We start from the raw sequence: 115,343 nt of genomic DNA, 5'->3' as shown, positions 1-115,343 counted from the left end.
GTATCAATCCCCTGTTCATTGAGCCTTGAAATCATCTCTTTAAAAAATGAAAGGTCGATCTCGCCCTCCCTCGGCTCCATTCTTGACCAGGCAAACTCGCCGATCCGGACCACATTGATGCCCGCTTCCTTCATCAGCTTAATATCCTCTTCAATCACGCTTTCATCCCAAAGTTCAGGATAATAGGCGGCTCCATGGTATAGTTTTTTTGCCAAGGCGCACTTCCTCCATTCTAATAGTTATTTAATATGTACCAGCAGCGGAAGCTCCAGCTCCTTTATGCCTTCGATGACAAGCCTGCTGACTTCACGCGCTCCAGATTCGCAGAAGTGGGTATCATCCTGAATGCCTGCAGGATAATTGGAATGCTCTCCCTCCTCCAGCCAGACAAATAACCGCTTGGAACCCTCCGGCCCGAATGCTTCATAAAGCAGCTTCGTCTTTGCCCAAAGGTCAATGACGGGGACACTGTGCCTCTTTGCCAGCTGCCTCACCGCCTCAGGGTAATCCCCCAATGTTTCCTCAAGTTTCCCATGTTCATCAAACTTTCTTCGGTTGACTGAAGTAATGAGCACCGGGTGGGCGCCTTTTTCCCTTGCTCCCGTTATATACTGTGAAAGAAAAAACTGATAGCTGGTAAAAGGCTGCGTTCCATAAGGCTTCTGATCATTATGGCCAAACTGGATAAACAAAAAATCCCCCGGCTGAATCCTCGCCAGGATAGCCGCCAGCCTGCCTTCTTCCACAAAGCTGTTTGAGCTTCTCCCGCCCCTTGCTTCGTTATGGACCCGGACATCATCCGTGAACAGCTCCTGCAGCACCTGCCCCCAGCCTGCCATGGGAAACTCATGCTCCGGACAGGCTGCGACTGTCGAATCACCCGCTAAAAAGAGCTGCACCACTCTTTTTTCCATGAAGACCGCCTCCCATCATGATTTATTGATGCCAATAAAAGACTTCCTGCTGGGCCCTGCCGGCCGGCCAATCCTGCTGAGCGGACGCCATACCCCCAAAAGGGCTATTGTCGGGACGAGCAGAAACCATTTGATAACAGACAAGCCCTCTGCATCATAGAAAAAGATGAACAGCAGGACAGGAATCACCCTTCCTATGTTGACGGCAATTTCCCTGACAATGATGAACTCTGTCCGTAATTTGGCTGACAGCGGCGACTGCTCCATAACATCAAACCCGATGGAAGAATACGGGACAAGAATATAGGGAGTGAAGATTGCATTCACTATCCCAAAAGCCAGCAGAGTATAAACGTTGATCTCTACGAGAAGCAGAAGGGTTGCCCCTATGACCCCAAGCACACCAATAAGCAGGAATCTGCCCTGCTTTTCCTGACTGATCCTCCTGCCGACAAAATAGAAGACAATCATGCTCAAAATCGCATTCAGGGAAGAAAACCATCCGAGCTTAAGCTCGCTTGCGGTGGAAATATAGAAAAGAAGATTGATGATAAACATGAAGATCCCTTCTCTTATTCCATACATAAAGCTGCCAGTCAGGATCTGCTTCCACTGCCAGCTCCAGTTCTGCGGGGACAGGGCCTCTTTTAAATAAAATTTTTTCATTGCCTGGAGCGGCTTTATCCTCAGGCTGATAGCACCTGTAATGATGTATAAGAAGAGAGAAATGGAGAAGATGATGATATACCCTTTGAGACCGGCCAAATAGCCGAGGATCAATCCGGAAATCAGCGGGCCCAGCACCCCGGCAAGTGATTGGACAAATCCATTGAAGCCATAGAAGAAGCCGCGGTTTTCCCGGCTGGTGAAATCATAGGCCAGCACATTGAAGGAGAGCCAGTAAAAACCGAGGGCAATGCCCTGGAAGATTCCGAGCTCAATGGGGTAAAAGGCAGCCTGCTCCTGAAGGATCAGCAGGAGGGTGAAAAATATGCAGTGCAGCAATGTGCCCAGCCGGAATATGCTTGCCACTCCAACCTTCGGGATGATCCATCCGGAGACAATATACATACTGGTCGAAAAGATGAACAGCATCAGATAAAACTCAGCAACAGTGATATAATTCATTTCGACCTTCCAAAGATAGATCCCGACGAACAAATTCGAAAGGGCCGTAGCTGTGTTGAAAATCCCATGGACAAAAAGAAGCAGCTTAACTTTGGGATCCGCCATCTTTAAGGAAGCATTTCTCACCACTCATCCACCCTTTCACGGCCCAATAATAGAAAGTATCCTCACATGAACGAAAAACGGAATATCCCCTTCTCCTGACAATCCGTGTCCAGCAGCCGGAGACTTAAGTAAATGCTCTTTCCTTCACTTCCAATAAATCGGCCAGGAACACAAGAGCCAGCCCCTGCCCCCATCCGTGGATCCGTTTAAAAGGTACATCTTTATATCCTTTCATATCAGGCATGACAGCCGTGCCGGCCGAAACCTTCAACACCCTGCCGTCGTCCGTAATTTGTTCCAGGATCCCGCCAATCGTTCTCTGGATGTACTTATTGTAAAGGCTGCCTCTCGTCAGGAGCGCTGCTGCAATCCCGGAAGATCCTGATGCCTCCAAATAAGAGGACGGGTCTGTCAGAACCGTGTGCCACAAGCCCGAATCACTGTCCTGCAAGCGCACCAGGGCGCTGAGCTGATCCCGCAAAGAACCGTCAATGATCATGTAAGAAGGATGCGTCACCTCCACCAGCTCCAGCGCCTTTGCCATCGTCAAGGCAGCCCAGCCATTCCCTCTTCCCCAAAACACACCGGACATATGATTTTTCGCTGTATTATCCCAGCCATGGTAATAGAGGTCTGTTTGGCTATCCTGCAATAATTCTTCATGAGCATGGTACTGCCTGAGGCCATCTTCAGTATATTCCTGATTGCCGGTGAGCCTGCCGATCCTGAGCAGGAACAATCCGGCCATCATCATCGTATCCACCCAGGCCTGCTCATGAAAAATATAAGTTTCTGAGTTGACGGTATGCTGCAGGATCCCATCTCCGAATCTCTCAGCATCGTTTTTCAGGAATTCCGCCATTTGAATGGCAGGATCCAGGTACTTGCTGTCGTCTGTTGCTTTATAGAGTGACAGGAGGGCATGCCCGATGGAAACGCCGTTGACTGATAAACGGGGCAGCCCATCCTCCAGCCTTTCATCCACCCAGTTTTGCAGCCTGTCGAGGTACTCCGTTTTCCCAGTTGCTTCAAATGCCGCAGCCACTCCATAAAAAGCCACCCCGCCTGGCCAATCCCAGTTAAAGTCCATTTTGAATGTCCGGTCAACGACTGAGTCTATGACTCTGAGAATCTCGTTTTCATCAAAAACAAGTGCTGGCATTGTAAAACTCCTTTAATTATTTTAGTCCGCTTGTACTGATGCCTTCGACGATGTATTTCTGGAACAGGAAGAAAATCAGGATGACTGGAAGCAGCGACACGACCGACATCGCAAACATCGCCCCCCAGTTGGATGCTGACTCAGAGTCCAGGAATAATTTCAGCGCAAGAGAGACCGGATACTTTTCCGGGCTGTTCAGATAGAGGACAGGGTTGATCAGATCCTCCCACTTCCAGTAAAAAGAGAAAATGGCCGCTGTTGCGAGTGCGGGTGTGATCAATGGCAGGATGATGCGGTAAAAAATGCTGAACCTGCCGCAGCCGTCAATCCTGGCCGCTTCATCCAGCTCCAAAGGAATATTCCGGATGAACTGCACCATCAAAAAGATAAAGAATGCATGGCCGAAGAACTGCGGCACGACAATCGGCTTAAAGGAATTGAGCCAGCCGATCTTGGCGAAAATGATATATTGCGGGATCATCACGATTTCATGCGGAAGCATCATCGTCACCATCATGCATGCAAACCAAAATGCCTTCCATTTGAAATTGATCCTGGCAAAGCCATAGGCAATCAGTGCTGAAGAAGCCACTGCCCCGATGGTTGATAAGCCTACAATTATAAGAGAGTTTTTAATGAAGACCCCAAAGGACTGGCCGGCTATCCCTCTCCATCCTTCCGTATAATTGCTTAAGATGAAAGGTTCGGGGATGAGAGAATGTGCAGTGATGAAAACCTGCGAGCTTTCTTTAAAAGAGCTCATCAGCAGCCAGATGATCGGATACAGCATCAGCACAGCAAACCCGCCTGTTACCAGGTGATACAGCCATTTTTTCGGCTTGAAGCGGGGAGGCTTATAGACTGCCGCCGGCTCCGGGATGATCGGTTGGGAAGTTTCTTGGACTGCCTTCATGCTTACCCCTCCTTCGATTCGTAATGAACCCAGTATTTTGATGTTTTGAATAAGAGCAATGTCAATAGCCCGACAACCACAAGCATGACCCAGGCCATTGCCGAAGCATAGCCCATCTGGAAGAAGTTGAACGCCTTCTGGAAGATATACAGGGAATAAAGAAGCGTCCCATCAAGAGGCCCGCCTTCTCCCTTGGAAATGATATAGGCCGGTGTAAAGGTCATAAAAGCTGAAATCGTCTGCATCACCAGATTGAAAAAGATGATCGGGCTTAATAGGGGCAGGGTGATTTTAAAGAACACCTGAAACCGGTTCGCCCCATCTACATTTGCTGCCTCATAATATGATGGCGGAATATTCTTCAGCCCGGCAAGGAAAATCAGCATGGAGGAACCGAACTGCCATACGGCAAGGAAAATCAGGGTCCATAATGCTTTTGACGGATCCTGGTACCAGAGAATTTTCTGATCGGCCCCCAGGAAAAATAGCAGGGCATTGAGTGTCCCTTCATTTCCGAAGATATTTCTCCACATAATCGCAACGGCGACGCTTCCCCCAATAATGGAAGGAAGATAGAATAATGTCCTGTACAGGCCGACTGCCCTGGAAGCCTTGTTCAGCAGCATCGCGACCATCAATGCAAATATAAGTCTCAGAGGCACCCCTGCCATGACGTAGGCAAAGGTCACTTTCATTGACTTCCAGAACTTTTCATCACCAAAGAACATTTCTTTGAAGTTATCCAGCCCGATCCAGACAGGCGTTGAAAATAAGTCATAACTAGTAAAAGATAAATACAAAGAAACGGCCATTGGAATTATCGTGAAGGCCAAGAAACCAATGATAAATGGAGATATAAATGCATAACCTGCCAAATTCTCACTCGCCAGCCGCTTTTTCATAGTACTCAACTCCATTCAACTAAGTAAGCAGGAGTACAAGGCACGCTGCACCAGCCTATGTACTCCTGATAGTGGATTATTTGTTTTTGCCTAAAATGTCTTCTGCCTGCTCCCTGAACTTCTTGGCTCCCTCTTCCGGAGTGATCTGCTTGAAGATAATCTGTTCAGAAACATCCTTCAGAGCCTTCATGACTTCTGCGCTGCCAAGCGGATCAGGCGGATCAGCCTGGCTGGCATTTTGGGAAGCTCTTTCTACATATTCAAATATTTTCGCTTCATCCTCAGTCAGCTCAGGCTTTAATGCTTCAATGATCTCTGAGGATACAGGAACACCGCGGTCCCCTTTAATCAGCTTATTGGCTTCAACATCATTGACAAAAAAGTCGAGGAACTTGGCTGCTTCCTCTTTGTGCTTGGAGCTCTTCGGAACAGAGAAGAACATGCTCGGCCTTAAGAATAAGGCTGTTTCAGCTGATTGCTCCGGAGGAAGATTGATGGATAATGGCGCTTCTGTCAATTGTGCGAATCCCAAGTACTGATTGGACCAGTTCCAGGTCATGGCCGCAGTTCCCTTAACGATGTAGTCGTCTTCAAGCCCTTTGATTTGTGCCTGGATGTCTGGAGTAGGGAATGCCTTCTGATCTACAAGCCCCAGCTGCATGTTAAAATAATCGGTAAATAACTGATCGTCACTATAGGCAAGTCCTGTGCCGTCTTCGTTATAGAAGCGCTCTCCCTGTGTCCTTAAGTAGTAAGGGAAAAACACGTCCGGCGGGTGCATGCCATTTGTTCCGAACTGGCCGGTTGCTTTATGCACATCCAGAACATTCTGCTGGAAATCCTCCCATGTCCAACTTTCATCATCAATCTCAACGCCGGCTTCCTTCAGCATATCGTCATTGGTGATGACTGAAAGGACATTGGAGCCTAAGTTGAATCCATATAGATTATCGCCGATCTTCCCTCCGGAAATGGCGTTTTCGTCAATAGAGCCTACATCAATCGTTCCATCCTTCGTATAAGGTGTCAGGTCCTCAAGCTGGCCTTTTTCACCATACTGGGAAAGATAGGCTGTATCCATCTGGATGATGTCCGGAAGCTGGTTTGCAGCCGCCATTGGTGCAAGCTTCTTCCAATAATCATCCCAGTTCGCAAATTCAGCTTCGATTTTTACATTCGGATGCTGTTTTTCATACAGCTCAATCACTTTCATTGTATAATCATGCCTCGGCTGCCCGCCCCACCAGGCTACACGCAGGGTAATCTCTTCATTTCCTTTTTCATCCTTGCTTCCTGAGGCTTCTTCATTGCCGGAGCTGCACGCGGCGGCAGAAAGGAGCAGCAGAACAGCAAGCAGCGCCAAACCCAACCTTCTCATTTTTATATCCCCCTTTATTGAAAGTGCTTACAATTTAATTGTAGTTATTTTCAGAATATTATAAATCAAAATAACAGAGTTCCTTGTGCAAAAAACAGTGAATCATAAAAGCGCTTTCATTAAACGAAAATAGCCCGTCATCCTTCCATCTCTGGAAGAAAGGCGGGCCGGATGCAGCAGCTAATTGACTTTCCTGTATTCAGATGGCGAATAGCCTGTATACTTTTTGAAAACCTGGCTGAAATATTGCGGGTTATCGCCGAAGCCGATCATTTCTGCCAGCGTCACCACTTTCACATCATCACATTCAAGAATATGCTCGACAGCCTTTTCGATCCTGAGCCTTGTCAAATAGGCTGAAAACCTTTGGCCTGTTTCCTGCTTGAACAGTTTCCCTAAATAATCCGCATTCATATAAAGCATCTCACCGGCTACCATTTTAAGAGAAAGCTCAGGATTTCCCAGGTTTTCTTTTACAATTTCTATCACTCTATTGACCACCGAGGATTGCTTCGATTGAAAGCGGAGATAATACTCCTCTGTCATCCCCACTGCGGCTTCCTCGATATAGTCATGCATCTGCTGAACGGTTTCCATTCCCAGCAGCCGGGAAGTTCCCGTGAGGTAATCCTGCATGCGCTCCGACTCGCCGGCCTGCACAATCTCTGAATACAGCTGGATGCAGTATGACTTGGTTAAAGGAATACCAAGGCGGAGGGCAGCCATTTTTTTGAAAGCGCCGGCAATTTCCGTACGTACATCCTCCATATGTCCGGATTTGATTTTCAGGCAGATCTGCTGCGCATCAATCATGATATCTGGAGGAAGGCTCCCGCTTATGGGCTGGATATCCTTCGGAGTGATGATGCTGCCTTCATCGTAATAAAAACGGTGCTCCAAATATTCCAGTGCTTTCCGGTACAGGCTGCGGGCATTCTGGATAAAATCGCCTTCACTTATCGCGGCGGTTGTGTCCCGTCCATAGTTTCGCAAGAGTTTCTCACGCATCTGTTCGATTTGATTGTGCAGGGTCTGAATACCGTCCTGATCCTCGACCAGAAATAAGGCATGCTCCCCAACATGGGTATTTAACAGGGTGTTCGTCAACATTTCATCTCCTGAATTCCTAATAACATACAAATGCTCATAGGAGAAATCACCCTCCAGCTTAAAAAGGATCAGCCTTACCTGCTTGCCGCTGATGTCATGGCCGAACAGCTGCTGATAGGTCTCAAGGTCTTTAGCGGTGCCGGCCTTGCCTGATAAGAATTCCGTTAACAGCTGGGCCTTTAGATAAGGCTGGGCTTTTTCATAATCATCCCTCAATTGGCGCAGGTAAATGTCATGCTTCCCCTCTTCTCTCAATTCGGAGATGATTTCAGTCAGTGCGTCTGTAATTTGTCCTTCATTGCATGGCTTCAGCAGATAGTTTTTAACGCCATATTGCATGGCTTTCTGTGCATATTCAAACTCGCTGAACCCGGACAGCAGGATAAACCGGATGGATGGAAACTCCTTGTGGATCCTGGAAACGAGAGTAAGTCCGTCCATTCCGGGCATTCTTATATCACTGATCACAATATCAGGCTGAAGTTCCGATATTTTCTCATAAGCATCAATCCCATTCCTGGCTGTGGCGACAAGCTCTGTATCCAGTGAACGCCAATCGATCACACTGGAAATGCCGTCAACGATAATTTTTTCATCATCAGCCAGCAGCACTTTATACACCATCCGCTTCCACCTCCTGTAACGGCAGGACGACTGTAATCGCCGTCCCTTTTCCTGATAAATTCTCAACTCTCAATCCATACTGCTCACCAAAACTCAACATGATCCGTTCATTGATATTGTTCAGCCCGATGCCCGTTCCTTTGGGTTTGAATTTCCCTGCTTTCAGCATGGCAAGGATGCCCGGATCCACACCCGGCCCATTATCTTCTACACGCACAAGCAGGTTCTGCCCGTCAGTGCAGACTGCCAGTTTAATGATGGACATCACCAGTGAAGGTTCCACCGCATGCTGAAACGAGTTTTCCAGGAGCGGCTGCAGCGTAAGCTTGGGGATTTTGCATCCCATCAATGAAGAATCAATATCCATTTGAACATCCAGCCTGTCATCAAACCGGTATTTCTGGATAGTCAAATAGCTGTCGGCAATCTGGAGCTCTTGTCCAATTGTAATGATATCCTCCTTGAAATTGATGCTATTGCGCATCAGATGCCCAAGCGCTTCTACCATATTGGAGATCTGCTGCTGCTTGTGGGTCTTGGCCAGCCAATTGACAGATTCAAGCGTATTGTATAAAAAATGCGGATTGATCTGAGCCTGCAGTGCGTTGAATTCTGTTTCTTTAATGAGAAGCTGCTTTGCATAATTTTCCTGGATCAATTCATCGATTCTCTGAACCATTGTAATGAAGTTCCGGTAAAGGATCCCCACTTCATCCTCATAAATCAGTGAAGGATTCAAAGACTCGACCGCTTGAAAATCCCCCTCCTTAACATCCTGCATCGTGGCGGCCAGTTCTTCAATCGGATTGGTGATCCTCCTCAGAAATTTGAAGCCGAGGGTAATCAGCAGAAAGAACATCAGCAGAAACACGAATATGATCGAGTACTTTGCTGCTGCAATTCCTGAAAACATCTGATTGAAGGGAATGATATTCCAATAAGTCCAATCCCCGAAGCTGGTCGTAAGGTGGTTAACGAAGAATCGTTCACCATTTATTTTTTCGATGCGGTATCCCTGGTCTGTTCTGTTATTAAAATGAAATTCGTCCAATCCATCGGTCCCTTTCGCCGAGTAAAATACTTGATCTCCATTGGAAATCAGGATATTTCCCGCTGCTTCTCCCTTGGTCAAGGGAAGGCCGCCAACGATTTTGTCCAGATTGACGCGGATCAGAAGTGTACCGATAGGCCGGAGATTCAGATTTTCATAGGATCTGACGAGGCGCACTGAAATCAGGAATTCATTATAGCCGTCAATTTCAATCCAATGGTTCTCTCCCTTATGTTTTTTGGCTGTTTTCAGGGCAGCTTCCTTATCTGACTGCAGCAGCGGACTGCTGCTTGACCCGGCAAGGAATTCGCGGCCTTTTGAATCATATAAAAGAATGGATTGAATATATTTCTCGGAACCGGCGTAGTTTGCCAGCTCGTTTTCAATCTGCTGTTCCAGCCGGTAGAACTCATAGCCCTCAATATTGTCCTGAAGTTCCAGCAAGGAATTTTGAAGCTGGGAGTTCACTGCAATGCTGTAGCTGATCACTTCAATTCTTTCAAGCTCTTCTTCTATGCTGTTGGATGACATCATCAGCACCTGGGAGGATTTTTCATAAAGCTGTTCATCATAAAGATTGAACACATATTGAAGGCCGCCCAGTACAAATGCTAAAGCGATTACCATAATCAGTGAGATATTAATCAGCAGCTTGACTTTCAGCTTGGAATTTTTATAGATGGCCGCTAAATAGGACCTCAATTTTTTCATGCAGCCAGAAGGCCCCCTTTAAGAAAAAATGAATGCTGCGTCTAAGCTGCCTGCTCGTCTGCCTGGCTTCTTTCCAGGCTATTAAAGGCCTTTAAAGCAAGGGCAGACATGATCAGTGAAAACAGGCTGCCGCTGAAAAAGAGAATGACTGTCACATGAAGCAGGCTGATGAAAAGGGCGCCGATGGCACCGGCAATCATCATTAGACTATAAAAAGGCTTTGAAAGCCCAATGAGGATGGAAAATTTAAAAACTTCAGATAATTTAATATTGTAATGAACATACACAGGAAAAATAAACAGGAGAAGGACGAAAAATACAAGTGATAAGCTTGATAAGAGAATGGTTATAATAGAAAATTCGGCATTCGTCACTGCGAAGATCTTAAAGTCGAGCCAGAATACAGCCAATATGCTAAACAGGATGATACCCAGCAGATTGCCTCTGCGGAACTCTTTTTTATAAGCAGCAAAGAACGTTTTGAAAATAGGGACATCCGGATTCCCCGTCAGCCATTTCCTTGTTACGGTATACATGGCCACAGTAGACGGCCCGGCTCCAAGCACAATGAAGCCCAGCAGAGAAAAGCTGATCCATAATACGTTCAGATAGGCCAGACGGGTGACCCACTCACAAAAACGATAGACGCCATTCGCAACGAAATGATACATCGGTATTTCCCTCCCTTTCCGGCAGCTGAGTGTCTATTTCTTTATTTTAAAGCGCTTTCTAAAATAAAGGAATAGCCTTTCTCTTATTGTTATTTATAGTGTAATGAATATGAAAAGAGAAAAACCATAAAAAAACCGGCATCATTGTTTAAAAAACAGTGATGCCGGTTTTTTCCAGCAAAGTTAAAAGCCGTCCGCCACAGTCACTGGCCTTCCGGTCCGCGCTGATTCCACAGCTGCCGCAGCGGCTTTTTGTGTCCGGCAGGCATCAAAATAGTCCGACTTTATCCCGGAAGCATCCCCCGTCCTGACCGCATGAATGAAAGCACGGGCCTCTGCTATATACGGGCTTTCCTGGTCCTTCCACTCTGTTACTATCCCATTCTCCCTTTTTGTCAGCCCTTCCTGATCAAGCTGGAGAATCCCTTTGCTATGAAAAAAGTCGATTCCTACCTTGGAATCTCCCTCCGGCAGCAGGCAAGTGTTTGATATCACTGCCAATGATCCGCTTTTCATTTTCAGGGTCACTGTGCCAACATCAGGGACTGTAACACCTTCATGAACGTTCTCTAAAAAACGGCTTCCAAAAACAGCTGACACTTCTTCAATCTCGCCAGCCGCATACCTGAGAAAATCAATGATATGAGTGGTCTGTTCAACCAGCTGCCCTCCTGATCGGGCAAGATCGCGCCACCATGGCACAGGCGGCATTGAACCCATCCATTGGCCGGTCACCATCCCAAGGACCGCACCCTCCAGCTCAAGCTTCAATCTTGCCGCTGTTTCACGATAACGGAAATGATAGCCGACAGAAGTGATGACCGGCTTTTCCTTGAGGGCGGATAAGACCATCTCAGGAGCTTCCATGCTTGTCCCGACAGGTTTTTCCACGAAAAAAGGAATCCCCCTTTTGATCAGCTGCAGCTCAATTGCGCCATGTGCGAATGGAGGCACGCAAAGATATACGGCATCCAAACGCTCCCTGTCAAGCATTTCCTCTATATCATCATATCCTCTTATCCCGGTAAACTTTTCTGCAAAGCCCTCCGCTTTTAGGAGGCTTGTTCCACATACTGCCACCAGGTTTACTTCTTCCATTTCTGTCAATATCTTTGCGTGCACTGCACTGAACCAGCCTGTTCCGATGATCCCCACATTGATCATTTTTTTCCTCCTCATCAGTCTGCTTGTACTGTCTAAATCTCTAACAGGGCCATCCACTGTCCCGGCAGTATTTATAACCTGGACTTTCATGTGACCGCCGTCAGGCAAAAAGATGGCCAGGCACCCTTCCTGTTTATCGTAATCCGCTTCCATCACCAGGCTTCCCATTTGATAGGACTGGTATTCTGTTAAAATATCTCGATAGGTCAGCTGTCTGATAACATCTTTATTCTATCCTCAGCTTCATATTACCTGCACCGGCACCCTTTCTTGCTCTCACTGCCCAATGATAATAATCACTGTTCCCAAAAAGACAGCAAAGGCTGTGGCAATCAGCCTCCAATCGAATCTCTCTTCGGAGGACAGCAGCACCCTTGCCAGGAAAATTGTAATGATTGGCTCAATAGCAGCTATGGTGCTGACATACGATACATGGGTATAAAGAAGGGACACAAAAAAAGAGACTTGGGCGAGCCCTGTCACAATGCCGGCTGCCACAAAATAGAGATTAATCTTCTTAAAGTTCCGCGCCAATGTCAGCTTTAGCTGCTTCCTGCCGATTTCCATCAATATAAAAACAAGGAGGGCGAAAACAGAACCTATCAATGAACCAAAGACTGCATCCGCTTCATACATGACCCCTAATTTTCTTAATCCCTGGCCAATTCCAAAGCAAATGGCGGCAGCGAGAGCCAGCATAAAGCCTGAACGATCTTTTTGTTCCGAATGAGCCTTTGCCCTCCGGAAGTCCAGTCTTGCCTGCAGAAAGAGAAAGATAAGGATCACGAGGATCCCAATCCCGGCAAGAAGAGAAATGGTTTCGTCTAAAAAAAGAACAGCCATGATAATGGTGAATACCGGAGCAGCATTTTTCAGTGCGGCTGCCCTGGAGGAGCCTATTTTTCGAATACCTGCAAACAGCAGGGTCCTGCCTAGAAATACCGTACAAAATCCTGCGGCCATATAAAAAAAGACACCAATCCAGCTAACAGGCGCCATCTCTTTTTCCCCAAAAAGAAACATCAATCCGTATATCCCCATCACGGTCAGCACACAAATGAACAGAGACAGGAAACTGCCATTATCCTGCGGGGATTTTCTCATCCCAAGCTGGATGAATATATAGTTGAAAGAATAAGCTATGGCACAGAAAACGGCTAAACTAACTCCCATGCTGTCACTTCCCTCGTCTATCTAGGCTCTCAATGCTTCCATTGTATTTCGGTTCCCCAAAATGGTTCCGGATCTCTGCTGCCGGCTTACTGGAATCCCAATAGAAAAAGCCTGTCCGCTAATGGAATAGCAGACAGGCTTTTTAAAATAATTTCGCTGTTAATTAAAATTCAGCATTCCCCGGAGTACGCGGGAATGGAATAACGTCACGGATGTTTTTCATTCCTGTCAGGTACATGATTAGGCGCTCAAAGCCGATTCCGTAGCCGGAGTGCTTGGTTTCGCCATATTTGCGGAGCTCAAGATACCACCAGTAATCCTTAAGGTCCATGCCCATCTCAGTGATTCTTTCTTTAAGGAGCTCTTCCCTCTCCTCACGCTGGCTTCCGCCGATCAGCTCGCCGATTTCAGGGACAAGAAGGTCTGCAGCGGCAACGGTTTTGCCATCATCATTCGCTCTCATATAGAAAGCCTTGATATCTTTTGGATAGTCTGTGACAAAGACAGGGCGCTTATAGATAACTTCACTCAGATAGCGCTCATGCTCTGTCTGCAGGTCTGCTCCCCATTCTGGCTGATATTCGAACTTCTCGCCTGACTCTTTAAGCTGCTCGATTGCATTCGTGTAAGTCACGCGTGCATATTCAGTATTCAGCGCTGTGTTCAGCCTTTCGATAAGAGTCTTATCGATAAAGCTGTTGAAGAATGTGATTTCCTCAGGTGCTTCGTTCAGCACATATTGGATGACATGCTTAATCATCGCTTCTGCCAGGTCAAGGATATCCGGCAGCTCAGCGAATGCCACTTCCGGTTCAACCATCCAGAACTCAGCCGCATGGCGGGTTGTGTTGGAGTTTTCTGCACGGAAAGTCGGCCCGAATGTATACACCTTCTGGAAAGCAAGAGCAAGGGCTTCTGCTGATAACTGCCCGCTGACTGTCAGATTGGCTTCTCCATTAAAGAAGTCCTTGCTGAAGTCCACATCGCCTTCATCGGTTTTAGGCACATTGTTCATATCCATGGTTGTAACACGGAACATCTCGCCGGCACCCTCTGTGTCACTTCCTGTGATCACAGGAGTTTGAGCGTAAATGAAACCTTTTTCCTGGAAAAAGTTATGGATCGCATAAGAAGCCAGCGACCTGATTCTGAATACAGCTGAATATGTATTCGTACGCGGACGCAGGTGGGCAATCGTCCTCAGATATTCAAAAGAGTGCTTCTTCTTTTGCAGCGGATAGTCTGAGTTTGATTTACCCTCAATCGTAATCTGCTCGGCTTTCATTTCGAACGGCTGCTTCATGTCAGGCGTCAAAACGATAGAACCTTCTATAGAAACAGTAGAGCTGATCGCTGCTTTTGTGATGTCTTTGAAATTCGGCAGATCATCTCCGTAAACGACCTGGACATTTTTAAGAAAAGTGCCGTCATTGACTTCAAGGAAGCCGAAAGTCTTTGAATCGCGGGACGTACGGACCCAGCCGGTTATACGCACCTTCTCATTCAAATGGGCTTCAGGATCTCTGTACAGCTCTTTAACAGTTGCTTTAATCATGATTGATCCTCCTAAATATAATAATGATCATAAAAAAAAGCCTACGTCCCCCTAAAAGGGACGAAAGGCTTTGCTTCCGCGGTACCACCCACATTGCCGCAAAATGCGGCCAGCTTAAATCATAACTCCGGCAGATAACGTCCCGGACACGTCTAAGCCTACTCAGTGAGCCTTTTCGGTTAGAACTCAGAGGTGTTCTTCGCTCATGCATCCTCATCAGGCTCACACCATCCCTGACTCGCTTTAGATTACAGCACCAGCTACTCTTCCTCATCATCGATTTCGTTTGTTTAGTTCAACACCATATATATTAATCGAAGAGCGTGATAGTTTCAACTGGGATATTGGCTGTAGGGCAGATTTGTCTCTTCAATATGCATTATTGCCGAGAGTTTGAGGGGATAAACAGGTGGGGGGGCGGTTTGGGCCAGGGGGGTCAGGTCCCTTGGCTCAGTTTGGGCCAGGGGGTCAGTCCCCCCGGCCCATTTTCAATAAAACAGAACAGTGCTCTGTCCCCTGCCCAAACAATCAAAAAAAGCCTGACCTCAAGGGTTCAGGCTTCTCATTTTTAAAATGGCAGATCCTCATAATACGGCGGGCCCTCATCTTCTTCAAATTCGATGGGCTTCTCCTTCTTCTGGCTGCCTCCTGCTTTTTGAGGCGGAGTCTCAGAAGCAAGCACTTTGCCGAATTTTCGCTGTAAAGGTCTCTGATCCAATCTTTCACCGGCATCTTCCATTGCTGGCTCTTTGAGGGGATATTCTTGATCAGGCTTTTAGGCGTCATCCCCAGTTCCTTGGTCATGCGGATATCTGCTGCATTGAGGCGGCAGCGTTTCTTGGCCTCTGCCCAGGCTTCGGCTTTTTGTTTGTTTTTCATAAGTCGTTCCTCGCTTAAATATTGGGCTATGCCAACTAAATCTAATGGGTTATCTACACATTCTAACATATCCTACAGTGCTGAGATGATAAGAATGAGCAGCGTCACATAAATTTCCAGAATGCTATAATAATAGAAAAATCCAAAAGGATGCTCACAATGAAATCTTTAAAAATGAAGGCCATCACCTGGATTGAATCCCTTAATGACCAATACTCAATTAACAGTTTTACTGGTAATTATGCCGCTTATTTTAAGATTGATGGATTTACCGATGAACCAGAAGTCTATATCCGTTTTACCGATGCTGGTCTGGACTTTGGATATGAAGCTGTACAATGGAATGGACCTATTCCGGCTCCGGTGCCTGGCATTTATACAAAACATTCGTTATCTTGGAAGGACATTCAAACCTTGAAAAAAGAAGAGCAGCAGGCCGCGATGCTTGAACTGCTGCTTAAGACTATTAACACCAGAAAAAGGCATTATCGAAAGTGCCAGTTTTGCGGTGAAAAGGTTGCCAAGGAGCATCGGTTTGACAATGATACATGCCATGGCTGCGCATCAGAGCAATTTAGGGTTCTTTACTAAAAATCTAAATCAACTAAAAACGATAGTAACTGCTTTTACCAAAATGATCCGAGGTGCCCCAATGTGGAATCTAACAACTCAAGCAAAAGAAGCCTTCTTAAAGCACAATCTCCTGCCCATTCAAGAGTCTGATTCCGACTGGGAAATCGCCTTGAGAGAAGCGGAGGAAGAAGGAGAAGATCTCCCTGCCCGCCTGGAAGAGGAACTGGAGGATGTAAAAGCAGAACTGCTGACGGTGCTCCCGAGCCGCTTTGTTCCTCATCTTGAGAATGGAACGCTCAATCAGCCTTCCCTGCCCAAATCGGTCCGCGAGGATTATCTTCAATGGATGCGCAATAGTGACAGGGAGTTTGAACAGGTTTTGGATGCAGCACATGAGCAGACAACTCAGGTTGCTGCCCATTTATCACCTGCTGTCCAGGAGGTGTTTGCAGAAAGCCTCCATGATGCCATCATCGAGCGGATTGAGCGGGAGAATGGCAATCTTCATCTTTATATCAATACAGAGAGCGGTTTTTCCACCAAGCCTTATATTCACTTTACTTTCCATGATATTACCGAGGAAAAAGCAGCCGAACAGCTGCAGACCGGCCAGTGGCTGATATACTATGAGCTGCAGAAAACGGCTGCGGGCTTTGCCTTCCGCGTTCTGTTTGAATGCCCGGATGCCCAGTGGACCATTCATATGAAGGACCTGTCAGTTCAGTATTATTTTCGCCCGGTGCTTTATACAAGATTAAAAGATGAAGGAAAATTAGATGATATGCCTCTTGGGGAATATATCGCACAGCTGGAGCAGGATCAGCGCTATTGGCTGGCTGCGCCGGATGTGCTAAGCGAGATAAGCGCCTTAGGGGAACATCTTCTATTGAAAGAAGGAAAGCTTGAAATTGACCAGAACAATGCAGTAATTACAACATCAAGCGAGCAAAATACCTACTCTCTGGAAGAATTCAATCCGATCGGCTTCATTTACACTGACATCGACAAAGACCCATACGCACACTTAAAGGAGCCGGTCCCGCCGGAAGAACTCGAAGCTGCCATTTTCAGCGGCATTCCTGAACAGCAGGTCCGCGCCTGGAATACGATGTATACCAGTCCCGAAGAGCATGCGGAGACGATCAATCTCATCATGGAGAAACTGGAGTTCACCGAAGAAAATGAAATGATGCTGTTTGTTTATGCAAACTATTTTTATAAAGCTGGGGTTTTGAGTGAAGATAATATTAGTAAGTACAGAGAATTGATTGAGCAGAATTAAGAGCCTTACCCCGGAATAACTGCATCTGGGGACAGGCTTTTTTTAATGTGTATCGTTCTTTGATCATGTGTATATACTATGTATATACTTATTCAACATGAGGTGATACAATGGATTCCAAGAAGCGCATAAACTCGAAAACAAACCAAAACAAAGGAGTTGACTATATGTCCACTGTTGTTGCGCAAAAGTGGGGAAACAGCTTGGGCATCCGCATCCCAAAAGAGGCTGCTGACAGATTAGGCATTATCCAGGGCTCCGAGATGGAACTGAGTGTTGTTGGAAGTGAGAATATCATCACGCTTAAACCTAAAAAACCGAAGAAGAAATATTCACTTGAAGAATTAATCTCACAAATTACTCCTGATAATCGGCACAAGGAAGCCGATTATGGAAATGAAGGGCGTGAATTGATTTAATGCCGCAAGCTATACCAGGGAGAGGCGATCTTGTTGTAATTGATTTCAATCCACAAGCTGGCCATGAACAGGCCGGAAGAAGAATTGCGATCGTTCTCTCTCCAAAATCTTTTAATCAAGCCACTGGATTTATTGCTGTCTGTCCGATTACCAATCAAAAGAAAAATTATCCCTTTGAAGTCGATTTGCCAAAAGAGGGAATCTCCCCTGATGATGACGGCATGCCAATAACAGGGGTCATATTGAGTGATCAAATAAAATCATTGGACTGGACCGCGCGCAAATTGAGAATTCTGGTGCACTATCATTCAGAAGCTGTGCAGGCGGAAATATTAGACGATATAATTGAAGAGTGCCTGGCAAAGATAGGAACATTTTTAACATAACACCCTGCCCAAGGCAGAGATTGATATTTTAAAACTTATGCCTCTTTACACCAGCCGAATACCATACTCCCGCAGCAGATCACTCAAAGCCGGCCGCACATTTCCATTCCGGCCCACCACCCGTGTTGCCGCTGCCAGCGAATTCAGGACAGCCTCTTCCGCTGCCTCGCCTGCCGCTCTGAAAGCCAGATCAATATCCTCTTCATGTATCATAGAGATCCTTAAGCAATCTGCCGGTTTTTCATGAGGGATTTTCACAGCAGTCGAAAAGCCGATGACCACCTCGCCGCTTCCCGTCCCGATGATGGACCCCGTCCGGGACAAACCTGTTACCGTCCTTTTAATGATTCGGGTCAGCTGCCTCTCCGATACAGGCAGGTCAGTTGCGACAATGATAATGACCGACCCTTTATCCTTCTCCTCCTTAGCCTGGATAGCCTCACTCAGCTCCTCCCCGACGGCTTTCCCATTCACCCGCAGATCCTTTAAGCCGCCGAAATTCGTGAGCACGAGAACGCCCATCGTATAAGTTCCATGGTCCATTTCCATCAGCCTCGAGCTGGTCCCGATCCCGCCCTTCAGAGAATAGCAAAGCATGCCGGTCCCTGCTCCAGCAGTGCCTTCTTCCACGTCCGCCGAGGCATTCTGCAGTGCCTGGAATACGTGCTCCCTCTCTACGAACCCAGCCCGGATATCATTCAAAAACATATCATTGCATTCACACACAACCGGATTCACCGTTCCAGTCGTCCGGCCGATTTCGGGATTAGACTCCAGCATATACTGAATCAAAGCCTCGGCTGCTGTACCGATGCTCAGCGTATTGGTCAGGATGATCGGAGATTCTATCGTACCCAGCTCATTGATCTGGATTGTCCCCATACTCTTCCCAAACCCGTTGATCACATGGGTCGCGGCAATCAGCTTTTCTTTAAAAAGATTCCCGGGATGCGGCACAATTGCAGTGACCCCGGTTTGTTTATCACCATCACTTAGCGTTGTATGCCCCACAGTTACCCCTTCCACATCAGTGATAGAATTGCGCGGACCAGTTTGAAGGGTTCCTATTTTCACTCCATAATCTCTGATTCTTTTTTTGGCGGGCATCATTTTCCTCCATTTTTGCGAAGAAAGGTGCCTTTCTCCCATCTTTATTGATGAATTCAGGCACCTTTTTTCATTCTTTTATTTCGATACATATGGTTATCCGCTTCAACAAATAAGCTTTCCATGACACCTAGTGAATTTTCGCAGAACGCAAAGCCTATCGATATGTTAATTTTGACTTCCTGGCTGCTTTCATTATATCTGCTAATCTCTTCAGATAGCTTTTCAACCAGGAGCTCTACCTGTTCTTTGTCCTTTTTTAAAAGGAAAACCGCAAATTCATCTCCGCCAATCCTTGAAACATAGGCATTTTCTCTGAAAAATTGTTCTAATAGCCGTGCTGTTTCTTTAATCAGAAAGTCTCCAGTTTTATGCCCATAGTTATCATTCAAACATTTCAGGCCGTCCAAATCACATAATATAATGGCTGCAGCTGTATCCTCACGTTCATTATATTTCTCCATCATTTGCTCAAAGAAATCACGGTTATAGATGTCTGTCAAAGCATCATGGGTGATTCGATATTTCAATGTTTCTTCCAGCTTTTTTCTCTCATCAATATTCCGCACCATACCTTGAAGAGCGACCAGCACCCCATTTTCATATATCGGAGTCGCATACTCTTCAAACCATCGGTAATGACCGTCTTTATCTTTCCAGCGCTGAACGATTGCTTTATTGAAATCAACCTGTCCATGGACTTTTTTCTGGAGAATATCCATATCCTCCGGGTGGATATCCCTAAAGGCAACACCAGCGTCTGAATAGGCATCTGCATTAGAACCTTCACCGAAAAAGCATTCTGCTGAAGGACCAAGATATTTAAATTTCAGCTCCGGATATACTTGGCAATAATAAAGAAAATCTTTGGTGTTTTCTATCACATGCATATAATTTTCATGATTTTTAAAAGAGTCAGTTTCTTTCTTTTTCCATCTTCTGAAAAAATAAATCACAACCAATAAAACAGTCAGTGCCCCTAATCCAAAACCTTGTGCAAATTGTATGTTCATCATTGCTGTCCCTCTTCGTTTTCCTCAATCCTTCAGCATAAAAAATAGACCAATCGAAACCGATCAGCCTACGCTCATAAAGATGAATCGGTAACTGGCAGACATAGCCTTTGGCTTTAGTCCCTGTAGTTTTGCGTCTTCACCTTTCGATGAATTTGCCTGTATCTTTTATATATTTCATTTTAAAGGATAAACGGCAAGACTTCCAATTTAAACCGCGGAAAAATCCAGAGCAGGCACTCCCTAATACTCTTCCTCTGTTTTATGGATTTTCTTGAACTTCCCAAACTTAGAACCCAGAAGATACGAAACAAGAATGATCAGCACAAACCCAATGCTCGCAAACAAGCCCATTCTTTGATTGGCGTGGAGAAGCGAACCCGCAATCGTAAAGATAATCAGCACAATGCCCAGATAGGAGGTTACCGGATAAGCAGAGGATTTATATTTCTCATGAGATGCGCCGACCTGCTTCCTTTTCTTGATATGCGACGCCAGGATAATGATCCAGTTCAAGATCAGCATGATGCCTGCTGAGGCCGTCATATACTCGTAAATGGTATCCGGCAAGAGAAATGAAAGCAGGACAGAAACACCGAGCCCCGCTCCGCTCAGCAGCAGCGCCCCTGCCGGCACTCCTTTCCTCGTTTTCTTCTGGAGCCTTTGCGGCGCGTCTCCATCCTTTGAAAGAGACACGATAATGCTTGTTATTGAAAAAAGAGACCCCACCATCGTCGAAAAAGCCGCACTTATTAAAATGACATTGAAGATGCTATCCAGAAAAGGAATATTGAATTGTGATAAAGCAGCCACGAAAGGGCTTTTATCTTCATTTATGTTATGAAAAGAAATCATCATCAGGATAAAGAGGATGCTGACCACATAAAGGATTGTCAAAGCTGCAACCAGAAAGCTCCCTGCCTTTGGCACGTCTTCTTTGTTTCTAAGTTCCGTAGCCAAAACCCCGATCACTTCAATTCCCCCATAAGAGAACAAAATGAATATCATTGCAGACCATAACCCTGAAAACCCATTCGGAAAAATCCCCTCCGATAAAAAGGTGGACGATTCACCTGCCGTCTCGGGTGAGAGTACCCCAAACGCTGCTAGAATCCCGAAGAAAATAAAACTGATGAGCGTAGAAATTTTTATGACAGCAAAAAACGATTCAATGCTTCCGAAATTTTTTACACCGAGAAAATTAATGCCTAATGCAATGGCAGAATAAATGATCGAAAAAATCCAGATAGGAACATCCGGCAGCCATAATTGAGTAAAAATGGCCAGTGCCGTCACTTCGCTCGACATGATCAGCACTCCCGCCACCCAGTAAATCCAGCCGCTCATAAATCCCGCATAATGGCCGAATGCCTGTCCCGCATATGTCCGGAACGAACCGGGCTGCGGATCCTGCACCGTCATCTCAGCCAGTGCACTAAAAACAAAATAAGCCGTCAATCCGGCCAGCAGATATCCAATCAGCACAGAAGGACCCGCCGAGTGAATCGACAAACCGGATCCCAAAAAGAACCCCGCCCCAATCACAGAGCCAATCCCAATCAAAGAAAGCTGCCACCATGCCAGCTTATGCGACTGCCCCTTCTCCACCTGGCCCTTCTGCACATTCTTAACACTCTGTTTAACCACACTCACTTTTTGCATCTTCCCACTCCTCACCAGCTGCTTATGAAAAGTATGCCCTGAAATGGGAATAAGAAGCCATGGGGACAGGTACCGGAAGCCATGGGGACAGGTACCGTGGCCCAGTATCAAAAAGAGCCAAGGGACCTGTCCCCTTGGCTCTCTAAAAAAAGGCGCCAGCCCAGCAGGCCTGTACCTTCTTTATTCTGATATCCCGCCTGTAAACTTTAAGCAAAAACTCTGATTTCAACTTTTTACTTTTCACAAGCTATTTTGTCGCCGTCCCGATCCTTCGTTTTATTGGCATCATACAGCGCCTGGGATACATACGGTTTATATTTAGTTTTACCGCCCTTGTTTTTTACAGAAGAAGAACGGGCTACTCCGCCTTTATAATCCTTGTTTAATTCAGTACAATTCTTATAGGTTTTAGCAGCTGCCGGTGTTTTTGCTTCAGCACTTACAGAGAAAGATACACTTAGGATCAACAAAGCAGAAATGGCTAAAGCACTGGACTTTTTCATTTTAATTTTCTCACCTTCCATATTTTAACTTATATTAATAATAATCCAATATATCCATCTATTACAATATATTTTAATAGAATAATAGAAAGTTCTAATGCCAGCCATATAATAAAAGGCGCCAGCCCCCAAAGGCCGGCACCTCTCTCTCACTTATGAAAACAGCGCCTTCAAACGAGCCCAAAACCCCTTCGGCTCTTCCTTGGGCTTTTCAACCTCTTCCGTTTCTTCCTGTTTAATGCTTTCTGTTTTTAACACAAACTGAACTGAGTTTACTTTCTCGTTCTCAGGCGATACGAAGGAAACGGGTTTGAAGTCGCTTTTGTCGTATTCTTCGAGCATGCCTTCAACTTCTTCCTTCATTTGTTCCGGCAGATCCCTCGTGGCTTCATACAGCTCAGCCGTCCCATCATGGAGTGCGGCTGCACCGTCAGAGAGTTCCCCTGTTCCGCCTGCCACGCCAGCAATGCCGTTATGCAGTTCAGAATAGGAGCCTGCCAGCCTGCTCACTCCGCCAGTGTAATCCACCAATCCCGAGTGGAAGGATTCATAGTTGGCAGCAAGTGCTTGAACGCCTGCCTGCAACTGTGCCATCGCATCAGCAGCATCAGAATTGGCCAAAGCTTGAGAAAGTCCAGCAGACATAGCGTCAAGGTTCTTCGCCATCTCTGTAAGAGACGCGCTCACTTGCTCCAAAGTCCCACTGACAGCGTCAAAACTGCCTTTACCAGCAGCAAAGACTCCTTTGGCATTTTTAGCAGCCGCATAAGTCTCAAGCAATTGCGCGATAACATTCGGATCGGCGCCGCTCTGCTTCAGCTGCTCGATCTGTGTTTCAGAAATTTCATGATTCGGAATGCCTTCCATTGCTTCGTTCAAGCTATTGTAAGAGGCGCTGAAAGCCTGCTGCAATTCTGCCAGATTCCTGGACACTTCCCTCAGGCCAGAGGCCGATTGTGACAATCCATCCTGCATCTTTTTCAAATCGCCGAGGCCCATATCTCCAGAGCCAGCGCTCAGACTGCTATTCAGCTTTTGCAAGGCCTGCTGAATACTCTTGGAGCCGCTGACCAGCTGGGAAGAAGAACCGTCGAGCGCCGCTATACCATTACGGTACTCCCTGGAGCCATTGCTCAGCTTAGCGGCACCATTATGCAATTCCGAAGCCCCGTTCTGCAGCTGCCCGACTCCGTCATTGACCTCTTTGATCGCTTTTGTCAGTGTATCCATTTCACCTGTCATATCATCGATGTCCGGTGCATCAATCGGGAGTGAAGACGGAATCGCTGTGATATCAATGCCTTCGAGCTCAAAATCCGCCACATCTGCTTCAAGGGTCAGATTCCCCTCTTTTTCCGGCATCACAGTAAATGTGGCCTGCTTATTTTTCCCCGCATTGGCAAGCATCCCGTCAGGAGCTTCGATATTGCTGAATTTCTCCCCATTCAGCGGGAAGGAAATCTGCAGCAGATAATTCTCGAAAAAGGATGGATCGACACTTTCATTCCGGGATGTTTGAATATCTATCTGCACATGACCGCTTTTTCCAGCCAAATCTTCCGGTGGGGTTTCCTGCCCATCCAATGTATACGTAATAGAAACATCCCATGGCAGGGCTGCTTCATTCAAATCACCCTGATAATAAAACTTGCCTTCTTCCTCAGCCGTCACATGAACCGCTGCGTCTGACTTCTCAATAGGCGACATGTCCGTCAGGTTTTTTAGGTTTGTATAGGGGCCGAAATCGGTCACTTCACCCGGTTCTTCAATATTTAAAATGTTAACCACATACACTTCCTCATTTTCACCAGCAGGGCTGAGCTTTGCATACACCACTTCGTCCTTTGAGGAAAGCTCCCCTGTTTCTCGGGAGACCTCTTCCCCTGACTTGCTGCCCGTTGTATCAGCCGAAACCAGCAGGGCGGGCATCATAAGCAGGATGCTGGCAAAAATAGCCAAGAGCTTTCTGATTCTCCTCATCATCACTTCTCCTTATAAGAGTTTGCTTTCCATGTTGTTTTCATGATCAATTTATCAAATACCAAGAGACACGCCGGCAGGAAGAATACGACCATAATCAAAGCCAGCAGCGCTCCTCTTCCCAGCAGCAGACCGATCGAAGCTACGATTGGATTCGATGACGTAATCCATAAGATAAAGCCTACACTTGATAAAATTGAGGCCGAAATGCCGATCGAGAATATTTTTTCATCCATCGTCTTCTTGACCGCTTCAAGCGCAGACATTTCCTGCCGGTCCTCTTTATAAGCATCCGTCAGCAGGATTGCGTAATCGACCGTTGCTGCCAGCTGGATGATGCTAACCAGCAGATAGCCGACGTATACTAATGAAGAATCTGTAAAATAAGGGACAGACAGATTGATCCAGACGGCGGTCTGAATCGTCAGCAGCAGGATCAGCGGAATCGAAATCGACCTGAAGGTTACAAACAGGACGAACGCAACTGTCAGGAGGGTCAATAGATTAACCAGCGTGTTGTCTTTTTTGACCGTGTTTTTAATATCATACAATGTCACGCTCTCTCCGACTGAATAAACCTTATCTCCATATAACTTCTCTGCAGTATCCTGGACCCGTTCGATCAGCTGGAACGCCTCGTCTCCCTCAGTTTTTGTATCTGTCTGAAGGATGACCCGGCTGTAATTTTCCGAATAGAACTGTTCCGTAATGCTGGGATCCAGATATTCTGGAGGGATTGCAGCGCTGACGGTGTTGACATACGCCATGACACTCGTCACATGGTTAAGCTTTTCCAGATCGCCGACCAGCTCTTCTTCCTTGGCCGTATCCCCCTTCGGCACAAGCAGGACCATCGGCGTGCTTTCCCCGAACTCTTCTTTAATTTTCGTAAAATCGCTCCCCGCCCTTGTCGACTCCGGCAATTCGCCAACTCCATAAGTGAAATTGGTCTTGCTTTGCGCAAGAAAGGCCGGGACAATCAGGATGGCAACAAGCAAAAGAACCGGAACCCGGAACTTCAGCACAAAATTCCCCTTGCCGCGGATGTATGGCAGCAATGGCTTATGCTGCGTCTTGTCGATCCATTTATAACAGAGCAGCGTCAATGCCGGCAGGAACACCATGACACTGATGAAACTCAGTAAAATTCCTTTGACCAGGTTGATGCCAAGATCCGACCCGATTTCAAACTCCATAAAAGCTAGAGCGATGAAACCAAAGAAAGTTGTGGACGCGCTGGCTGCGATTGCCGAAAAAGATTTCTTCATCGCCAGCTCCATCGCTTCCCGCGGATCCCCTACCTTTTTCCGGTAATCGTTGAAGCTGTGCAGGAGGAAAATCGCGTAATCCAGCGACACTGCAAGCTGCAGGATCGGCGCGACCGATTGGGTGACAAAAGATACTTCTCCAAGAAAAATATTCGTCCCCATATTGATCAGAACTGACACACCGATGGCGGTGAGGAACAGCAGCGGCTCCACCCACGAAGTCGTGGAAACCACTAAAATGATGATAATGATCGGCACCAAAAAGGCGGCAGCATACATAGATTCCGTCCCGGCCATTTTCTGCTGTGTGGCCGTATTCAGCGATTCACCTGCCATCGCATTATCTTCGCCGATAAGGTCATAAATGCGATCGGTGATCTGGACTTCTTCTCCTTCACGGATGCTGAAAGAAAACAAGGCATACCCATCTTTGTAATAGTCGTCAACCGTGTCCTGGTCCGCCATTTCAAGCGGAGCCTTGATGTCGATCACATCATCCAGCCACATGATATCAGATACACCGTCAATCGCGGCCAGCTTTTCTTTGAAAGCAAGAGCTTCCTGTATGGTCATGTCCCGCATCATCACCCGGTTCGTCGGGACATTTCCTTCAAATTCCCGCTCCATCACTTCCATGGCTTTAGTCGACTGTGCGTCCTCCGGCAGATATTCCTTCATATCATAGTTCACCGACACAGTGAACTGCGCCAGGGCGCAAAGCACAGTCAAAACCGCGAAAACAATGGCAACGGCTTTTTTATGTTTAAGTATTCGTGCAGCAATATTGATGCGTGTTCACCCTCTCTTGCCCTTTTTTTCTATACACTTTATCATTATATAAACACGGTGTTGCCTATTCAACGAACAGTTCTTTAACTTCCGTGGTATTCCCGACACAATGATCAAAAGTGTTGGAAAACGCAAAAAGAAAGGAAACTGGTTATGACCTCTCCCAAAATGGACAGACGCAAAAAATATACGATCATGGTATTAAAAGACAGCCTCATGAAGCTCTTGAAAGACAAGCAGATCTCCTATATTACCGTCAAAGAAATCTGCGGCCTCGCCGACATCAACCGCTCCACATTTTATTCCCACTACACCGACCAATATGACCTCCTGGACACCATCGAAGACGAAATCATCCAGGACATGCAGGGCTATATGAGCCAGTACAACTTCGAAAAAGAAGACCAGGCCCTCCAAATGATCGAAAAACTGCTCGAATACTTCGCCAGCAAACACGAAGTATGCACCACCCTCCTCAACGAAAAAACAAACACAACCTTCGAAACAAAAGTCATAAACTTCGCCCACCAGGTCTTCATGACCAGCTGGCTCGCCGACACCGCCTATGACGAAAACCTCTCTGAATACCTCAGCACCTTCATCATCAGCGGCAGCATTCACGTGATAAAAAAGTGGCTGAATAACGGGATGGATCACAGTCCGGGGGAGATGGCGGAGATAATTAATGGGGTGATTAATCGGGGGTTGTTGGGGGTGCGGTGAGATGAGGGGGCGGGGTGAGGTGGGCTGGGCTGTGGGCCGGGGGGTCAGGTCCCTTGGCCCAATCTCAAAAAAGAGCCAGGGGACCTGTCCCCTTGGCTCACTGGCCTTTCCACTCACTTAATCCCCGATATCGTATACCCATCAATAATGTACCGCTGAAAAAGAATGAAGATGATGATAATCGGAACGACCATAAAGGTTGATCCAGCCATCTGCAGGGCAAAGTTGCCGCCGTATTGACCTTTTAATAACTGCAGTCCAACCGATAGTGTATAGAGACTTTCATCATTGGCAATGATCAGCGGCCACAGGAAGCTGTTCCAGCCAGCGATAAAGGTGAGAATTCCCTGGACAGCGAGTATCGGTTTGGTCATTGGCAGGACGATCTGCCAGAATACTCTCAGCTCACTGGCTCCATCCAGTCTGGCTGCTTCCAGCAGTTCATCGGGAATGGTAGTCATGAACTGACGGAAGAGGAAGATACCGAATGCTCCCACCAGTCCAGGCAGAACGATTCCCGCCATTGTATTCGTCAAGTGCATTTGATTCAGGATCAGATAGACCGGAATCATGGTAACCTGGCCAGGAATCATCATGGTAGCAAGAACGAGAAAGAATAATTTATTGCGTCCTTTAAATTCAAACTTGGCAAAAGCATATCCGGCCATCGCATTTAAGATTAAGCCGAAAAAAGACCAGAATACAACGATCAGAGTATTTTTCAAATAAAGAGCAAAGTTCATATTCACAAAGAGATTATAGAAATTATCCAATGTGAACTCTTGCGGCAGCAGGGTTGGCGTCAGCTGCATTACTTCACTTTCCGGCTTGAAGGCCGACAGGATCATCCATATAAAAGGAATAGTAACCAGCAATCCGCCAATCGCAAGAATAATACCAACAAACCATTGCTGAGCTCTTTCAGCATTTTTACTGCTGCTTAATGACTGTTTTCGAACTGCATTGGATTTCATTTTGTATTCCACCTCAGTTTTCATCAATAATCCTGCCCTTTCTTCTGCAGCTTAAATTGAAGCATCGTAATGATAATGATGGCAATGAACAATATGAAAGATCCTGCAGCGGCATAGCCAAAGTTGCTTAATTGGAAACCGTTCCGGTAAATGAACAGCGCAACAGAAGTCGTGCTGTCTAATGGACCGCCGTCTGTCATAACAAAAGGCTCTTCAAAAAATTGGAGCCAGCCGATCATCGTTGTAATTGACACAAAGAAGATGGCGTATCTTAACAGGGGAATGGTGATCTTAAACAGCTGCTGCCAATTATTGGCGCCGTCCAGCTGGGCCGCTTCGTAGTAGGTTTTCGGAATCCCCTGAAGCGCAGCAAGAAAGATAATCATATTAAGGCCGATGGCTCTCCAGAGAGCAAGTACGATTAACGAGATCTTTGCTACTGTGGGATCCTGCAGCCACGGTACAGGCGGCAGGTGGAAAAATTCCAGCACATGATTGAATAAGCCTAACTGAGGGTTATAGAGAAAGCTCCACACAACTGCTACTGCAACAACATTTGTAATGGAAGGCATATAGAAGACAACCCGGAAAGCTTTGAAAATGCGTGCTTTTCCAAAATTGATCAGGAGCGCGATCCCCAGGGAGCAAACGATGACAAGCGGTACACCAATTACCACATAGAATAGCGTATTAAAAATGGATTTTAAGAATATCTCATCGCCTACAACCTCTTTATAATTTTCAAAGCCAATAAAACTGATGGAAGACCAATCAGCAATACCGGCCAGATCAAGATCTGTAAAACTGATAATAAAGGCCACAAATATAGGCAGAATTGAAAATATTAACAGCAAAATAAGTGCAGGAGCTATAAAAAAGTATGGAGTTTTGTTTGCCACAAAGCTTTTCATTGCAAGTCCCTTCCTTCTAATCCCAGCTTTGCCGGACTATTAAAGGCAACTGGCAGACGAACGCCTGCCTGTACACCTGTTTGACGATTTATTTGGATAAAATTTCTTCAGATTCTTTATCGAATGAATCCATTTCTTCCTGAACATCTGCTCCGCCGCGGTAAATCTTTTCAAATCTCTTTAAAAAATCCTGTGCGATTTTTTCAAAAGGTTTGATGACAGGCATCGGCTGTGCATTTTCTAACTGTTCTCCAAATACTTTATAATACTCATTCTGCTGAAGCTGCTCATCATTCCATGCCTCTTTGCTCGCCGGCAGGGAGTTTGTCATTTCAAGCCATTTAATTTGGGTTTCAGGCTTGCTCATATATGCAAGGAATTTCAAGGCTTCTTCTTTGTTTTTCGTGTGCTCGAATACGGATAAGTTGGAGCCGCCCAATGTAGATGTATTTGTTTCCTTAGCAGGAAGGACTGCAGTTGCCCACTTGCCCTCGAGTTCCGGAGCCTGGTCATTAATCAGCTTGACCATCCAAGGACCGCTGATAAACATCGGAAGGATTCCGTCACCTCTGAATGCCTGGACGATATCAAGTCCAAGATCAACAGGAGCAGAGCCATCCTTGAAGAATCCATTTAAATACTCAACCGCTTCGACAAATTCAGGTTCATTGAAATTAGCCTGATTGCCTTCTATTAACTTGGAGCCGTTTTGCCTGGCCAGCATAAATGATAAACTTTGTTCATTTGTATCAATGCTGATTCCATATTTATCATCTCCGCGGTCAGCCAGTTTTTTGGCTGCATCCTCTAACTCATCCCAAGTCTTTGGTGCCTCTTTATACCCTGCTTCTTCCAGTAAATCCGTACGGTAAAACAGAACTCGTGTATCGACATACCAAGGAACGCCAACCACTTTATCATCATATTTTGTCGTTTCCACTGATCCTTTGAAAAAGTTGTCAGCTCCCAGCTCAGGGAAGTTTTCAGCCTCTTCTGTCAAATCAAGCAGCGCATTCGCAGAAGCGAACTCTGGAATCCAAGTTGTCCCCATTTGGACCACATCCGGACCTTTTTTAGAAGCGACAGCAGTTAACAGCTTATCATGTGCCTGATCCCATGGGAGGGCCTGAACTTTTACATTAATGTCCGGATTCTCTTTTTCAAATTCATCTGCAATCTTCGGAAGAGCTTTTGCTTCTTCTCCCATGCCCCAGACGGTGATGGTCTTTTGCCCGTCCTCCGAAGAAGACCCGCTTTCAGAAGAACAGCCGGCCAGTGCTCCAGAAACAACAAGTGAACCTATCATAGCAGCTGCTGCAAACTTTTTGCTGAATACATTTAACAACTTTTGGCTCATTCGTAAAAACCCCCAATAATTTAATAGGCTTTGCTTTAAGATTCCCGTAATTCTGCATCTTTACTTCTTTAACAAAAACCGTAAAGTAGTGCCATTCAAGTGAACAGCCGAGATATTCCCCCTTTTAGTGAAACGTTTCGATTAAAAAGAAAAAAATATAACTCTTCTACCATTGAAACGTTTCAATCCAATCTGTTCAAAAGTTGTATTTTCATCATTTTCTAGTTGAAACGTTTCGATAGGGCTATTATATTTCATCGTGAAATCGTTTTCAAGTAAAATTTTTTGGTTTTTTTCAGGTTGTTCTCTTTGTATTCATATAATGAGAATATACCAATAGAAACGTTTCGATTTTTCATTGACTCTAAAAAAGAGAGCGCTTATAATGCAGTTGTATCTTTATTCGAAACGTTTCTACGAACTTGCTGTTTTAACAATAAATTATTGGAGAGGTCGCCCATATGATGAATCCTAACTTACAATCTTTACTGCAGGAAATGACACTTGATGAAAAAATTGCCCAACTCATGCAGCTGGCTACGCCTTTTTTTGAAGGTTCAAAGGATGAGGGGCAAATAACCGGCCCTCTTGCTTCTATGAAAGTATCCGGGGAGAACATCCAAAACACTGGATCCGTTCTTGGAGCATCAGGCGGGGCGAAAGAAGCAATCAGCATACAGGCGGCCCATTTAAAAAAGAATCGACTAGGTATTCCTTTGTTATTCATGGCGGATGTGATCCATGGATATAAAACTATATTTCCTGTACCGCTGGCCATTGGATGTTCATGGGATCTGGATGGTGCACAGGAAAGTGCCGAAATTGCCGCGAAAGAAGCGGCTGCATCTGGTGTACATGTAACCTTTGCCCCGATGGTTGATCTTGTCCGCGACCCGCGCTGGGGGCGGGTTATGGAATCAACTGGCGAAGACCCTTACCTGAACAGTGAATTTGCCAGGGCCTTTGTCCGCGGCTTTCAGGGGAATGATTTAAAAAATAATAAAGAAGCTGTAGCAGCATGCGTAAAGCATTTTGCGGCATATGGGACACCAGAAGGCGGCCGGGATTATAACACAGTCAATATGTCAGAGCGGCAGCTGCGGGAATCCTATCTCCCAGCTTATCAAGCCGCCCTTGATGAAGGCTGTGAAATGGTTATGACTGCATTCAATACGGTTGATGGCATCCCTGCCACAGGCAATCAGGCACTGATGCGCGACCTGCTTAGAGAAGAATGGCAGTTTGACGGGGTTCTCATTTCTGACTGGGGTGCAGTAAAGGAATTGATTCCGCACGGTGTTGCTGAGGATGAAAAAGAAGCTGCGCTCAAAGCCATCCAGGCTGGTGTAGATATTGAAATGATGACTGCCTGCTATATTGATCATTTAAAGGAACTTGTCTTGAGCGGAAAAGTCGATGAAGCACTTATAGATGAAGCTGTGCTGAGAATCCTGAACCTCAAAGACAAATTAGGATTATTTGAAAATCCAACCCGGGGTGCCGATGAAGCACTGGAAAAGGAACTTGTCTTAAGCGAGGGACACCGGAAAGCATCCAGAGAGCTTGCAGCAAAGTCCTCTGTGTTATTAAAAAACAATGGCGTCCTTCCCATTCAAAAAGATAAGAAGCTGGCACTGATCGGTCCTTTTGCACAAAGCGGCGACATCCTGGGCCCATGGTCTTTTCTTGGATCCAAGGAAAAAGCCGTTCAGCTGTATGACGGCTTAAAAGCAAAAGCAGTTCCATCTCTACTCACGGTTGCAAAAGGCTGTGACATTGAATCCGGCACAGAAGAGCTGTTAAATGAAGCACTTCAAACAGCAGAGGATGCTGACATAATCATCTTGGCTCTTGGTGAAGCTTCCGAAATGAGCGGTGAGGCAGGATGCCGGGCAGATATCCGGCTCCCTGAAGTGCAGCTTGAACTGGCGACCAAAGTGAAGCAGCTTGGCAAACCGATTGTCGCGGTTTTATTCAATGGCCGGCCTCTCGACCTGCATGGAATCTGGAATGAAGCCGATGCCATTCTGGAAGCATGGTATCCAGGTACTGAAGGCGGAAAAGCAATCGCCGATTTATTGCTGGGGGATAAAAATCCTTCAGGGAAACTGACTATGTCATTCCCCTATTCCGTCGGCCAGGTCCCTGTTTATTACAATCACTTTAATACAGGACGCCCTAAAGGGGCTCCGGATGCACAGGAAAGATACGTATCCCAATATTTAGATATTCCTAATGAGCCTTTGCTTCCTTTTGGATACGGCTTAAGCTATACAACCTTTGATTATGCTGAAGCCAAGCTGTCGGATGCATTCCTCACTCCTTCCAAACCGATTTCGCTTTCTGTACAGGTTTCCAACACAGGAAGCTATCCGGGAGAAGAGGTTATCCAGCTTTACATCCGTGACGTTTCAGGCGAAGTCGTCCGTCCAATGAAGGAACTGAAAGGCTTCAAAAAAATAGCTCTGGATCCGGGTGAAAAAGCAGTGGTAACCTTTGATATTACCGAAGAGCAATTGCGCTATTACCATTCTGACCTGGCATTTAAGAGTGATGCCGGAAAATTCATAGCGTATGTTGGCACAAACAGCCGCGATTGTTTAGCGCTGCCTTTTGAATTAAAAAACGATCAGGTGTAATAATGCCTCTCAGGTTCAAAGGAAGCTTCAATAAACTAGAGGAAAGAGTTGACACGATGACCCAGTCAAAATTCACTATTCAGGCAAACGACTTATCATTCACATTTTTGAATAGCGGCGATTTATACAAAATCGTCCATAAATCCACCATGATTAATCAATGGCTTTCCAATTCTATTGATGGTTCCTTAAATAATTTGTTTCTGCGAGTTTACAGCGGGGCTGGCATCAAAGCCTATCCCCTGCTCGGAGTCAAATCCGGCAGCACGGTCCGAATGGCAGACAAGCAGGTTTTCTGGGAAGGAGAAGCTGGCGGAATTTTATACAAGGTGACATTTACCCTGATGGAAAACACCACTTGGTTCTGGAATGTTGAATTAAGCGGCGAGGGACAAACAGCTGACGTAATCTACGGTCAGGATTTAGGTCTTGCTGACAAAGGTGCCGTCCGAACGAATGAAGCTTACATGTCTCAATATATTGATCATAAAGTCTTCAAAAGCAGCAAAGGGTATGCCGTATGCTCAAGACAGAACCAGCCAATGAGCGGCGGCAGCTTCCCATATATCCAGCAGGGATCACTCACGGAAACGGCAGGCTACTCCACTGATGGCTACCAGTTCTTCGGTCTGTCCTATAAAGAAACAGATGTCCCGGAAGCTTTAGGAAAAGCATCCCTGGCCAATGAAGTCTATCAATATGAATTCGCTTATACTGCACTGCAGTCAGGAAAAATAGAACTTAACGGCAAGGCGCAATGTATTTTTTACGGTATTTTCAAAGAAAATCATGAGGATGCGATCACGACTCTGGAATTTGAACAGGAAATCCAGAATACCTGGAACAAAGTTCAGCCTGAGGAAAAGGCTTCAACTATGCTGGAAACCGTCCGCCTCTCCCCTTCTTTCGGAAAGCCTCTTGAGTCGCTTTCAATGACAAAAGAGGAAATCCATGAGCTGTTTCCGCACCGCCATCAGGTGGAGCAGTCCGGGGGAACGCTGTTATCCTTTTTCACCGGACAGCATGAGCATGTCGTCTTAAAGGAAAAAGAATTGCTGGTTGAGCGTCCCCATGGCCATATCATCATGACCGGAGGAAATGTTGAGAATATCAAAAATGTGCTCACCTCTACTTTATATATGTATGGAATCTTCAACTCGCACATTGTCGTCGGCAATACATCTTTTAATAAAATGCTGACCAATTCCAGGAACCCTTTGAATATCATGAAAACCTCCGGCCAAAGAGTTTACGTGGAAATAGATAAGAAATTCCGTCTGCTTACAATGCCTTCCATGTTTGAAATAGGCTTCAATTATGGCCGATGGTATTACAAAACGGAAGATGACTTGATTGTGATCACTTCCTATACCGCTGCCGATGCTCCCCAACTGGAGCTGCATGTCCGCTCGGCTAAAGGAAGAGCATACCGTTATCTTGTAACAAACCAGGTATCAATGAATAATAACGAATATGCCCAGCATTTTAAAATGGAGCAAGACGGGGATATTCTGATCTTTACAGCTGGAGAGAACTCCGACAGTTCCAGTGTTTTTCCTGAGCTTGCCTACCGGATGAAGATAAACGGGGCAGATTTCGAACTGCGGAATTCCAGTCTATTCGGAGAGAACATAGATACTGATGCTGCCTCCCTTTCCATGGTCGAAGTGGCTACATCATCTGAATGGAATATGGTCATACAAGGATTGCTTCAGGGGCAGGATCTTCCGTTCAAGCAAACAGATTATGAGACTGAGAAGGAATTGTACCGTGAGTTTTTCGCTACAACCATGAACGGATTCAGACTTACCAATAATGGAACTGCAACAGAAGAATTAAATAAGGTAAATGCACTTTCCTGGTGGTATACACATAATATGCTTGTTCACTACTCTGTCCCGCACGGACTTGAGCAGTACGGCGGTGCAGCATGGGGTACGCGTGATGTCTGCCAGGGGCCAGCCGAGTATTTCATGGCCACTCAAAATTATGATTCTATAAAAAATATCATCTTGACCGTTTACTCTCATCAGTACGCAGATGATGGAAATTGGCCGCAATGGTTCATGTTTGATGACTATTTCAAATTCCAGCAGGAAGAAAGCCATGGAGATATCATCGTCTGGCCATTGAAAGTGATTGCTGACTATCTTAAAGCAACAAATGATTTTTCAATATTGAATGAATCACTTCCTTATACTGAAAAAGGAAGCTTTGAATTTACGAACAGCACAGCCTCTCTTTTGGATCATGTAAAAAAGCAAATTCAATATATGAAGGATCATTTTTTACACGGCACCCATTTATCTTCATATGGGGACGGCGACTGGGATGATACTCTTCAGCCAGCCAATGCGCAATTAAAGCAATATATGGCGAGCAGCTGGACAGTGGCGCTGACTTACCAGGTAATCAGTCAGTTTTCTTCTCTATTGAAGGACATCGATGAAAAGATGTCTTTAGAAACGAACGAGATTGCTGAGGGGATAAAGAGAGATTTTAACACTTATATGCTATCCTCCGGAACAATCCCTGGGTTTGTTTACATGGAAAACCCGGAACAGCCTGAGTTAATGGTGCATCCAGCTGATACGAAAACCGGGATTCAATACCGCCTGCTTCCTATGACAAGAAGCATGATCGGCGAGCTTCTGACTCCGAAACAGGCAGAAGAACACTATAAGATCATCAGGGAAAAGCTGTATCATCCGGACGGGGTCCGTTTAATGGACCGCCCTGCGACTTATACGGGCGGGATCAGCACAAACTTCAAGCGGGCAGAGCAGGCAGCCAACTTTGGCCGCGAAATCGGCCTGCAATATGTCCATGCCCATATCCGTTTCGTAGAAGCGATGGCGAAGCTGGGAAAATCAGATGAAGTTTGGTCAGGCCTGCAGAAAATCAATCCAATCGGGATTCAAAAAGTGGTGCCTAATGCAGAACTCCGCCAAAGCAACGCCTACTTCAGCAGCTCGGACGGCAAATTCAATACCCGCTATGAGGCTGCAGAGCATTTTGATAAGCTCCGCGATGGCTCCGCTCCTGTAAAAGGCGGTTGGAGAATCTACTCCAGCGGTCCTGGGATATATATGAACCAGCTGATTTCGAATGCCCTGGGTATAAGGCGCAGCGGGCAGAATCTGATTATTGACCCAGTCCTGCCAGAAGAACATGACGGTCTGGAATTCCAGTTCACCATTGATGGAAAACAAGTCACCTTCATCTATCATCTGGGCCACGAAAAAACAGGAGTTGAGATAAACAGCATAACAGTTCATGCAGAACCAGTGTCCAACCGCTACCGCCCAGGCGGATATCAAGTCAATAGTGCAGAGCTGGAAAAGCATCTGACAGACGGCGGGAATAGAATAGATATTTATTTGTAATGAAAACAGCGGCCATATTTGGCCGCTTGCTTTCATAATTGGAGGTCTGATTTTTGGAAAAGAAATGGTGGCATAAAAGTGTTGTGTATCAGGTGTATCCGCGCAGTTTCCAAGATTCTGATGGGGATGGCATTGGTGATTTAAACGGACTTATTTCCAGGCTTGATTATATCGCAGAATTGGGAGCTGATCTCATCTGGCTCTGCCCTGTCTATGCATCGCCAAATGATGATAATGGGTACGATATCAGCGACTACTACAGCATCCATCCCGAATATGGATCGATGAATGATATGGATCGGCTGATATCAGAAGCTGCCAGGCGCGGTATTGGGATCATGATGGACATCGTCGCAAACCATACCTCCGATGAGCACCCCTGGTTCATAGAATCCCGAAAGAGTAAAGATAGCCCTTACCGGGATTTTTACGTTTGGAAAGATGGTTCTGAAGGCAGTCCGCCAAGCAGCCTCCAGTCGATATTCAGTGGAAGTGCTTGGAACTATGATCCACCTACACAGCAATACTACTTGCATATGTTCAGCAGGAAACAGCCTGACTTGAATTGGCATCATCCCGCTGTACGCCAGGCATTATATGATGTCATGCGTTTCTGGATAAAAAAAGGCATCAAAGGATTCCGTTTCGATGTAATTGACCTGATTGCAAAAGATCTGGAAAAAGACATCATTGCCAACGGCCCCCGCCTTCACGAATATCTGCAGGAAATGCATCGGGAAGTACTGGAGGGAACTGAGGTTGTGACGGTCGGTGAAACCGGCGGGGCAGATTTAGATCAGGCCATTCTCTATACAGATCCATCCCGTAAGGAACTGGACATGGTATTTGCTTTTCAGCATATCGCATTGGATGAAATCCCCGGCAAGCAAAAGTGGGATCTGAAAACCCTCGAATCCAGTGATCTGAAGCGTGTGTTGTCGGCCTGGCAAACAGGATTATCAGAAAAGGGATGGAATAGTCTGTTCTGGAGCAACCACGACCAGCCGCGTATTGTCTCGAGATGGGGAAATGATGGCAAGTTCCGATATGAAAGCGCCACTTTGTTTGCTGTCCTTTTACATCTCATGAAAGGCACTCCATACATTTATCAGGGTGAAGAAATCGGGATGACCAATGTGAAATTCCCTGAACTTAACTATTACCGGGATATTGAAACATTCAATATGTATAAAGAGCGCAGTACAGAAGGCCGCTCTCATGAAGACATCATGAATTCCATTTATGTAAAGGGGCGGGATAATGCCAGGACACCGATGCAATGGAATACAGAGAATAATGCCGGATTTACAGAAGGTGTGCCCTGGATTGACGTCAATTCAAATTTCGCTGTAATTAATGCTGCTTCTGATTCAGAGTCAAATCAATCTATTTTCCGCTTTTATCAAAAGCTGATTCAGCTGGGAAAATTAAATGATATTGTCATATACGGTAATTATCGGCTCCTTGATACTGAGCCGGACATTTTTGCTTATGAAAGAACCTATAAGGGTGAAAAATGGGTGATTATCTGTAATCTAACTGATAAAACAGTAGAGTCTTCCCTGCCAGGAAGTTTGAACGGGGAACTTCTTATCCATAATTATTCTGTCCCTTATCACAGCCAAACACTTCAGCCTTATGAAGCACTTGTGTATAAGTTGCAAAATTGACTATAGCTGGAAGCGCTCACAAGGTATAATAAAAGGAGAGCCTATCGCAGAGACTGGAGAGAGTATCGTGACAAGCATTAAAGATATAGCAAAAAAGGCAGGTGTCTCTATATCAACTGTTTCCTACGCTCTGAACGGCAACCCCAAGGTTACAGAGGAGACTGCTGCAAAAATCCTGGCGATTGCCAAAGAACTTAATTACGTACCTAATGCCGCCGCACGTTCCTTAAAGAAAAGAGAATCGAAGATAATCGGCGTCTTTCTTACCAATTTTGGAGGAGCTTTTTACGGCCAGCTCCTGCAGGGTATTCAGGATGCCTTGAGCAGCAAAGGCTACGAAATGATAGTGTGCGGAGGCAAAGAGTCCCACCGCTTCATTCCTGAGCGGATGATTGACGGTGCCATTGTTCTCGACTATTCTTTCTCTAGTGAGGAACTGCTGAAGCATGCCGAAAATGGTCATAAGATTGTAGTGATGGACAGAGAACTGTCTCATCCCAATATTAATCAAGTACTTTTGCATAACACATCAGGAGCCACCCTCGCGATTGATTATCTGGTTGAAAAAGGCCACCGCAAAATTTATGCAGTCCAAGGACCTGATGGCTCCTACGATGCTGAACAGCGAATCGAAGCTGTCCGGCAGGCAGTTAAAAGATATCAGTATATCGACTACCACGAACTCCCCGGTGATTTCAATAAACCAGCCGGGGAGAAAGCAGCAGAGCAGATCGTAAAAGAATACACAGAGCCTGTCGCCGTCTTCTGCCTCAATGACGAAATGGCCATCGGCATGTACAATTATCTGGCAAAAACCCAGTACGAAATAGGAAAGCACGTACACATCATCGGTTTCGACAACATCGAGCTCTCCCAATACACCAACCCTAGACTAGCCACAATTGACTACTCAGAAAGTAAATGGGGAGCCGTATCCGCCGAACACCTCTTAAAACTATTAGCTGGCGAACCAGCAGAAAACGAACGAATTTATGTAACATTAATTCCCGGGGATTCAGTGCAATGAGGGGGGCCAGGGGGCCGGGTTCCTTGGCCCGTTTTGAGCCAAGGGGTCAGGTCCCTTGGCCCGGTTTGAGCCAGGGGGTCAGGTCCCTTGGCCTGGTTTGAGCCAAGGGGTCAGGTCCCTTGGCCCGGCTTCAAAAAGAGCCAGGGGGTCTGTCCCCTCGGCTCAAAAGACCTCAGCAAATAACTTCTTACTCTCCCCATGCGCCAGCCGCTCCAGCACCTCATCCCTCGCTACAAACTCAACTCCATCAATCTCGCTGTCTTTAGGATTCAAATCAGACCTGTCCCCCACATACTCAACAACAAACATCGTAGTTTCCTGCCGGCTCCAGCCTGTTTTCTCTGCAAACTCTCTATCAAAATCAAAACAGATCTTTTCCTCCAGCTGTTTTATAACCCTGTATTCAAAAGATCCTGTTTCCTCTGCCAGTTCTCTTAAGATCGCGGCCTTAAGATCTTCATCGCTATCTTCGACCCCGCCCTTAGGGAAATCCCATTCCCCTTTCATTTGTCCTGCCGAACCTTTTAACGAAGCCACAGGGACAGACCCCCTGGCCCAGTTTCAAAAAGAGCCAAGGGACCTGTCCCCTTGGCTCTTTAATCCAATGACATTTTCACAACATCATCCAAATACTTGGTTGTACTGTATCCAAAGATGTCCAATGTTTTAGGCGTCAGGTTATCCCCCTGTATCTTAATGGTCTCAACAGTAGAGAAATGGCGCGGTTTCTTGAGCTTTTCATATATGTCAGGCGATATATTATTCCAATCATACTCTTTGCCATCTATATCAACGAGCACTCCTTCAGAATCCATTTCCATCGAATTGTTGTCAGTTTCTTCTGTCACAATATTGTAGTGAAATGATTCATATGCACGATCCTTAATTTCATGATTGCTTATGACCACTGTGGTAGGCTGGCCAATTTCCACTTTATCGATTGAAATGGTGCTGCCTGCATACTCAAAGGTTTGCGGGTACTGTTTGGAAGGATCAAGTGGAATAGATTTATTGTCATCAACCGACAAATATAACCTGCTTAATTTCACCTTAATCTCCTTTGTCTTCTTTTCAAAAAGAGGTTCAAAGTGTGCTTGGAAACTGTATGAGTCCAAGGAGGATCCGCCATAAGGATCCGCAATTAGTTTTTTCTTGTTCACTTCTAAACTGGCAAATTCCATATTGTCTATCCGTTTCTTACCTGACTGCTCAAAGCCCATGTTATATTGCAGAATGGTAGCTGTTGGCGCCAAAATTAATTTTTCGAACTGAACGGGAAATCCCTCAATGTCTATTTCCTCATCCAATGCATACTCAGCAGAAGGCTGCTTTACCACAGGAATCTCAATGTTCCAGTCCCCTCTTTTTTCATACTCCGTATTTTCGCTTCGAATGGCGGCATCACCAACCAATTTCATCATCCTGGTAATTTTAAGTTTGACGGTCCCGCTGTCCTCTTTCAGCGGCCGAAGACTGATTTTCCCATGATAGATGTTCTGTTTTTCCTTATTTAAATCTGACTCCAAGTCAGGTGGATTGTAGGGAGGATACACTTGTTCCTCCATGATTTTCTGCTCATTCTCCACATAAACGCCATCATCAAAATTAATCATATATTGATTGTTTTCCTTCGTATCTTCAATCTCATAAAAAATCATCGTCTGAATATCATCAGCAATCACGCTCTTGATTTTAATTTTAACCCCCTCACTCTTGGCCTCCAGGTTCAGCCTTTCACCAAGGTCCGCCTGCAGAAAAGAGCGCAGCTCCGGATTTTCCTCTGTCCAGGTATAATAGACTTTGGCAAAAGCGCCTGTAAAGAAACCGGTGCACATGAGTATAGTGAATACACTTGCAGCAATAAATCCGATTTTTTTACGTTTGCTGTTTCTTTGCTGCCTCATGTGCTCAGTTTCGGAAATTCTTCTTTTAATGCTATCCATAAAGCCGGCCGGAACCTGGAAATCCTCCATGAGGTTCGTCAAATGCAGCTGGGCTCCCTGAAAAGAAGCCAGATCATCCTGGCAATCCCGGCAGTGGTACACATGCTTTTCAAACTCAATTTTCTCTGGCCGTTCCATATTTCTTTCAAGGTAATCAAGGTAAAACGTTTGATACCCCGGGCAGCCATTAAACTGCTCCCCATATCTCAAATCGTTTCTGAGCGACTGGATTCCAGAAACCAGCAGATCCTTCACCTCTGTAACAGAAAGCTGGAGAAGGCTGGCTGTTTCCTCATTAGACAGCCCCCTCAGATAAGTAAAAACCAGCGCTTCTCTCTCTTGCACATTCAAATGATCAAGCGCGTTGAACAAAGCCTGCTCCGTATTATTTCCCTCTGAACTCTCTAAACTTTTGTTAGCCTCAAGCTCCCGGCACTTATGTATAAAAATCGCTGTCACCCATGCTTCAAATGACGTTTTGCTATTTATTTTCGAAAAATCCTTTTGCACTTTTAATATAGTCTGCAAAAAAATCTCCTCGAGTTGCTGCTGGTCCCTGAGATATGGCCAGCCAAGCACATAAAAAAGCTGCTGATGCCTCCCGAACCAATCAACAATCGACCTAAGATCATTTTGACTTATCTCTGCAGGTAAATTAGCATTCTCTCTTGCTGGGATAATCAATCTGTTCCCCCCTCTGAGCCAGGGGGACAGGTCCCATGGCCCACTTTCAATAAAATAGGGCAGTAACCCTGTCCCCTCACCCCAATTTCACCATATCTATTCCTTCAGCAATTTTTCCCACAATGAAAGATCCCCCAAGGCAGTCTTAAAAAGAGCCAAGGGACCTGTCCCCTTGGCTCAGCGCCCGGCCCCAATCATAATTCAAGCGAAACCTCAAAAACATCATCCAAATACTTGGATGCCCTATACCCGTAAAACTCAAGTGCTTTAGGTATCACATTTTTCTCATGAATCTTTATGCTTTCTTCAGTAGTGATATAACGAGGTTTATCCAGTTTTTCAAATTCATTGGGTGTTAGTTTATTGGCATCATATTCGTTTCCATTTTTATCAATAAGGACACCTTCAGATCCCATCTCTATCGAAGGCATTTGACCTTTCTCGGTGAGAACACCAAAGTCAAGGGTGTCATATGATCGTTCTTTTTCATGATTGCTTATGATGATTGTGGTTGGCTCTCCTATCTCAAACTTGTCGATGGAGATGGTGCTGCCTGCATATTCAAATGTTTGAGGATAGTCTTTTTTTGCATCCAGCTCAATAACTTTGTTGTCCTGGAAGGATAAATACACCAGATCCATATACAACTTAACCTTGTTTGCGTGTTTGTCAAAAAGAGGTTCAAATTGTGCTTGGTTATTATAAGATGAGCTGGCCAGGCTTCCATATAGATCAACTTTCAGTTCCTTCCTGTTCACTTCCAGCTGCTCAAAATTGATATTTTCTAACCGCTTTTCCGGCAATTTATTATTAATTCCATATTCCAGAATTGTTGCGGTTGGTGCAAACGTCAGCTTTTTCAGCCGAACGGTGACCCCTTCCACCTTAATTTCTTTCTCCATTTTATACTCGGTGGAGGGCTTTTTGTCTGCAAAGATTTCAAAGTCCCACTCCCCTGTTTCATAATCCGGGTTCCCATATGGGCTGAAAATACTTTGTTCAGAAAAGTCGCCGGGTAATTTCATCATCTGTGTTATTTTAAGTTTGATTGTTTCGCTATCCTCCTTGAGCGGCGGCAGGCTCAATTTTCCATGGTAGATATTCTGATCTTTCTTATTTAATTCGGACTCCAGGTCAGGAGGCTGGTACTGAGGGTAAAATTGACCTTTAAAAATTTTCCAATCGTCCTGCACAGAAATCCCTTCATCATAGTTAATCATATACTTATTGTTTCTCTTCGTATCTTCTATTTCATAAAAAATCAGGGTCTGATACTTATCAGCAATCACACTCTTAATCTTGATTTTCACCCCATCGCTTTCCGCTTCCAGATTCAGCCTTTCAGCCAGGTCTGCCCTGAGAAAAGCCCGCAGCTCCGGGTCTTCCTCTTTCCATTTATAATAGGCATCCGCGAAGGTTCCTGTGAAAAATCCGGTACACATGACTAAGACAAAAACGCTTGCAGCAATAAAAGCAATCCTGATCCGTTTGCCAGCTCTTTGCTGCCTGCCTTTTTCCGTCTCAGCAATACGTTCCTTGACGCCCACCATAAACCCGGCCGGCACCTGGAATTCCTCCAGGTTTTCCGTAAACTGCAATTTCACTTCCTGAAAAGAAGCCAGATCCTCCTGGCAATCCCGGCAGTGGTACACATGCTTTTCAAACTCGATTTTCTCTGGCCTCTCCAGGTTTCTTTCAAGGTAATCCAGATAAAATTTTTGATACTCCGGGCAGCCATTGAAGTGTTCACCTTCACTCAGTGCTTCTCTAAGAAACTGGATTCCGGAGCGCAGCAAATCTTTCACCTGTTCAGCTGAACTCCTCCCAAGGACAAGAGCTGTATCCTCTGCAGAAAGTCCCTGCATATAAGTATAGACCAGCGCTTCCCTCTCCTGACCGTCCAACTCGCCAAGAGCACCAAATAGCTTTTCATAAATCCCGCCGGCCGCTGCAGCTTCCAGGCTCAAGCCACCTGCAAGCTCCCTGCATTTATGTATATAAATTGATCTAAGACTATTCTCAAATGACGCTTTGCTTCTAACCTTAGCCAATTCTTTCTGTGATATTAAAATAGCCTGATAAAACAGTTCTTCCATCTCCTGCTGATTTCTAACATAAGACCAGCCTAGTATATAAAGCGACCGCTGATGCTTCTCGAACCAATCAACAATCGACTGTATAACGTTTTCACTTATATCTGCAGGTAAATTAACATTCACTTTATTTGGGATAATCAACTAGTTTCCTCCCCTCTATTTCCTAATTATACCTGTTAGTGAGCCAGGGGGACAGGTCCCCTGGCTCACTTAAAAAAAGAGCCAAGGGACCTGTCCCCTTGGCTCCTAAAGCTCTAATCCCGCCACTCCAAAACCGCCGGCTCCAGAGTGGGTGGAGATCATGCCGCCAGCTTGAATCCACTTTACGTCTTTGAATCCAGCATCTGCGGCAATTTCGTCCATCCGCTTCTTAATTGTTTCATCAAGACCGATTGAGTAAATGAAGTAAAGCTGCTCTCTTTCAATCTTGTAGTCATTCAAATAATCCTGCATCAATTTTTCAGCCACAGTGCTCATTTTTCCGCGATACTTTTTCGTCGAGACGAGCTTGCCATCAACTAATTCTATACAAGGTTTTATTTTTAATAGTGTCCCGCCAAGATACGCCATATTGCTTACGCGCCCGCCGGCTCTTAAGAAATCCAGGCTGCCCGGTATGAAAGCCAGCCTGGACTTCGGCACGATGGCTTCTATTTTTTCAACAAGAGCTGCAGGCTCAATGCCAGGCTCTTTTTCCAGCTGTTCCGCTGCATAGATGACAACGGCGGCCAGTCCGCCTGTCACGTTCAGGGCATCAATGAGGAATAAATCCTCAAATTCCTCCGATGCGATCACGGCATTCTGAAAAGAAGACGAGGCTTTGCTTGTATAGCCAATATGGATAATGATGCAATCAGGATTATCCGCTTTTATCTTCGCAAAAAACTCCTCGTATTCATAGGCATTAGTCGACGTCGTAGAAGGGATTTTTTTCGTACGAGCATAATAATCATAGATATCTTCAACCGGCAAATGGCCATCCAAATAATCCGTCCCATCCATGACAATATGCATCGGCACCACTTGAATATTGTACCTTACAGCTAAATCCCCCGGTAAATCCGCGCCGCTTTCAGTTGTTAAAATTATCTTCCTCACTTATTTCGCCTCCTGAATTAGGAGCCATGGGGACAGACCCCCTGGCCCAGTCTCAAAACGGGCCAGGGGACCTGTCCCCATGGCTCATTCCACATTATTAATCGAAAGAATCATATTCTTATAATGCCTTTGTTTCTGGGTCAAGATTATTTCAGGACCATCATCTTCTTCTATTAAATCGGCATATACTACACTCTGCCCGTCATCCATCGCATTATAGTATTTGCTATATAAGACTTCCAGCAGAGATTCATATTGATATAAGGATTCTGACACAATAAAATCCTGCTGCCTATTTGCCTGATACACGAAAATCTCAGAATCAAACTCTTCTCGTGTAATATATAGTTCTTTCTTATATTGGAATAAGAAAAAGTTCATCCTCTCCGTATACAAGATCATACAATTTCTGATTGCCCTGGATAACTGATTCATTTCGCGGTCGTATTCAGAAGTGGAGAAAACCATCCCTGTTTTCCCCGCTCTTTTGCATGCCTTGCAAATATGCTGCCTGTGACCCTTCCCGCTAAACTTTTCATTAGGCTTATCCATGCCGCATCCTATGCAAAAATGCCCTCGTTTTTCCTTCTTTCCCAATTGCTATTGCTCCTTATCTAAAATCCTAATGCTCCCAGTTGAAAAACTCCCTCAACTCACGTGATTCCCGGCATCCGCTGCATCTCTTGGGAAGCGCAAAACCCTTCTGCTTAAAAAATTGCTGTTCACCAATAGAAAAAGTGAATTTGTCTCCGCATTCATAGCATTTTAATAGAAGATTTTGAGGAGCTGAACCTTTTAAAGCTTCATCCATTTTCAGTTTTCGTTCCTCGGCTGCCTCGTTATCTGTCTGCTTATTTTCTTCCAGCAGATTAATGGTCTCCCTAATTGCGGCGCGGACTTTTTTATATTCAATTCTTTCCCATAACGCCAAGTAAGGTATAAATTCTTTGTTTCTGGATTCCTTGATTTTTTCCAGCATCAAAAGGATCATCTCGCGATTTCGATCCTTTAAATACTGCATATCCGGTTCCAGTACTCCCTGGTGGATCCAGTCCTTCCATTCATAGATCAATTCATCGGCCATCTGGTCAGCTTCAATCAGCCAGCCCCTCTCCGTAAACACAATCATCGGGAGTTTCCCCTGATACTCTATATCCAGAAAGTCATGGTCCAGCATCCAGTCAATTTTCCTCATCACTTCTTCCAGCTTTTCTGCCCGATAATAACCGTAAACAGGGGACTTGTCCAATCCAAACTCCAGCACCTTTTTCTCTTTTGAACCTTTCAAAATCTTGGCAAGAAGTGTCCTGCCTCCCTGAAGAATAATTCCGTTTGCGCCCCTCAAAATAGCTTTTATTTCATCATGAGATAAATCTGGCATATGAATGTCAACTCCTTTTTGAGCCATGGGGACAGACCCCCTGGCTCACCGTATCTTCTCCAGCTCATCCAAAAACGCCGGCCTTCTTTTTTGATCCTCGAGCAGCACTTCGATGATTTCATTTTGCTCTGGCTTGCCTGCAATTTTCTTGAACCTGTTTAACTTCCGGCAAACCTCCCGATACTGGCTTCTATTGGATGCAGATTTTGCTTCATTATAGATATATGCCCTGTATATCCCGGTAACTTCTTCCTTATAATGTTTTGCGAGCTTTCCGGCATATCTTTCAATATAGCTGAGATTTTTCCGGACAAAGATCATAAGCTCTTCCGTATCATTTTCCTTTTCTATCAATTGAAGCAGGAGGCGTTCATTTTTCCATCTATTATTCCCCTTCAGCTCTTCCTTAAGCTTCTCATAAAACCGTTCATTCTCTTTTCCAAGCTCTTTCAGCTCCCCGTACAAGCCAAAGTCGCCATCTAAAAACAGTTCCCTCGCCAATGATTGCTGCTCTTCTTTCCTTCCAAGGGCTTTATATGCTTTGTACCGGTATTCCTTCCAATTGGTTACCAGTCCAGCATACTCTCTATCCTGGTCCTCTCCAGCCAAAGCAACTTCGATGACTTTTTCGTAATGGCTTTCCTCCAGATATTTCTCCAGCAGCTGCTTTCTAAAAGAGGAAAAGTGCAGGTGCTCCTGCATAAACTTCATCGCTTCCTCTGCCGGCCCATACTGATCAAGCAGCTGGTATAATAGCTGAAGCAGGCTTTCCTTCCTGTATTTCGAATACCTATCATCCGGCGCTTCTCTTAGTAGCTGGGACTCAATAATATTTCTTAATTGTTCTCTATAATAATCAGTCGAGGCAAATATCAGACAAATTTGGAGAAGGTCAATCTGGAATTCGTCCCAGCCATCAAACATGTTACTATTTGCAGCCTTCAATAGCTTGTTGAACACCACTTCCCCCTGGTCACTTCCAGCAGCATCCATGGCGATTTCCTCAATCTTCTCGAGAGTTCCCTTGATTAGAAAACCAACGTCCCCATCTGAATCATCTGTATATTGAAAGGAAGCTATAGCTTCCTCCAGAAGTAACAAAGAAATATCAGCAGCCAGCTCCGGCTCACTGACATCACCCGCTTTTTCGAGGACTGTTTCCAGCTCGATCGTAAACCGGCCAGCGTTCCTGGAAGTAATGAAACCGCCCCGGCCTTTATACTCCCTCACAATATCCTTGATCAGCTTTTTGCATGCCTTCAGCTCTTGTTTGCTGTCTCCCTTTACATATTTCATTAAGACTTTTCTTTCAAGTCCTTCATCATGAAAGGTCGCTTCCACGATGATTTGAATCAATTCTTCCTTTGATAAATCAGCCAGGACATCTTCCAGAACCGGAACTTTCTCAATTTTTTTCACTGCTCCATGTTCCTTCTTAACTTCATCCAACATTCCCGCCAGCTGGTAAAAAGCTGCAGCCTGATGCTTGCAGATCGGGCCATAATCATAGGGACAATCACATTCGGAATCGGCAATCTCCCCATCTTCCTCAATCTCTACCCACACCTCATAAATATCCGTCCCCTCCGCTTGGAAAAAATACTTATTTTCAGCATTGGTTTCTATATGCTCCAAGCGCCCGTCTATATAATAATCATGCCCTCTGTCGAGAATCGTGGCATCAATTGCATTTTTAAAATTGCTTAATTTCATGTCCCATCCTCCCTTATGGGCCGGGGGGACAGACCCCCTGGCCCATTCTCAAAACGGGCCGAGGGACCTGTCCCCCTGGCTCTCGAGGCATCCCTGCCCCGCTCAACTACCAATTCCACAGCCTCTTCTCCCCTATCTTCGCGCTCCCCACCCAATCTTCCTCTTTCAGCTTCAAGAGTTCCTTCGATGGGCCGGTTACAACTGCACCGTAGAGCCGGACGCCATTTTTTTCAACGTAATCGATCTTGGCTTTCAGCTCTTCTTTTGATTGCCAGTGGAGTGACCGGGTCCTGCGTTGATATTCTTCAATCAAGTGGAGGGCTTTCAAGAATTCTGCTTCCCTTTTCTCCCCGTCGCCATATGATTCTATGCTTTCTGTTTCGCTAATTTCTGTAGAATATCCTCCTAATAATCCTTTTTTCTCTTCTTTTGATACTGTCTTAAAGTCAGATCTGAAGCCATAACCCATATATGGGAAGCCAAATGGCTCCGCGGGGCCTATCGGATTTCTCTCACGCTCGTTTTCCCGCCCTGTATCCGCAGCCATCCAGACGGGCATCATTTCTTTATCTTCCATCTTTTTTAAAAATTCGTTTGTGCTCATATAGTCTGTGAAGGTGATATACAATTCCGATACCGTTCCCTCGGGCAATTTTTCCAGCTGGTCGAAACCGTCTGTAATCTGATAGTTCACAACGTTCTCGGGATAAAAGAAACGCTGACCGCCTAATAGGCCATTCGGCAATTCAAACGAAAACCAACCGAAAAGGAATTTCGTCTTGAATCGATCAACAATTTCCTCCTCCCTGCCTATCATTTTGCGAATCTCTCCATCGTAAGTCATGGTAAATACACCAGTGTTCATCCCTGTGCTTCCTATCCTAATATTAGGCTGGGTTGTCTCTACAGCGGCCTTAATCGCATCTGCATATACATCTTGCCGATCCGGCTCTCCCCATGAATAAAAAACTGCCGAGGTAACCCAGCCGACAATCAGAAACAGCAGAAGCAATGATAAAGCCGTCCACGCATTCTGCAGGCGGGCCTTCCACTTTCCTTTCTTGACCAGCTTCTTCTCAAGTGAAGGTCCCTTTTCCAGTTCCTCTTCCGAACCCATCAATGAATCTAAATAGGATTGATATAATTCCATTTTATCCAATTCTTTTTCCACTTCTTCAGTTTCTTCCTTAGAAAGCAGCCCATTACTATAATCCTCAAGCTTTTTCTTAAAATCCTCACTCATCTTCTTCACCTCTCTCAAAGTCACGCAGCTTCTTCCTCGCACGGAACACCAGCAATCTAGCATTTGATTCTGATGTCCCCAAGATTTCTGACGCTTCCCTGTATGTAAAATCATGCACGGTCACAAGAAGCAACGCCTGTTTCTGAGATTCCGGCAGCCTCTGCATCCGTTCTATCACCTCGACTAGCTTTTCCTGCTGAAAAACGCGATGCTCCACAGATGCTCCAGTGTCTCTCATCACAGAGAAAAAATCTTCCGACTGAATGCTTTCTCTCTTCCGCTTCCGGATATGGTCTATATACGCATTCTGAGCAACCCGGAAAAGCCACGGCCGGATCTTCTCCTCATGCAAATCTTCAATATGCAAATACGCGCGGTAAAACGTCTCCTGCATCATATCCTCCGCAGTAGCCCGGTCCGCAGACAGAGACAGCAAATAGCGAAGCACATCCCTCGCATACTCCTCATACAAACCATCCAAAGACAACTTTGCCATTCGCCACCTCCCTCTGCAGTATACACGGATGAAAAAGGCATTTGTTTCTAATTTTTTGAGGCATGGGTTTTCCCCTCTTAATTAAAAAGAGGGACTAAACCTGCACCCTGACCCATCCTCAATCTGTCAGCCAAAAAAAAGAGATTGACGATAGACACTAAATTAATAGTACATTTTTACTCAAATACAATTTTCCAGTGAGTAAATTATACTAATATACCTCACAAGTCTATGAAATTTCATGAAAATTAAATTCCAATTTCATCTAAAGGAGTGTTAAGCAAATGTTAAGAAGAAAATTTTTTGCCTCAGCTCTATCTTTGTCAGTTATGACTATGCCCTTGGCCTCCAATCTGGTTGAAGCTTCTGAAGCACCAGAAGCATCTCTTAATGTAATGGAAAACAATAGCATTCAGAATTTTGAATATGATGGGGTGACATATACAGTACAGGAAAGTAGTAATGTACGTACTGTGGATGCGACAACTTCAGCAGGTACAAAGACATTTATTACAGACAAAAGCACTGGTCGTATTACTGTTAAAAGTGATTATCTAAGTGATTCTCAAAGAAAAGATTTAGAAGATCAAGCAAATTCTATTGTTCTAGAAGTAGAGTCAGATAACTCTTCTAATAATTCTATTGAGGTCTCTACCTCCAATTCAAGTGAAGTAGGAATACAATCAATAGTTGGTTCCTGGGCATGGTCAAAATGGGATAGTTATACAATTACAGCAAATGGTAAATTTACCGCACAGGTAATTACACAGACTCTTTTAAGTCTAATTCCAGGAATAGGCCCTTATGCAGGTGCTTTTGCTACAATTATGATTCAATATAACCTTAAAACTGGTTACTACAAAAGACGTGGTGCAACCGCTTTAGACTCGGATCCGAATTATTTGTGGTCAAAAATACAGTTTAATCTATATAAAGATAGTGCACGTACCAATCTAATAAGTTCAAAAACTACATCTGCACAAAAAGTAAGAGTATATTAAAAAATGAGGCTGACTCAAAAGGTCGTTGATTTACGATCTTTTGGGTCAGTTTTTTTGTTATTTGAAAAAATTTGGGTATTTTTGGAGGCTAATGGTAGCGTTGAGAGGATAGATGCCCCTTTATTGTGCTTTTTCTTTTGGTTTCTTAGTGATGGAATCCCATTTTAGTAAATTATGCGCAACGCAAATAAGCCCCCAATCTGTCAGATTTTTTGAGAGTCCTCGGTAGGAAAAACGGTTAAATTCCCTATTGTATTTAATTTGACCAAATACCGGCTCAACCTCTATTTTCCTCTTCCGGTACTTTTGATCTCCTTTTTCAGTCGACAGCTTTTCGCGGATTTCTTTTCGCTGCTTTTGGTTTTTTATAGAGACCTGAACGGTCTTTACATCTTTGTCTTTTGCACATGATGACAGGAAAGGGCAACCGTGGCAGTCAGTGCACCGGTAGGTCCGTTTAACCGATTCATATCCATTATCTGAGGTTTTTTTGCTTTCATATTGGAAGGTTAACCTCTTTCCATTTGCGCAGATCCACTCATCCAATTCCTCATCATATTCCATATTTTCAATTCGGCCCACTTGTTCTTTCCATGCTTTCGTTGTTTCCTTATCGATAGTGCTGTACTTGATGAGCGCTTCAATTTCCTCTCCCTCACAATGGGAGTAGTTTTCCTCGCTGCCATAACCAGAATCGGCAATCACTGTTTTTGGGTTTGGGCGCTTGTACTTTTTTAAAATATTTAAGTGTGGAATAAAACATCCTGGATCTCCTGCTCGCTGATGAAGGCTGAAGCCAACGACAAACTGATTTTCTGTCCCAATTTGGACATTATATCCGGGTTTTAGCTGACCGTTTTTCATGTGATCTTCTTTCATTCTCATGAATGTGGCATCTTTATCAGTTTTGGAATAGCTGTTTCGGTCCTCAAATGTCGCTTTCTGTTCTTCATATTTTTGTTTACGTGGCAGAAGATCCTTTTTTAATTGACGATGCGCCTTTTTTAAAGGTTTATTTTTAGGATCTTGTTCTAGCCGTTCTTCAAGTTTCTTGACTGTGTTTGCAATTTTTTCAGAGGTAATTGGTGATTCCTCCAGTTTCTCCTGAAAGCCCAATTCCTGTTCTGCTTTTTCATCTTCACTCGTAACCAGTTCAATGTCCATGACAATCTGACGGAACTTCTCATCCAGTTGCTTATCATATCTTTCGGTAGCCTTTCTCCAAACAAAAGTATATCTGTTGGCGTTGGCTTCTATTTTGGTGCCATCAAGAAAGTAATCCTCCAGCTTAACGAGGCCTTCCTCCCGGAGGAGGTCTACAATGGAGAAGAAGGTTTCATAGATAACATCCTTCATTCGTTCAGTCCTGAACCGGTTAATGGTTCTGAAATCTGGCTGCTGTTCGCCTGAAAGCCACATAAAGAAAATATTTTCGGTTAATTGTTTGGCAATTTGGCGAGATGAATAGATGCGGTTGGCATACGCGTACAAAATGACTTTCAACATCATTTTTGGGTGATAGGGAGGACGGCCTCCTCCAGGATAGAGGGAAGTAAAAATAGTGGGGTTCATTTGATTGACCGCAAGGTCAATTAGCCGGGCAAGGTGCTGTTCGGGTATGAGGACTTCAATATCCATTGGAAGGGTCAGTTGGTTCGTGTTATACTGTTTGTACATAAGAAAATCGATCCTTTCTTTTTATAATGGTTGTTGTGGTGACTTCATTATATCAAAAGGATCGATTTTCTTCTTTTTTTTGCCCAAAAAGAAAAGGATGCCCCAAAAGTTATACTTTTGGGACATCCTCATTTTTTTCATTGTTGCTTTTCTTTGGGATAATAAAAAACTGAAATACACCAAATAAAATAGACAACGCCATCAAAGCATAAAATCCATATTCACGTGGAACTGTAAAATAAACGATCGCAAGGGCAATAACAAATACTAAATATCCTAAGTAGTACTTTTTATTAAAAGTCACTAGCAAGACCTCCTTTATATAAGGATACCATAAAATTGGAAATTACTTAACAGGTCTTTAGAGGTAAATAGTCTCCTCATCCTAAAAGCCATGAACCTCGGGTAACACAAGACATGAAAATGTTCTGATATTAAGGTAAAGGACATAAAACATTTCCTAGTAAGCAAAGCTGCTCACTTTAATTAGACTCAGGGCTACTTTTAACCTTTTCATAATGGGGCCGGGGGGTCAGGTCCCGTGGCCCGGTTTGAGCCGAGGGGTCAGGCCCCGTGGCCCGGTTTGAGCCGGGGGGTCAGGCCCCGTGGCCCGGTTTGAGCCAGGGGGTCAGGTCCCATGGCCCGGTTTGAGCCGAGGGGTCAGGCCCCGTGGCCCGGTTTGAGCCGAGGGGTCAGGCCCCGTGGCCCGGTTTGAGCCGAGGGGTCAGGCCCCGTGGCCCAGTCTCAAAAAGAGCCAAGGGACCTGTCCCCTTGGCTCATTTCTGGTCAGCATACCTCCACCATGCAAATGTTGCGGCTGTTCCCAGCAGCCCTGCTGCTAATACAATGAAATAGCTGGCCAGCGGGAGGTCCATTTCACCGGCTGCACCTGCATAGATTCCAGGGATACTCCAGGGAAAATAGGCTCCGTGTCCCATTGTCCCCATTATATTTCCTATGAATATCACCAATATTAGAAAGCCTAATGGCGATAAATAACCTTTGCCAATACAAGCGAAATAGCCAATGGGGGGACTTAACAGGATGACCAATAGTGTGCTTATAAAATACATCCCCATATCTGACAAAAAGAGATGATAATCGAAGCCAGGAATAGAGATCAATAAACCTAATATCGTTGCGGATATAAACATCACAACCGATAATAAAATGCTCCAAATTCCAGCGGCAATGAATTTAGCAGCGGGGATGGCCATTCTTGATAAAGGCAAAGCAAACAAATCCTTTGCAGTTCCATCAGAAAATTCCCTGCCGAAAGTCCAGCTGGTAATAAAACCGAATATAATGATACCGCCCACTGAAATCATTTGTGAAATGGCATTTAAATAGGAAGCCCAATCTTTAATCGGCATGATGTCCGCTTTTTGGGCAACGATCCCCGAGGACTGCGCCATTTCCGGGTGCATAGCAATAAAGGCAAATAATGCAGCAGCCAGAGGCAACAGCAGCATACTTATAAAAGTAAGAATAAAGATCTTTGATTTAAATATTTTTTGGAACTCAGTTGCCACAACAGTAACTAAGCTGTTCATAATGAAACCTCCTTTTCTCCTATGATTCTTAGAAAATAGGTTTCTAAATCTTCGTATTTCACCACCAGTTTTTTCGGCGGACACCCGCTGTGAACTAAAATCTCCGCGAGTTTTTCAGGAAATTGCACAGCTTTATCATCCTTGCAGCTCAAGCCCTCTTCTGTAAGCAGGACGGAATAGCCTCTGCTTTCAAGCGTTATTTTTGCCCTCTTATTATCCTTTGTATCAATAAAGACCTTTTTCTCTCTCAAATGCTCAAAGTCATCTGCGTTAAATTCTTTCATTAACTTCCCTTTATGAATAATACCGATTCGATCAGCTATTTTTGAAATCTCTCCAAGGAGATGACTTGATATCAGAATAGTGACTCCCTGACTTTTAGCCAGATGCTGCAGCAAATTGCGTATTTCAACGATACCGGCAGGATCCAGACCATTTGTCGGCTCATCTAAAATAAGAATTTCAGGACTATGAATCAATGCTTTTGCTATCCCGAGCCTTTGTTTATTCCCAAGCGATAAGTCTCTCGCTTTTGTATCCCTATAATCCGACAAACTTAAGTTTTCTATGATTTTCATTGTCGCTGACTTGTCTTTTAAATTTCTAAGCTTTCTAGCCAATTCAAGATTTTCAGAAACGGTCAGTTCCGGATTAGAATTTGGCGTTTCAACCACATATCCCACTTTTTCCCATAAATTAAATTTCCCGGCATCCACAGCTTCTCCCTTAATAAAGGCTTTGCCTTGGGATGGTTTGATCATTCCCAGCAGCATTCTGATCATTGTCGTTTTGCCTGCACCATTAAGACCTAAAAATCCATATATCTCCCCCTTGCCAACACGAATGGACACCTGATTAACTGCAAAAAGTTCACCATAAGATTTTGAAATATTTTCTGTCGAAATGATACTACTCATCCTCACTCACCACCTTCTCCACAAGTGACTCGATTAAGATTGCGGAGACCAATTCATGATCCTCATCATTAGAATTCTGAATGCAGGCAATCATAGCCTTTTGCAGAATTTTAACCACAATGGGTGCATCATAATGAAACTTTATATTATGCTTTTCAAAAATCTCAAATTTCACAATATCTGATTTAAGTTCAGCCTCCACCTTTTCCGCTGGCAATTTTCTATAAAGCAACTCAATGACTTCCGAATCAATCATATCCAGGAGAGGATAGTATTTTAATTTTTCCAAAGCTGTTTTCATGAATTCAGAAACCTTCTGCTTATTCGAATAAGATGCGTTAGCTAAAATAGGTTCAAGATCATGAAATAACTTTTCCTGATAATAAGAACTGATGTCCAGGAAAAGTTCCTCTTTCGTTTGATAAAATGTGTAAAACGATCCTTTCGCAATATGTGCCGCACCCGCCAGCGCTTCCACCGTAACTTTCTTGATGCCATGCGCCGCAAACAACTTTAGCCCTTCCTCTCTAAGCATGGAAATAATTCTCTCTCTTTCAGCTTCCGAAAAACCCTTCGGCATCTTGCTCACCCCTAAATTATATATGACTATTTTTGTTTATTTGGTCATATATAATATAACATAAAATAGGCCAGGGGGTCAGGTCCCCTGGCCCGGTTTGAGCCAGAGGGTGAGCCAGGGGGTCAGGTCCCCCGGCTCAGTTTCAAAAAGAGCCAAGGGACCTGTCCCCTTGGCTCCGGAACGAGCCATAGGGACAAGGCCCCCTGGCCCAGTCTCAAAAAGAGCCAAGGGACCTGTCCCCTTGGCTCCTGTCACAAAACTCCCCCTTCGTTCGTCTTGAGAATGAATTCAAAACAGGAGGGATATTTATGACTCAAAATCATTGGGATGCTGTTATTATAGGAGGCGGTTTAGCTGGCCTTGTTTCCGCAGCTGTTTTAGGGAAGGCAGGAATGAAGACTCTGCTGCTTGAAAAAGCGAAGTCTGCCGGAGGGCGCGCGAAAACAGATATCATCAGCGGCCAGTTTTTTAATATCGGACCGCACGCTCTTTATAAAAAAGGAAAAGCAGTGCCCATTCTCAAAGAATTGGGTATAGAAATCAATGGCAGTACCCCGAAATTAGGCGGCTTGTTAATGGATGGACCCCACGCCTTTACGGCACCTTTTTCACCCAACGGGGTTCTGCAGTCAAAGCTTCTAAATTGGAAAGAAAAAATAGAATGGATAGGGATTCTGCGCAAGGTTCAGAAGCTGCAGCCCGGCCAATTCAGGAATCAAACCTTCCATCAATTTGTGCACGAAACCACGAAGACTCCTAACATCCAGAAGCTCCTTTTTACACTAGGCCGGCTTGTAAGCTATTCACATGCCCCCGAACAAATGAGTGCGAGTGTCATGCTGGCCCACTTGCAAATCGGTATGGGCGGTGTGATTTATGTGGATGATGGATGGCAATCCATCATTGACCAGCTGAACAACCAGGCGGTCATGAACAATGTACAGATTCAGACCAGTGCAAATGTGAAGCAGCTGACGGCACTGGACAGTGGCCAATGGCAAGTAGCAGTAAACAATCAGGAACCCATTCTTTGCCATAGCATCATTTATACCGGTCCCCCTCAAGCACTGAATGGCCTGCTCGGCGAATCCGGCAAGCTCCCTTTCAATCAATTGGAACCGATCAAAGCGGCCGCATTGGATGTAGCATTAACCAAGCTCCCCAATCCTGAAAACTTATTCGCAATGGGAATCGATGCACCCTACTATTATTCTGTTCACTCTAACTATGCCCGGCTGTCGCAGAAAGGAGAAAGCACCATTCTCCATGTTTTGAAATACCATCATCCCAATGAGCCCATTGATGTCACGGAAGAAAAAATAAAGCTGGAGAATTTTTTAGAGGTATTACAGCCTGGCTGGCAGAAATATATCATTACTGAGAGATGCCTTCCGCAAATAACAGTGAATGCCCGCTTGCCAAAAGTTGAAGACGCATCGCTGTTTTCCCGCAGCTGCGCCATTCTCCCCGGGCTTTATGCTGCCGGTGATTGGGCTTCGCCGTCTTGCATACTGTCAGAGGCTGCAGCGGAAAGCGGACAACAAGCTGCTCTGGAAGTGATCGATAAAGAAATGAGGATCAAGCATGCAAATTAGCGATGAAGATTATGTACTGTATAAGCCATTATTATTTTCTCTCGGCTACCGCATGACCGGCTCCGTCTCAGAAACCGAAGATCTGATCCAAGAAACCTTCCTACGGGCCTATCAGCTGCCTGAACAGCAGGTCGAGAACAAAAAGGCTTATTTATGCAGGATGATGACAAACCGCTGCATCGATTTTTTAAGATCTGCTAAGGTAAAAAAAGAGCAATATATCGGTCCCTGGAATCCAGAACCCCTCCTGCAGCCTGGGGACCAGCGCACCGATCCGTCGGAAATCCTCATGGAAAAGGAGTATTTAAGCATCGCCTATTTACGGATGATGGAGCATCTCACCCCTCATGAACGTGCGGTTCTGCTGCTCCGGGAGGCGTTCGGCTTTTCATATTCGGAGATTAGCAGAATGATTGAGAAAACAGAAGAAAACTGCCGCAAGCTGTTCAGCCGCTCCAAGCAGAAAATGGCTGCAGCCGATGGAGAAAGCCTGGATTATAAAAAGAACCTCTCACTGATCCAGCGCTTCATCCTCGCTTTTCAAACAGAGCGGACAGAAGACCTGCTCGAACTCATCTCAGAAAATGTCACACTCTACTCCGACGGCGGCGGAAAAGTCAAAGCCGCAGTACGTCCGATTCTCACCCGCCAGCGGGTATTGCTCTTCTTACATGGAATCACACGCAATTTACCCGATGAAGTACAATTCACCCTCACCGCCATCAATGGCCAGCCCGCCATGGTAAACTACATGAACGGCCGCATTCACAGCACCATAAGCTTTGCAATCTTTGATAATCGTATTGCGCAAATTTATATCACCATGAATCCGGAGAAGCTGGGGCGGTGAGCCAGGGGGACAGGTACACTGGCTCACTTCAAAAAGAGCCAAGGGACCTGTCCCCCTGGCTCAAAATTGAATTGGACTATAAAGGCCGAAAATTATAGCCGCAACGAATGAAAGAATAATGGATATAGCCATTTGCTTTCCTGTTCTATAAAAGATGATGCATAGAACGATATACATCAATAACTCTTCCATATAAGATACATATACATAAAACAGACCTATTCCCAGGGAAAGGCTTAATAAGAGCCCCATTGGGAGAGCTGGCAGGACGAAAGCCAGACGCAGGTCATTCTTAGCTTTCCAAACAATCATTGCCAAAATAGGCGATGCAATGGCTACACTGCCCCACAGAAGAAAATAACTCGTTGGAAAAAATCCGAATAAATAGGCGGAATACACATAATAGCTAATCAGCATGCCGAGAAAGAACAGAAACGTATTCACAGCCGCTCTTAACAGTGTTTTACTATAAGCAGCCAAAATGGTCCCGATCAATACCCAAATGCCGAGCCTTGTAAAAATATCCCCTGAATAGCTTAGGATATAGCTTCCCCAGCGCCCATCAACGGAGACCGTATCCAAATACTTTGCTATTGCCCCCAGCAATACTCCAAAAACAAGACTAAGAATATATCCTGATATTTTTCTTGTCAACTTAATCATATAGCACCTCAATGCGGGACAGAGCACTCGTATTTAACCACGGGGACAGGTCCCCTGGCCCAGTTTCAAAAAGAGCCACCGGACCTGTCCCCCTGGCTCACCTAAACCTCCCAAGGGCCGTATCCCCAAACTGATAATAGATATAATAGAGGAAAAAAACTGCATTACATAGCAGCAAAAAGCCAAGCAAATTCTTTCGGATCTTAATTTTCCTTAATACAAATAAAACAATGAAATTAATTAAAACAGGACCAAAGGTATAGCTCATTCTCTCATCAATAAGGGAAACCGCATTCGGGCTTAGCCACTGGATGAATTTGTTTGAGATCTGGGCCGTGGCGGAAAATATAATGAGAAGCCAAAATAAGATTAGCAAAATTAGTTTTTTAATTATCATTCCTAGCCTTCTATCCAATTCTTTTACTATTAATATCACTGTATCATAAATGAAGAGCCACAGGGACAGGTTTCTTGCCCAGTCTTTAAAAGAGCCAAGGGACCTGTCCCCTTGGCTCTCTTAATAGAACTCCTGAGAAAAAAATACATTTTCTCCCAAAGTGAATGTGTGGTATTATGGTTCTACTACACATAGGGAGGATACATCTTGAAGTTTGTAAGATTAATATTGCTGATCATCTCTGTTCTATTTTTATTATTTTGTCTAGTCGGATCCCAAAGAGCATGGATAGGCATCATCATTTTCTTTGTGGGATATCTTTTGAATAAACTCTATCAAAGAGGCCAGATTCAGTTTTCCAAATCTAAATATCTAATTGCCCTGGGTTTGATTTCAGCATTCATTCTCACACTTACTTCCCCATCTGTTACATCAACGGAGAAGGAAAGCGCAGCAGATCTAAATGTAAATAAGGTCGCAGCAACAGTTGACAACGATACTGCTGAAAAAGAGGCAGCTGAGGAAGCGAAAAAGAAAGAGGAAGCCGCTAAATTAGCTGAACAGAAAAATCAGGAAGAGGCCGAAAAAGCTGCTGAGCAAAAACGTCTTGAAGAAGAAGAGGCACAAAAGCAGGCTGAACAGCAGAAATTAGAAGAAGAGAAAAAGAAAAAAGAGCAGGAAGCTGCACTTGAAGCAGAACGCAAAAGAAAAGAACAAGAAGCTGCTTTAGAGGCGGAACGTAAACGCAAGGAGCAGGAAGCCGCATTGGAAGCCGAGCGTAAACGCAAAGAACAAGAAGCCGCCGAAGCAGCTGCAGCAGCTGAGCAGGCAGCAGCACAGACAGAATCATTTGCGAATTGTACAGAATTAAGGAAAGTATATCCGAATGGAGTGGACTCCAGCCATCCGGCATATGATTCAAAGCATGACCGTGATCATGATAATTTTGCATGTGAGAGAAGCAGATAATCTGCTTCTTTTTTTGTACCAAGGGGACAGGCCCCGTGGCTCAATCTCAAAAAAGAGCCAAGGGACCTGTCCCCTTGGCTCATCTTCACTCAACCACTGTATAGTTGTTAATCTCCATCTCAATAACATACTCAGGCTTCGGCGGCTTCCCGCCATTCTCTTTAATCTTATTCTTATGCCCTGCAATATGCTCCGGACTCTTCTCCCAAGCTTTCCATGCTTCTTCTGACTCCCAGCGGATGATCATCACTACCTCTTCTTCTCCGCGGCGGGCATTTTTCACCAGCAGCTCACGGCCAATGAATCCCTCTCTCTGCTCAATCAGGGATGGCCCCTCACCCGGCTTCTTCTGAAAACGATCAAGAATCTTATTAGCATTTCCTTCTGTCAATGTCCATTTACGCATTTGTACAAACATTTATATCCCTCCAATTAGTAGGCCACAGGTAAGCCACAGGGACAGACCCCTTGGCCAGTTTCAAAAAGAGCCACGGTACCTGTCCCCTTGGCTCACTTCACTCTCGAAACAGTAAGCCCGTCCCCAATTGGCACCAATACAGATTCCAACCTTGGGTGGTCAGCAACAGCTTGATTAAACTTTTTCATAAATTCGGTATGGCGTGTGGGCTCTGCATTTTCGCCGGCTACCGTACCTTTTGCGAGTACATTATCACAAACGATCAATGCTCCCTCTTCCGCCAGACGAATGCAATGCTCCAGATAGTTTTCGTAATTCTCTTTATCGGCATCTATGAAGAAGAAGTCGAATTTCTTATTATCAGCTACTAGCTGATCCAGGCTTTCCAAAGCAGGCCCGGTCAGATAAGATACCTGCCCGCCAAAGCCCGCTTTACTCAGATTCCTGCGGGCCAGTTCGGCATAGCTTTCCACCAGTTCAAGTGAAGTCAATTTGCCATCGCTGCCGAAACCCCTGGCAAGGCAAATTCCGCTGTACCCTCCAAGCGCCCCTATCTCCAGTACATTTTTAGCACCCGAGATTGAGACCAGCATAGTCAGCAGCTTTCCAGTGGAAGGTGAGACAGATATAGACCGCATCCCATTTTCCACGATGGATGAAAGAACTTCCTCCAGCAGGGCATCCTCCTTATAAAACACCGAATCAATATAATGATTTATCTGCTTCAATGAAATCACTCCCTTATGCGCCAGGGGGTCAGGTCCCTTGGCACAGTTTCAAAAAAGAGCCAAGGTACCTGTCCCCCTGGCCCAGTCGAACCCGCCCCCCTGGCACAGTCTCAGAAAGAGCCAAGGGAACCGTCCCCTTGGCTCACTTTTATTTCAACTCAGCCAGAACTTCTTCAATCTTCGCTAGTTCGGACTGGAGTCCGCCGCCGCCCAGGTACCATAGCGGGCCGTCGAGGTATACGATTTTCTTGTTCTTGTAGGCTTCTGTTTTCTTGACGATGTCATTTTCCATGTCGGCTTCGATGTTTGAGTCGCCGCCTACTGCTGCTGTACGGTCGATGACGAACAATACCTGCGGGTTAAATTCCAGGATTGCTTCAAAGCCGAAGTTTGAACCATGTGATGAAGATTCGATATCTTCTGTTACCGGCTTGAATCCATAGTTATCATAAATGTAGCCGTAACGGGAATTTGTAGCGAAACCGGACAATTGACCTTCATTGTACATAGTCACTAATGAAGTTTCATAGTTTCCAGAAAGCGTTTTGACTTCCTCTAAAGCTGTATCGATCTTCGCCATGTATTCTTCAGCTTCAGTTTCTTTGCCGAACATTTTGGCTGCAAGATCAACAGATGATTCGAATGTGCCCCAGTAGTCTTCCTGAGAAGTTCCGACGAACACAACAGGTGCTATTTCTTTCAGCTCTTCGTAGAATGCTGATTGACGTCCGGAAATGAAGATTACATCCGGATCCAGTTCTGCTATGTCTTCAAGGAGAGGCTCTTTCAAGCCGCCGACGCTTGAGTACTCGTCAGAAGAGTATTTTTCAAGGTGTGCCGGCAATGTAGAATCTTTCGCAACTCCTGTGACTCCTTCAACGCCCAGTGCATCCAGAGTATCCAGGAATCCATAATCAAAAACGACGATATTGTCTGGCTGGGATTCAAATTCAACTTCTTCAAAGTTATAAGGATCTGCGCCTTTATCTCCTTCAATTGATGCCACTGTTGGAGAAACAGTCATTGGGTAAGCACCATTCTGCTCTTCTGCCGCCGCAGAAGTCTGCTCAGCTGCAGGCTTTACTTCTTTTTCTCCTGAAGCTTCCTCGTTGGATCCACATGCTGCAAGCATGAGTGAAGCTGCTAGTAGTGCACTCGCGATTTTCCATTTTTTCATTTGTCTTTCTCCCTTGCTATGTATTTGGTATTTGATGATGATAATCATTATCACTGATAACAATTCTCATTATAGAGCCCTCAAATCTCAAAGTCAACTAGAATTATAAATAATTTTGATTTTTTGTAAAAAAAAGACAATCTCCGCAAAACAGCTTTCTAGTAGACTATTTTGCAGAGATTGCTCATGAATTTTTCAAGCATGAGAATTAAAATAAACGCAAATACGGCATCCATTCTGCTCTTGAATAGGAATTTCCATATCGTAAATATCACGCAGTGCATCTGAATTAATAATCTCATGGGTCTTCCCGTTTTTCACGAGCTTTCCATTTTTCAAAGCCACAATGCGGTCCGAATACACAGACGCAAAGTTAATATCATGGAGCACAATGACTACCGTTTTTCCAAGCTCATCCACCAGCCTGCGCAAAATCTTCATAATCTGGACAGAGTGCTTCATATCGAGGTTATTGAGCGGCTCATCCAGCAAAATATAATCGGTATCCTGTGCAATGACCATGGCAATGAACGCACGCTGCTTCTGTCCGCCTGACAGTTCATCCAGAAACTGATCCTGCATCTCCATCAGATTCATATATTCCAGCGCCTGCTCAACGAGTTTTTCATCTTCTGCTGTCAGGCGGCCTTTTGAATACGGATAGCGGCCAAAAGAAACAAGCTCGCGCACGGTCAAACGGACATTGATATAATTGGACTGCTTCAAAATAGACACGCGTCTGGCGAATCCATTAGACTTCCATTTCTTAATATTATTTTTATCCAGCAGAATTTCACCTGTATCTGAATCCAATAGACGGCTTACCATCGAAAGAAGCGTCGATTTCCCGGCACCATTCGGCCCGATGAATGACGTAATTGTCCCCGGCTCAATCGTGACTGAAACATCCTCCACAACAGGCTTTTTCCCAAAATGCTTTGTGAGTCCTTTGATTTCTATCATCCTGCTGACCTACTTTCTTTTAATAATAAGTAAATGAAGTAAATGCCGCCGACAAAATTGATAATCACACTTAATGTAGTGCGCAGTTCAAAAATATGTTCTACAAGGAACTGCCCGCCGACCAGGGCAATGACACTGATCAGGCTGGCACCCAAAATCAGCACAGAGTGTTTATAGGTAACCAGAAATTGATAAGATAAATTAGCCACAATCAGGCCAAAGAACGTGATTGGCCCCACCAATGCGGTCGAAGTGGCAATCAGCACGGACGACAGGATGAGGATATTCATCACCATGCGGTCATAGTTGATGCCAAGATTCATCGCATTGTCGCGTCCAAGCGACATCACATCCAGCTGGCCCATAATGCGGAATCCGTAAATGAACGCCAGCAGAAGGATGCCTGCCGCAATCATTAGCAAATCAGATTTCACATTGGTAAAAGTCGCAAACAAGCGGCTCTGAAGACTTAAATATTCAACTGGATCGATGATAACCTGCAGGAAAGTGACAAGGCTGCCGAGCAGCGTCCCGATGATCATTCCAATCAGAAGCAGCAGATAAATAGGATACTTATCAGCCCGGAATAAGAAACGGTAAAGCAAGAGCGCAAACAATACCATCGCGAAAATCGCTGCACCGAAATTTAAGTATTTATTCAGCACCCAGACAGACATCGATCCGCCAAAAAAGTAAATCAGGGTCTGCACCACTTCATACATGGAGCCAAGCCCCATCATCGAAGGCGTCAGGATGCGGTTATGGGTGATCGTCTGGAACACGACTGTTGAATACGCAATCGCCGTTCCTGTTATCACCATGGCCGCTATCTTAATCATCCTTCTTGGGAAGGCGTAGTCAAAACCGCCTTTAATATCGTAAAAAGCATAGAATAATATACTAACAATGGCCAGCACGGCAAGGAATATCAGCTTCGTACTATTTTTTCGCATATGCTCTCCCCCTAAACAGCATAATTAAGAAGATCGCACTGCCGATTACTGCCACTGTTACATTGACCGGAATCTCGTATGGATGGATCACAATCCGTCCAATAATATCGCATATGAGCAGGAACACAATCCCCAACAAAGCGGTATGCGGGATCGACTTGCGCAAATTATCGCCCAGATAAAGCGAAACGATATTCGGCACAATCAGCCCAAGGAACGGAATGACACCGACTGTCAGCACGACAGTTGTTGAAATGATGGCAACCAGGATCAGCCCCAGGTTCAGCACAACCTTATAGCTCAAGCCCAGATTCTTCGCAAAATCCTCGCCCATGCCTGCCACCGTGAACTTATTCGCGTAAATATACGCCAGGATCACCGCTGGAACACTTATGTACAAAAGCTCATAACGGCCTGAAATGACTAACGTGAAGCTCCCCATCAGCCAGGAAGAAATATTCTGGAGAAGGTCCGCCTCATAAGCAAAAAACGTCGTGATCGAGGATAAAATATTTCCATACATAATCCCGATCAGCGGCACAAAAATAACATCCTTAAATTTCACCCGGTCGAGAATCTGCATGAAAACAAATGTCCCCGCCAAAGCAAACGCAAAGCTGAATAGTACCTGCTGCGTATACGTCACATTCGTAAAAAACAGCATCGAAATCAAAATTCCCAGCTTCGCTGCATCCAGCGTACCGGCAGTTGTCGGCGACACAAACTTATTCCGGCTTAAAGACTGCATAATCAAACCGGCAATACTCATCCCCGCCCCAGCCAAAATAATCGCCATCAAACGCGGAACACGGCTGATCAGGAAAATATGTGCCTTATCAGACTCCCAATCAAGCAAATCACTGATCCTGATATCAATCGCCCCAATAAAAAGCGACACACCTGACAAAACAAAAGCTGCAATTGTCAAAACCCATAGTTTCATAGCTAATCCTCTTAATTCTCTGTTTCTATTATCAGTAATTCAGTTGATAATGATTATCATCCTTAGTTAGTTTTATTATATGACAAGGATTGGGAAAAATCAAAGGGGAATTTGGCGGGGTGGGAAGCCAGGCTCTTTGGCGTTGGGCCAGGGGGTCAGGTCCCTTGGCTCGTTTTTGGGCCAGGGGGTCAGGTCCCTTGGCTTGTTTTTGGGCCAGGGGGTCAGGTCCCTTGGCTCGTTTTGGGCCAGGGGGTCAGGTCCCTTGGCTCGTTTTGAGCCAGGGGGTCAGGTCCCTTGGCTTGTTTTTGAGCCAGGGGGTCAGGTCCCTTGGCTTGTTTTTGAGCCAGGGGGTCAGGTCCCTTGGCTTGTTTTTGAGCCAGGGGGGTCAGGTCCCCTGGCCCACTTTTCCAAATGAGCCAAGGGACCTGTCCCCGCGGCTCTCCCTGCTGCTCAACCCAATCTCTGAATTATGCTTCTCGATACCCCCGTAACTCTTGATAATTGCCGGTCCGAGACTCCTTCTAGTTTTCTTAATTCTCTTAAGATCGTATTTCGCTGCGGTTTATTCATTTGCTGCAGCATACTGGTATGATGAATTCCGATTTCACGGATATAGCTGATCAGTTGTTCATCCGTTTTACGTGGACGCGGGGTATCCTCCAGGCATTCATCCTGGTTTAGTGCATTCATGTATTCTTTGAATAAGGTGATGGATTCGTCTTTGTTTTGGGAGAATAATTTAAGGGCAGCCGCGGTGTTTAATGGGCTTAATGGAGAAGTGTATTCATGGATACTGGTCCATTTACAGGAGAAAGCACTCCTCGCCAGGCCAGCTTTCAGAGGATTTTGGTGAATATAACGGATTACTTTGAGGAAATAGGATGTGGTTTCAACATTTTCGCTTCGGAACCTGCCTTGAAACAGATGTCCGCAGCGATCGTATTTAGTGTTATACCAATATACATAGCTTGAGCTGAGGTTTTTAATTATATCCGATAGTGATATTTCTTTTTCTTTCAGCAGCAGGTGAACGTGGTTATCCATAAGGCAGTAAGCGAAAAGATCGAAATCACATTTCTTCTTATACTTTAATACCGTATAAATAAATCGCCGCCTGTCTTCATCATCTTCAAAAATCGTCTGCTTATTGATCCCCCTTAGCATTACATGATATATGCCGGTCATACTCTTCTTCCTTGCCTGTCTAGGCATTTGGCACCTCCATTCTTTAGCTGCAGGGACAGGGCTTCCAGCCATGTAAGTCCCTGGCTCATCCATAATACCTATTCGACCAAGATATAAAAATTCCTGCTTGGGTGAGCCAGGGGGTCAGGTCCCTTGGCTCACTTCCGATACTTATCCTCAATAATCTCGTATCTTTCATGGTTAATCTTATCCCACTCAGTTTTCTTGTAATTTAGCCCTTTTAAACTGTCATTGATCGAGGCAGGATCATATTCCCGAAAATACATCGATTCGGCCCAAACTTTCATGTCCTCATGTTCAGGATGCTTCTCATCCCGATAAGCTTCTAGAAATTCATAGAATCCAGGCAGCCCGCCCACATCTTCAGGAGGTGCAGTTTCTGCTCCATCAAGCAGTGTTGGGAAACCAAAGTAATAGTCATCGACAACCTGCTCAAGCTTCACGTTGAAACGCCAGCCATCACCAAAATCATAGGAATATTTGATTTCCTTATACTTCTCCAGATAATCATCGATCTTTAAACCGGTAGGCTTGCGCACTTCAACCTTCAATCTTTCCTGACAATTCTTCTCAAAATCCAACATTTCCGCCGGCATTGATCTCAGCCGCTCTTCATACATGCCCTTGTTTTTCTTAAAATGCTGATGCTCAAGATAAGCTTCTTCATTATCTGTAACAATCCTCTGGTCCTCAATCAGGTCAAACTCAAAAAGATGATAACCTTCATAAGGATAACCACTTCGAAAATTGGTCACATTCTGGATGACATCATGAAGCCTCTTATACGTTGCTCCCGCTGGCATGATGACTTTTCTCCATATTAACGGGTTCGACCCTTCTAATTCTATTCTTAGAATATATGATTTCAAATTAATTCGCCTCCTTGCTATTTGGTGGTGAGCCACAGGGACAGGTCAAGTGGTTCAGTCTTAAAAAGGCCAAAGGGTCTGTCCCCTTGGCTCAAAAATAAAAAGCCCCTCAATCTGCAGGGACTTCTTAATATACAAGAAACGGCCTTATTTCTTCTTCCGTTAAATCTTTTGGCTCTATTCCATGTTCTTTACAGTATTTATCTAACGCTCTTATTTTTACTTTTGGGGATTCGGTGGATGCCGGGAATGCAAATACACCATCTGGGAAAGCATTATCAAACTTGTCGATATCTCTGCGCATAATATCACTCCTGGCAATAGTATGCACATCTGGCGTTCTTTTCATATGCCTCAATTTTAATTTGATTCCTGCCACCAAGATACACCTCCCGGAAAATATTGTTTGACCAGCCTACTAGCTGCAATATCATCAAACATAATATACTGCCCAAACGTCTGTGTTGCCCCCATACTCATATAAAAAGGATATTTGCTGCTTTTTGATGTAAGTCCTACATATCCATCATACCCTTTATCTATGCTGTACCAACATGCAAATGCTATGAGAATTCTTCCCACATTTATATTTGAGCGCTCTTCGTTTAGCACTCCCTTTATAAACTTCTTATTTTGCGGAGCAGATTCAATTATATCTACATCTATACAAAGAAAGTCTTCATCAGGATTTTCTTTTAACGCAATAAGACCTTCTACAAAATCGGGGTATTTGTTGGTAACTAACCCGAATACCCTAAAACCATGCGATATTGGGTGGAGCCAATTAAATTCCCAGCCAAAATCAGTAAGGTACCTGTTACCCTTTACTTCTTCTTTTCCCACTTCTCGAAAATAAAAAAACTGGCTTGTTTGTAGCTGCATCTAATAGCATAGCTCAATCCACTTTCTTTTGATTGTCCTTCTATTTTAACATAAATATGTTAATTAACGGGGGCGTCAATGGAAGATTATTCAAATAGTGTTACGTCAATGGCTTCTGTAGCCCAGTCTAAAAAAAAGCCAAGGTACCTGTCCCCCCGGCCCAAACCGCCCCTCCCAAAAAGAGGATTTCCCCCCCACTGTCTCGAAACTGTTATCAACAACGAAAGGAGAATCCATATGAAACCACCTATTGCAAAACGCATGCCCCACCCGCACAGCCTGCATGGGGATGTACGTGAAGATGATTATTATTGGCTGAGGGACCGCACCAATCCGGAGGTCATTACCTATCTAGAGGAAGAAAACCGGTATTACGATGAAATCATGCGCCCGTTGGAGGGGCAGAGCGAGCAGCTTTATCAAAGTATGGTTGACCGTGTGCCTGATTCAGAAGTGAAGGTTCCTGTGCAGCATGGACCGTACTTCTATTATTCTTTTTTGGACAAGGACAAGCAGTATCCAATTTATGCACGCAAGAAGGCAGCGAGCCGCGAGCAACTGCCGGAAGCGACAGAGGAAATCATACTGGACCTTAACAAGTTAGCTGCTGAGGGTGATTATTTAAGTGTAACGCTGCAGCGTGTAAGTACCGATCATAACCGCCTCGCTTATTTGGAGAACCGTGATGGCACTGACCGCTATACCATCTATGTGAAGGATCTGGAGACAGGTGAACTTCTGCCGGATAAAGTTCCGGATGTCTTTATCCATGGCAGCATGGAGTTGAGCATGTGCGGTGAGTATATTTTCTACATAAAAGTTGATGAAAGTCAGCGGCCTTATCAGCTGTGGCGGCATCAGCTGGGAAGCGAAAACAGCAGTGATGAACTGCTATATGAAGAAAAAGACATAACATTCTCTTTGTATGTGTCTAAATCGCAAAGCGGAAAATATATTTTTGCTCATTCCAGGTCAAAAACGACGAGCGAGATACGCCTCTTGGATGCTGCTTCCCCGTTGACTTCTTTACAGCTGGTAGATGCGCGCCGTGAAGGGATAGAATATGATGTCGAGCATTGGGAGGATGACCTGCTTATTCTTACCAATGAGGATGCGCTGAACTTTCAGCTCCTCCGCTGCCCGGCCGATGACCTTTCTTCACGGGTGAAGGTTGTTGAGCATAGCGAAGATCGTTATCTTCAAGCTATGTACCCATATCGGGATACGCTGCTCCTTTTTGGCAGGGAGAGCGGGCTGACGCAAATTTGGATGCTGCATGATGGTGAGCTGGCTCGGATAGAATGGGATGAGCCCCTCTTTACAGTATCCATTTTACCTGGCCAAAGCTATGAAACAGCAGAGGCACTTCTTCAATTTGAGTCCCTGATTACTCCAAAAACAACTTACGGGCTGAATCTTCATACGGGCGAGAGGAATTGTTTGCAAGTAGCGCCTGTCAGCGGAGATTATGATCCGTCCCTCTTCCAGCAAGAACAGCTGTGGGCGACTGCTGAGGATGGAGTCCAAGTCCCGCTGAGCGTTGTCTATCGGAAAGGTGCGCTGGACAATGGACCTGCACCGTTGATACTGTATGCTTATGGATCATATGGAGCAAACAGCGATCCGCGTTTTGACCCGTATCGCCTGCCGCTGCTGGAAAAAGGGGTCATCTATGTCACGGCGCAAGTCCGCGGCGGATCCGAGATGGGACGGAATTGGTATGAAGACGGAAAGATGCAGAACAAGCGAAACACCTTCACCGATTTCATTGCTGCGGGGAAATATCTTGTTGAACAGGGCTACACATCCTCAAGTCAGATGGCAGCCTATGGCGGCAGTGCGGGCGGCTTGCTCGTCGGCGCAGTGGCCAATATGGCCGGTGACCTGTTCCAGGTGGCCGTGCCGGCAGTTCCATTCGTCGACGTCGTCACAACCATGCTCGATGCAACCATTCCCCTCACCACCCTGGAATGGGATGAATGGGGAAATCCTGAAAATCAAGAAGACTATTTCTATATGAAATCATACAGCCCTTACGACAATGTAGAAGCCAAGAACTATCCGCATATGTACATCACAACCGGCCTGAACGACCCGCGGGTTGCCTACTGGGAACCAGCCAAATGGGCCGCACGCCTAAGAGACTTTAAAACGGACAACAACACCCTTGTCCTCAAAACCAACATGGGTGCCGGCCACTTCGGCGCATCAGGCCGCTTCAATCACCTGAAGGAAACAGCAGCTTGTTATGCGTTTATTTTGGATAAGATTCGGCCATAGGGACAGGTCCCGTGGCTCAAAATCAAAAAGAGCCGAGGGGTCTGTCCCCTTGGCTCTTCCCTTTGCTGTCACCAAGCCACAGGGACAGACCCCCCCCCGGCTAAAACTCAAAAAAAGCCAAGAGACCTGTCCCCTTGGCTCGACCAAAGGGACAGACCCCCCAGCCCAAACTCAAAAAAAGCCAAGGGACCTGTCCCCTTGGCTCGGCCGGAGGGACAGACCCCCTGGCTCATCGTTTCAACACACTCTTAAAGTGAGTAAATGTATCAAAGCTTGCTTTTCCGTGGTAAGCTCCCATGCCGCTCGCGCCTACGCCTCCGAATGGAAGGTAGTGGGACGTCATGTGGTTGATTGTATCGTTGATGGATCCTCCACCGAAAGAGATTGTGCCCAGAATTTCTTCCTGTACCGATTCGTCATTTGAGAAAAGATAGAGAGCGAGCGGTTTTGGACGGTTCATGATCGGCTCGATAATCTCGTCCAGGTTATCATAGGTCATAACAGGCAGGATCGGTCCGAAGATTTCATCTTGCATGATGGAATCTTCCCATGAGATGTTATCAAGAATTGTCGGTTCAATGATGAGCTCTTCACGGTTATGCTGACCGCCTGTCACAATGCTTCCGTTATCGAGGAAGCCGACAAGGCGATTGAAGTGCCGCCCGCTGACAACATGTCCGAAGTTCGGGTTCTCTACGATATTCTCGCCAAAAGCCGCTGTGATGACTTCTTTAAACTTGTTCATCAGTTCATCCTTCACACTGCTGTGGACAAGAAGATAATCTGGTGCCACGCAAGTTTGGCCGGCATTGGCGAATTTACCGCGCGCAATCCGCTGTGCAGCTTCGCTGAGGTCAGCATCTTTATGAACGATTGTCGGGCTTTTTCCGCCGAGCTCAAGCGTCGTTGGCGTGAGATGTTTGGCCGCCGCTTCCGCTACGATCTTACCAACGCCTGTGCTGCCTGTGAAGAAAATATAGTCAAAGTCTTCTTTCAGAAGAGCTGTGCTTGTTTCCACTTCACCTTCCACCACGCGAAGATACTCTTCAGGGAAATTGTCATTGATCAAAGCAGACAGCAGCGCAGATGTTTTCGGCGTCAGTTCGGATGGCTTCAACACGGCTGTGTTCCCTGCAGCAATGGCGCCTACAAGTGGTGTCACGGCAAGCTGGAATGGGTAGTTCCAAGGCGCAATCACAAGTGCGGAACCAAAAGGCTCAGGCTTAATAAAGCTTCTGGCCTCCCCGTGAGAAGCGGGTGTCGGCACTTCCTTCGTGGCTGCCCATTCTTCAAGATTCTCCACCATATAGTCAATCTCACCGATGACGAGTCCAACTTCGGCTCGTTTCGCTTCAAGCTCGGATTTATTCAAGTCCTGCTTCACAGCATCAAGAATATCCTGTTCGTGCTTTAGCACAAGGGATTTTAATGTATTTAAAGTGCGGAGTCGGAATGAAACGCTTTTCGGTTCACCTGAACGGAAATAGGCGCGTTGTTTATTCAAAAGCTCTTGGTAGTTTTCCATCATGAACACTCCTTTATATTGAAAACTCTATTGGCTTTATAGCTTGGAACCAATGCATATGGGAATGATTTCTCTCATTTCCATATGACTTTGCCCAATTAATTGATGCATTATTTGTTGACTCGACATACTATAGTACAGATATTTTTTATAAGCAAGGAACGTGCCCGGGCCAGGGGGGCGGGTCCCATGGCCCAAACTTAAAAAAGAGCCGGGGGGTCTGTCCCCTTGGCTCAGCAGCCGGAGGGACAGACCCCCCGGCCCAAACAAAAAAAAGCCAAGGGACCTGTCCCCTTGGCTCAGCCGGAGGGACAGACCCCCCGGCCCAAACAAAAAAAAAGCCAAGGGACCTGTCCCCTTGGCTCCCTCACGTCTAAATGCGCATTAATGCACCATTAGGCTTGGGCAGATCTTGCTCTATTATCTGATTCATTTTACAGAAGTGTTCAAAAAATTCTTGTGCGAGCTCCCGTTCTGTTGGGTCACTTTTCAGCTCAACTATATCGCGCAGAGCTTGAGCCATCCAGGTGTTTTCAAAATATCGGTATTTCCCTGTATTCCAAGTCATTTTTTGAGGGGTTTTTTCATTAACATAATATTCCCAGAAAGGCATCTTTTCCGATTCCTCTTCTGTAAGCTGGATTCTGTATGTTGAATGAGCCGGAATATTTCCAGTTTCACAAAGCTTCCCAATAAAGTTCTCTTTCACCATGTAGACACCTAAGATGCGCCTGTCTTTTTCGGGCTTACTTGGATCCACTGCTGTCAGCAGAACAGCACTATTTTGGTGCAAGCGGCTGGGTTTGTTTGGCTTCCCCTTGTTATTGCCGCTTTTAATAACACCTGAAAAAACCTTCCACTCTGAAAAAGAACTGCTCTGTTCTTCTGTATCACACCAAAAAACCATTTGGGATTCTGGATGAAGTTTATGATTTTTCATAAGTTTTTCATATCCCAAGCGAAGTTCCTGACTTTTCCGATGGCGTTTTTTTTCTTCTTCCTTCTTCCTGTCTTCTTCCCGTTGCTCATTTTCCTTTTTTTGTATAATCACATCGAGTGATTCAGCCATCATTTTATCGTGCAGTACCAGGTGCTCTCCAAATACATCAGGAAAAACAAATTTCTTATTTTCCGATGTGAAATGTATTTCGATACTAGTATCATTATGTTTAACTATACTCCCCATGCCAAACTGCTTGTGCGTAACCTTCTTATTGATTAGATTCATTATTCTAATCCTCCTTGTATTGTAGAAAAACTCAGGTACTGTTTTTCATTAGACTAAATTCCCTTAAAGGCTGCACAATCGTTTGAGTTTCCCTTCAGTTTGAAAAGGAAATAAAATAAAAAACAGTATCAGAAATTCAATCTGCAAAACAATACAGCGGAATTCCAAATACGATCAATACATTGATAAAGCTATTATAACATTTTTTGGATAAATTACAAATTTATAATTGACAGCATATTTTATTCCGAGGTAAGATGAAGTTTTATTCCACACAAAACAGTACATAAAGAGCCACAGGGACAGGTCCCTTGGCCCAAACTCAAAAGAGCCAAGGGACCTGTCCCCCTGGCTCTCCCCCTGGCTCAAGGGACCTGCTCCCCCGCTTCAAACCACAAAAAAAGCCAAGGGACCTGACCCCCTGGCTCACCTATGCATCTCCACCGTCTCATTAACCCCAGCTTCTTCTGTATCCTGCCCTGTGATACGCTTCAGCATAAAGACTGCTTTCTTTGTAAAGCTGCCGCTTTCCCAATATTCGGCTGCTTCGGCTTTAACCTTGATCAAGACCACGCTCGGGTCATCGTAAGAAGTTTGCATGATTTTCTCATACATTTTGCTCCACAGTTCCTTTTTCTTCCCTATATCCTCGACGATTTCGGCTCTTCCGCGAACAGAGACATAGGATTTGCCTGCATATGCAACATTGACCTCTTTGTCATGTAAAATCTCATCATATTTATCCGTCTCTTTTTTGGTAAAAAACCATAAGTCCCCATCAAACTCGACTTCCTGCGTTTTCATCGGGCGTGAAACCAGCCCTTCATCTGAGACCGTAGTCAGCATGGCCGTGTCCACACCTTTAATTAACTCTCTCAGCGTTTCCATTTCTTCTTGTTTTAACATAAAAAACAGTCCTCCATTCCTTCAAAGTTTATAAATATATATTACCCTCCACACAATCTTTTAAAGCATCGGTCTGAAAAGCTAGAAATAATAGCCGAAATTCTATAATATGATTATTGAGACAATTATAATAATTCAAGGGGTAAGGGGAGCTATTTCATGACACAAGATGTAAAACGCAGCTATTATAAAGAATTAATCGATCTCCAGGATGCAGAAGGAGTTGAAACTCAGCTTCAAGCTTTACTTGAGGTTTCGATCGACTCCGTTTCTGACCTTGAAAATTGGTTGAAGAATGAAAAGGAATTAGGAATTAAAATTGATGAGGCCATGACAGGCCACCAGGTTGATTTTTATCGAGACACAGAGGATGCGGACATCAAGGCGACTTATCTTCACGATCAGCAGGTCATCCAGCCGCTGTTGATGAAATATGAAGCAAAGTTGAATGAGAAATTCTGTGACTCTCCATACGCAGCTCAATTAGATGACAAACGCTACGGCTTGATGCGCCGTGTCCGCGAGTCCAAGGTTAAACTTTTCAGGGAAGAAAATATTCCATTGATGGTAAAAGAGCAGGAGCTCTCTACGAAGTACAGCGAAATCATAGCAGGGCTGACCGTTGAATGGGATGGCGAGGAAAAGCCTTACCCATTTATCCAGTCCCAGCTCGATAATTTGGACAGAAGCGTGCGGGAAAAAGCTTATTACGCCATGCTCTCAGCACACCGCCAAATCAAGCCTGATATGGACAGCATCATGGACGAGCTTGTCCAGCTGCGCCATCAAATAGCTTTAAATGCAGGCTTTGAAAATTACCGCGATTATATGTTTGTGGTCAAAAATCGTGAGTATACGATCCAGGATTGCTATGACTTTCATGAAAATGTAGAGAAACATATCATCCCTGCCTGGAACCGCCTCGCAGAGGTATTCAAATCCAAACTCGGCGTCGATGCCTACCGCCCGTGGGATAACACCGCGAAATTAATGAAAAATCCGCCATACACTGAGGTATCTGATCTTATGGATGGCGTTTCTGAGATGCTTGGCAAGACCGATCCGTATTTTGCGGACCGTTTCGATTATATGAGAGAAAATGGGCTGCTGGATCTGGGAGACCGGAAAGGCAAAAGCCCAGGCGGTTTCTGCACTGGCTTATCTGTTTCAGGAGATACCTTTGTGTTTGCAAACTTCAGTCCATCCTTCTTCTCGCTGATTGCGCTTATTCACGAAATGGGCCATGCGGTGAATGGATACCTAGAGTTTGATGAGCACGGTCCTCTTGAAGAACACCAGCACCGCATGGAAGTGGCAGAACTTTATTCACACGGGATGGAATTGCTTTTACTCGACAAGCTCGACCGCTTCTATCCGGAAGAAGAAGACTTCAAGAGCGCACAGCGTGAAGAACTGAGACGGGCATTCACCATGCTATACGGCCCATTATCAGGCGACCTCTTCCAGCATTGGATGTATACCAATCCAAATCACACCGCCAAAGAGCGCGATGAAAAATACTTCGAAATCGCAAAAAGATATGGCCTGAACCCTGTCGACACAACAGGGCTCGAAGACGAAATGGGCATCATGTGGGCAGACACCCTGCACTACTTCCAAGTGCCTTTCTATAACATCGAATACTCCATCTCCATGCTTGGCTCTCTGCAAATACTTGAGAACTATCACAACAACCCAGAGCAAGCCGTGGAATTATTTAAAAAAGGCGCAAGTGCCGACTACAATCAATCCATCGCCGATATCTATAAAGAAACCGGCGTCAGCTTCGACTTTTCCGAATCCGCCGTTAAAAGGATGGGTGAGTTTTTGGAGAAGGTTATTCAGGATATTCACTGAGCCAGTTTGGTCTCAGGTGAGCCACGGGGTCAGGTCCCTTGGCCCAGTTTGAGCCAGGGGGACAGACCCCTCGGCCCATTCTCAAAAAGAGCCACGGGGTCTGTCCCCCTGGCTCTTTTCTGCTACGGAGGTATATATGAAAACTCACTATTATTTAGGCTGGTTTAACAATCATTTCCCAGAGAATCTAAGCAAGGTGCTGCGGGAGGATATAATTGATAGAAAAACGCTTGTTATGATCAGCTCAAATCCATCTATTTATGGAGAAACGGGCGCTGCTGAACGCTCGTGGCTTGATCAGGCGGGCATTATGTTTGATCAATATAATTTGATTAATTTTAGTGTCGCCAAGGAAGAGGCCCATACGTTAATTAAGAATGCTTCAGTTATTTTCTTATTAGGCGGAAATACCGTTGAACAAAATAGGTTCCTCGCAGAGTATAAGCTGTCGGATCCTATTAAAAAAAGCAGAGCCATTGTGATGGGTGCCAGCGCCGGTGCGATCAATATGTCTGCTAAATGGTTATGCTCGAAAAACCTTGGTTATAACGTTGAAGTCAGCACTCTGTACGATGGAATCGGCCGTGACGACTTTTCCGTCCTTTCCCATTTTGATCTCGAGCATAATCTTGCGCTCGTACAAAGTGAGCTGTCTCTCCTATCGGAAGAAATGAGTATCTATGCTTCGAACAAGGATTGCGCTGTGCGTGTTAAGGGCGACAAAATTGATATTTTAGGCACTGTTTATTTGCTTTCCCGGTCAGAGATTCGGAGATTGGATGAGACCCTTTAGTTGCCGTGGAGCCACGGGGTCAGGTCCCATGGCCCAGTCTCCAAAAGAGCCAAGGGGTCTGTCCCCATGGTTCTTACCAAGAATGTGGAGTGATTAAAATGAGGTTTTTAGGATTCATTTCATGTTTGATATTTGTTTTTGTTTTAGCCGGATGTTTTGGAGAAGACTATGATTTTTCCCCGCCAACAGTCTCCCTATTTAATCCTGATGATATTAACCAAGAAACAGCACTAGAAGAAGCGAATGTTGAGTGGGACTTCGACGAACAATACAACAAGAAAACGGAGGATGTTCAAGCATTAGCTAAAAAACAAGAAGTGATACACTTTAATTCAGGGCAAAAAGTTCAATACAGCCTTGAAGCTGGCCATTTTGATTCCGATGGAGTCAGTGTTTCGATTTGGAAAAACGACAGTGAGACAAAACTGAAATTAGAAAAAGGACAATCTTTCTACTTGCCAGAAGAAACTGGTGAATATGTGATAGTGTTTGACCTTGACACAGACAAAGGTGATGCCCAATATGTTGGAAATATTGTCGTAGAGTAATGGAGCCACGGGGTCAGGTCCCCTGGCCCACCCATAAAAAGAGCCACGGGGTCTGTCCCCCTGGCTCATCGTTCAACTCCCGGAAAATCAATAACAAATTCCGTGCCCACCCCTTCTTCGCTTTTCACTCTGATTTTCCCCTTAAAAGAATGGATGATCTGGTAGCTGACCATCATCCCGAGTCCTGTCCCTTTTTCCTTGAGAGAATAATAAGGCGATCCGAGACGCTGGACCTGTTTCAGGTTCATGCCGATTCCCTGATCCTTGACGGTGAGCCTGACGTGTCCATCGGCGGTTTGATGACATGAAAGCGACACGGCCCCGCCATTCGGCATGGACTCTACTGCATTTTTTAAGATATTGAGCAGGGATTGATTCAGCTTCTGGGGATCTGCTTTTATCCAGCAGTCATCCTGAATGTCCGTTTGAAATTCAACCTGCTGATTCACGCTGAAAGTTTGAATCAGCGCTGCTGTACGTTTTAAGTGTTCACTGACATTGACAGCTCTATTTGCACTGATGGAAGGTTTGCCGAAAGTGAGAAAGTCGTTGATGATTTCATTGGCCCGGTCTAATTCTTCAATTGAAAGCCTGATGTATTCTCTTTTGGGATAAGGGAGATCGGGTTCATCAAGGAGTTGAAGAAATCCCCTGGTCACCTGCATAGGATTGCGGATTTCATGAGCAAACACACCGGTGAGCTCACTGATCATCCTGAATTTCTCAGAGTCCTGGACCTTCTGCCTGAGCTGGTGGTTCTCACGGATTTTCTCAACTAATATGGTACAGAACCACGTAACGGCTATCGTAAAAAGCAGATGAATTCCCTGAACTTTCAACATGTTGATATGGAAGCCATTTATGCCCCCGAACACCGCCATGCCGCAGAGACAGTACAGGAACGATAATCCCGTTGCAATGAAGATCCTTCGATCCTTATTCACACGTAAAAATAATCGCTGAACCGACAAAATGACCGGGAGTGCAATGATTAACACTATAACAGTTGTCAAAAAGCCCATGCTGATCCCGAAAGACAGGCGGTACAGAATGATCAGGGCTGTCAAAAACACACCGGACCACATTCCGAGGTATAACGTTCCGAATAGGAGAGGGATAAACCGGATATCGAGCCGTGCCCCTTCGGCGTATTCCACGGGAAAGGACATGCACAATAGGATGGACAATCCCCATAAAAGAGTCATGAACATCTTGATGGACCGGTCCTCTTTTACCTTCTCCAGAATAAACGTAAAGTAACTGAAAATCGGGATAACCATGAGTGTCAATTGCAGCAGGAAATCTTTCACTATACTCATCTGGGCACCATTCGCCTTCTGTTCTATGTACCTTATATCTTAGCAAAAATTCACACATTTTGGGTGCTCTTTTTCGAGCCAGGGGGTCAGGTCCCTTGGCTCTTTTGTGCCATGGGGTCAGGTCCCTTGGCTTTTTTTGTGCCATGGGGTCAGGTCCCTTGGCTCTTTTGTGCCATGGGGTCAGGTCCCTTGGCTTTTTTTGTGCCATGGTGTCTGGTCCCTTGGCTCTTTTGTGCCACAGGGTCAGGTCCCTTGGCTTTTTTTGTGCCACGGGGTCAGGTCCCTTGGCTCTTTTGTGCCACGGGATCAGGTCCCTTGGCTTTTTTGTGCCACGGGGTCAGGTCCCTTGGCTCTTGGGTGCTTTTTTCGAGCCATGGGGTCAGGTCCCTTGGCTCTTTTGTGCCACCGGGTCAGGTCCCTTGGCTCTTAATAAACGAAATCAGACCCCTGGCTCATTTCGAGGTTCAGGCAAGATCCCCACCCCACATTCCAAGGAATATATGTTAATATCACCCTATCAAACTCGTTTCACTTACAAAAAAAATCCTTAGGAGGAAGAAAGAATGGAATTAGTCAACAGCTTCTTAAAAGGCCTGAAGGAACATCTACCACAAAAGGAATTAGACGAACTTAATAAAGCATCAGGTGCTGCCAAAGAGGACCTCAGCACACTCCAGTCACACTATCCAAACTGCCCGAAATCACTCTTAAATCTCCTCAAAAACATCGATGGCACGTACTTCAGAAAATATGGCGAGGATCAAATTGCCGTTTGTATTTTAGGATCCGATGTTGAAGACGGAACATATCCCTATTATCTGCTGTCCGCTCAGCAGATGCTCGAAAGCTCAAAAGAAGAGGTGGACACCTCCTATCTGTCTGAATACGAAGAAGAGGACGTCGATCCAAAAATCAATCCGGATGCTCTTCACCCTGGCACCTATCTCCACTTTTCAGATTGCATGAATAATGGCGGAACCTCCAGTCTTTACATTGATTTCAATCCCACTGACCAAGGTGTCTCCGGCCAGATCATCCGCTTTCTGCACGACCCGGACGAATTCAAAGTGATTGCTAACAGCTTTGATGAGTATTTGCAGGGGCTGATTGATGATGGGTTTCGGTATGTTGATGAAGAAGAGTAATCATAAGAATGAGGCAGCTTGGGGATGCAGCTGCCTTTTCATTTGCAATAGATGTCTCTTATCGAGGACGTAGAGAGCTACAGCAAAAAGAGCCAAGGGGTCTGTCCCCCTGGCTCGGAGCTAATCTACAATATTAACTCCTAATTGGAATTCGGAGACATACTTAGTTTAATGATAAACACTTGGAAACAATTCAAGGCTATATACTCGATTTCAGTCTGGCTATTATCACATACACAATCTGAGATAGAAGAATAAACCCTAAGAAGGATTTTGTATGTGTCCAGTTATGTAAAATAAACATTTCTCCTTTAACAAATAGGGGCTCAAAAACATAAGCAAACAATGCCGACCCTAGCAAAGACAGAATAATATAACTATAAAACCTTTTAGAGAGCTGGTAAATAAACATAAATAAAACAGGAATGACTGTAATATCTGCCGGAAACAATGGAGGGACCATTGGCAACAATTTGTCTGGGTATCCCCATAGGATCAATTCTCCGCCAATGACATCAAAGAGTGAAGCCGCAGTTGCCCAGATAAGTCCATAGCTTAAAAGTTCAAATGTTCTCTTTTTATCGCGAAATCTAAGCCATAAAATCCAGGGTATAATTGTGGCTGCAAGTAATACCCACCATTCCCAAGTGAATAAATCATCTTGAATCCAATGTTTAAAAGCCACTTCTTTCAATAATTCTCTAGCTTCTTTAACATCTTCATATGATGGTTTCATGCCTTTTCAACCCCTACCCTAAATCTACACTTATCTTTTCCGATATTATATGCTAATATCCATATCCTCTTGGAGCTAATGTATTTTCTTACTCACTAGCCTGTTTCTAAGTTTAGGTACCTATACTGGATACTAGTTATTAACAATTGCAAAGGTTAAAATCCCATCGGTTAGAGAGGCAACTATTACATAAGAAAAGCCGCCTGGTTTTGGCAGCTAATCATAAATTTAAGCTATAGAACTTTGAATGTAAGCCACAGGGACAGACCCCTCGGCCCGCCACCAAAAAGAGCCAAGGGACCTGTCCCCCTGGCTCGCCGTTGACAGTAGGCATTTTTACTCTTATACTTTTTAAAGAATTGAATAATAAAACCAATTTTGGACGTGGATTTTTCTAGAGCTAGCTCTATTTTCGCCACACAATTGTCAGTTGACGGTTGTGTGGCTTTTTTATGTAAAGAAAGGGGCAGAGTAAATGAAAACTTGGCAATATGCACTAATCGTTTTTTTAGGTGGATGCTGCTATGGGGTGTTGTCTACATTTGTGAAGCTTGCTTATGCAGCAAATTATTCGGTAACAGAGGTGACTGGTGCCCAATATTTATTTGGGGTATTACTTACCTGGGTGCTGGTTATGTTTCATAAAAAGCAAAAAATTACTTTAAATCAAGCTTTCAAGTTACTATTATCCGGAATTCCATTTGGCCTGACAGGTGTGTTTTATTATCAGGCGCTGCAGACACTAAATGCTTCACTAGCCATCATTTTTTTATTTCAATTTGTATGGATTGGTACGCTTTTCGAGTGGATCTTTCATAAGAAAAAGCCCACAAAAGGGAAAATCATCTCAATCGGCATTCTTATTATAGGCTCAATTCTAGCTGCGGGCTTACTTGCAAAAAATGAAGTTGCTCTATCATTGCATGGTTCTGCTTGGGGGCTGCTTTCGGCTTTAACATTTACAACTTTTATATTTCTCAGCAGTTCAGTCGGAAAAGATACTCCGCCTGTGCTGAAAAGTGCTTTCTTATCTACTGGTGGTTTAATTGTCGTACTTTTAGTATATCCACCAATGTTTCTAGTTGATTTACCTGTCTTAATGGGTGTAGCCCCGTATGGTTTATTACTCGGCTTGTTTGGTGTTGCTTTACCACCACTTTTATTTTCAATTGGAATGCCCCATATAGGACCAGGACTTGGCACGATTTTGACTGCTTCGGAGCTTCCAGTAGCTGTAACATTATCGGCACTTATATTAGCTGAATTTGTAAGTTTTTCACAATGGCTGGGAGTTGTCATCATATTAATTGGGATTGTCGCAGGCAATTTAAAACCTAAAGACAAAATAGAAGCTGTGTCTATACAAAGAAAATCCGTTTCGTGACAGGGCTAGTACCCGCAAGTAGTCTTGTTGGTACTAGCCTTTATTATTACTGATCTCCTTAAGAACTTTCATTCGTAATTGTCGCTGACATCCGAACCGAAGAAAATCACTGTAAAGCATGAATAATTGTAAGCCAGGAATCCTATATATGAATTTTCCTGGCTTAGCTGATTGCTACATTTCAGAAAAGCGATCCGAATCATTTTCAATAATGACTTCAGAGAGCGAAAGAGCCTCCTCCCCTTTTCCTGTACTATCCCTTAATATGTAAGGATGTGAATGAGTCTAGACGGCCTCAATATAGATACAGCATTTGATGATTTTGATGTTAGCGCATTCGCCTTAACTTGAGATTCGTCCAATTTTCCGCTGCAGGAAGTAATATGCTCTTAAGTGCCTTTACTGCAAAGATTTATGTTTTCTATCCTTTTACAAGTAAAAAAGCTCGAAAGATTCATAAAATCTTTCAAGCTTCAAATAGGATTAGTGCCAATCAAACCTTTATGAAATAATTTTTTGATATGTATTTTCATCGCAAATAACGAATAATTTCGCTGATTCGGGAATTATTTCATGATGACGGCGGGCTATGTCTAGAGAACTGCCGTCGGAAATTAAAGTCGCTCCTATTTCAAATAGTTCCATCGCTGCATCCCTGTATGTCCTCCAATGCGGTTTAGCCTTAATTTCGTAAAGGTTTTCCCCTTCAGAGCTTCTCAGCATCTGATTAAAAAGCTTGCTTGAACCGTGATTGATGGAGGCTTGTGCCATGAGGCGGGAGATAGAATCATTTGAAAGGATCAATTCATCGACGTTTGCGTGTTCAAACAAAGAAACGTGCTTATCTTTTTTAATTTCAACTATGGTATAGATGCTTTTCTCATATTTTTTTGAGATATGTTCCACCCTGGAAGCGATGAGAAGTGTTTTTCCATCGGAGTATTCAGCATGGTCATTTCGGTCATCTGAAAAAACGGCAACTGATTTTGCTTCAAGGATATTGGCTTTCATTAACACTTCCTCTTCAGCAGGATTTCCGCTGACAAAATGGACCCGCTCATGCTCCATCGGTGTTCTTTCAGAATGGTCAACAATGACAACATCACATTTTTGCTTGGTGTGAAGGATCTCCTCTACCACATTTTCCAATTTTTCTTTTGATGCACCAATTAGTATGTAATGCCCTTTTCCCGAATAAGTCAATCGTCCTTCCTCCTTCCATTTCCGGTACAAGCTGAAGCTTTCAAAGACTTTCCCTATGATGACACCCATTGCGCCAATGCCAAATGTGTAAAGCAGCAGCATGGTGAAGATGCGGCCAAAATCACTTTCAGGAAAATAATCGCCATAACCTACTGTGACAAGTGTTGTCATTGTCCACCACAGAGCATCAATAAAGCGCGGAAATGTTTCCGGCTCGGCTGCCCTCATCGTAATGCTGCTGAAGACAATGAGAAATAGTGCAAGAGCCGATGCTTGCAATATACTTATTTTCGTCATCTTCAAAAACACTTTATGTAGAATCCACATTTTTTCACCCCCCTTTTTTAATCCCGAACGGCAGATAATAGGAGAAATTATTTGTAATCGCTCCTCCTATTCTATATCCTGCAGCCGACGGTTTGCCGTTAAGCAGGAAGCTTCCCAATAAAAGTCTGCCCTGCTGTTTTCCCTTTTCACTATTGAAATCAGCAGCAGGGTGTTCTATATATTGCTGGTAAACTGGCAGATATCCAGTATATGATTGCTGAACGTCGGCATGGGTGAGGAAGCCCTCATGATTATATATTTCGACCGTATCTCCTTCTCTGCCAAATACAGGCTTCTTTACAAATGGCAGCCCTGACATAATAAAAATATCAGGCTCAAGATAAGTTGGAAGGAAGGATTCCTCAATCCATTCATGCTCTTCCTTTGTAAAAAACGGATGTTCCTCCATGTGCAATCCCCAAATAACCGCCTGTACCGCTTTGTTTTGCAGCAAAAATGCCGATGGCGGATTTATAATCGCAAGCTTTTCTGCCTCGACCAGTTCCAGGAGCCATAAACCAATCCTGTTTCCATCTGCATCCTCATCGGAAATTAAGTTCTCAATCGGGGAAGTCTGTCGGTACAAAATATCAATTCTGGATCCCTTTTCATCAAAAAGGCCAATTCCTCTTTGAATCTCCAGCTTGTGAAGAGGGATAAAATCAGATGTCACACCGGAAAGCTTCTGAATATATCGGACTGTTTCCCGGTCTTCCAGGTTGTCTTCATGGGCAGTAAAGACAACATGGGGGGTTTGCAAATTTAATTTCTGTACATACTGTTCAATACTCCCACGAACTTCTTCACCCAGCAGACGTTCCATTCCCTCGTTTGGGTCTTCTGCAGCAAATTCTTTGCACACCTCACCATTAACATGGAAAAGCTCTTTAATAAATGTTGGGGTATCAGCATTGATTTCGATGCATTTATAGCCAGCTCCGTATGGGATTAGGTCAAGCCGTGCAATTACGCTTTCTGTGGCAATGCTTTTCAGTCTGATGAACGAAAGCGTTTCTTTCGGAAATCCCATTTCAATAAGTGTCCGATCTGGCACTTCTCGAAGGAGGCTGCACACTTTAAAAAATATTTTGCCAATTCTTTCGCTGATAGTCCGGATACGTTCTAGCTTGGACCTTTCTATATAGGCAATATCATATAGCGCATATTCTTCCCCATATAGATCGGCCCAGAAATGATTTATTTTGCGGTAGAATCTTTTTCTTTTTTCATGGTAGAGATCTTTATCCACTATTCCTCCTCCCCAATATCCTTGATATACAGTACATATACGCCCCTATCCTCGTCGATTTCCGAAGAGGTCACTTGCTTTTGTCCAAAGCCGGGAATATCTGCAATGTCTTTTAAAAGATAACGAATGATATCAAAATGAGTTTGGCAAGGGATGATTGTAAGCAGTTTATAATTCTCCCTTTCTCGGTATCTGCGTATCTCAATATTCAGACCTTTTCCGCGGAAGACTTTTTCGTCCAGCACGCCTGAATTTCTCCCTATATCCTTAATGACGAGAATCTCCTCTTCTCCATCCATCTCGTTGGAAATAAGCTCGTACTGCTGGCCTCTCATGATAAAATAAGTGCATAGCTGCCTGGCATATAATTCATCAATTCCTACAGATTGAGCAGGATACTCATAAAAAGGTTCGTATTCGCCATTCCCTTTGTCGATATAATACGTCAGCTTTTTCATCTATTAACCATCTTTCTTAATAAGATAAGCACTTTGCGACAATCCAGCCGATTGCCAATGATAAGGAAAACAGCATGACACCTACAGCACGGTTATCATCTTCGATTGCCTTATGGATACTGAAACGAATGGTGATGACTTCTGCCAAGATGAATACGATTACCTGCGAAACGATGCCGATTATTCCCCATATGACCATGTCGAAAAGTGAGATGGAGTATTCAGCTGCAGCCCCCAAAACAATGGCAAGACCAATAATCTTTCCTCCAAGCACCAATGCTGCCGATACATTCTTTTCGGCAATCAAGCTGATTTCCTTCAATTTTGGTGTACTGATCATAAACAGAACAATTCCGGCAGCCAACAGAAGCAGCGCTACTCCTAAATACGAAGCAAAATTTACATATAAGTTCATAAACATACTCCCTTTCAATCAATTCTTTACCCTAGCCTTATCCTCCGTAGCTCTTTTTGCCACTTCCAAATCCTGAACTTTTCTCCCCCGATCCAGAATGGCTTCCCCCTTTAAAAGACGAGCTGCTTTTATAGTTTAGAAAATCCTTGCTTTTGTACAAAGCTGTTTTGTTTTTAAAAAAATGGCCTCCATAGTAATAATGTCCATAATAGCTGGAACGGCTGTCATCACATTCCCATACCCCGTCATCCTCATCCCACTCCCAATCAGTGCAGCTCGAATCCTCAGGCGGAGGAGGAATATCCTGAGACTCTGAACCACAGCCGGAAAGACCAAGCATAAGTGCCGTTGATGTAATGCCCGTCATCATTTTTCTCGTTTTTGTCAATATCATCACCCCGCTTCCTCACCCTTAATAATTTACGAAGATAAACATCAAAAGATTCGAAAACATTTATTCTCATGAAAAAGGCCATTGAAACAGCAGTTTTCTCTTTTCAATGGACGAGCCATGGGGACAGACCCCTTGGCCCAATTTCAAAAAAAGAGCCAGGGGACCTGACCCCCTGGCTCTTATTCTTTTCTTCTTCCGCAATTGGAATAGCCATTAACCAAGCCACTTGTTTCTTCTCAAAATTAATTGTTTTACATTTATCTGGCACAGATCACATTCGATAAAATTTTTTCAATGTATGACCACCAGGTTAATTACACTTATTTAATTACACATTATAAAAGTTCCTAATACCGCTTTACCCAGTTCTTCCTCCGTAATAGTTTGGGGAAGCTTTTCTGATACCTCGCCTTTTCCAGTATAGCCGTTGCAATGTTTGTTCCTAACCTTTGGTTCAAATTCAAAGTATTTGTTTTGAACCAAGAAAACAATTTGAAAAAGATGTCTTTTTGTAAATTTTCTTTCGCTCTTATCACCCGTAATACGCTTGATATCAACATCTTTCATATCTTCCATTGTGTATTCATTACTTTCGATGAGATTGAAACATTCTCTCAGCTTTGCACCCACAATGTCAGGATCAAGTGGGGGATTCAGAATTTCACATTGCTTTAGACCTCTTGATACACCGTGCTTATCGATTCCAAGCGGAACTAAAATAAGTGTATTATCTTCTACATTCTTAAAAACACCGACACTATTATCCATCTATTAACTCCCTTGTTGAGTGATGCTTACATAGTCATGGTTTGCCCCTGACTACTTTTTCCTGTTTAAAGAAATTCGTGTATAGATTCTCTTTAACGGATTTATTATCCTTCCTCTTCCACAAACCTAAAGAAAAGCGGCCTGGTTTGACAGCTGATCTGGAACATAAGCGCCTTATTCCCTTATGTGCATTATTCACAAACTTAGCTTTATCACAAGAATGCCGCCCTTTTTATGGAATTAAGAAAAGCCGGCTGCTATGCCTTTCAATTTTAAGTATGTCTCCACACTACAAAGTAAACTCTGAACAGGTGTTGGTTCTGCGATAGTTTCCAGGTTCTTTTGTGACATTCATATTATGAATCTGGCGCTTGCTGCTTTTCTATTCTCACATTTGTCATTCATCTTCTAATGTAAAGTTCTCATCAAAATCCTCGACATTATTTATGGCTTGAAATAAGTCAGGTGTAATAGTGATTACTTGATTTACATCGTCACTGACTTTATAGAAATGAAAAGCTTTCTCTGCTCTTTTTGCAGGAGTCTTATTAAAATAAGCTATATTGATTTCGGCCTTCTTAACCTTTGCTTCTTCTTTTAAGTAAATAATAAAATCAATAATGCTTTCTTTATCAACATTCGGTTCATATCTGCCTTCTAAATATATTTTATATTCATGCTGAAGATTCGGATCTATAGAGAGCAGCCTATTAATAGAAACAGCCTCCTTGTCGGGTAAAATTTCATCAAAGAATATTAATCCCCCATAAAAAGAATGAAATTTCTGCTGAAATAAGTTTTCTAAAATAGGTTCATCCCTCTTCTGAAACTCGTCTTCAATTAGTACTTTTAAATAAGTATCTCAAAAATCCATCTCATTCTTGTAAACAAACACTGTAGAGGAAGGCCCCGATTGATTTTTCGGATGCACATTAAATCGATACAAGCCTGAGCTTTTGTTAACCTTAACATTACTGATGACAAAATCTTTACCATACTTCTCTCTTAAATACTCCAACGCCTCTTCCTTCAAAGTGGAATCCTCTTTACTAATGTTTGTCCCACAACCAGAAGTTAGTAAAACTATGATTAAGATTATGAATGTTAATCTTTTAATGAGAAAAACCTCCTCAAATGGTAATATAATACACAACTATTATATTATCAGCCCCCGTTTCCCGCACTAGGAGTAAAGAAGTATTTTGTAGAAATTTCCAGCATTTTGTTGTAAATATAACACTTAAAAACTATATAATGTTTTTGGGTTATATTTCCAAACAGAGGGGGGTTTTGTTATAAAAAAGTTTGTTTTCTTATGGCCAATCATATTGTTTCTATTTACTGGCTGCCTATCTAAACCTATTAAAGAGGATTCTTCATTGAACAAAGATGCTTTGGAATACTTAGAGGAGAAATACGGAAAGGAATTTGCTATTAGCAGTGCTGAGAGCAACAGAAGTTCCGGGTTTTATAGTTTTAAGGTATATCCTAAAGATGAACCAACCATTTCATTCACCGCCTCAGCTTACAAGAATGAAAGGGATTTTAGAGATAACTATCTGAAAAGATTGACTGGTCTTCAATTTCAAAAGAGGGACAAACCTGTCATTAAGAATCTTTTCCAAGGAGAATTTCATTCATTTTATGGAAACCTTGTATTTTTTGATGAGATCGTTCCTGATAAAAACAATGTATCCATTGAGCAGCTGTTATCTGTAGATCCTAATTTAGAACATAATTATATCTTGTTTTTAAAAGGAGAATTCAATCCAACTGCAGATACTGAGAAGATTATTCAATTTCTAAAGTATCTAAAAGAAGACGTACATGTTAAACAAGGTGATGTAGATATAATTTTCTTTGACAATACCCCAAAGACATCTGCGGAGAAGGCATATCTTTCGTATATAGGAAATGAGGATGTCAGTGCAGTAATTTCTATTCCTCCAGAGGAATTTCAAAAGATAGAGACAGTAGAGGACTTTAACAAGAACGTGACTGTAGAAAAGAAGAACATTAATGGAACTTGAGAAGCAATTTTATGAGTGATAAGACATGGTGGAGCAGGCAGCCCGGTTGGAGGAGATGTATTCAGGCTTGAGGTTTGGGTGTTAAGGAGGAAGTTTACTTACTGGGATAGGCTTTGAAGGACCTTCCCTCCCTGAGGGTAAAGAGATTAACAGAAACAGATCCCCAAGCAAAAAGGAGCCAAGGGACCTGTCCCCTTGGCTTCCCCCGAGCCACGGGGACAGACCCCTTGGCTTCATTACTTAACCAGCAAATAGACCAATGCCCCAACCGTTACTACACATATCGCATAGAGTGGGATGATTAACTTTAGCATAAAGTTTCTCTGTTCTTTCAGTGATTGTTCATGATTGCTTTTTATTAATGCTAACTGTTTTTTCAAGTCGTCGTTGACCGACTTCATGTATTCATTCTGAACGTTCAAGTTTAACTCAAGTTGTTGTGTTTTTATTTTAAAACCTTCGCTCAGATCATTTATGTTGTCAGAAAGCACTTTATTCGAGCGCGCTGCTTCCTTTTTCACATCCTCGATCTGGTCACTAACTTGATCCAATGATGTGTTCAGTTTGCTTTGAATTTCCGTCCATGTATAATCAATCTTCTTATCGAGTAGTGTTACTTTCGTATTTACGGTTTGCTCAAGATTGCGAACTGATTGCTCCTTATCCTTTAATTCATTAGTTACAAACACTTTCAGGTTAGTAACCGAACTATTTGTTTGCTCGATTAAGCCTTTATCTTTTGTATACTCCTGTTTTAAGCGCTCTAGTTCTTTATCGAATTCCCCTGACATTTGGGAAAGTCCTGTGATCAATTTTGCTACATCGAGCTTTGTTGCTTTTTCCCTATTTAATTGTTCTTCTACTTGTTTAATGTTTTCATTCATCTTTGTTTTCACCTTTGCCCATGTCTTCTCCATTTTTTTCATATCGTGCTTATATACTGTCCGCTTTACCATGTAATCAGCAATTAGTAACTGATTCTCCGCAATAGAACGCTCAAATATGTCGTCTATATCCTGAAGAAATTTTTCCCGGGAAGAGTATTTATCGAGAACGCGATTAATATCTTCGTTTTTCTTATCCAATTGCTTACTATCATGAATTCCTTTTGCTCCCTGTAAAAAAGCACCTAAAACCATTCCAATCACTCCTCTAGCAGGTCTTGGCCACTCCAAACATTCCCATTCAAATAATCTACCAATACAACAATCATTCCGACAGGCGCACCAATTTTCAGCACTTTTGATAATGATGTTAAAGCATGTGCTTTTGGGGCATTTTTCTCATACTGATCCTGCTTGTCTTGATTTATGAACTTCGCTGCTTTTTTTACACCTCTTGATAGGAGAATACCCAGCCCTAATGTGGCCGCACCGTCAACTATATCGGCCGTTACGGATGCACCTTCCACGATAAGATCTACATTATCAAACAGTGCTCCTGTCCCTTCAATCAACTCGGCGAGATTAATGCCCACAACCGCGAGTCCAATGTCGATGACCGCTGCCCCCACGCATATTTTGGCCGTAATCGCCATCCCTTTTTGAAGGAAATGTAACGATTGATCCAGTACAGGCAATTGCTTTCCCGATTTTTTGTACATATTCAAACAGAGGAGCGTATTATAGGCAATTAACAATGGATTGTCATCAACAAATCCTAATGCCATTCCAGCTGCAACCGCACCTTTATAGGCCTTTTTATTCTTTTTTAAAAATTGCATTAATGCAGCTTGTCCACCAAGTTCGATAGCATCAGCAGCATTTACGGTTAACCAGTCAATTGCAGTATCCATCTCCATTCCAGTTGCCTCATAAATAGCCTCTGAAAATGGCAGGGGAATACCTTGCGGTGAAGTAAAATCCTTCAACATATGATCAAACCAAAGCCCGATTCCTTCAATCCCGTCTATATGGAATGCTTCAATTGCCCCTTCTAGATCATGACCATACTTTATTCGATGCCCCATTCCACTAACGGAATCCATCATCGCATCTACTTCCGAGCCATTATGGCCAAGATCATGAAAATTTTCTGTCAGGTCTATCAACACATCTTTGAGCACACCGATTCTCCTCTATCTAATATCTTTATCCTACTAAAATACCATATTTTTGGAGCCATGGGGACAGACCCCTTGGCCCAATTTCAAAAAGAGCCAGGGGACCTGACCCCCTGGCTCTTCTTTTTGTTGGCTCAGCTTCCCCACACTGAGGGAACATGTCCTATCCCAACCACAAAAAGAGCCAAGGGACCTGTCCCCTTGGCTCTTTTAATTTCCCCTAAAACATTTACGAAGGAAGATTTAGTTGCCACGAAACTCCGAAGCGGTCATTTACCCAACCAAACTTTTTACTGAAGCCATAATTATTTAAAGGCATAAGTGCTTGTCCACCTTCATTAAGTTTCTCATAAAGATTGTCAAGTTCACTTTCAGTATTACAAGTAACAAAGATTGAGAAGGAAGGGGTAAAAGAGAATTGATGTTTTACATGACTGTCAATACACATAAATTCTTGCTCTTTCAAGGTAAAAGTTGCCTGCATTACTGTGCCTTCTGGGCCAGCTCCATTAGCTCCATACCTAACAATGTTAGTAATTCGAGAATCCTCAAAGATGGAAGTATAAAAATTCATCGCTTCTTCTGCGTTTCCATCTTGAAACATTAAAAATGGTGTTATCTTTTCCATATTTACCCTCCTGATTTTATGTACTAAATTTATTATAGTTGATTTTCTTTTTGAACTAAACTGCCCCTTATACTATAAGAAAAGCCGCCTTTTAATGGCAGAGGACAGAAAAAGCAATAAGTCATTAAAAGAGCCAAGGGACCTGTCCCCTTGGCTTATTTCCATTCACAAACCATAGTCAATTGGTTCCCTTTTAGCTCAGCTGAGATTTTGCCGTTCATTTTTTCCATTAGGCTTTTGGCAATGGGCAGTCCGAGTCCGGTTCCTTTGCCTGTCCGGGTTTGGTCGGCTTTATAGAAGCGGTCGAACATGTGGTGTACGTCCTGTTCACTCAGTTTGTCGACGGTGTTGGAAATCTTCAATACAACCGCTGCATCTCTTTCTTCCAGCCTGATGGACACATTCCCTGTTGAGTACCGAATCGCGTTGACCACTAGGTTTTCCACGACTCTTTTAACTGCAGATGCATCGGCATCGATCATGATTTCATGATCAGGAATGTGGATGTCCGGCTCTATCTTTCTCTTTTTGAATTCCTCATAAAATCCTAATAGAGCATCTGCAATCAAATCGTTGGATCTGACCCTCTCCAGCTTCATCGGGTAATCGGTTTGTTCGATAATCGACAGCTCGAAAAAATCTTCAAGGAGGATTTTTAATCTTCCTGCACTATTTTTTATCGTTGCGATGTATTCCTTTTTCAACTCGGGGCTTAGTTCATCGGATTCCAAAAACTGAATATACCCCAGAATCGAGGTCATCGGCGTGCGGATATCATGTGAGATATGAGAGATGGCCTGTTTCAGCTCATTTTCCGTTGAGCGCTTGACTGCCTCTGCTTGTTTCGTCAGGTCAATCTGGTTATTGATTTCCTTTGCCAGTTCCTCAAAATGGCGGTCATTAAAGCTTATATCCACCTTCTTGCTTGTTTGATTTTGATTGACTTGATGAAGCTGCCGGGCTGTCCGTTTAATTTCTTTTTTCAGCAGAAAGAAACGAGTGAGGACAATGGCGAATGCAATCAGGACGATGATGAATAAATAGAGCATTGGACCTCACCCGCTTTCTGGTTACTTGATTTCTTTTCTGGTAAAAATAAAGACGCCTATTCCCCAAAACAGCAGGAACGTCAGAATCGGAATCACCACCATGAAAACCATGTCACTGCTATTCAAGGTCTCTACGATGCTGATGTCATAAATCAGCTTAAAAACAGAATGATTGAGTATCGGTTCAAAAAACGGCACTTTGGCTGCCAGCACTTGCAGCGGCCAGTCAGCAAATATAAAGAACATCAATAGAAACCCTATCGTTTTTCCACTGTCGGTGAACAGGATTGAAAAAATCGCCATGATGGAGGCAAAGGCAGCTCCGTATAAAACAATCAGCCCTATGGTTTGAAGGTAATAGGAGAGTTCAGGCATACTGTCAAATCCGAAATAGACAGCACTTGTCCCCGTCATCACGACGGGTAAAATCAAAGATATGATGACAGCTCCAATGGAAAACACAAGTAACTTCGCAGAGTAGATACTCAGCCTGCTTTTTCCTGAAGATACGATGCTTTTCATCGTCCCTATGGAGTATTCACTCGTAATAAAGAAACCGGCGAGAATACTGGGGATCAGCTTCACTATATTGGCATGTGGTCCAAGAATGCTTTCCTTGTAATAATCACTTACTGCCGGCAAACCTGATGCACCATTGTCGAATTCTATAAGAGGAAACAGCACTGCAAGCGCAAGCAGCATCCAGCTCAGGAATCGGAATGATCGATCTTTCTTTAATTTATACCACTCTGTTCTCAGTAAGTTACCCATGCTGGACACCCCCGATGCGATTTGTGAAATACGTTTCCAAATCTTCTCCCATCGGCATGAATTCTTCGATGATCAAGCCTTCATCGGTTAACATTTTGGAGACTTTTCCTGGTGTATCAACAGAGGCAAACAGTTTAATCGTTCCACCCGGCATCACTTCAAAATCCTGCGTAGATAACCGGCTTTCTATTAAAGTTGCCGCCTTGCTTGGATCATCTACTTTGATATGCAAATACTGCTGGCATTTTGCTTGAAGCTCTTTCGCAGATAACTGTTCCAGCAGCTCACCTTTATGGATGATGCCATAATGTGTGGCCAATAGATGCAGCTCACTTAAAATATGGCTTGAAATAAAAATCGTGATTCCATATTCCCTGTTCAGTTTTTTAAGAAGCTCGCGAATTTCCACAACTCCCATAGGATCCAGACCATTGATAGGTTCGTCCAAAATCAAAAACTCAGGATCTCCCAGTAAGGCAATCGCCAGTCCGAGGCGCTGCTTCATTCCTAAAGAAAAATTCTTCGCTTTCTTTTTTCCTGTATCCTGCAAACCAACCAGCTTAAGCGTTTTGCCGATGCACTCTTTGCCTGGTATGCCTTTCAACAGACGGTGTGCTTCCAGGTTTTCCTTGGCCGTCATCTGGGGATATAAGGCCGGCCCTTCAATAATGGTTCCGATTCTCTTTCTGGCCTCGATGATATCCTGTTCATTGCTTTTTCCAAATAACTCAAACGTCCCTGAGGTAGGATACGCAAGTCCTGTTATCACTCGGATCAGCGTGGATTTCCCGGCACCATTCTGTCCGATGAAACCATATATAGAACCTTTTTTTATCTTCACGCTCACTTTATCGAGCGCCATATTCTTTTGATATTTCTTCGACAACTGGCTGGTCGTCAATACATAGTCATTCATGAAGAGTTTCCTCCTTACGTCATTATTCAACTTTGAACACTTTTAACTATAAGAAGGAAAACATAAGAAACCCTTAAATAAATCCTTAAGAAAACCTTAAGATTTGAGCTTGTAGCCCATTCCCCAGACTGTTTCAATATACTCTTCATCACTATTTGCTTTCGCCAGCTTGCTCCTGATATTGCTCAAATGGACATTGATCGTATTTTCATCTCCGTGATATTTTTCATTCCACACGCTCTCGAACAAGTTCGCCTTGGAAAAAACCTTATGAGGGGACGACACCATTAGAAGCAATATATCGTATTCCCTGGCCGTCAATTTAAGCTGAATCCCGTTCACGCTCACAGTCTTAGCGTCCACATCCACAATAATATCCTTATGGGTCAATTGATTTGTTACCGGCGTACCCGACAGGTCCCGGTATCTTCTCAGACATGAATCAATCCTGGCAGATACCTCTTCAATATCGAAAGGTTTGGTTATGTAGTCATCAGCCCCGGCTCTTAACGCATGAATTTTTGATTGAGTCTCAAGCTTCGCCGAAATGATGATGACGGGTATATTGCTCTCATTCGTCACCTTTTTCAGGAGCTCTTCACCGGATAATCCAGGGAGCATCAGATCAATCAGGATCATATCCCACTTCCCGGAATCCAGGTATATCAAAGCTTCCGTCCCGGAATAAGCCGGCTTCGGCGAATAGCCGCTTTTGCTCACAATATTGCACAGCAGGCGATTAATATCCTCATCGTCTTCGATAATTAAAATATGTACCGTATCATTCATTGTAATCATCCTCATATTTATTAACCTTATCATTTATTGAATGGCGGGGAATGTCAAGTTGGTCGAAGGCTGTAAGGAAGAAGACGTTTTGTCTGAAAACTCAGTGGCTTATCTGAGGTACACTTTTCGTCATTAGGCGATAAATATTCTGTCAGAGGCGGTACATGTCAATGGCTGTAATCATGGAGTAATAGATTTCCCTCCCTAGTGTATAGAGATTAACAGAGACAGGTCCCCATTCTAACCACAAAAAGAGCCAAGGGACCTGTCCCCTTGGCTATCATTGTTCATTTCTCATTAGCTTTAAATGCCAAGGTAAAAAGAAAACAAACACGAAAATGAATACAGGTATGGAGTACCATGTGTTCCACTCCTTGTTTACCATGTACCCTGATGCCACAGCTCCCCATTCAAGTAGATAGGCAGCGGCCACCCACAACCATTTGTATAGTACAGACCTATTTCCCGTCAAAAAATTTAGATAAATTAAGCCAATTGCTAAAGGAATAAAAGATATAAAAATGTAGTCAATTAGATCAGTATTTGTGGAAGGGCCGATTTGAAATGCTTTAAAAACATCTCCAACTAATGCATCTCCAAGCCAAGCACCAAATCCAACAATCCCTGTACTATAATATATCTCTTTAAAAGTCAGCATTTTGGGCATAACCAATATAACCAACAGAGAAATTCCAGTAATTGTATATGCGTACCACATAAAGTCTCACGTTCCCTCCAAAGACTACTTCCTATCGCTTTTCTTATCCTTAAAATTCCCTTATCAATTCTTGCTTATACAAGGTAGCCTGATACGCCTGCCCGTACTTTCCTTGCTGCCTATGAAGTGAAAGCCACAGGGACAGACCCTTCGGCCCAGCATCAAAAAGAGCCAAGGGACCTGTCCCCCTGGCTGATGGTTGACATTAGAAAATATTGGTTATAAAATGATTACATCAAAAGTTTTTGATGAAGAGGTGATAGAATGGATGTTCAGCTTCCGCTCCAGGATGCAGCCCAAGAGAAAGTGTTTGAAACGTACGAACTGAAGTTTAAAGCAATCGCAGATAAAAAGAGATTGCGCATCATGAACATTCTCACGGAAAAAGGCGAAATGTGCGTATGTGATCTTGCTCCGCTTATGGATATGACTCAGTCAAAATTGTCATATCACTTAAAGATTTTACTGGATGCCGAAATTATTACAAAGAGAACTGAAGGCACCTGGAGTTTTTATAAACTCAATCAAACAGAAATAAACCACTTATTATCAGAGGAGCTTTGCTGCCTTTTCCGCCCGAATTCCAGTTGCTAAATTTTTTTTAGAGTTATCATCATTTTTTTTTGATTAATACATCAATATTTTTTGATTAAGTAGGGGTTACTGTGTGGATTGAAACGTTAAAAAGTTTTTTGTACATCGCTGCTGAATTAACTGTTTTATTCATTGTTATTTCCTTTGCCATCAGCCTTTTGCAGGGATATATCCCCTATGAAAAGATTGAAAAGAAACTTGCTGGAAAGAATCGTTTCATCGGTGCATTTTTTGCTATCGTGTTTGCTTTCATCACTCCTTTTTGTTCATGCTCGACCATTCCAGTAGTCGTGAACATGTTAAAGAAGAAGATGCCTTTCGGGATTGTCATGATATTCCTCTTTGCTTCTCCCGTTCTTGACCCTACCATCTTAACGCTTATGGGAGTGGTGCTCGGATGGAAAGTGACCATCATTTATACGATCCTGACCACCCTATTCTCCGTCCTTATTGGATTCACACTTGAGGCGTTTGGGGCTGAGAAGTACGTCAAAAACGTCGTCATGACAGGCTATGAGGGAAGAACACAGAAATTCAACTTGAAATTGGCTGCGAAAGAAACCGTGGACCTTATGAAAAGTGTTTACCCTTATCTGATTATCGGTGCAGCCATTGGTGCAGTCATCCATGGATTGGTTCCAACTGAATTTATTTCTTCCGTTTTTGGCAAAGATTCCTGGTGGCTTATCCCTATCGCAGCAATTGTCGGCGTGCCGCTATATATCAGGCTTTCAAGCATGATTCCAATTTCTCAAATCCTGATTATGAAAGGAATGGCATTAGGACCCCTCATGGCCATGATCATAAGCTCGGCGGGGGCAAGTCTCCCAGAGGTTGTCCTTTTAAAATCGATCTTTAAGAAAGAACTGGTTGCGATGTTTGTATTGTCAGTAGTTGCAATGTCCACTGCTTCTGGCTTCATTTTTTATCTTATCTAAACATTTTATATCTGAAGGGTGATGTTATGTTTAATATTTTCAGGAAAAATGGTAAAAGTTCAAACTGCTGCCATGTAAAAATCGAGGAAGTAAAAGAAGAAAAAGACGATTGCTGCAAGGACTCTGAAAAACAAGAATGCTGTTCTGCAGAAGATGAAAAGGAGTGCTGCTAATGACTGTTAATCATGGAGGTACACTAAAGAAAGAATACTTTCTGTCCTATCTGAAATTAGTCATCAGTTTTCGGCATTGTAGTGTCATTGAAGCAAAAGACTTAGCATTTGAATTGTTCTTCAAAAACGATAAGGATGCTTTTGGGAACGAGACATATAGTAACTTTTTAAAAGCTGTTGCTGAATTAAGCAATGAAGAAACGCCTTGCTGCCTTGCAAGGTAAGCCACAGGGTCAGACCCCTCGGCCCAACGTCAAAAAGAGCCAAGGGGTCTGTCCCCTTGGCTCTTTAATCCTTTGGTTGATTCCTGACTGAAGATTCTTCCTTAGTTACTCTATCCTTAGATTGTTCTAAATCGAAATTCTGCTCGATTCTTATTAGCGTATGGATTAATTCCTCATCTGCGTCTTGCGCAATACGTTCTAACCTTTTAATAATTCTCTCTGCTGCCTGCATATCGATTCCATCATTACGTATTGTTATCGTTTGTATTAGATATGATTTAACCCGATCAACGTCTCTCAGTATATTTGTCAATAACTCAAATAGCTCTTTATTCACAACCCTCCACCCTTTTTTGATCTTAACTGTGATTTTGTTATTTCTTTACCCACGATGCCAATAACTTATGCAAAGCCGACTTTAGTATCCAACTATTTCCTTATTTTCTCTGGCTTATCCCAGAAACGGCATCTAAAAAGCCACAGGGTGAGCCACGGGGGGAGCCACAGGGTCAGGTCCCTTGGCCCACCATCAAAAAGAGCCAAGGGACCTGTCCCCTTGGCTTCTATAATAATGCTCTAAGCTCTTCTGTCATTTGTTCTACTAATTCAGGTCTTCCGTGAAACTGAGCAGGAGTATTTTGGTATAGCTGAATCCGCCATTTCCCATCTTTTTTTACCAAAATAAGAGTATGATGGGTGTTTACCTTTGGGTTGATGTCTTTTGATTGAGGAGGTACCATTCCTGCAATTGCTCGTAAAAGCACTATGTCAGAACTAAAAAACTGTACATCTTTTACTTTGCTGACAAATCGAGCAGTTTGATGATGCTCAAAGATTGGATTAAGGTGAGAAAATATTTCCTTCCTGCTGATAGATTGGCTTCCATCAAATCCAATGCTTTCACCATCTTCAGTAAATAATTCTGACATTCCACGAGCATCTTGACTATTCCAGGCATCCAATAGTTGTCCGTATACTGCTTGTACCTCGTTGGAAGAGCTGCTTTCCATACTATTCACTTCTCCTTAAACATTTACATATTTACTAATAATCCTAAAATAAATTAAATCCTTATTCAACATTAGAACTACTTTACTTTCGAGCCATAGGGTCAGGTCCCTTGGCCCGGTTTCAAAAAGAGCCATAGGGACAGGTCCCTTGGCTTTGAGGCGATACACCTCAATGGATGTTATCATAGAGTAATAGATTACCCTCCCTAAGGGTATAGAGAATAACAGAGACAGGTCCCCCATCCAGCCACAAAAGAAGCCAAGGGACCTCTTATAAATTTTTATTAGGTGGGATTACGTGAATAAGAGATTGAGAACAGGGGCTTGTCTGGCAGCCATCCCCTATTTGATGTTAGCAGGCTGCTCGCAATCGGTATCGTCGTCAGAAGAAGGATCAAAGATGCTTGAAGAGTCGAAGCTGCCTCTTAGTGAGATGCAGTATACGCTTGATGAAGCTGCAAAGTCACCCAGGTTTGCACGTGAAGCTTCATATAAAGCAATCGAACCTTCTCAAGGGGCAAAGCCGTTGAAAACCCATTATACAAGCCAGCAGCTTGAGGAAATGCCAAAGACACAGGCACATGGAGGCAGCACGAAAAGAAGCGTTCCTTTAGGCCAGACCCTGGCAGCTGGTGCCAAGGATCAAACAGACGGACCGCTGAAGGAACATAGAATTGTTTCCTATTACGGGCATCCCAATTCGAAAAACATGGGGATCCTGGGAGAATACAGTCCTGAAGTCTTTATGGAAAAATTGCTGGCCCAAACCAAGGAATATTCCGAACTGGATCCAGAACGGCCAGCCATCCCGGCGATTGAACTGATTTCGACCGTCGCCCAGCGGAGCCCTGGAGATGATGGTGATTACATACACCCGACAGCCAGTGAAGATATTGAAACATATGCGAAATTGGCCGAAGAGAACAACGCCCTGCTGATCCTGGATATCCAGCTTGCCCGTGATACCGTCATGAACCAGGTGAAATCGGTGGAAAAATACCTGAAACTGCCTTTCGTCCACCTAGCCATCGATACCGAATTCCATGTCAAAGAAGGAGAAATTCCCGGAGTGGATCTAGGCACAGTCGATGGGAAAGAAATTCAAGAGGCCATTGACTATGTATCAAACCTAACAGCCGAAAATGGACTGCCCGACAAAATGGTCATCGTCCATCAATTCGCAGGAAATGTCCTCATCAACAAGGACTCCATCCATCCTACAGACAACACAGAAGTCGTCATCAACTTCGACGGCCATGGATTGGATGCCATCAAAAGAGCCGGATACAATGAATTTGTGCAAAAGCAGCCCATTCAGTACGGCGGGTTCAAAGTGTTTTATAAAAAGGATGAGCCGCTGATGACACCTAAGGATGTATTGGAATTGGATCCTGCTCCGGGTTTTGTTAATTATCAATAGAAAAGAGCCACGGGGCTTGTCCGGGCCGGGGGGACAGACCCCTTGGCCCAGTTTTATTAAGAGCCAAGGGATCTGTCCCCTTGGCTCCTTTAACCAAAAAAACAAGACTGAATATATTATAAAGAATGTTTAATGTATGAGAACAAAGTTTATTCGTCAATAATAAGGCTATAATTAAATATGGGAAAGCTTGAACATTGCATTGCAATCTCAACACCCGCAAATGTATAATTTATGTAATAAATGTCAAGCTGTTACCATATATTTTCAAAAACGGTGGTGATAGTGTGGACAACAAGGAGGAAAAAAAAGGTATGGTTAGTAATACCGCTATTCAGACTCCTGTTAGAAAAGTTCAACCATCCGAGGCATACTACGATGATGCAAATGAATACGACTCTGTTATAAATTGGGCTTTGAACAAGGAAAAATCAAAAGACCCAAATATTGACCGTGTTAGAGAAAAATTTTCAGCATTTAAAAATAGGCGGCATAGAGGATTTTAACATGTTTCTTACTTCCAACATGTTTAATAACCCTCACTTTGACGAGTATACGGAAAAATTTATTTCAATTGACTTACAATCCTCAATCAGCGATTTCAAGTGCAGTGACGAACCCGCTGTTGAAAATTTCTTAAAAAACGAAGCTTTAAATCTCCATAAAACTAATACAGCTAATACCCGATTATTCTTCGATTTGGAAGGTAACTTAGTCGGGTATTTTACTCTGTTTAATGATATTGTTTCTCTAGGAAAAGGGAAAAAGGAGAAGCTAGGTTGGCAGCTGGAAATGATTAAATACTTTCCAGCTGTACGACTACATTTCATGGGTGTTGATGAAAATCACAGAGGAAAACGTATAGGTGAGTATCTGCTTATGCGCGCCTTTGAAATTACCCAGAACATTTCTAGAGAATCAGGCTGTAATTTTTTAACGGTAGAAGCTTTAAATAGCGCTGTCAATTTTTACGAAAAATACGAGTTTAAAAGATTGAGTACACCTACTAATTTTTATAAACTTATGGCTTTTAAAATTGATGAGCTTGACATGGAATCAGAAGACCTCTAAATGGTGCTTAAGAATCTCTTTATAAAGTTGTGACAACTCAAAGAGCCAAGGGACCTGTCCCCTTGGCTCTTTCCTCCTCACCCCCAAAACCGCCCAACCTCCTTCTCAAACCCCAGCCTCACCATCCCCACCGGCCCATTCCGATTCTTCGCAATATTAACCTCCACTTCATTCCCCACCTCACTCTTGCTGTCATAATAAGCATCCCTATACAAAAACAGCACCAAATCCGCATCCTGCTCAATATTGCCAGAATCACGCAGATCAGAAAGCCGGGGACGTTTATCCGCCCTTGACTCCACTCCCCTGGACAGCTGCGACAAGAGGATGATCGGAATCTTGAATTCCTTCGCCATGCTCTTCAGCTGCTTGGTGATGTACCCGATGCAAAGGTCGTGGCGGTCGAAGCGCTCTTTGACGGTAATCAGCTGCAGGTAGTCAATGACGACAAGGAATGGCTCGGTGGGATGCTCGCGCTTCAGGTTCATGATATGCTGGCGGATTTCCATGAGGGTGACGAGACCGTTTTCCTCCACAGCCAAATTGGTTTTGTAGACGCTGTTCATGGCTTCCTGCATCTTCCCCATCTCTTCAATCGACAGGTATTTATGTGGATTATGCCATTTCATCATGTTAATGCCGGACAGGCTGCAGAGCAGTCGCTGGAAGATTTGCTTGGCGCTCATTTCCAATGAGAAGACAAGCGATATCCCGTTCCTGCTTGCACACTCCCAGGCGAGCTGGATGGCAAGCGCCGTCTTCCCCATCGAGGGCCTTGCCGCGAGGATGATGAGCTCCCCTTCCTTCCAGCCTCCTGTCAGCCCATTCAGTGTTTCAAATCCAGTGTCCACGCCCGGGAGTCCTGTCTGCTGCTCATAGAGCGATTCATACAGCTGCAGCAAAAGGTCATCTTTTGTCACTTTGTCTTTGTTATGAAGCGTGTGGTATTGGATGAGCGTCTTATAAAGCTCTGCCGCAGATTCAGGGGTAAAATCGCCAAGGAAATAGTGCGCGGATTTGCGGATCAGGCCCAGCTGGTAGTACTTAAGAACAATCTGTTCATACTGATCAAGATTGGCCGCCGTCGGACAGCTGTTGGCGACTTCGACCAGATAACTCACACCACCTGCATTCTCAATCTGGTCGCCCAGCTCTTCCACCAGCATGACCATATCAATCTTCAGTTTCTTGCTCTCCAAGGCCCTCATCGCGGAAAAAATCAGCCGGTTCTCCGCCTGTGTGAAATGCTCCGGTCCCAAAGTCAGCTGCTCAATCACCTGAGGCTCAAGCAGGACTGCCCCAAGTATCATGCTTTCTGCCTCCAGCAGCTTCTCCCTCGGCTGATCACTCCTCCCAAGGCGGTCGTAGTTTATCCCTATACCTTCTGTCCCCAATCTTCTTCTCCCCTTCCCGTTCCCATTCTTTCATCATGTCCAGCACCGTTGTCTCCGTCTCGTCCCTCACATAAAGATGCGCCAGTGCTGGCCGGTAAGAATTTTGCCTGATATAAGCATCCAGCCGCTGCTTCACGGCCGGATACCTGCATTCCGATAAATGCCGATGCCAGATCTCAAGGGTATCAAGGTCCATCCGCTTTCCGGGAAAAGCAAGATGGATTTCCTTGATCACCCTGTTGAACTCCTCCAGCGTCATGCATTCTCCACTCTCTCACCCAAGGCGGCAAGCGCCTCTTCCAGCCTCTGCTCCAGCACCTCAGGCGGTTCATACGATTCCAGGATCTTCTCCAGATATTTCGGGCTGTTGATCGTATCATGCACATCGCCCTGCTCCACCTTGTCAAACTGCTCATCCATAAACGCTGTCAGCTGCTCAGTCGAAAGCGGAAACTCACAGATTCTTTCAATCGCTGTCAAATCCATTGCTGTCAGGAAAAAGCCTTTGCCTCTCCTCACCATGAAATGTTCAGCAACAGCAGCGTTTTTTGCTCTCCGGACATCTTCGGAGATGCTGTTGTTGTTGTTGTTGTTTTTATTCTTTCTTTTCTCTCTTTTATTTCTTTTCTCTATTGTGTCTTCAGGTTCGATTCGCGAGTCCTCCACGTCCGATTCACGTGCAGGCGGCAAAAAAGGATCCTGTCCGTTTTCAGCCTGTACTTCTGCCGTATTTTTCGCTTCCACTTCAGCCAGTTCACGGCCATCTGCTGGTTCCTCCACCCCCATTTCAGCCAGTTCTCGGCCATCCGCAGGTTCCTCCACTCCAAGCACCGTAAACAAAAACCCATGCGGAAACCGCTCCGCCGTAATCAGACCGAGCTTCTCCAGCCGCTTAATCGAACGCTGAATCCGCGAATGACTGTAAAAATCCTTCTTCTTCACATTATAAAACCACAAATCCTCCCGCAGCAGAGTGATCGAACGGACATACTGCCCAGCATTCAGCACTAACTCACCGCACGGCACCTCATCCTTCACCATCGCATCACTCTTCAGCAGCAAATACAACCGCAAATCCTCCACATGATGAAATACCTCACTCCATCGAACCTGCCTCTCAAACTGCGTCCACCCATTCATCTGCATCTGCATTTCCCAATCACTCCTTTTTGTTTGTTCACCTCTTATATATAGATGTGAATGGGAAATGGACATGGTGGGCGGAAATTTTTTTTGGTTGTTCGAGCCAGGGGGGTCAGGTCCCTCGGCTTTTTTGTGCCACGGGGTCTGGTCCCTCGGCTCTTTTTGGAAGCCACAGGGTCAGGTCCTCTCGCTCTTTTCAAGGTTCAGTCAAGATTCTCACCAACTTTTCAGGGAATATATGTTAATATCACCCTATAAAACTCATTTCACTTACAAAAAGATTCTTAGGAGGAAGAAATAAGAGTTGGTCAACAGCTTCTTAACAGATTTGAAGGAATATCTACACCGGAGGAATTAGAGGAACTAAAAAAGCGTCAGATGCTGCACAAGAGGAACTTTGCACACTACAGTCACAATATCCAAACTGCCCGGAATACAGCCAGTGAAGCTATTGAAATATATGTCAAATTGGCCGAAGAAAACTACGCTCTGCTGATCCTGGATAACCAGCTTACCCGTGATACTGTCATGGACCAAGTGAAATCGCTGAAAAAAAAAGAGCCAAGGGGTCTGTCCCCTTGGCTCTTAGTTGTTCACCCTTGTCTACAATTAGTCTATTTCATATCCAAATTCTTTTAAACGATTCTTACAAATTTCTCTTTCCTCATCTGTAAAAAGGTCATTGTATTCAGGCCTTAAGACTAACGCCTCTACAGACAAATCAAGCCTATTGTTCTCCCACAAAATTTCAAACCCGTAAGTTCCTCCGCTTTTGGAAATTAGCTGTTTTGCAGCTTTAAGTCCCCCTTCTGTTGATACTAGTTGGATAAATCTTGAGGCGTTATATTTGAGCTCCTTCTTTGCAGTAAAATATATATTAGTCATATCTTCATGAAATTTTTTTTCCAAGGTTTTCATTTTTAGACCTCCACTATTTCATTTCACTCACAAAGCTTGGATTCATTGTCAGATATCCTCTCTCATTACAGCAAATATCTGCCCAATCCAGAACCGCTGCTATTACAAACCCTGGCCCAAAAGCAGTTTCACCTTCCTGTACGCCATGAACTGTATGAGCAATATATCCCTCGACTGAATTGAAAGGAAGGTCAACACTTCCAAGTTTTGCCCCTGAACGCGCTTTACCTTTTACCGCCTTACCTCCATTTTGAGATACGACCTCAACCGCAGCATCAAAAGCTTTCCAGACAAGCTGATTTGCTGGTGGAATTTTGGGGGATACCAGTCCTTTCCCACTGGCATCAAACCATATTTCACAAGGATCTCCCTGCAATAACTTGATAGTAGTTCTTCCACCACAGGCATTGAGCCTTTCTTTGATTCTAGTAACTACTGCACTATCATTAGATTCTATTTGTAAGAAGCTTACTGCAGACATCTCAGTCACCATCTCTTTTTCATTCTTTATCTCTTCAATCCCTAATTTCTTTACAATCTCGGAAATCCTTCCTTTAACAGCAGGATAAGACATTCCTTTTTTCTGCTGAACAGCTTTAAGACTTCCGTGATACTTTAGAAATGTCTTAACGAAATCTAGTTCGTCAACTGAAAGAAGAGCAAAATTATCTAATCCAAAATTTTTAGTTAGCTCTAAATCACACTCTTTGCAACTCAACCGTGTTGCTATCGAATTGTTACTACATCTTGGACAATGGATTGTTAAAACATTTTCCATAATATCCCTCCTATGTACTCATCGTAGTTTAAGAATTTATTATAGTCAATGTGGTTATTATGAATATTCATCACTACTTCTAAAGAAAAAAAGAAAAATGCCAGTTAAAGTAATATCTACTTAAACCGGCACCATACTACATTGTTACTTGCACATACAGTAGTTGCTATCTATCTTATTTATAGAAGAATGCGTCTGACTCTACATAGTTTAAAGCTTTAGCTGATGCGGGTCAGGCACCTAATTTGGCCAACAATGAGCCACCGTGACAGCTCCCTTGGCTCATTCTCCAATTAATCTAGGATCAGGCAGTTTTCTATCAATGTTTTCCACCATTTGAATATTTGATCCCAATTCATTTGCAATTTTTTCTCTGATAGCATTGGAAAGTTTTTGGCTTTCCTGCATCATGCTATGCAGTTTCTCACAATTCTCCCAATGCTCTTCCCATACGTCTTTTCCAACTATTTCTTCAAAGTTTACAATAGTTGGTTTGCTCCAAGCTTCATATCTTTCAAGATGTTCTATATTAGTATGTAGACTGGGAATATTCCGGGTATTCGGAGAAAGCCTGGCATTTCCAAGCATCCAAACTTTCCAATTAGAGTTTCCCTTAGATTGATTACATTTGCCGCAAGCTGGAACTAAATTCTGTATTTCAGATATATAACCAGTTGGTCGCTTATTACGAATAAGGGGGCGAAAATGATCCCATTCAGTATAATTGTCACCACAGTATGCGCACCGGACTTTATCTTCCATTCCAAGGATTTCAAGAACTTCTCTAATTTCCTCTTCATCAGGTACAATGCAAGGAATGATTCCATTTACAAAGGCATTAGTTATACTAGAACTTCTTCCGGTAATTTTTACTGGTTTAGGCATCTTAAAAGAATCTTTAAAAATCATTACTTCCTCCTCGTGGCCCATTCGGATTTAATTATATATTTGCTTAGATACACTTCGGTAACCCTAAATTTTATACCTTCCTATCCACCCAACCAACCGAGACCTACTATACTCATACCACTGCGAACACAACAAATACTTCTTCCCCAAAATGCTAATAGGCTTAGCATAATACCGGCTCCGCCCAGTATGATCCATCTTAAGTTCATCAATCTTACCCATGTCCGTTACTTCCCTAAGCAAAGGAAAATTCAGGTCAAAAGTGTTTTTGGAATACCTTTTGTCCTTCAAATTCTCTATCACAGATAGTGGAACACGACCACTTTCCAAAAGCCTTTTCAAGTCTGTTTGGGCAATAACCCCTATCTTCCTTTCAAAAGCAGGCACGCTTTCTACTGCTCCCGCTACAGCCATCTCTTTTTCAGCAGCATCGTTTTCTTCATACTTTCGAACTTTCCGATTTAACTGCTTCAGCAGCCTTTTCTTTTCCTCTATCTTTTGTTCCAACTCTAACAGTTCTTTCTGCCGTCTACTAATTGTTGTTTCAAGCTTTGAAAGTTCTAAGGATTTATTAAGCATAGGGTCCTCCTCTATACGCAACCACGATTCCGGCTATATCTGTGTTATTATAATTATACCAAATAAACCCATATACCATGAAAGGATCTCACCCATGCTAAAACAAGGAATCTACGAAGAAATCATTACAAAAAAACTCCGAGAAGAGCTCACAGACTCCAACTTGGATTTTGATATTGGAAGGTCGCCTTTGGACGTTGAGGAAGCCAGAAAAGTCCTATCTTCCTACATCAGCTCAGTTACCAGAAAGGCTCTAAAAGCTGTTCGTGATGAGGAAAAAAACGATCAACTGGCGCTTTTAAAACAAATTGAAACCTGCAATGAAATCATCAGCACTCTAAGCCAGCGATTAGATCACCAGGAGTTTGAACAGCTGAAAATTGCCGAGGAAGGCGAGGTCTTGACTCATATCTACTCTAAGATGAACTCCATCCGAAGCATCGGCAAACTGGAAGTCATCCGTCCCATAACGCCCATTTCTGAGAGCTCGTTATTTACTGGTTCGAGCTATGAGCCCAATATGCTGGGTGAGCTGAAGAAGGAGATTGTCTCTTCTGACTCTATTGATATGCTGGTCTCTTTCATCAAGTGGAGCGGCTTGCGTATTATTTTAGAGGAACTGAAGACGTTCACTGAGTGTGGTGGCAGACTTCGGGTGATTACGACTTCTTATATGGAAGCCACTGATTACAAGGCGATTCAGGAGCTGAGTAAGCTTTCCAATACTGAGATCCGTATTTCTTATGATGTGCAGCGGACAAGACTTCATGCAAAGGCCTATCTTTTTAAAAGAGATACCGGGTTCAGTACAGCTTATATTGGCTCCTCTAACCTTTCCAATCCTGCCCTAACTTCTGGTCTCGAGTGGAATGTAAAGGTAACGGAGAAGGATTCCTTTGATGTTCTTAAGAAATGTGAAGCCACCTTTGAAAGCTATTGGAATGATAGCGAGTTCAAAGAGTTTAATGGAGAGAACGAGGAGGACAACCAGACTCTTAAGCTGGCCCTGGAGAAAAGCAAAGTGGCTGAGGATTCGGTTCAATATCTTTTTGATATCCAGCCTTACTTTTACCAAAAAGAGATCCTTGAAAAGCTGCAGGCAGAACGGGAAGTTCATCATCGCTATAAAAATTTGCTGGTTGCTGCAACTGGTGTGGGGAAAACAGTGATCTCCGCCTTCGATTACAAACGCTTCAGGAAAGCAAATGGCGGCAAAGCAAAGCTACTATTCGTCGCTCACCGCGAAGAAATCTTGAAGCAAAGTTTGGATACCTTCCGTGCCATTTTACGAGAACCAAACTTTGGGAACATGCTTGTCGGAGCACAACAACCATCCTCTCTGGATCACTTATTTGTCAGCATCCAAAGCTTTAACAGCAAGGAACTCGATAAGCATACCGAGAGTGGTTATTACGATTTTATTGTCGTGGATGAGTTCCACCATGCCGCGGCAGACTCTTATCAAAAGCTGCTCAATCATTATCAGCCGCAAGTTCTCCTAGGATTGACCGCTACTCCTGAAAGGATGGATGGAAAAAGCATCCTCTCTTATTTTGATGATCATATAGCAGCTGAAATGCGGTTAACAGAAGCGATCAATCAAAAGCTGTTAAGCCCTTTTCAATACTTCTGTGTCACCGACACCGTCGACCTTTCAAGCTTGAAATGGTCGAGAGGCGGTTACGATACCAAGCAATTAGAAAATGTCTATACGTCTAACGACCTTCGAAGCTCTCAAATTGTTCAGAGTGTCCAGAAGTATGTCACAGATATTAGCGATGTAAAAGGATTAGGGTTTTGCGTGTCAATTGCCCATGCTCAATACATGGCAGACTTTTTTAACAAATCCGGAATCCCTTCTATCGCCTTGTTTGGAGGAACGGACAGAAAGTCTCGTTTAGAAGCACAGCAGCTGCTTGTTTCAGGTGAAATCAAGTTCATCTTCGTCGTTGATCTGTACAATGAAGGAATCGACATCCCAGAAATCAATACTGTCCTGTTCTTGCGCCCAACAGAGAGTCTGACCGTCTTTCTGCAGCAATTAGGACGCGGCCTTCGTTTATCAGAAGACAAAGATTGCCTGACCGTCTTGGATTTTGTCGGACAAGCTCACCGCAACTATTCTTATGAGGAAAAGCTGAGAGCTCTGATCGGAAAATCAAAGCACTCTGTCCAATACTATGTGGAGAACGGATTCTTCAACCTGCCAAAAGGCTGCTTCATTCAGTTAGAAAAGCAAGCGAAAGAATACATCCTTCGAAACATCAAAGCAGGTGCTAATACCAAAGGAAACCTAGTAGCCAAGTTAAGAACCTTTGAGCCCGATACCGGGAAATCTCTCTCTTTGAAAAATTTCCTGGAGCACTATCATCTAGACCTCTATGATTTTTATGGAGGAAATAAAGATCGAAGCTTCTCCCGGCTATTAGTAGAGGCTGGCCAGGCTGAAGATTTCAAGTATGAGGACGAGGATTGGCTGACAAAACGATTGCCAAACCTATTTCATCTTAATTCAAGAAAGCTGCTGGAGTTTTTAAAAGATTATATAGAAACAGGAGAAGCCAGTAGCAAAGAAGAAGAACTAATGCTGAACATGTTCTATTACTCTTTTTATCAATCCCATCCTGAAAAAGAAGAGCTCTCTTCAATAAGGGAAGGTATCGAAAATGTATTGAAGCACCCAGTCTTCAAAGAGGAAATCAAACAGATTATTGGGGTATTATACGATTCACTTGAAACAGTAGAACTACCGCCTAACCTTGACTTTCCTTGTCCGCTTCAAGTACACAGCCGCTACTCAACGGCCCAGGTACTGGCTGGACTGGACTACAATAACGAAGAACAAAGCCCAGCATTCCGAGAAGGTGTCAAATACTTTAAAGACAAGAAGCTCGACATCTTTTTTATCACTTTGAACAAATCAGAAAAAGATTTCTCACCCTCAACTCTATACGAGGACTATGCCATAAACGAAAAACTGTTTCATTGGCAAACCCAGAGTAAAGTAAGCGAGGAGAGCCCGACTGGTCAACGGTATATCCACCACCGTAGCACGGGGAACAAAGTCGCTCTATTCGTCAGGGAATATAAAAAAGAAAAAGGCAGCCTCCCTTCACCTTTCGTGTTTCTTGGAACTGCAAATTATATAAAGCACTCAGGGAACAAGCCGATGAGTTTTGTTTGGGAGCTTGAAGAAGAGATGCCTTCTTATTTGGTGCCGAGGGCTAATAAGAATATTTTGTAGTCAATTAGAATAAATGATGCCTGTTCCCCCTACATACTTTCAATGGTGTTACATTATGTGGAGGCAGGCCTGTAAACAGTGCCCATTAAAAAAGCTATCCAACAGAAAAGTTGGATAGCCTTTTTTTACGCGTATACTCTTGCGATTTTTTCTATAGTAGGAATATCAGCTGGAGCCCATTCTAGAGCGGGCAATTTTTTAGGAGCCAGCCACTTGATCGCAGCATGCTCAGTTAAAACCGGCTCTCCTTCTACCAACTCACAATAGTAGGTTGTTAAGTGAACAATACCAAAGTCATATTCATAAACCGTATGCTCTATTTTTTCTCCAATATCTATCGTACAATGCATCTCTTCTTGAATTTCTCGTACTAAGGCTTGCTCAGGTTTTTCGCCTTTTTCAATTTTGCCACCTGGAAATTCCCATAATAGTGGTAACGACTTTTCCTTACCTCTTTGAGCACAAAGAATTTTATTATCTTTAAAAATAACTGCTCCTACAACATGTATATCTTTTTTCATTATCGGCTCCTACTGAAGGGTTCATTATTGCAAAGAATACCACAAAGCCTATATATAATACTACAACAAGTCACCAGATACTCCGCTAGCTTTCCTCTGAAAGTAAGCATGAAGCCGGTATTCACAAATCTCGCTTGTAAAATGAAAAAGAAGCGCCTCAAATTGCTCAGATATATCCAATCCTATATCAAAGATCCCATCCTCAAAGGATATAACCCCACCAGAACTCCCACTCCATTTAGTCATAGGCATAGTAGCAATTAAACCGGAAACCTTCTTTTCATCATACTCCCACATCTGTTTATGAGACTTGCCTGAAAAGTCAATCGATCTCCGGAATTCTTCACTTGTTAAGTAGTAGTGAAAATACGGCGCTGCTTCCTCTGGTGTAAAGGGCTTGTACCATTCAGAAGGTCCTTTTTGCAGCATTGCTTTAAGCAAGACCATCTTATAACTTCTCGTCATCCCAGTCTTTTCTACTTCCTTCAGCCATTGCTCATAAGACAGATAAGCATCTTCCTCCAATACACTCAGCTCGTCTATTTCATAAAGGAAGCGATGATAGGATTTCCATTCGTCGTAATAAGCTTTTGCTCCCATTCTCCCCTGCAAATGGAGCTCCAAATAGGTGGGCCTTCTCCCCAGCTCATATTTCAGCTCGAAATAAGCCTCTTTGAGTGCTTCTTTTCGAGGCTGCTTTTTACGGGCCATTTCTGCCAGTAGATCTACAACGCTCGTCTCTAAGTTTAAGCTGCAGTCCTGCGGAGCTGTTGGGATAGCTTTTGAGCGGTTTCCCTTTTTACCCGGTTCCTGTTCAAACAGAGATACCTTTACGTCTGCATTCCGATAATTTCCAATCAGATCAATGATTACACAGTGGCTTTTATTTTCATGAAGGCGCAGGCCGCGTCCCACTTGCTGGGTGAACACAGTTAATGATTCAGTCGGACGAACAAACAGCAGGGTGTCTACAGAAGGAATATCTACTCCTTCATTGAATAAGTCCACTGTAAAGATGGCATCCAGTTCACCATTATCCAGCATTTTAATAGAATCTGCCCTGTCTCTGCCGGTTGAATTTGATGTCAGAGCGAGTGTGTTATAACCATTTCTTTTGAAAACGGCGGACAGAAACTCTGCTTGGCGGATAGAAGAACAAAATACTAAAGATCTATTTTGCTTATGCTTTTCCCAAGCTCTTAGAATTCGTTCCGCATAACTTTCCTTTAGCTGGACTGCCATTAGCTGCTCCTCATCATAGCGGGACCCTAACCAGGTTATTTGGGAATAATCAGTTTCATCATAAACCCCATAATAATTGAATGGAGATAACCAGCCATGTCCGATCGCCTGTAGGAAGTCAATTTTATAAGCTAGATTCCCCTCACAGATAGAATAGATATCTCGATTATCATTGCGATCTGGTGTGGCTGTAATCCCAAGCAAGAATTGCGGTTGAAAGTACTCCAAAACCCTTTGATAGGTATTGGCAGCTGCATGATGAAACTCATCAATAATAATAAGATCAAAATCATTAGGACTAAACCGTTTCATATGCTTCTGCCTGCTAAGCGTGTAAATGGAGGCAAATACAGCAGCCTTTTCTCCGTCTTTTTCGATGCCATTATAAAGCCCTGTTTCCAAATCAGGCATAACATTTTTAAAAGATTTTTCCGCTTGTTTGAGGATTTCTTCACGGTGAGCGATGAAGAGAACTCTTTTAAACTGTTTGGCGAAGAAAGCGGCTAGATAGGTTTTACCCAGCCCTGTAGCCATTACCACAAGCGCTTTTCTATAGCCTTCTTCATAAGTCTTGCTGAGCTCCTCTAAAGCTTCTATTTGGGCAAAACGCGGAGCGATTTCTCCATAAGCAGCAGGAGGCTCTAAAACAACACTCTCTGACTCAGGTTCCTTCTCCTCCGGGAGCATGAGATTTACTTCTTCCTGCTCGGTCCATACCTTTTCAAGATTCGTATGCTTTTGATGAAAATCTTCGTAGTCACCTTTATACTCCAACAAGCTTTCATCATTAAGCGGGACAGTCTGATCATGATAAAACAGCTGAAGAAATGCTTCAGAGCCTTCTTCAAAAAGCTCCTTATTATCGTTCACAAGTAAGTTCCACTCGACCCCTTTATTCATTGCAGAAGCAGAGAGATTGGAAGAACCGATAAAGAAATGGTCCTTGTCTCCTGTCTCTATTAAGTAAGCCTTAGGGTGAAAGCTGATTCCTTTGCTTTTCCAGAGTCTTACCTCAATAGCTGGATGTATAGCCAATAAACTCGCCAAGGCCTCAGGCTGAGTGATATAAAGGTAATCTCCTGTCAGAATTTTAACATCTGCTCCCTGCTCTGCTGCAAAACGCAATGCTGGTTCTAACAATCGTACACCCGATTTCATTGAGAAAGAAGTAAGGATATAGATTGTCTTACCAACCATAATCTTTTCCTGCAGCTGTTCTCCTAAATGAGAAGTGATTAACTGATAGGGTTTCATAAAATCAATCTTCAACCTCAATCAAGAAGATTTTTTCTTCAAATCCTCCGCGCTTTTCGGCTTTCTCTTCACGAACCTTCTCAACCTCTTCAATGGATGAACCATGATGATGAGCCAAAGAGTGAATAATCTCCAATAGATCTGCCAGCTCTTCCACCGCATCTTCGTTGGTATCTGCTCCACAATATTCATCCAGTTCTTCATAGCTTTTCTGCTGTAGATACTTGATGTAATCCTGATCATTTAATATTTTGGTAGAAAACTTCTTTCCGCTTTGCTCTATAATTTGCGGAATTTTGTCACGGACTAATTTATTGTAGGTTGGCATATGTAAGACCTCCTGATTATGTAAATTACAAAGACTTCCACTTTATAGATTTAGTATAACGGTAAGAGGGAAGGTTAAACAAGGTCGCAGGAACAGGTTCCATGGTCCTGCCTTAATAAGAGCCTAGGGGTCTGTCCCCTTGGTTCTTTTTTGTATTTCCTGTAAAATACAATTGGAGATATATACCACCCAAAACACTCAAAGAATGATGGAACTTAGTGGTAATATGAATAGGTTAACAATATTAATGTATGTTAACCTTCAGAGATTCTAAGGATTAATACTTAAACTTCTATAGGAGAGTACTCAAATGAAAAAGAAACTGAACTATCTAATCTCACTTTTAACAATCATCTTCGTGGCTGGTTGTACCAACGCAGAAGATGCATCCAATACAAATGCAGATACAGTTCCACTAGAAGAAACTACAGTTACTGTTAAACCAGAAGCAGAAAAAACGGCAAGTGTTCCAGCTACCGAGGAAACATCTACCCAACCAAATAATGAACTGTTCTCAGGATATAAACTTATTGAAATCGATGGCGGTGATGTATCTGGATATCGTGAATCCAAAGTCGTCGTTGACATTGGTTATGGGGACCGGGAATATTGGGCATTTACGAATGAATATGGGCAGCTAGTACGGGTCATTGCTGACGAAATCATTCTGCAAGATGACAGTACTGAACCTGTATTATCGTCTGGAAGGTACTATTCTGATGAGGCAAAGGTTCCTGGTGTCGAAAGTGACGTTTTAGATGAAGGTCATATCATTGCTGATTCTCTTGGCGGAGTATCAAATGCTTATAATATTACTCCACAAGATAGTACGCTCAACCGGCATGGCGATCAGGCTTACATGGAAGACGCGATTCGTAAGGCAGGTGGAGCTGCTAATTTTGAAGCAATTATCACATATCCAAATACGGATACGCAGATTCCTTCAAGTTATCAGTATACCTATACTTTAATGGGTAATGAGATCGTTGATACATTTGACAATGTGAACCCTGATGAAGTAAACGAATCACTCGGGTTAACAAGCAGTGAGCCAACCGAAACAACCAGTACAAACACAAGCGGTGATGTTTCTAGTGTTGACACAAACGGTAATGGACAGGTGACGATTAAAGAAGCAAAAGCAGCAGGTTTCAGTATGCCGATAACGAGTGATCATTGGTTGTACCCATATATGGACGATCGTGATGGCGACGGTATGGTAGGTGAGTAATCCCCTGGAACTTTGAGCCGGAATAAATGAAAGAAAGAAAATATAATTATTCTTCACTAACGGGTGCGTTTCTTCAATAAGGAGATCGCACCCGTTTATTTGCCCTTCCCGAACTCCTTCCTGGTAAAAGACCGCCCTCTGCTCTTATGCCTTATAACCAAAATTGATTTAAAACTAGCATCCCAATCCTTCATAAATGTGTGGTCACGCCTTCGATATCAGGTAAAACAGACCTTCCCGTGATAAAAAACCTCCACTTTATAAAATTTCACATCTTATGTGAACTATAGTTCATAGTGTTTCTGCCTGCTCAGTTATGTAATTACTGTAAAAAGGAGAAATTTCCTTTGGACAAAGAGCAGATTCTTTTTATCGGGAGCACAATCAAACGACTAAGAGCTGAGCAGAAAATCAGCCAGGAGGACCTCGCTGGATTAACCGGCTATTCACGCGAGTACATAAGCAAAGTGGAACAAAACCATATTGACCCCAGCCTCGGCGCTGGTACCGCATCAATCGCCAAAGCATTTGGGTTGAAGACATGGGAATTAATAAAGATAGCTGAGGAAAATACTAAGCTGGAAGAGAAATAACAGATGTGGCAAAGTAGAGTGATCGAGGAGTTAATCTTGAAAGGGGACTAATCGTTGATAACTGAATATCGAAATTCTCGAGTTGTAAGGATAAAGAACGAGCACGGGGATGAGGTAGAAGTTGAGCTTCTGCAATTCCCTTCTTATTACAAAGTAACAGCAACCATTTGCCAGGAT

At 43.9% G+C, this 115,343-nt stretch carries 109 protein-coding genes, 1 pseudogene, 1 riboswitch and 1 other annotated feature (2 of these 112 running past the window's edge); of the genes and pseudogenes, 31 read left to right on the top strand and 79 right to left on the bottom strand.

Going from position 1 to position 115,343, the window contains the following annotated elements; translation table 11 throughout:
- The 14 genes from AC4E8B_RS04930 to AC4E8B_RS04865 form a co-directional block, all read right to left on the bottom strand.
- Positions 1-215: the 5' end (the start) of a beta-galactosidase gene (locus AC4E8B_RS04930; protein ID WP_490217397.1), read on the bottom strand. It extends 1,768 nt beyond the left edge of the window; the window shows 215 of its 1,983 coding nt (coding positions 1-215); it begins with the start codon at positions 213-215; the stop codon falls past the left edge of the window.
- Between the two features lie 24 nt (positions 216-239).
- On the bottom strand, positions 240-914 hold the full coding sequence (locus tag AC4E8B_RS04925; protein ID WP_490217395.1) for a rhamnogalacturonan acetylesterase: 675 nt from the start codon (positions 912-914) through the stop codon (positions 240-242).
- 15 nt (positions 915-929) lie between these two features.
- Entirely contained in the window at positions 930-2,147 is a 1,218-nt protein-coding gene (locus AC4E8B_RS04920) for an MFS transporter (RefSeq protein ID WP_490217393.1), read from the bottom strand.
- 124 nt (positions 2,148-2,271) lie between these two features.
- A complete protein-coding gene (locus tag AC4E8B_RS04915; protein ID WP_490217392.1) occupies positions 2,272-3,309 on the bottom strand; it encodes a glycoside hydrolase family 88/105 protein in 1,038 nt (345 codons plus the stop codon).
- Positions 3,310-3,325: 16 nt separating this feature from the next.
- Positions 3,326-4,099 carry a carbohydrate ABC transporter permease gene (locus AC4E8B_RS04910; protein ID WP_490219508.1) on the bottom strand — a complete coding sequence of 258 codons (774 nt, stop codon included), beginning with the start codon at positions 4,097-4,099 and terminating at the stop codon, positions 3,326-3,328.
- A gap of 125 nt (positions 4,100-4,224) precedes the next feature.
- Positions 4,225-5,139 (bottom strand): carbohydrate ABC transporter permease, encoded by a 915-nt coding sequence (locus AC4E8B_RS04905; RefSeq protein WP_490217390.1) that lies wholly within the window; start codon positions 5,137-5,139, stop codon positions 4,225-4,227.
- Between the two features lie 61 nt (positions 5,140-5,200).
- On the bottom strand, positions 5,201-6,502 hold the full coding sequence (locus tag AC4E8B_RS04900) for an ABC transporter substrate-binding protein (RefSeq protein ID WP_490217389.1): 1,302 nt from the start codon (positions 6,500-6,502) through the stop codon (positions 5,201-5,203).
- A gap of 180 nt (positions 6,503-6,682) precedes the next feature.
- Positions 6,683-8,236, bottom strand: coding sequence for a response regulator (locus AC4E8B_RS04895; RefSeq protein WP_490217387.1), 1,554 nt, complete (start codon positions 8,234-8,236; stop codon positions 6,683-6,685).
- Positions 8,226-9,998, bottom strand: coding sequence for a cache domain-containing sensor histidine kinase (locus AC4E8B_RS04890; protein ID WP_490217386.1), 1,773 nt, complete (start codon positions 9,996-9,998; stop codon positions 8,226-8,228). Before AC4E8B_RS04890 ends, AC4E8B_RS04895 begins: the two co-directional genes overlap by 11 nt.
- Before the next feature lie 41 nt (positions 9,999-10,039).
- Positions 10,040-10,669 carry a YesL family protein gene (locus tag AC4E8B_RS04885; RefSeq protein ID WP_490217384.1) on the bottom strand — a complete coding sequence of 210 codons (630 nt, stop codon included), beginning with the start codon at positions 10,667-10,669 and terminating at the stop codon, positions 10,040-10,042.
- A 183-nt stretch (positions 10,670-10,852) separates the two neighbouring features.
- Positions 10,853-11,986, bottom strand: coding sequence for a Gfo/Idh/MocA family protein (locus tag AC4E8B_RS04880; protein ID WP_490217382.1), 1,134 nt, complete (start codon positions 11,984-11,986; stop codon positions 10,853-10,855).
- Positions 11,987-12,109: 123 nt separating this feature from the next.
- Entirely contained in the window at positions 12,110-13,006 is an 897-nt protein-coding gene (locus tag AC4E8B_RS04875; protein ID WP_490217380.1) for a DMT family transporter, read from the bottom strand.
- 163 nt (positions 13,007-13,169) lie between these two features.
- Positions 13,170-14,561 carry an asparagine--tRNA ligase gene (gene asnS / locus AC4E8B_RS04870; protein WP_426872586.1) on the bottom strand — a complete coding sequence of 464 codons (1,392 nt, stop codon included), beginning with the start codon at positions 14,559-14,561 and terminating at the stop codon, positions 13,170-13,172.
- 53 nt (positions 14,562-14,614) lie between these two features.
- Positions 14,615-14,847: a binding site (T-box leader), on the bottom strand.
- 242 nt (positions 14,848-15,089) lie between these two features.
- Positions 15,090-15,440, bottom strand: a complete 351-nt coding sequence (locus tag AC4E8B_RS04865) for a hypothetical protein (RefSeq protein WP_490217378.1) — start codon at positions 15,438-15,440, stop codon at positions 15,090-15,092.
- Positions 15,441-15,599: 159 nt separating this feature from the next.
- Between AC4E8B_RS04865 and AC4E8B_RS04860 the strand changes: the two genes are divergently transcribed.
- From AC4E8B_RS04860 to AC4E8B_RS04845, 4 genes are all read left to right on the top strand, one after another.
- Positions 15,600-16,031 carry a hypothetical protein gene (locus AC4E8B_RS04860; protein WP_490217377.1) on the top strand — a complete coding sequence of 144 codons (432 nt, stop codon included), beginning with the start codon at positions 15,600-15,602 and terminating at the stop codon, positions 16,029-16,031.
- Positions 16,032-16,092: 61 nt separating this feature from the next.
- Positions 16,093-17,295, top strand: coding sequence for a DUF4085 domain-containing protein (locus AC4E8B_RS04855; protein ID WP_490217375.1), 1,203 nt, complete (start codon positions 16,093-16,095; stop codon positions 17,293-17,295).
- A gap of 110 nt (positions 17,296-17,405) precedes the next feature.
- A complete protein-coding gene (locus AC4E8B_RS04850) occupies positions 17,406-17,714 on the top strand; it encodes an AbrB/MazE/SpoVT family DNA-binding domain-containing protein (RefSeq protein ID WP_490217374.1) in 309 nt (102 codons plus the stop codon).
- A complete protein-coding gene (locus tag AC4E8B_RS04845) occupies positions 17,714-18,100 on the top strand; it encodes a type II toxin-antitoxin system PemK/MazF family toxin (RefSeq protein ID WP_490217372.1) in 387 nt (128 codons plus the stop codon). Before AC4E8B_RS04850 ends, AC4E8B_RS04845 begins: the two co-directional genes overlap by 1 nt.
- A 45-nt stretch (positions 18,101-18,145) precedes the next feature.
- Here AC4E8B_RS04845 and AC4E8B_RS04840 read toward each other — a convergent pair whose 3' ends face one another.
- The 6 genes from AC4E8B_RS04840 to AC4E8B_RS04815 form a co-directional block, all read right to left on the bottom strand.
- Complete coding sequence (locus AC4E8B_RS04840; protein ID WP_490219507.1) at positions 18,146-19,207, bottom strand: DmpA family aminopeptidase; 1,062 nt, start codon at positions 19,205-19,207, stop codon at positions 18,146-18,148.
- 56 nt (positions 19,208-19,263) lie between these two features.
- On the bottom strand, positions 19,264-20,223 hold the full coding sequence (locus AC4E8B_RS04835; RefSeq protein ID WP_490217371.1) for a sensor domain-containing diguanylate cyclase: 960 nt from the start codon (positions 20,221-20,223) through the stop codon (positions 19,264-19,266).
- An 83-nt stretch (positions 20,224-20,306) separates the two neighbouring features.
- Positions 20,307-20,390: riboswitch (cyclic di-GMP riboswitch) on the bottom strand.
- A 73-nt stretch (positions 20,391-20,463) separates the two neighbouring features.
- A complete protein-coding gene (locus tag AC4E8B_RS04830) occupies positions 20,464-21,882 on the bottom strand; it encodes an amino acid permease (RefSeq protein WP_490217369.1) in 1,419 nt (472 codons plus the stop codon).
- A gap of 233 nt (positions 21,883-22,115) precedes the next feature.
- Positions 22,116-22,385: an excalibur calcium-binding domain-containing protein gene (locus AC4E8B_RS04825; protein ID WP_490219505.1), complete on the bottom strand. Its 270-nt coding sequence runs from the start codon at positions 22,383-22,385 to the stop codon at positions 22,116-22,118.
- Positions 22,386-22,538: 153 nt separating this feature from the next.
- The gene (locus tag AC4E8B_RS04820) at positions 22,539-24,368 is read right to left on the bottom strand and encodes a YhgE/Pip domain-containing protein (RefSeq protein ID WP_490217367.1); all 1,830 of its coding nucleotides are present in this window, start codon (positions 24,366-24,368) and stop codon (positions 22,539-22,541) included.
- Positions 24,368-26,311, bottom strand: a complete 1,944-nt coding sequence (locus tag AC4E8B_RS04815) for an efflux RND transporter permease subunit (RefSeq protein ID WP_490219503.1) — start codon at positions 26,309-26,311, stop codon at positions 24,368-24,370. The genes AC4E8B_RS04820 and AC4E8B_RS04815 overlap by 1 nt, the downstream gene beginning before the upstream one ends.
- 279 nt (positions 26,312-26,590) lie before the next feature.
- On the opposite strand from AC4E8B_RS04815, the gene AC4E8B_RS04810 reads away from it, so the two are divergent.
- Complete coding sequence (locus AC4E8B_RS04810) at positions 26,591-27,145, top strand: TetR/AcrR family transcriptional regulator (RefSeq protein ID WP_490217366.1); 555 nt, start codon at positions 26,591-26,593, stop codon at positions 27,143-27,145.
- Positions 27,146-27,258: 113 nt separating this feature from the next.
- Here the strand turns inward: AC4E8B_RS04810 and AC4E8B_RS04805 are convergent, their stop codons facing one another.
- The 3 genes from AC4E8B_RS04805 to AC4E8B_RS04795 form a co-directional block, all read right to left on the bottom strand.
- Positions 27,259-28,119 carry a carbohydrate ABC transporter permease gene (locus tag AC4E8B_RS04805; protein WP_490217365.1) on the bottom strand — a complete coding sequence of 287 codons (861 nt, stop codon included), beginning with the start codon at positions 28,117-28,119 and terminating at the stop codon, positions 27,259-27,261.
- A gap of 23 nt (positions 28,120-28,142) precedes the next feature.
- Positions 28,143-29,030 carry a carbohydrate ABC transporter permease gene (locus AC4E8B_RS04800; RefSeq protein WP_490217363.1) on the bottom strand — a complete coding sequence of 296 codons (888 nt, stop codon included), beginning with the start codon at positions 29,028-29,030 and terminating at the stop codon, positions 28,143-28,145.
- A gap of 88 nt (positions 29,031-29,118) precedes the next feature.
- Positions 29,119-30,387, bottom strand: a complete 1,269-nt coding sequence (locus tag AC4E8B_RS04795; RefSeq protein ID WP_490217362.1) for a sugar ABC transporter substrate-binding protein — start codon at positions 30,385-30,387, stop codon at positions 29,119-29,121.
- A 461-nt stretch (positions 30,388-30,848) separates the two neighbouring features.
- Between AC4E8B_RS04795 and AC4E8B_RS04790 the strand changes: the two genes are divergently transcribed.
- The 4 genes from AC4E8B_RS04790 to AC4E8B_RS04775 all read left to right on the top strand — a co-directional run bounded on the left by AC4E8B_RS04790 (position 30,849) and on the right by AC4E8B_RS04775 (position 39,109).
- Positions 30,849-33,026 (top strand): glycoside hydrolase family 3 N-terminal domain-containing protein, encoded by a 2,178-nt coding sequence (locus AC4E8B_RS04790; protein ID WP_490217360.1) that lies wholly within the window; start codon positions 30,849-30,851, stop codon positions 33,024-33,026.
- 56 nt (positions 33,027-33,082) lie between these two features.
- A complete protein-coding gene (locus AC4E8B_RS04785) occupies positions 33,083-36,412 on the top strand; it encodes a GH36-type glycosyl hydrolase domain-containing protein (protein WP_490217359.1) in 3,330 nt (1,109 codons plus the stop codon).
- 53 nt (positions 36,413-36,465) lie between these two features.
- Complete coding sequence (locus tag AC4E8B_RS04780) at positions 36,466-38,082, top strand: glycoside hydrolase family 13 protein (RefSeq protein WP_490217358.1); 1,617 nt, start codon at positions 36,466-36,468, stop codon at positions 38,080-38,082.
- A 67-nt stretch (positions 38,083-38,149) separates the two neighbouring features.
- Complete coding sequence (locus tag AC4E8B_RS04775; RefSeq protein WP_490217356.1) at positions 38,150-39,109, top strand: LacI family DNA-binding transcriptional regulator; 960 nt, start codon at positions 38,150-38,152, stop codon at positions 39,107-39,109.
- 162 nt (positions 39,110-39,271) lie between these two features.
- On the opposite strand, the gene AC4E8B_RS04770 is transcribed toward AC4E8B_RS04775, so the two are convergent.
- From AC4E8B_RS04770 to AC4E8B_RS04730, 9 genes are all read right to left on the bottom strand, one after another.
- Complete coding sequence (locus AC4E8B_RS04770; RefSeq protein ID WP_490217355.1) at positions 39,272-39,646, bottom strand: NUDIX domain-containing protein; 375 nt, start codon at positions 39,644-39,646, stop codon at positions 39,272-39,274.
- A 59-nt stretch (positions 39,647-39,705) separates the two neighbouring features.
- Positions 39,706-41,736: a DUF4179 domain-containing protein gene (locus tag AC4E8B_RS04765; protein ID WP_490217353.1), complete on the bottom strand. Its 2,031-nt coding sequence runs from the start codon at positions 41,734-41,736 to the stop codon at positions 39,706-39,708.
- Between the two features lie 194 nt (positions 41,737-41,930).
- Positions 41,931-43,973: a DUF4179 domain-containing protein gene (locus AC4E8B_RS04760; protein ID WP_490217352.1), complete on the bottom strand. Its 2,043-nt coding sequence runs from the start codon at positions 43,971-43,973 to the stop codon at positions 41,931-41,933.
- Positions 43,974-44,078: 105 nt separating this feature from the next.
- On the bottom strand, positions 44,079-44,930 hold the full coding sequence (locus AC4E8B_RS04755) for a DegV family protein (RefSeq protein ID WP_490217350.1): 852 nt from the start codon (positions 44,928-44,930) through the stop codon (positions 44,079-44,081).
- A gap of 84 nt (positions 44,931-45,014) precedes the next feature.
- Complete coding sequence (locus AC4E8B_RS04750) at positions 45,015-45,365, bottom strand: hypothetical protein (RefSeq protein ID WP_490217349.1); 351 nt, start codon at positions 45,363-45,365, stop codon at positions 45,015-45,017.
- A 187-nt stretch (positions 45,366-45,552) separates the two neighbouring features.
- Positions 45,553-46,311 (bottom strand): RQC-minor-1 family DNA-binding protein, encoded by a 759-nt coding sequence (locus tag AC4E8B_RS04745; protein ID WP_490217347.1) that lies wholly within the window; start codon positions 46,309-46,311, stop codon positions 45,553-45,555.
- 45 nt (positions 46,312-46,356) lie between these two features.
- Positions 46,357-48,024 (bottom strand): SWIM zinc finger family protein, encoded by a 1,668-nt coding sequence (locus tag AC4E8B_RS04740; protein ID WP_490217345.1) that lies wholly within the window; start codon positions 48,022-48,024, stop codon positions 46,357-46,359.
- 106 nt (positions 48,025-48,130) lie between these two features.
- Complete coding sequence (locus tag AC4E8B_RS04735) at positions 48,131-49,267, bottom strand: anti-sigma factor C-terminal domain-containing protein (RefSeq protein ID WP_490217344.1); 1,137 nt, start codon at positions 49,265-49,267, stop codon at positions 48,131-48,133.
- Positions 49,260-49,763, bottom strand: coding sequence for a sigma-70 family RNA polymerase sigma factor (locus AC4E8B_RS04730; protein WP_490217342.1), 504 nt, complete (start codon positions 49,761-49,763; stop codon positions 49,260-49,262). The genes AC4E8B_RS04735 and AC4E8B_RS04730 overlap by 8 nt, the downstream gene beginning before the upstream one ends.
- Before the next feature lie 284 nt (positions 49,764-50,047).
- On the opposite strand from AC4E8B_RS04730, the gene AC4E8B_RS04725 reads away from it, so the two are divergent.
- Positions 50,048-50,764: a hypothetical protein gene (locus AC4E8B_RS04725; protein WP_490217341.1), complete on the top strand. Its 717-nt coding sequence runs from the start codon at positions 50,048-50,050 to the stop codon at positions 50,762-50,764.
- 120 nt (positions 50,765-50,884) lie between these two features.
- Here AC4E8B_RS04725 and AC4E8B_RS04720 read toward each other — a convergent pair whose 3' ends face one another.
- The 5 genes from AC4E8B_RS04720 to AC4E8B_RS04700 all read right to left on the bottom strand — a co-directional run bounded on the left by AC4E8B_RS04720 (position 50,885) and on the right by AC4E8B_RS04700 (position 55,491).
- Positions 50,885-52,441 (bottom strand): IS1182 family transposase, encoded by a 1,557-nt coding sequence (locus tag AC4E8B_RS04720; RefSeq protein ID WP_490217340.1) that lies wholly within the window; start codon positions 52,439-52,441, stop codon positions 50,885-50,887.
- A 109-nt stretch (positions 52,442-52,550) separates the two neighbouring features.
- Complete coding sequence (locus AC4E8B_RS04715) at positions 52,551-52,745, bottom strand: hypothetical protein (protein ID WP_490217338.1); 195 nt, start codon at positions 52,743-52,745, stop codon at positions 52,551-52,553.
- A gap of 472 nt (positions 52,746-53,217) precedes the next feature.
- A complete protein-coding gene (locus AC4E8B_RS04710; RefSeq protein WP_490217337.1) occupies positions 53,218-54,078 on the bottom strand; it encodes an ABC transporter permease in 861 nt (286 codons plus the stop codon).
- Positions 53,991-54,911 carry an ABC transporter ATP-binding protein gene (locus tag AC4E8B_RS04705; protein WP_490217336.1) on the bottom strand — a complete coding sequence of 307 codons (921 nt, stop codon included), beginning with the start codon at positions 54,909-54,911 and terminating at the stop codon, positions 53,991-53,993. The genes AC4E8B_RS04710 and AC4E8B_RS04705 overlap by 88 nt, the downstream gene beginning before the upstream one ends.
- The gene (locus AC4E8B_RS04700; protein WP_490217335.1) at positions 54,904-55,491 is read right to left on the bottom strand and encodes a TetR/AcrR family transcriptional regulator; all 588 of its coding nucleotides are present in this window, start codon (positions 55,489-55,491) and stop codon (positions 54,904-54,906) included. Before AC4E8B_RS04700 ends, AC4E8B_RS04705 begins: the two co-directional genes overlap by 8 nt.
- Positions 55,492-55,799: 308 nt before the next feature.
- Here AC4E8B_RS04700 and AC4E8B_RS04695 point away from each other — a divergent pair, with 308 nt between their 5' ends.
- Both AC4E8B_RS04695 and AC4E8B_RS04690 read left to right on the top strand, forming a co-directional pair.
- Positions 55,800-57,086: a phytoene desaturase family protein gene (locus tag AC4E8B_RS04695; RefSeq protein WP_490217334.1), complete on the top strand. Its 1,287-nt coding sequence runs from the start codon at positions 55,800-55,802 to the stop codon at positions 57,084-57,086.
- On the top strand, positions 57,076-57,936 hold the full coding sequence (locus tag AC4E8B_RS04690; protein ID WP_490217332.1) for an RNA polymerase sigma-70 factor: 861 nt from the start codon (positions 57,076-57,078) through the stop codon (positions 57,934-57,936). Before AC4E8B_RS04695 ends, AC4E8B_RS04690 begins: the two co-directional genes overlap by 11 nt.
- A 60-nt stretch (positions 57,937-57,996) precedes the next feature.
- Here AC4E8B_RS04690 and AC4E8B_RS04685 read toward each other — a convergent pair whose 3' ends face one another.
- Complete coding sequence (locus AC4E8B_RS04685; protein WP_490217331.1) at positions 57,997-58,599, bottom strand: hypothetical protein; 603 nt, start codon at positions 58,597-58,599, stop codon at positions 57,997-57,999.
- A 1,237-nt stretch (positions 58,600-59,836) separates the two neighbouring features.
- Between AC4E8B_RS04685 and AC4E8B_RS04680 the strand changes: the two are divergent.
- Positions 59,837-59,965 (top strand): annotated as a pseudogene (locus AC4E8B_RS04680) (excalibur calcium-binding domain-containing protein); the annotation flags it as partial.
- 85 nt (positions 59,966-60,050) lie between these two features.
- Here AC4E8B_RS04680 and AC4E8B_RS04675 read toward each other — a convergent pair.
- From AC4E8B_RS04675 to AC4E8B_RS04630, 10 genes are all read right to left on the bottom strand, one after another.
- Positions 60,051-60,383 carry an antibiotic biosynthesis monooxygenase family protein gene (locus tag AC4E8B_RS04675; RefSeq protein ID WP_490217329.1) on the bottom strand — a complete coding sequence of 111 codons (333 nt, stop codon included), beginning with the start codon at positions 60,381-60,383 and terminating at the stop codon, positions 60,051-60,053.
- 92 nt (positions 60,384-60,475) lie between these two features.
- Positions 60,476-61,111, bottom strand: coding sequence for an O-methyltransferase (locus tag AC4E8B_RS04670; RefSeq protein WP_490217327.1), 636 nt, complete (start codon positions 61,109-61,111; stop codon positions 60,476-60,478).
- Positions 61,112-61,259: 148 nt separating this feature from the next.
- Positions 61,260-62,288 carry a siderophore ABC transporter substrate-binding protein gene (locus AC4E8B_RS04665; RefSeq protein WP_490217325.1) on the bottom strand — a complete coding sequence of 343 codons (1,029 nt, stop codon included), beginning with the start codon at positions 62,286-62,288 and terminating at the stop codon, positions 61,260-61,262.
- 195 nt (positions 62,289-62,483) lie between these two features.
- Positions 62,484-63,251: an iron ABC transporter ATP-binding protein gene (locus tag AC4E8B_RS04660; protein WP_490217324.1), complete on the bottom strand. Its 768-nt coding sequence runs from the start codon at positions 63,249-63,251 to the stop codon at positions 62,484-62,486.
- Positions 63,248-64,204, bottom strand: a complete 957-nt coding sequence (locus AC4E8B_RS04655; protein ID WP_490217322.1) for an iron chelate uptake ABC transporter family permease subunit — start codon at positions 64,202-64,204, stop codon at positions 63,248-63,250. The genes AC4E8B_RS04660 and AC4E8B_RS04655 overlap by 4 nt, the downstream gene beginning before the upstream one ends.
- A complete protein-coding gene (locus tag AC4E8B_RS04650) occupies positions 64,191-65,147 on the bottom strand; it encodes an ABC transporter permease (RefSeq protein WP_490217321.1) in 957 nt (318 codons plus the stop codon). The genes AC4E8B_RS04655 and AC4E8B_RS04650 overlap by 14 nt, the downstream gene beginning before the upstream one ends.
- A 450-nt stretch (positions 65,148-65,597) precedes the next feature.
- On the bottom strand, positions 65,598-66,311 hold the full coding sequence (locus AC4E8B_RS04645) for a transposase (RefSeq protein WP_490219501.1): 714 nt from the start codon (positions 66,309-66,311) through the stop codon (positions 65,598-65,600).
- Between the two features lie 179 nt (positions 66,312-66,490).
- Positions 66,491-67,222, bottom strand: a complete 732-nt coding sequence (locus tag AC4E8B_RS04640; protein WP_490217320.1) for a plasmid pRiA4b ORF-3 family protein — start codon at positions 67,220-67,222, stop codon at positions 66,491-66,493.
- 127 nt (positions 67,223-67,349) lie between these two features.
- Positions 67,350-67,601 carry a hypothetical protein gene (locus tag AC4E8B_RS04635; RefSeq protein WP_490217319.1) on the bottom strand — a complete coding sequence of 84 codons (252 nt, stop codon included), beginning with the start codon at positions 67,599-67,601 and terminating at the stop codon, positions 67,350-67,352.
- Positions 67,583-68,065, bottom strand: a complete 483-nt coding sequence (locus tag AC4E8B_RS04630; RefSeq protein ID WP_490217318.1) for a hypothetical protein — start codon at positions 68,063-68,065, stop codon at positions 67,583-67,585. Before AC4E8B_RS04630 ends, AC4E8B_RS04635 begins: the two co-directional genes overlap by 19 nt.
- 276 nt (positions 68,066-68,341) lie before the next feature.
- Between AC4E8B_RS04630 and AC4E8B_RS04625 the strand changes: the two genes are divergently transcribed.
- On the top strand, positions 68,342-70,384 hold the full coding sequence (locus AC4E8B_RS04625) for a S9 family peptidase (protein WP_490217317.1): 2,043 nt from the start codon (positions 68,342-68,344) through the stop codon (positions 70,382-70,384).
- A gap of 229 nt (positions 70,385-70,613) precedes the next feature.
- On the opposite strand, the gene AC4E8B_RS04620 is transcribed toward AC4E8B_RS04625, so the two are convergent.
- The 3 genes from AC4E8B_RS04620 to AC4E8B_RS04610 form a co-directional block, all read right to left on the bottom strand.
- A complete protein-coding gene (locus tag AC4E8B_RS04620) occupies positions 70,614-71,912 on the bottom strand; it encodes an aldehyde dehydrogenase (RefSeq protein WP_490217316.1) in 1,299 nt (432 codons plus the stop codon).
- Between the two features lie 370 nt (positions 71,913-72,282).
- Positions 72,283-73,137 (bottom strand): malate synthase, encoded by an 855-nt coding sequence (locus AC4E8B_RS04615; RefSeq protein WP_490217315.1) that lies wholly within the window; start codon positions 73,135-73,137, stop codon positions 72,283-72,285.
- 426 nt (positions 73,138-73,563) lie between these two features.
- A complete protein-coding gene (locus tag AC4E8B_RS04610) occupies positions 73,564-74,043 on the bottom strand; it encodes a pyridoxamine 5'-phosphate oxidase family protein (RefSeq protein WP_490217314.1) in 480 nt (159 codons plus the stop codon).
- Positions 74,044-74,202: 159 nt separating this feature from the next.
- Here AC4E8B_RS04610 and AC4E8B_RS04605 point away from each other — a divergent pair, with 159 nt between their 5' ends.
- The 3 genes from AC4E8B_RS04605 (at position 74,203) to AC4E8B_RS04595 (ending at position 77,241) form a co-directional block, all read left to right on the top strand.
- Complete coding sequence (locus AC4E8B_RS04605) at positions 74,203-75,900, top strand: M3 family oligoendopeptidase (RefSeq protein ID WP_490217312.1); 1,698 nt, start codon at positions 74,203-74,205, stop codon at positions 75,898-75,900.
- A 136-nt stretch (positions 75,901-76,036) separates the two neighbouring features.
- Positions 76,037-76,693: a Type 1 glutamine amidotransferase-like domain-containing protein gene (locus AC4E8B_RS04600; RefSeq protein WP_490217310.1), complete on the top strand. Its 657-nt coding sequence runs from the start codon at positions 76,037-76,039 to the stop codon at positions 76,691-76,693.
- Between the two features lie 98 nt (positions 76,694-76,791).
- Positions 76,792-77,241 carry a hypothetical protein gene (locus AC4E8B_RS04595; protein WP_490217309.1) on the top strand — a complete coding sequence of 150 codons (450 nt, stop codon included), beginning with the start codon at positions 76,792-76,794 and terminating at the stop codon, positions 77,239-77,241.
- Between the two features lie 65 nt (positions 77,242-77,306).
- Here the strand turns inward: AC4E8B_RS04595 and AC4E8B_RS04590 are convergent, their stop codons facing one another.
- Positions 77,307-78,560, bottom strand: coding sequence for an ATP-binding protein (locus tag AC4E8B_RS04590; RefSeq protein WP_490217307.1), 1,254 nt, complete (start codon positions 78,558-78,560; stop codon positions 77,307-77,309).
- Positions 78,561-79,123: 563 nt separating this feature from the next.
- On the opposite strand from AC4E8B_RS04590, the gene AC4E8B_RS04585 reads away from it, so the two are divergent.
- The gene (locus tag AC4E8B_RS04585; RefSeq protein ID WP_490217305.1) at positions 79,124-79,705 is read left to right on the top strand and encodes an SMI1/KNR4 family protein; all 582 of its coding nucleotides are present in this window, start codon (positions 79,124-79,126) and stop codon (positions 79,703-79,705) included.
- A gap of 199 nt (positions 79,706-79,904) precedes the next feature.
- On the opposite strand, the gene AC4E8B_RS04580 is transcribed toward AC4E8B_RS04585, so the two are convergent.
- On the bottom strand, positions 79,905-80,441 hold the full coding sequence (locus tag AC4E8B_RS04580) for a CBO0543 family protein (RefSeq protein ID WP_490217304.1): 537 nt from the start codon (positions 80,439-80,441) through the stop codon (positions 79,905-79,907).
- Between the two features lie 475 nt (positions 80,442-80,916).
- Here AC4E8B_RS04580 and AC4E8B_RS04575 point away from each other — a divergent pair, with 475 nt between their 5' ends.
- Entirely contained in the window at positions 80,917-81,825 is a 909-nt protein-coding gene (locus AC4E8B_RS04575; RefSeq protein ID WP_490217303.1) for an EamA family transporter, read from the top strand.
- Positions 81,826-82,326: 501 nt separating this feature from the next.
- Here AC4E8B_RS04575 and AC4E8B_RS04570 read toward each other — a convergent pair.
- The 7 genes from AC4E8B_RS04570 to AC4E8B_RS04540 all read right to left on the bottom strand — a co-directional run bounded on the left by AC4E8B_RS04570 (position 82,327) and on the right by AC4E8B_RS04540 (position 87,672).
- Complete coding sequence (locus AC4E8B_RS04570) at positions 82,327-83,355, bottom strand: potassium channel family protein (protein ID WP_490217302.1); 1,029 nt, start codon at positions 83,353-83,355, stop codon at positions 82,327-82,329.
- Between the two features lie 4 nt (positions 83,356-83,359).
- Positions 83,360-84,604 carry a glutathionylspermidine synthase family protein gene (locus tag AC4E8B_RS04565; RefSeq protein WP_490217300.1) on the bottom strand — a complete coding sequence of 415 codons (1,245 nt, stop codon included), beginning with the start codon at positions 84,602-84,604 and terminating at the stop codon, positions 83,360-83,362.
- Complete coding sequence (locus AC4E8B_RS04560; protein ID WP_490217298.1) at positions 84,604-85,062, bottom strand: RNA helicase; 459 nt, start codon at positions 85,060-85,062, stop codon at positions 84,604-84,606. Before AC4E8B_RS04560 ends, AC4E8B_RS04565 begins: the two co-directional genes overlap by 1 nt.
- Positions 85,063-85,078: 16 nt before the next feature.
- The gene (locus tag AC4E8B_RS04555; protein WP_009331584.1) at positions 85,079-85,477 is read right to left on the bottom strand and encodes a DUF350 domain-containing protein; all 399 of its coding nucleotides are present in this window, start codon (positions 85,475-85,477) and stop codon (positions 85,079-85,081) included.
- A gap of 37 nt (positions 85,478-85,514) precedes the next feature.
- On the bottom strand, positions 85,515-85,871 hold the full coding sequence (locus AC4E8B_RS04550) for an aminotransferase yhxA (protein ID WP_490217296.1): 357 nt from the start codon (positions 85,869-85,871) through the stop codon (positions 85,515-85,517).
- A gap of 324 nt (positions 85,872-86,195) precedes the next feature.
- Positions 86,196-86,639 carry a hypothetical protein gene (locus tag AC4E8B_RS04545; RefSeq protein ID WP_490217294.1) on the bottom strand — a complete coding sequence of 148 codons (444 nt, stop codon included), beginning with the start codon at positions 86,637-86,639 and terminating at the stop codon, positions 86,196-86,198.
- An 862-nt stretch (positions 86,640-87,501) separates the two neighbouring features.
- Positions 87,502-87,672, bottom strand: coding sequence for a hypothetical protein (locus AC4E8B_RS04540; RefSeq protein WP_490217292.1), 171 nt, complete (start codon positions 87,670-87,672; stop codon positions 87,502-87,504).
- 346 nt (positions 87,673-88,018) lie between these two features.
- Here AC4E8B_RS04540 and AC4E8B_RS04535 point away from each other — a divergent pair, with 346 nt between their 5' ends.
- The gene (locus AC4E8B_RS04535) at positions 88,019-88,669 is read left to right on the top strand and encodes a hypothetical protein (protein WP_490217291.1); all 651 of its coding nucleotides are present in this window, start codon (positions 88,019-88,021) and stop codon (positions 88,667-88,669) included.
- Positions 88,670-88,905: 236 nt separating this feature from the next.
- Here the strand turns inward: AC4E8B_RS04535 and AC4E8B_RS04530 are convergent, their stop codons facing one another.
- From AC4E8B_RS04530 to AC4E8B_RS04495, 8 genes are all read right to left on the bottom strand, one after another.
- The gene (locus AC4E8B_RS04530) at positions 88,906-89,808 is read right to left on the bottom strand and encodes a hypothetical protein (RefSeq protein WP_490217290.1); all 903 of its coding nucleotides are present in this window, start codon (positions 89,806-89,808) and stop codon (positions 88,906-88,908) included.
- 5 nt (positions 89,809-89,813) lie between these two features.
- A complete protein-coding gene (locus AC4E8B_RS04525) occupies positions 89,814-90,734 on the bottom strand; it encodes a hypothetical protein (protein WP_490217288.1) in 921 nt (306 codons plus the stop codon).
- A 226-nt stretch (positions 90,735-90,960) separates the two neighbouring features.
- The gene (locus AC4E8B_RS04520) at positions 90,961-91,359 is read right to left on the bottom strand and encodes a VOC family protein (protein ID WP_490217287.1); all 399 of its coding nucleotides are present in this window, start codon (positions 91,357-91,359) and stop codon (positions 90,961-90,963) included.
- A gap of 155 nt (positions 91,360-91,514) precedes the next feature.
- On the bottom strand, positions 91,515-92,408 hold the full coding sequence (locus AC4E8B_RS04515; protein WP_490217286.1) for a sensor histidine kinase: 894 nt from the start codon (positions 92,406-92,408) through the stop codon (positions 91,515-91,517).
- 21 nt (positions 92,409-92,429) lie between these two features.
- The gene (locus tag AC4E8B_RS04510; RefSeq protein WP_490217285.1) at positions 92,430-93,179 is read right to left on the bottom strand and encodes an ABC transporter permease; all 750 of its coding nucleotides are present in this window, start codon (positions 93,177-93,179) and stop codon (positions 92,430-92,432) included.
- Entirely contained in the window at positions 93,172-94,095 is a 924-nt protein-coding gene (locus AC4E8B_RS04505) for an ABC transporter ATP-binding protein (RefSeq protein ID WP_490217283.1), read from the bottom strand. The genes AC4E8B_RS04510 and AC4E8B_RS04505 overlap by 8 nt, the downstream gene beginning before the upstream one ends.
- Positions 94,096-94,191: 96 nt before the next feature.
- The gene (locus AC4E8B_RS04500; protein ID WP_426874413.1) at positions 94,192-94,884 is read right to left on the bottom strand and encodes a response regulator transcription factor; all 693 of its coding nucleotides are present in this window, start codon (positions 94,882-94,884) and stop codon (positions 94,192-94,194) included.
- A 280-nt stretch (positions 94,885-95,164) separates the two neighbouring features.
- Entirely contained in the window at positions 95,165-95,542 is a 378-nt protein-coding gene (locus tag AC4E8B_RS04495) for a hypothetical protein (protein ID WP_490217282.1), read from the bottom strand.
- Positions 95,543-95,866: 324 nt separating this feature from the next.
- Here AC4E8B_RS04495 and AC4E8B_RS04490 point away from each other — a divergent pair, with 324 nt between their 5' ends.
- The 4 genes from AC4E8B_RS04490 (at position 95,867) to AC4E8B_RS04475 (ending at position 97,531) form a co-directional block, all read left to right on the top strand.
- Positions 95,867-96,196: an ArsR/SmtB family transcription factor gene (locus AC4E8B_RS04490; RefSeq protein ID WP_490217281.1), complete on the top strand. Its 330-nt coding sequence runs from the start codon at positions 95,867-95,869 to the stop codon at positions 96,194-96,196.
- Between the two features lie 71 nt (positions 96,197-96,267).
- Positions 96,268-97,134, top strand: a complete 867-nt coding sequence (locus AC4E8B_RS04485; protein WP_490217280.1) for a permease — start codon at positions 96,268-96,270, stop codon at positions 97,132-97,134.
- Between the two features lie 26 nt (positions 97,135-97,160).
- A complete protein-coding gene (locus AC4E8B_RS04480) occupies positions 97,161-97,307 on the top strand; it encodes a hypothetical protein (RefSeq protein ID WP_490217279.1) in 147 nt (48 codons plus the stop codon).
- Entirely contained in the window at positions 97,307-97,531 is a 225-nt protein-coding gene (locus tag AC4E8B_RS04475; RefSeq protein WP_490217278.1) for a hypothetical protein, read from the top strand. Before AC4E8B_RS04480 ends, AC4E8B_RS04475 begins: the two co-directional genes overlap by 1 nt.
- A 64-nt stretch (positions 97,532-97,595) precedes the next feature.
- On the opposite strand, the gene AC4E8B_RS04470 is transcribed toward AC4E8B_RS04475, so the two are convergent.
- Together AC4E8B_RS04470 and AC4E8B_RS04465 are read right to left on the bottom strand one after the other, a co-directional pair.
- Positions 97,596-97,868 carry a hypothetical protein gene (locus AC4E8B_RS04470; RefSeq protein ID WP_490217277.1) on the bottom strand — a complete coding sequence of 91 codons (273 nt, stop codon included), beginning with the start codon at positions 97,866-97,868 and terminating at the stop codon, positions 97,596-97,598.
- A gap of 226 nt (positions 97,869-98,094) precedes the next feature.
- Positions 98,095-98,541: an SgcJ/EcaC family oxidoreductase gene (locus AC4E8B_RS04465; RefSeq protein ID WP_490217276.1), complete on the bottom strand. Its 447-nt coding sequence runs from the start codon at positions 98,539-98,541 to the stop codon at positions 98,095-98,097.
- A gap of 298 nt (positions 98,542-98,839) precedes the next feature.
- Here AC4E8B_RS04465 and AC4E8B_RS04460 point away from each other — a divergent pair, with 298 nt between their 5' ends.
- From AC4E8B_RS04460 to AC4E8B_RS04450, 3 genes are all read left to right on the top strand, one after another.
- On the top strand, positions 98,840-99,961 hold the full coding sequence (locus AC4E8B_RS04460; protein ID WP_490217275.1) for a hypothetical protein: 1,122 nt from the start codon (positions 98,840-98,842) through the stop codon (positions 99,959-99,961).
- Positions 99,962-100,248: 287 nt separating this feature from the next.
- Positions 100,249-100,467 carry a hypothetical protein gene (locus AC4E8B_RS04455; protein ID WP_490217274.1) on the top strand — a complete coding sequence of 73 codons (219 nt, stop codon included), beginning with the start codon at positions 100,249-100,251 and terminating at the stop codon, positions 100,465-100,467.
- Positions 100,415-101,032 (top strand): GNAT family N-acetyltransferase, encoded by a 618-nt coding sequence (locus tag AC4E8B_RS04450; RefSeq protein ID WP_490217272.1) that lies wholly within the window; start codon positions 100,415-100,417, stop codon positions 101,030-101,032. The genes AC4E8B_RS04455 and AC4E8B_RS04450 overlap by 53 nt, the downstream gene beginning before the upstream one ends.
- Positions 101,033-101,109: 77 nt before the next feature.
- On the opposite strand, the gene AC4E8B_RS04445 is transcribed toward AC4E8B_RS04450, so the two are convergent.
- The 6 genes from AC4E8B_RS04445 to AC4E8B_RS04420 form a co-directional block, all read right to left on the bottom strand.
- Positions 101,110-102,426, bottom strand: coding sequence for a replicative DNA helicase (locus tag AC4E8B_RS04445; RefSeq protein WP_490217271.1), 1,317 nt, complete (start codon positions 102,424-102,426; stop codon positions 101,110-101,112).
- Positions 102,377-102,685, bottom strand: coding sequence for a replicative helicase loader/inhibitor (locus tag AC4E8B_RS04440; RefSeq protein ID WP_306010429.1), 309 nt, complete (start codon positions 102,683-102,685; stop codon positions 102,377-102,379). The genes AC4E8B_RS04445 and AC4E8B_RS04440 overlap by 50 nt, the downstream gene beginning before the upstream one ends.
- On the bottom strand, positions 102,682-103,578 hold the full coding sequence (locus AC4E8B_RS04435; RefSeq protein ID WP_490217269.1) for a hypothetical protein: 897 nt from the start codon (positions 103,576-103,578) through the stop codon (positions 102,682-102,684). Before AC4E8B_RS04435 ends, AC4E8B_RS04440 begins: the two co-directional genes overlap by 4 nt.
- Positions 103,579-104,178: 600 nt before the next feature.
- The gene (locus AC4E8B_RS04430; protein ID WP_490217268.1) at positions 104,179-104,487 is read right to left on the bottom strand and encodes a hypothetical protein; all 309 of its coding nucleotides are present in this window, start codon (positions 104,485-104,487) and stop codon (positions 104,179-104,181) included.
- Between the two features lie 13 nt (positions 104,488-104,500).
- Complete coding sequence (locus AC4E8B_RS04425) at positions 104,501-105,265, bottom strand: DUF2089 family protein (protein ID WP_490217266.1); 765 nt, start codon at positions 105,263-105,265, stop codon at positions 104,501-104,503.
- A 282-nt stretch (positions 105,266-105,547) separates the two neighbouring features.
- Positions 105,548-106,174, bottom strand: coding sequence for an HNH endonuclease (locus AC4E8B_RS04420; protein WP_490217265.1), 627 nt, complete (start codon positions 106,172-106,174; stop codon positions 105,548-105,550).
- Positions 106,175-106,847: 673 nt separating this feature from the next.
- Here AC4E8B_RS04420 and AC4E8B_RS04415 point away from each other — a divergent pair.
- The gene (locus tag AC4E8B_RS04415; RefSeq protein ID WP_490219499.1) at positions 106,848-109,997 is read left to right on the top strand and encodes a DEAD/DEAH box helicase; all 3,150 of its coding nucleotides are present in this window, start codon (positions 106,848-106,850) and stop codon (positions 109,995-109,997) included.
- A gap of 125 nt (positions 109,998-110,122) precedes the next feature.
- On the opposite strand, the gene AC4E8B_RS04410 is transcribed toward AC4E8B_RS04415, so the two are convergent.
- Genes AC4E8B_RS04410 through AC4E8B_RS04400 form a run of 3 tightly spaced genes read right to left on the bottom strand, consistent with a single transcriptional unit; the run spans position 110,123 to position 113,342 of the window.
- Positions 110,123-110,518: a (deoxy)nucleoside triphosphate pyrophosphohydrolase gene (locus AC4E8B_RS04410; protein WP_490217263.1), complete on the bottom strand. Its 396-nt coding sequence runs from the start codon at positions 110,516-110,518 to the stop codon at positions 110,123-110,125.
- 60 nt (positions 110,519-110,578) lie between these two features.
- Positions 110,579-113,014, bottom strand: a complete 2,436-nt coding sequence (locus tag AC4E8B_RS04405) for a DEAD/DEAH box helicase family protein (RefSeq protein WP_490217262.1) — start codon at positions 113,012-113,014, stop codon at positions 110,579-110,581.
- A 4-nt stretch (positions 113,015-113,018) separates the two neighbouring features.
- Positions 113,019-113,342: a nucleoside triphosphate pyrophosphohydrolase gene (locus AC4E8B_RS04400; protein WP_490217261.1), complete on the bottom strand. Its 324-nt coding sequence runs from the start codon at positions 113,340-113,342 to the stop codon at positions 113,019-113,021.
- 310 nt (positions 113,343-113,652) lie between these two features.
- Here AC4E8B_RS04400 and AC4E8B_RS04395 point away from each other — a divergent pair, with 310 nt between their 5' ends.
- The 3 genes from AC4E8B_RS04395 to AC4E8B_RS04385 form a co-directional block, all read left to right on the top strand.
- Positions 113,653-114,573, top strand: coding sequence for a DNA/RNA non-specific endonuclease (locus AC4E8B_RS04395; RefSeq protein WP_490217260.1), 921 nt, complete (start codon positions 113,653-113,655; stop codon positions 114,571-114,573).
- 347 nt (positions 114,574-114,920) lie between these two features.
- The gene (locus tag AC4E8B_RS04390; protein ID WP_490217259.1) at positions 114,921-115,166 is read left to right on the top strand and encodes a helix-turn-helix domain-containing protein; all 246 of its coding nucleotides are present in this window, start codon (positions 114,921-114,923) and stop codon (positions 115,164-115,166) included.
- Positions 115,167-115,220: 54 nt separating this feature from the next.
- Positions 115,221-115,343, top strand: partial view of a hypothetical protein gene (locus AC4E8B_RS04385; protein WP_490217258.1) — the beginning only. The gene runs 156 nt beyond the window's last position; the window shows 123 of its 279 coding nt (coding positions 1-123); its start codon is at positions 115,221-115,223; its stop codon lies beyond the right edge, outside the window.

The sequence above is a fragment of the Bacillus sp. SRL543 genome, from assembly GCF_984799205.1.
This window is presented reverse-complemented; position numbering and strand designations above follow the sequence as displayed.

Coding starts and splice junctions, on each gene's coding strand:
- AC4E8B_RS04925 (WP_490217395.1), bottom strand. CDS start 914: ATGGAAAAAAGAGTGGTGCAGCTCTTTTTAGCGGGTGATTCGACAGTC.
- AC4E8B_RS04920 (WP_490217393.1), bottom strand. CDS start 2,147: ATGGCGGATCCCAAAGTTAAGCTGCTTCTTTTTGTCCATGGGATTTTC.
- AC4E8B_RS04915 (WP_490217392.1), bottom strand. CDS start 3,309: ATGCCAGCACTTGTTTTTGATGAAAACGAGATTCTCAGAGTCATAGAC.
- AC4E8B_RS04910 (WP_490219508.1), bottom strand. CDS start 4,099: ATGCTGTATCCGATCATCTGGCTGCTGATGAGCTCTTTTAAAGAAAGC.
- AC4E8B_RS04905 (WP_490217390.1), bottom strand. CDS start 5,139: ATGGAGTTGAGTACTATGAAAAAGCGGCTGGCGAGTGAGAATTTGGCA.
- AC4E8B_RS04900 (WP_490217389.1), bottom strand. CDS start 6,502: ATGAGAAGGTTGGGTTTGGCGCTGCTTGCTGTTCTGCTGCTCCTTTCT.
- AC4E8B_RS04895 (WP_490217387.1), bottom strand. CDS start 8,236: ATGGTGTATAAAGTGCTGCTGGCTGATGATGAAAAAATTATCGTTGAC.
- AC4E8B_RS04890 (WP_490217386.1), bottom strand. CDS start 9,998: ATGAAAAAATTGAGGTCCTATTTAGCGGCCATCTATAAAAATTCCAAG.
- AC4E8B_RS04885 (WP_490217384.1), bottom strand. CDS start 10,669: ATGTATCATTTCGTTGCGAATGGCGTCTATCGTTTTTGTGAGTGGGTC.
- AC4E8B_RS04880 (WP_490217382.1), bottom strand. CDS start 11,986: ATGGAAGCGGATTACGATAAACAGGAAGGGTGCCTGGCCATCTTTTTG.
- AC4E8B_RS04875 (WP_490217380.1), bottom strand. CDS start 13,006: ATGGGAGTTAGTTTAGCCGTTTTCTGTGCCATAGCTTATTCTTTCAAC.
- asnS (WP_426872586.1), bottom strand. CDS start 14,561: ATGATTAAAGCAACTGTTAAAGAGCTGTACAGAGATCCTGAAGCCCAT.
- AC4E8B_RS04865 (WP_490217378.1), bottom strand. CDS start 15,440: ATGAAAAACAAACAAAAAGCCGAAGCCTGGGCAGAGGCCAAGAAACGC.
- AC4E8B_RS04860 (WP_490217377.1), top strand. CDS start 15,600: ATGAAATCTTTAAAAATGAAGGCCATCACCTGGATTGAATCCCTTAAT.
- AC4E8B_RS04855 (WP_490217375.1), top strand. CDS start 16,093: ATGTGGAATCTAACAACTCAAGCAAAAGAAGCCTTCTTAAAGCACAAT.
- AC4E8B_RS04850 (WP_490217374.1), top strand. CDS start 17,406: ATGGATTCCAAGAAGCGCATAAACTCGAAAACAAACCAAAACAAAGGA.
- AC4E8B_RS04845 (WP_490217372.1), top strand. CDS start 17,714: ATGCCGCAAGCTATACCAGGGAGAGGCGATCTTGTTGTAATTGATTTC.
- AC4E8B_RS04840 (WP_490219507.1), bottom strand. CDS start 19,207: ATGCCCGCCAAAAAAAGAATCAGAGATTATGGAGTGAAAATAGGAACC.
- AC4E8B_RS04835 (WP_490217371.1), bottom strand. CDS start 20,223: ATGATGAACATACAATTTGCACAAGGTTTTGGATTAGGGGCACTGACT.
- AC4E8B_RS04830 (WP_490217369.1), bottom strand. CDS start 21,882: ATGCAAAAAGTGAGTGTGGTTAAACAGAGTGTTAAGAATGTGCAGAAG.
- AC4E8B_RS04825 (WP_490219505.1), bottom strand. CDS start 22,385: ATGAAAAAGTCCAGTGCTTTAGCCATTTCTGCTTTGTTGATCCTAAGT.
- AC4E8B_RS04820 (WP_490217367.1), bottom strand. CDS start 24,368: ATGATGAGGAGAATCAGAAAGCTCTTGGCTATTTTTGCCAGCATCCTG.
- AC4E8B_RS04815 (WP_490219503.1), bottom strand. CDS start 26,311: ATGAAGGAATATCTGCCGGAGGACGCACAGTCGACTAAAGCCATGGAA.
- AC4E8B_RS04810 (WP_490217366.1), top strand. CDS start 26,591: ATGGACAGACGCAAAAAATATACGATCATGGTATTAAAAGACAGCCTC.
- AC4E8B_RS04805 (WP_490217365.1), bottom strand. CDS start 28,119: ATGAAATCCAATGCAGTTCGAAAACAGTCATTAAGCAGCAGTAAAAAT.
- AC4E8B_RS04800 (WP_490217363.1), bottom strand. CDS start 29,030: ATGAAAAGCTTTGTGGCAAACAAAACTCCATACTTTTTTATAGCTCCT.
- AC4E8B_RS04795 (WP_490217362.1), bottom strand. CDS start 30,387: ATGAGCCAAAAGTTGTTAAATGTATTCAGCAAAAAGTTTGCAGCAGCT.
- AC4E8B_RS04790 (WP_490217360.1), top strand. CDS start 30,849: ATGATGAATCCTAACTTACAATCTTTACTGCAGGAAATGACACTTGAT.
- AC4E8B_RS04785 (WP_490217359.1), top strand. CDS start 33,083: ATGACCCAGTCAAAATTCACTATTCAGGCAAACGACTTATCATTCACA.
- AC4E8B_RS04750 (WP_490217349.1), bottom strand. CDS start 45,365: ATGAATCAGTTATCCAGGGCAATCAGAAATTGTATGATCTTGTATACG.
- AC4E8B_RS04745 (WP_490217347.1), bottom strand. CDS start 46,311: ATGCCAGATTTATCTCATGATGAAATAAAAGCTATTTTGAGGGGCGCA.
- AC4E8B_RS04740 (WP_490217345.1), bottom strand. CDS start 48,024: ATGAAATTAAGCAATTTTAAAAATGCAATTGATGCCACGATTCTCGAC.
- AC4E8B_RS04735 (WP_490217344.1), bottom strand. CDS start 49,267: ATGAGTGAGGATTTTAAGAAAAAGCTTGAGGATTATAGTAATGGGCTG.
- AC4E8B_RS04730 (WP_490217342.1), bottom strand. CDS start 49,763: ATGGCAAAGTTGTCTTTGGATGGTTTGTATGAGGAGTATGCGAGGGAT.
- AC4E8B_RS04725 (WP_490217341.1), top strand. CDS start 50,048: ATGTTAAGAAGAAAATTTTTTGCCTCAGCTCTATCTTTGTCAGTTATG.
- AC4E8B_RS04720 (WP_490217340.1), bottom strand. CDS start 52,441: ATGTACAAACAGTATAACACGAACCAACTGACCCTTCCAATGGATATT.
- AC4E8B_RS04705 (WP_490217336.1), bottom strand. CDS start 54,911: ATGAGTAGTATCATTTCGACAGAAAATATTTCAAAATCTTATGGTGAA.
- AC4E8B_RS04700 (WP_490217335.1), bottom strand. CDS start 55,491: ATGCCGAAGGGTTTTTCGGAAGCTGAAAGAGAGAGAATTATTTCCATG.
- AC4E8B_RS04695 (WP_490217334.1), top strand. CDS start 55,800: ATGACTCAAAATCATTGGGATGCTGTTATTATAGGAGGCGGTTTAGCT.
- AC4E8B_RS04690 (WP_490217332.1), top strand. CDS start 57,076: ATGCAAATTAGCGATGAAGATTATGTACTGTATAAGCCATTATTATTT.
- AC4E8B_RS04685 (WP_490217331.1), bottom strand. CDS start 58,599: ATGATTAAGTTGACAAGAAAAATATCAGGATATATTCTTAGTCTTGTT.
- AC4E8B_RS04675 (WP_490217329.1), bottom strand. CDS start 60,383: ATGTTTGTACAAATGCGTAAATGGACATTGACAGAAGGAAATGCTAAT.
- AC4E8B_RS04665 (WP_490217325.1), bottom strand. CDS start 62,288: ATGAAAAAATGGAAAATCGCGAGTGCACTACTAGCAGCTTCACTCATG.
- AC4E8B_RS04660 (WP_490217324.1), bottom strand. CDS start 63,251: ATGATAGAAATCAAAGGACTCACAAAGCATTTTGGGAAAAAGCCTGTT.
- AC4E8B_RS04655 (WP_490217322.1), bottom strand. CDS start 64,204: ATGCGAAAAAATAGTACGAAGCTGATATTCCTTGCCGTGCTGGCCATT.
- AC4E8B_RS04650 (WP_490217321.1), bottom strand. CDS start 65,147: ATGAAACTATGGGTTTTGACAATTGCAGCTTTTGTTTTGTCAGGTGTG.
- AC4E8B_RS04645 (WP_490219501.1), bottom strand. CDS start 66,311: ATGCTAAGGGGGATCAATAAGCAGACGATTTTTGAAGATGATGAAGAC.
- AC4E8B_RS04625 (WP_490217317.1), top strand. CDS start 68,342: ATGAAACCACCTATTGCAAAACGCATGCCCCACCCGCACAGCCTGCAT.
- AC4E8B_RS04620 (WP_490217316.1), bottom strand. CDS start 71,912: ATGATGGAAAACTACCAAGAGCTTTTGAATAAACAACGCGCCTATTTC.
- AC4E8B_RS04615 (WP_490217315.1), bottom strand. CDS start 73,137: ATGAATCTAATCAATAAGAAGGTTACGCACAAGCAGTTTGGCATGGGG.
- AC4E8B_RS04610 (WP_490217314.1), bottom strand. CDS start 74,043: ATGTTAAAACAAGAAGAAATGGAAACGCTGAGAGAGTTAATTAAAGGT.
- AC4E8B_RS04605 (WP_490217312.1), top strand. CDS start 74,203: ATGACACAAGATGTAAAACGCAGCTATTATAAAGAATTAATCGATCTC.
- AC4E8B_RS04600 (WP_490217310.1), top strand. CDS start 76,037: ATGAAAACTCACTATTATTTAGGCTGGTTTAACAATCATTTCCCAGAG.
- AC4E8B_RS04595 (WP_490217309.1), top strand. CDS start 76,792: ATGAGGTTTTTAGGATTCATTTCATGTTTGATATTTGTTTTTGTTTTA.
- AC4E8B_RS04590 (WP_490217307.1), bottom strand. CDS start 78,560: ATGAGTATAGTGAAAGATTTCCTGCTGCAATTGACACTCATGGTTATC.
- AC4E8B_RS04585 (WP_490217305.1), top strand. CDS start 79,124: ATGGAATTAGTCAACAGCTTCTTAAAAGGCCTGAAGGAACATCTACCA.
- AC4E8B_RS04580 (WP_490217304.1), bottom strand. CDS start 80,441: ATGAAACCATCATATGAAGATGTTAAAGAAGCTAGAGAATTATTGAAA.
- AC4E8B_RS04575 (WP_490217303.1), top strand. CDS start 80,917: ATGAAAACTTGGCAATATGCACTAATCGTTTTTTTAGGTGGATGCTGC.
- AC4E8B_RS04570 (WP_490217302.1), bottom strand. CDS start 83,355: ATGTGGATTCTACATAAAGTGTTTTTGAAGATGACGAAAATAAGTATA.
- AC4E8B_RS04560 (WP_490217298.1), bottom strand. CDS start 85,062: ATGAAAAAGCTGACGTATTATATCGACAAAGGGAATGGCGAATACGAA.
- AC4E8B_RS04555 (WP_009331584.1), bottom strand. CDS start 85,477: ATGAACTTATATGTAAATTTTGCTTCGTATTTAGGAGTAGCGCTGCTT.
- AC4E8B_RS04550 (WP_490217296.1), bottom strand. CDS start 85,871: ATGATATTGACAAAAACGAGAAAAATGATGACGGGCATTACATCAACG.
- AC4E8B_RS04545 (WP_490217294.1), bottom strand. CDS start 86,639: ATGGATAATAGTGTCGGTGTTTTTAAGAATGTAGAAGATAATACACTT.
- AC4E8B_RS04530 (WP_490217290.1), bottom strand. CDS start 89,808: ATGGTTTTAGGTGCTTTTTTACAGGGAGCAAAAGGAATTCATGATAGT.
- AC4E8B_RS04520 (WP_490217287.1), bottom strand. CDS start 91,359: ATGGAAAAGATAACACCATTTTTAATGTTTCAAGATGGAAACGCAGAA.
- AC4E8B_RS04515 (WP_490217286.1), bottom strand. CDS start 92,408: ATGCTCTATTTATTCATCATCGTCCTGATTGCATTCGCCATTGTCCTC.
- AC4E8B_RS04510 (WP_490217285.1), bottom strand. CDS start 93,179: ATGGGTAACTTACTGAGAACAGAGTGGTATAAATTAAAGAAAGATCGA.
- AC4E8B_RS04505 (WP_490217283.1), bottom strand. CDS start 94,095: ATGAATGACTATGTATTGACGACCAGCCAGTTGTCGAAGAAATATCAA.
- AC4E8B_RS04500 (WP_426874413.1), bottom strand. CDS start 94,884: ATGAATGATACGGTACATATTTTAATTATCGAAGACGATGAGGATATT.
- AC4E8B_RS04495 (WP_490217282.1), bottom strand. CDS start 95,542: ATGCTGACTTTTAAAGAGATATATTATAGTACAGGGATTGTTGGATTT.
- AC4E8B_RS04490 (WP_490217281.1), top strand. CDS start 95,867: ATGGATGTTCAGCTTCCGCTCCAGGATGCAGCCCAAGAGAAAGTGTTT.
- AC4E8B_RS04480 (WP_490217279.1), top strand. CDS start 97,161: ATGTTTAATATTTTCAGGAAAAATGGTAAAAGTTCAAACTGCTGCCAT.
- AC4E8B_RS04475 (WP_490217278.1), top strand. CDS start 97,307: ATGACTGTTAATCATGGAGGTACACTAAAGAAAGAATACTTTCTGTCC.
- AC4E8B_RS04465 (WP_490217276.1), bottom strand. CDS start 98,541: ATGGAAAGCAGCTCTTCCAACGAGGTACAAGCAGTATACGGACAACTA.
- AC4E8B_RS04440 (WP_306010429.1), bottom strand. CDS start 102,685: ATGACGCTGGAGGAGTTCAACAGGGTGATCAAGGAAATCCATCTTGCT.
- AC4E8B_RS04435 (WP_490217269.1), bottom strand. CDS start 103,578: ATGCAGATGCAGATGAATGGGTGGACGCAGTTTGAGAGGCAGGTTCGA.
- AC4E8B_RS04430 (WP_490217268.1), bottom strand. CDS start 104,487: ATGAAAACCTTGGAAAAAAAATTTCATGAAGATATGACTAATATATAT.
- AC4E8B_RS04425 (WP_490217266.1), bottom strand. CDS start 105,265: ATGGAAAATGTTTTAACAATCCATTGTCCAAGATGTAGTAACAATTCG.
- AC4E8B_RS04420 (WP_490217265.1), bottom strand. CDS start 106,174: ATGATTTTTAAAGATTCTTTTAAGATGCCTAAACCAGTAAAAATTACC.
- AC4E8B_RS04415 (WP_490219499.1), top strand. CDS start 106,848: ATGCTAAAACAAGGAATCTACGAAGAAATCATTACAAAAAAACTCCGA.
- AC4E8B_RS04410 (WP_490217263.1), bottom strand. CDS start 110,518: ATGAAAAAAGATATACATGTTGTAGGAGCAGTTATTTTTAAAGATAAT.
- AC4E8B_RS04405 (WP_490217262.1), bottom strand. CDS start 113,014: ATGAAACCCTATCAGTTAATCACTTCTCATTTAGGAGAACAGCTGCAG.
- AC4E8B_RS04400 (WP_490217261.1), bottom strand. CDS start 113,342: ATGCCAACCTACAATAAATTAGTCCGTGACAAAATTCCGCAAATTATA.
- AC4E8B_RS04395 (WP_490217260.1), top strand. CDS start 113,653: ATGAAAAAGAAACTGAACTATCTAATCTCACTTTTAACAATCATCTTC.